Genomic DNA, 98,370 nt, shown 5'->3' on the forward strand with positions numbered 1-98,370 from the left:
TCCTCCAACGTTTTTACGTGGTTCATCACACTGCGGCGGGTTATCTCACACTGCTCAGCAATGTTCTGGTAACTCGGCCAGCATTCGCCTTGGTCATTGGCGTTATCGGCCAGCTTGATCAACACCAGCTTGCGCAGTGGATTACCCACCTTGGCCTTCATCGCTTTTACCATCAATTCCATACTCATAAGTCACCCCCAAACAGAGCAACCCACAAACTCGAATTGACGCAAACCCCATGCTTCAGTAACATGCTATTGCCTCACTTTAGGTATAGGTATTAAGCCCGCATCGGTCGCCAAAACTTCAGCGGGCTTTCTTATGTCTACAACAACGGGTCAACTGCAATGCGCCCCGTTGCCCTCCGCTCGCCTTCACTGCCAAGCAAGTAAACCCTTTGCGCCAAGTTACTGCGCAACTGGCTAAAAAAATCACGCCGTTTAATGTGCGCGTTGCGGCTAGTCGCTATGGCACTCACATTAGCTGCACTCATATCAGCCGCGCTCGTATCGGCCGCGCCTACATCCGCTGCCAATAACGCAATAGAACGTTCCGCGCGTTGTTCTTCCATCAGCAGGTAATTCATGATCCAATCGATGCTCACCGTTGGCAGCAACAACTGCTTGCCACTGCCCAGCAACGCCTTATCCACTATGTCGGTCGCGATAACCGCCCAACGCTCGGGGCGACTATGCTGCAATTCATCGCAACCCCTTAACACCTCAACCATTCGGCCCACCTGCGTTCGTCTAAACAAATCCGCCGTGGTATGCCCATGAAAACAGGCAATGTCTTTGCCCATGTTCACGCCACTTAACGCTGCCCGTTCAGAGGTTGCCGCGCTAAGATCTTTGCCGTTAGGCTGAGTGCTATTAGGCATGTTCGACTTAGCTTTAAGCGCCATCGCCTTAAGCATTAACTGCTTTGCTTGCATCATGAGTAATGTCACTTGCGCGGTTTCCATCTCGGTAAGCGCGGCCACGGCGGGCCCATCAGCACGGCTAACTTGCCCATGCACCGAACACGCGGCGCCGCCCTCCAAACAACAAATCAAACATTCAGGATCAAACATCGTTTATCCTCCTCACTTCATGATCTTAGGTATCAAGCCCGCATCGGTCGCCAAACTGTGACGGGCAATTTGATAACGGCGTTTTTTACGCGCCCAGTTATCACTTAACTGATTTGTGAACATGTCATTCACTCCTTCTCTTATTTCAACAAGTCATTCAAACAACTGATTTCAACAACTGCCACTTATGCCCATTGGCACACACGGCGCGTTTTGAGCCCGACTTGGTTTGCTTTAAAGCCAAACCGCACTGGCCACACGGCACATCAGCCACCCGCTTAAGCATCACCGCATTAATCTGTGCGCTGTGATTAGCCCGTTTAGGCCGATAACCTAACGCCCGCGCCACTTTTACATACTCTTTCGCAATCCATTTGCCATCGGGTTCTAAGTGCAAACCGTCGCCGATCATGTCGCCCAAGCGGATCAACTGCTGGTGCAGCTCAGTCTTAGCACTGGCGATAACATTGATGTTAAGGTTCGATTGCGGCATCGCGATCACTTCTCGGCCGCGAATTGCGCCGCCTTACCGCCATGACTCGCTAAATACGGGTACGCCAGCTCTAACGCTGCCATACTCGCTTGCGTGGTTGCCGCCGACTCTTTTAACTCGCGGTGCGCCGCCACTAACTGCTCGCGCTTCGGCGCCGGACCTAAATGGATCACCGCCACTTGCGCCTCGGCGTTCTCTTTGGTTAACGATGCCGCCATATCGGCCACATGCAACACATGGCCATCATTCATGCGGTCAGCAATCACAGTCACCCCAGTGCAACCAAACACATCGTTGAGATACTGCACCCGCAAATGCTCGGGCAATGCCGCCACCAGTGCTTGTTCAACATGAAACAAGCGATCAGCCTGTGGATGTTGGCCCTCGTACTGGCCGAGCCAACGGAACAGCTTTTGGGCATTAATCCGCGCATCGTTGTGCACGTCTTGACTGCTCGCAAAGCTAATGCCCTCCGCCGCCAGCACCTCGCTTAGCCCAAGGTGCTCAACCGCCGCAACAAAATCAATCGCCAGCGCAAAGCGCGTCATCTTGGGTAACTCCAACACCCGATGAATCGTTTTCATCAACAAATTCAAACGGCTATCTTTTTTACGTGAATTGGTTTTCATGCTAATAAGCCTCTCTCTGTTAACTTACTGTTATTGAAGATTTGAAATTAATTAGACCGATGCTCTGTACTTACCAACTGAATCTCGGTTCGCGTACTAATGCATGTAAGTCGCTAATAGCAAGCCGTAACAGTGGATACTTCAATGTGCTTACTGGCATCGGGTTCGCAATCCGGTTTAGAAGTTGCAACGCTATCATCTGCTGATATATCCAATGGATTTGGAAATACATCAGCAAAAGAACATTGGGCGCCAAGACGGTTAAGTGCGTTTACGATTTTCCAGCATTGATTGAAGTCAGGAGTTCTTCGCCCTGTTTCATAGTGATAGAAGGTTGACACATCCGTACCAATGATTTGAGAGAGAGCTTTAACGGAAATTCCGGCACTCTCTCTGATGTTTCGAATCTGTTGCATGCTCACCTCAGAATTGACACTTCACTTTAATGTACATTATGTATATTAAGCAGGCAACAAGAATGTACATTTTGTTCGTTGATAGTATTTGTACATAATGTACATTTTGGGGATGAAAATGAATTGGACTGATCTGGTTAAAGCCAGAATTAAAGAAATTGGGATGACCCAAGAAAAGCTCGCAGAGTTAATAGAAGTAACTCCGGGAGGAATGGGCCATTGGTTGAATAAACGCCGTGAACCTTCATTAAGCCAAATAGCAAAAATTCTAAAAGCAGTCAGTCTTGACTCGCTTTTACTCCATTCTGATGGGACTTTAGAATATCCTGATGAAGCGATTTCAAACGTGGTACACACGAAATCACCTGTTGCATACCAGAAAAAATTTCCCGTTATTAGTTATGTGCAGGCTGGAGTTTGGACTGAGGCTTTAGAACTATGCATGTCGTCTAGCACAGACGAATGGTATGAAACTACAGAGCGAACAAGTGATCGATGTTTTTGGTTACGTGTACAAGGAGATTCTATGACGTCTCCCGCTGGAACAAGTTTTCCAGAAGGGACGCTTGTCTTAGTGGATACAGAGAAAGATTTCCAAAATGGGTCTTTTGTGGTTGCAAAGTTAACTGATGTAAATGAAGCAACGTTTAAAAAATTGGTGATCGATGCAGGTCAGAAATTCCTAAGGCCACTTAATTCTGCATACCCGACGATGCCAATCAATGGAGACTGTAGAATCATTGGTGTTGTTGTAGATGCTAAAATTAAGATTACTTAGCCATTTGCTGTTAATGGAAAACGGACACTTTTTTATTGAGGCTTTTAACGTTAATTAGGAACACACTTTCCATTGACGGTGTGTTCCATATCTAGGTTGTAATATTTAATGTAAGACACTTCACCAGATTTCATTTAGTCTCGCGTTGGCTGTCTGTTCTGTAGCCAAGGTAAGAGTATGAGCGTACGTATTTTAAACTCAATGATCAATTAACAACCCAAAAAAATCTTACTCGAATCTGTTATGAATGTTAATGAAGTGCTAATTTGAAAATTATCAGAGAGCAAGCGTCATTTTTTGATAATAAGTTTGATCACTTTCAAACTCACTTTTGGACAATTCCGAGTTAGACGATTAGCCCAAATTAGTAAGTTCAAATTATAATTTCTATGGGCTAACGCCCAATTCAGCTGCGCCGTAGGCGTCAACTGGAATTTCTTGTTATGTTTATTTTATTAAGTCTATGTATATTTCGCCCAATGCTGATATAACACTATTCACGCTTTCATCTATTTCCAAAATTAAACTAGAAAATTCAGGAGTAGCTGAAGATAAAATATGATGCTTCATTTCAGAATGATTAATAGGAAGCTCTATTTCAGTATCTTCTAAAGTAGATGCGATTATGGTATCTCTTGAAGAGTACGATGATTCATGAGCGATTTTATTACGAAGTACTTTATATTTCGAAACCACTTTGGATAACAACATCAATTTATGTTTGATTAACGGAAAATCATTAACCAAACTTTCAAACTGAGATTTACCTTTGTTTGAAGCTATTTTTATGTTGCCTTTAAGTAGAGAAGTAGCAATGAGTAATTTAATCCTTTCTTCTACTGTGGTTAATCTTGAAACTATATTTTCAACATGATAAACAAACACTTTTGAAAAACTAAATGATATAAGTTCTAAATCAGCGTGCTCAAGGTAATGTATCCCGATTTTTAAACCATCTAAAACAGAGTCAATTTCTACAGCTCGGCTCATCACATCAAAACTATATTTTTCATATTCAGTAAATGATTGCTTATCTCCAACAGTCTCTTTCAAACCTTTAGATATTGCATTTATATAACTAATTTTTAAAGGTTTAAATGCAGAATGACTCACCAGCATATTGAGAACTCCATGGAAACATAACGCCCAATTAAGGTGTGAACCACGCTACCACATAACTAAGCGTGGAATCCGTAAACACTAAACTAGATCCAAACCCAAAATGCCAAGCGTAGTGAATCACTCTTAAATTGTTTTTATATCTTATAGTTACATAAGGATCATAAGATCTTTAAGAACATCTAGCACTAACTTTCTTTCATGAGTAGTACTACTTTGTATGAAATTAGTCATTAGATCTATAAGGGCATCATCATCCACAAAATCTTCTTCAAAGCCAAATTGATGAAAGAACCGATTCAGTTTACATGCGGAAATTGTAAACTGTCCTTTTGGTGTTCTATCAACATAAACTTTTCCCCGCTTTATTATATGAAGTTGATAGTCATCAAAGTGAGGGTGTACTATTTTAAAAGCAGATGAAGCAGTTGGGTATCTCACTCTCCCATCTGGTTTATTTACTGTTTCAGGTACCTCATTTAGTACTTCTTGATCTCGCTTTATTGTGTTGCAATCTGCACAAATTACACACAAGTTTTTAGGTTCAAAGATAAACTGTCTATGCAAAGACTTAGGCGCAATATGCTCTACTTGAGCATTAGCGGCTGAAACAAAAGAGACATCATTCAAACAAAATGCACATTTACCTAGCTGTTTACGCCTATAAAATCTACGAAGAGATGACCGAATGTCTTGAAGATCATCACTTCCCCAATGGGAATGTACAAAATCATCATCAGCTAGCTTCTGATTAATCAAGTCTTGTTGTTCTCTATTAAAACTAAACTCTTCATCAATTAGAGGCATAAAACTTCATAACCTCTTTAATTGTAAAGATTAACTCGAGAACAGCGTCACCTTCTTTGAGCTCTGGAACAAAGTTTAATAATTGTTCTAATTTATCTTCATCTTCCGCATAAACAAACTTTTGTTTTTTAACTTTTGACAGTAATGAAAAAGCAAGCCTAGTTATATATTCATTTTTTGGTCCAGGAGCATCAAATAGCTCGGCGAGCTGAAAATCCGAAGACTGAGATGCAAATTTGGATGAATTATAAACTTTCCTTTTGGTAATTGAAGTAACAAAACAGGAAGAGTAATTTAGGTTTGAAACAATTTGAGGTGAGTGTGTTGCAATAATAAACTGACAACCTTTATAACTTGAAAAAACTTCTATGAGAAGGCTTGTAAATTTCTCTTGCCATATGGGATGTAAACTTATTTCTGGCTCATCAATTAGAACTAGAGAATTATCATTAATATACCCAGCAATGCCAAGCATAATAACAAGCATACACTGTTCACCAGAACTTGCTCGTCGCAGTGACATTGCTCCAAACTCATGTTTGTGAAGCCTCACATCCATAACTCGAATGATGTTATTTTTCAATAAAACAGATATTGATCTCATTAAAATGTCATCAGTAAACTGCTCTTTATTAATAAAAATTCTTTTTGAAGATGAAAAGTCTACTTCCATCGAGAACATTTTTTTTTGGTCTCGGAAAGATGTAAGGAATGAAATTGCATCTGCAATTTCTTTTATGGATCTTCGATCTAACCCTTCAAGGCTTTCCAGAACCCTAGGCTCTAAAGGTATACCTATGTCCCTTAGAATATCGTGAAGTTCATTTCCTATATCAAGATTTAACTCATACCTTTCACGTTTATAAGTAGAGGTTATATTGAGTTTAAAAACAAACTGAACTTCAGGATCAAAACCAAGAACATCGAATACTTGAATTAAGCGTTCATAACCACCACTTAAAGTTAACTGTTCAAAAAGACCAGCCATAGCAGATGCTATGAGAGAAACAGCTGAGGTTCCTCCAAAACCGCCAGTATTTCTCATTCCTACATATCTGTAATTAGAGATCTCGTATACATCAGATCGCTTTCTATATAGTGGAAACTTATCAAATGGGCTAGTTGAGACTGCAATTACCTTCGGTTGTTCAACAGATTTATAATGATTATGGAAAACATATTCTTCTCGGCCAACACTATACCGCTCTGTATACTCCCTAGCCAACTCAGAAATTAGCCTACTCTTACCGACACCATTTTTACCCGTCAATATGGTGTAACAATTTTCACCATGTATCAACTCACTTGGGAGCGTCAATGGAATCCCTTTATATTGTTCTATTATTCTCATATTTGACTCAAATCCAATAAGATATAACTATCGCCTAAACGGCGAGCAACTTGTTGCGAGTTCAGCGGCTACAGGCCGCCATGTTTAAGGTGCTTGTTAGGCCGACGCTAGCAATTTACCAACATAGACGCATGTATTGTATAACAATTGAACTACCCCAAATCTTCGCTGATGCTCACTGAATAGGCAAATTAGCTCTTTTAATTGATCGTCTGTATAGCTGGCAGCACTATCTAGCTTTCTGAGCTCATTTGAATCAAGGTTGTTAACAATATATGACTCATATACTCCATGAACTCCACCCGAGCCAACTAATACAGAACCTGCACCAAGTGTTACGCCTGATATGTGAACCTGATAATTTCTCATTAGCTTCACAGTATGCAATAAGGGATTGTCTGTTTTATCGAACTTCAGTGGCTTACCAATTTTTTTCGTAATATCTTCAACCCTGATTAACTCTGCAAGGGCGGCACGGAAATAAAGACTTCGAATATTTTCATCTCGAAGATGAAGAGCGCCTTCTGCTGACTGAATTTGACTTGCGAAATAGATTGCTGCCGACAAACATTCTCTAAGCTCCGAATCATTTACATTGTTAGCTGTGATTTTCGGCGGCAACAAATGACCAAATTCAAAATCAGGAAAACTTAGTGAGTTGTATGAAGCAGGTTTTCTGCTCATTTAAGGCCTAACGCCTTGCTCACCGGCGAGTAAGTTGGTGCTGCTTTTGCTGCTTTTTCTTTTAGCAAAAACCGCGACAACTGTATCGAGTCCGCGTGCAGCAACTTGTTATGCCTCATATACTTACAGAAAATCACGCAGAGATTTACGAATTTCATCTTCTTTCTTTTTAGAAAAAATCCAACCATCAAGAGTTGAATTCCATTTTCCACCTAATTGAGCAAGTTCACCTTTAATCTGCTGTGTACTTCCCTTAACCAAAAAGGATTTCACTACTCCATTCTTTGAATAATCTTCAAAATAAATTTCTTCTGTAAGTACTTTACGACTGGGCGGATTAGCAATAGGTGCAGTGCTTTTCTGAGGTGTACCATTTAGTTGAAGAGAAATATGACGATTTACATGTTCTTTTAATTCAATGAGATCTTTATATTCAAAAAACAAACACCGACTTTGCATTTTTGTTTTAAAGTCTCGGAGCAGTTGCAACTGAGTTAAATCGACATCTGAAGGCATATTTTTCGCAGAAAAATATAGCATTACAGGTTTACCTGCTGCCAAAAACTCCTCAATTTCTTCAACAGTGCCGCTTGCATGTTCCCCTGTAGGTGAGCCTAAGCGCGTCCAAAAAACACCAATCAAAATATCACAAGTTTTCACTAATTGATCATTAATTAGTTCTTGTGCTCTTCCTGCACCCGGTTTTGCATGAGTTTCCCATCTAACTGGTAACAACACTTTTTCATGGGCCTCTGAATTAATACAGTTCCAATCATTTATAGTATTACTAATTTGATTCCTTTCCATTTCAACATCACCCGGACTTGCAATCAAAATTCGGTGTACCTGTGCACTATATGTCAAGTTTTTCTCCTTAAAATGAACACTGACTGATTAAGAGGCATAACGTCGCCAGCACGCGCAGCTTTGCAATGAAGGCGAAGCCGCAATGGAAAAGCAGTCGCTGTGCCTGGCCTTGTTATATTTTTTCACAATTTTTTGTATCAACTAGGAACTCTGCTATCTCTTTATGGCTTGCGTCAGAATAACTATATTTAACCACTATTTTCATTTTACGAAATTCAGACATCGACTCAGAAGTACATACTGAATTTTGTAGTTTAGGAATCATTTCATTCTTAAACTTCTTAACGTCCATTTCTGATACATCGTAATTTATAAGTTTATATTTGTACGTAAACGAATTTTTGAAACCGACCGTCGATACAAGCTCGGTTTCACTATCTATAGTCATTGGTAAATTTGAATTAATCTTGTTAGCAACTTCCATAAGGACTGTTGTGTAATCGGTTGGTTTTGAGAACATACCGTCCACAGCCCAACGTCCGAACATTGCACCACCTATAGCACCAACTACAACGAATACATACATAATGATTTTATTCAACGGAGTGTACCTTTGAAATATAACATTTTATTAGTGCGCATGCGCGTTTATCACGTTAGACCAGTGAAAACGCGCATTGTTAACTGATTGTATTGCAAAGAAGTTATCAGCTTTACCTCAAATACGCTACCTAGAAAAACGCGCATGCGCGTTTTTCAAACCTATTATCTACTTAATAAAAAGTATAAGCCATTAATTTTAATGCTATTTATTTAAACAAAAATGAGAAAACGCGCACAAATACAGGATGAAAATCGTTCAAAATCCTTATGATTTGAATACGACTATATAATTATCCAGTTTTTTGATGGGTAGTAGTGAATTACATCACACGGGTATAACGATGAAAATTTCTAGGACAGAAAGTCCGTTCGTTACTGTTCTACTGACAACTTGTTAACTCGTTTTAGGGTAAAAGCATAGAATCATCAGTGCTAGTTTTGCTAGAAGCCTATGTATTATCATCCCCAAAAATTAACAGTTTCCTTTAAAATCTTGAATCCTTTTATGTAACAAAACCATTTTACACGGGTTCATTTTTTCATCGATTGTTAAGTTCAAAAATCAGAATACATCACCAATTAGTCACTAGCTACATCCTCTAGATAGTACTTCCTTATCATGTTATTGAACAATTTGTACATATCCTATATCAACCCCTCATTTTTTATATGCATTTATAAGCACTTACATCACTATTTTTTATAAAACTAGCAATACAAAATAAATATACATTTTGTATTGACCTCAATATGTACATAACGTACATTTAATTCATTGATTAAAACTGCCGTGTAGAAAGCTAACCCCAAGCACTGCATTCTGAACCATAAACGACTGATTGCCCTTTCGAGCTTTGCTCCCAATGGGCACTACCGAGGACAAGGAAATGATTCTAGCGAAAGTTCACACCACACCTAAGCAACGCGATGAGTTTCGTCTACTGGTTGCGATACGTTTTGCCTGCTTGATGGCGCTGGCCAAGGGCCACACCGACCCAATGGATTGCCCACGGGTGCAAGTCCGTTGCGCCGAGCTGGTCAAGCATTTTGCCTATCACCACCCAAGCCCAGCATTTTATCGCCAGTTTATTCGCCACACGGGTGAACTCGGGCTGAACTTCTGCCTGCGCTTTACTGAGCCCCAACAAGGTTTGTACGGCAAGGTGATGGTGTGGCGCAACGACTCGCAAGCCGTCACTAATGTGCATCCGCTGCACACTATGACGACAGCCACGCCAATCGGCCGCTAAGCAGTAGAGCCGCAGAGCCGCCGCACACATTCACGATTTAGGCTATCTAGGCAAAACAGCCAAGGGGTGATGGTCCATATCCCGATAACGATAACGGCGACAGTTTCACCTTGTTGGAGGCAATTATGTTTTTTGTTTACGGCGTGTCCATGACCTTAGCGAAAAAGCAGGCGGCCAAAAAGTGCAGCACCTCAGTAGGCGCACACCCTAACCGCCGTCAACTGAGCCCCGACGAGTACCAAGCTAAGTTGGATGATATGGCGCAGCACTTGTTTGACACCATGAAGCCACAACGCCTGTCGCATTCGTTATCGACGCCCGCGCTGTGCCAGCAATACATCGTTTTAGCCATGACCCAAGAAGCCCACCGCGATGTGCATATTCGCTATCACAAGCTGTCGGACAAGGTGAACCCCAAAACCAAGAAACCCATCATCAATCTGGTGGTGTTTAACGGCGAAGCCGCAGCTTAGCCCTGCTGATTCAAAAGGAAGGAATAGCGTATGAACCACTTACTCCCCGGCTTTGAATCAAAGCAGCGCGTTGCGTTATTGCTGTCGCTTACCCGCATTAGTTCGCCCGAGGTGATTGCCGCGTTAACACTGCATTACACCAGCGCCCTGCCCGCCGAACGTGCGGCGGCTCGCCACGGTATTGAACTGTCTAACTTTATGCGCGGGCAAAAGAAGTTAGAGCAAATCGCCGCCACGGTCGAGGCCATTAAAGCCATAGACTGGGCCAAGCTGCAATCAACTCATTTGCAATCAAGCCCTTTGCAACCGAAGCAGGTGGCATAAATGACTCAATCAGCGGCGTTTCGCCATCTGTTAAATCATTATCGCAGCCATAAGTTAAGCCTATTACTCAAGGCCACAACGGGCGACAGAATCAAAATCGCGCTAGCGCTCGGCGCGTTAGATTGCCTGTACTGGCAAGCATTGGGCAACGGCTTAACCAACTTAGCCAAGGGCATTAGCCGCACCATAGTGTATTCGTACCGATATCACCCAATGCGCCTGCCCTGCCATTCGCCAGTCAGCCAAACCAGCGACAACAAAAACAAGGAGGCGGCATGAATGCGTTCAGTACCAAAGCGGGCGTGGTCACGCTATCTAAGCCCTACTTCACCTTGATGTGCGATCAGCAACAAATCGAAGTGAAGTACACCCCCAACAATTACCACGGCTGGGGCATTTGTAAGTCTTTTAACGCCATCGAGTGCAGCGACTTCGGCCAAGCCGACGCCGAAGTATTCGCACTCAACGCAGAATCAAAACTCAGGATAAAAGGAGAAGCAGCATGCGAGGCTTAATCGTCGATAATTTTGCAGGCGGTGGCGGTGCAAGTACGGGCATAGCGTGGGCGATTGGTCGCAGTGTGGATATTGCCATTAACCACGACCCTGACGCCATTGCGATGCATTCAGCAAACCACCCAGAGACGTTGCACTACTGCGAGTCGGTATTTGATATCGACCCCGTGCAAGCTACGGCAGGTAAGCCGGTTGATTTAGCTTGGTTCTCACCCGACTGCAAACACTTCTCAAAAGCCAAAGGCAGCAAACCCGTGAGTAAAGAGATCCGCGGCTTGGCTTGGGTGACGGTTCGCTGGGCGATGATGGTTAGGCCGCGCGTGTTGATGCTTGAGAATGTTGAAGAATTTAAAACGTGGGGGCCTGTTATTGAATGCCCAGTCACAGAGGCGATGCGCCCCTGCCCTGAGCGCAAAGGCGAAACCTTTAACGCCTTTGTCAGTATGTTGAGCACTGGCATAGATGCGGAGCACCCAGCGTTAGCGGAATGCGTCGAAACCTTAGGCTTACTCGATACCGCCAAACTGATGAAAGGACTGGGTTATAAGGTGGAGTGGCGCGAACTACGTGCCTGTGACTTCGGCGCCCCTACCATTCGCAAACGGCTATTTATGATCGCCCGTTGCGATGGTCAGCCCATCGTTTGGCCTGAGCCGACCCACGGCGCACCCAATAGCGAAGCGGTTAAATCGGGCAAGCTGCAACCTTGGCGAACGGCGGCTGAATGCATCGACTGGTCACTACCTTGTCGCTCCATCTTTGGCCGTAAAAAGCCGCTGGCAGAAAACACCATGAAGCGCATTGCTAAAGGGATTCAAAAGTTTGTGTTTGATGCCAAGGAGCCGTTTATCGTTCCGCAAAATGTCACGTTAGCCCCTTTTATTACTGAGCACGCGAATGCCAGTAATCAACGCAATATGCCCGTTGATGAACCCTTGCGCACGATATGCGCCGAGGTAAAAGGCGGTCACTTTGCGGTGGTGCAACCGGTACTGGCGGCGGCCAATATCTGCAAGCATTACGGCGGCAATTACTCGGGACCAGGTGACGACTTAAATAATCCCTTACCGACGGTGACAACGGTTGATCACAACGCGCTGATCACCAGCCACATGATTAAATTGCGTGGTACTAACCTCGGCTTTGCAATGGATGAACCCGCACACACGATCACCGCTGGCGGCTTACACCTCGGCGAAGTGCGCGCGTTCTTCATCAAATACTACGGCAACGAGCAAGACGGCGTGGCATGTAACGAACCATTGCACACTATCACCACCAATGACCGCTTTGGCCTAGTGATGATCAAGGGTGAGCCCTATCAAATCATCGATATTGGTATGCGCATGCTCGAACCCCATGAGCTGTTCGCCTGCCAAGGTTTTAACCCTGAATACATTATCAGTAACTACAACGGCAAATCGACTAAGAAACAGCAAGTTGCCCGTGTGGGCAACAGCGTTCCACCCCCGTTTGCCGAAGCACTCACCCGCGCAAATCTCCCCGAGCTTTGCATACACACCGCCGAAGCGGCATAGGAGTTTTTATGAACCCGATACAAGCAGCAACAGTTGAACGTGAAGAAGGTTATTGGACCCATCCAGATTTGCCCGAGTGGGACGAAGGCGTAACCCGTGTGGAGTGCGAAGCATGGGCGGCACGCCAAGGCGGCGAGTTTGTGGCGATTTGGTTTGAACTCGATGCGCCTGAAAACCTCATTGAGCGCTACTTTGATGAGGGCGATAACGATATCAGTGACTGGCACCCCGTTTGCGACAAAGCCGGCTCATTCTTGCTGAGTATTCACGACACCGAAGATGGCCCCGTCGCACTGTTCTTCGCACCGAAGGACAAAGACTTGGCAACGGAAGGTAAATGACCTGACAGCAAAGAGAGGAGTTAGAAGGTAATTGCACCACAAAAATCAACGCTGAAGGCATTTATGTTCCTGCGATGGAATCGGCCTAAGGCCAAGTAAACATACAAACGTCATAGCAAATAAGAGAGGCTATTATGAAAAACACAGCAAAGTTAATGAAGGCACGCGAATGGGCTAGCCGCGAGTTCACTAAAGGGTCAATGCCGCAAAATAGAACCATTTCTACGTGGATATTAAAAGGTAAAATTCGTGGTGCCGTCATTAGTGGCACTGTCTATGTGTATGAGGATCAGTATTTTGGCGTTCCGCAGGTTGTCAGTAATGCGGTTATGCATCTGGTCGCGGAATCGGTGTAAGTATCATGGTGCGCCCAAAAAAGCCGGTAAATAAGAATCTTCCTTCATATCTAAGATATGAAATCGACTCTGGCGTTTACCGCTTTACCCTGATTAACGGTATTAGGAAATCACTGGGTAAAGATAAAATCCAAGCAATACAGATAGCAAATGAATATAACCGGATCATGCGCCCAAGTTCTGGGTTGATTGTAGATGACCTGATAAAAGCTTCTGGCGGTATTGAATCTGAGCAGCAACTTCCTTTTGCTGATCATGTTGACCGTTTGATGGAGATCATTTTCAAAGAGGAGTCACCCAGTAAGCAATTCGCTAGCACTATGCTAAACGATGCGTCGAGAGTGAAGGAGTACTTCAAGGCTATACCAAGCCAGGATATTGGCCTTGAGCATATTAATGGATTTCTTAACCAGTACCATCCTAACGCGAGTGCTAATGTGCATAATCGCAAGCTGGGTTTCATTGAAAAGTTGATTAATTACGCCATTGATCAATCGCTGATGGTTGATAACCCTGCCGCCAAAAAGATGAAAAAGCGAAAAACCAAAGGCAAAGAACGCCAACGCTTAAGTTTGGATGCTTTCAAACTTATCCACGCTGCGGCGCCACTTTGGTTACAAACAGCAATGGAGTTAGCGCTTCAAGCATCACAGGCAAGGTTAGAAATTTCTCGAATTAAGTACAGCATTAAAAAACCTAAGGATGGGCAATGCGGCTGTATTTGGTTTGAGGCTCCGGTTGATGGGATCTATGGAACGCTGTTTATCCATAGGCAGAAAGTTGAGGAAAAGGAAGCTAGCCATGTCGCTATCCCTATCGGTCAGGAGATTAAAGGGATTATAGATAGAAGCCGCGATGGGATTTTATGCCCGTATGTTGTTCATCGGGTTCCTGAGCGAAATACTAGGCAAAGCGCTGAAACTAACCACCGTTATCAGCTTGATCCAAACTACCTTAGCAGAGCATTTTCTGCGGTAAGGGATGACATTGGATTATTTAGTCACCTTGAAGTTAATCAGCGGCCGACTTTTCATGAAATCCGCGCCCTATCTGCAAGACTGTTTTCGGATATGGGGATTGATCCTCAAGGCCGCATGGCGCATACCGATTCGAAGTCTACCAAGGTCTATGTTCGTGATCATTTGGAATGGACTGAGGTACCACATGCAGAGATTAACATGGCAAATTAGCCTAGAAAAACTAAGGCAAACTGGCCTGAATGGCCTCGGTTATTGAAAGCCTGTTTGACCTGAGTTCGACCATAGTTTGACCGCTTAAAAATGAATATTAAAATCGGATTAAAATAAAAAAGCCTGCAAACTATTAAGTTTACAGGCTTTTTTATTTGGAATTTGGTCGGTATGAGAGGATTCGAACCTCCGACCCCTGACACCCCATGATTGTTGCTCAAACCTAATAAACCTTTGATACTAAAGTATTTAACAAAAAATACTCTACAAAAGTCAGCCTAGAAAAATACCTCTTTTTAACCTAGTTTGCGTTTTCTGCACTCTTTGTTTTCATAGACTTACACGGAGTTAGTCCCCTATATATAAAGCAAATATCTTCCTAGTAACTCTAATCTATTACTATTCAATCGTAGAATTTGGCCAATACAAACCCTTCGAAATCTTGGGGTGAAGCATGCGGGATAGGGGAAATATTTCGTATGCAGCTAAATCTCAATCTCCACCAATGGCAAGTCGGGTGCGGTTTAGATCCAGCCGTCTTATTACGTAGACGTGATCTCCAACGGTTCCTGAACTTATTGCGCGGATAGTGTGGCCGCAGGCACTGCTGGCGGTGACATTACCTTAGTCAGTTACGGCATCCACAGTCATGATCATCCGTGGTGGCAAAACTAAAGCTGTTTGCAGTTATTTAAACATGGTGCCTCGCTGGCGATTAGTTGAATTACGCGATTGAGTGGATCATTGTAATGGATTGTTCGATATCGATATCACCGCGTCATTATGCGTAAGGTGATCGGGTAACATGCCTGCAGCTGAATAGAGACGGTCCAATAATCAGTCGAACCAAAGTAACGCCCACAAACAGCGAACTATCAGATAAAATCGGCAATACACTGCACATTACAGTATCCGACCTGCAACCCACGTCTCCAATACATCAGCCAGTTTAATCAGTTGTTCTTGATGCTTGGATTTATTTTTCGCTAGGTTTTGGATATTCAATAGCTTCCATCTCACCGCAGGTAGTGCCGCAACGCTCGGTTCATCAAACAATGACCAATCAGGCTGACCCTGTTTAAAGGATAATAAAAAGTCTCTATCTTTTGCAGTAAAGTGATGCTGCAACGCTGTGAGCATTTCTGAGCGAGTTAAAATCAGCTCATCGAGTTTAATCGGCTTTGTCGTCATTCCATTGAATTCAGTTTGAAAGCTTTCATCAAGCGGTTTCCAACGTGGAGACATCACTTCATTAATGGGTCTTGGATGGCTAAGTGTATAAGTGAGAAAGCCGACTAAAATCTCTCGACTGATCCCCTCTTCCGCCAGCAGCATTTTCACATCGAAAAGATCCCTTGGGTGCTGCCTATCCATCGCTGCACATAACTTACCACCGTATAGATCAGGCAGGCTTACAACCGGTATCTCTGCATACCCAAATTCTTCTTCAACTAACTCAACGACTGGCATTAATACCGCTTTGTGTAGCGTACCTCTCGCAACAGGAGAGACTTCAATTTTTATTGTCACCCTATCACTTGTCACGACAACCCTGAGCTCATCATATTTATTGTCTTGAAATACTGCACTAAGGTTCGGTTGTAGATTGATCTTCGCAGTCAAACGACCAAGCGCTTCCTTCACACTTTGTAGCGCTTGTTCCCTTGGCTCCAAAGGAAGATAAGCCAAATCGATATCAACCGATAAGCGTGGGAAGTTGCGTACAAATAGGTTGATAGCCGTACCGCCCTTTAGGGCAAATACCTTCTCTTGGGCGACGAGCGGCAGCATCCGAATAAGCAAGGTCACTTGCTGGTAGTATATCGATGACTTATTCATATTGATTTTCTTCTGTCTTAATAAACGATGCAGGCACTGTTATTTGATACCGTCCATCGTAACGGCCATGAGCCACCACCTGACGCTTTCCCGCGCCTAGCGTGATTTGCTGCTCATCTAGCCTTTTGCTCCACTGGTGTTGATAGTAGTGGCCTAAAAAGAGAAATACGCGATTAGCTTGTACGGCTTCACTTCGATTCAGTATTGACTGTATTTTACGTGGGCTGAGATTCACTAACCCTTGAAACAGCTCCGCGGCATGCTCAAAACTGATATGTTTGCCAATGGCATTGACGACCTCATAGGCTGCAAGCTCCGCACAACTTGCCTTAACTTCCCTATTGTTCACCCCTATAGTAATAAAGTCTTTTTCCAGCGTTTGGGTCAGCTTGCTACTGGTATAAAAAAGCCAGTTTTGCTCCTCCAATTCGCGGAACCACTTTGGCAACGTCTGCTTACTTTGACAGCCAACCCAAACTTGCTCGCTGCTTAGTTGAAGATAATGACTAAGCCCTTGATGCGTTAGGCTACTGACTCCCGCAAGATGAACAGGAAGCTTGAGCTGCTCATTCACTGCCTTGAGCGCTTCAACCCAATGAGGCTGTAACTTGCCTGCTGACTCAGGACGAACATAAACCCCCGCACTTATCTTGTACAACCAACCACTCTGCACATATTTTCTCACCAAAGATGAGCTGATCTCATTTTGTGTCAACCACGACTGAAGCACTACCGCACCAGGGCTCGTATGATTAATCAGCCAGTTTATTTTTGATGACATAGTTGCACCATAAATACCAAAATACAGAATAAATTAAACCAACTATAGAAGCGGAGTTTATTAATTGCAAATTATTAGTACCTAAAGTGCACTTTTAACGTAAATTATAAACTCGCTGAATGAGAGGGAGGCCGCCGTTGTTCCACGGTTAAATACAATCGGTCACCATCGAGCATAAACAAATGCAATATCGTTTTTTTTGCATGAGCTTAGATCAGTTCTCTAGAGATCTAACAACTCAAAACAGGGAACTAGTGGCAGGTTTTAACGGAAGACATGAATAATCTGCATAATCAAATTCAGATTAACTATTCTATTAATACAACCTCTTTTGCCTACAAACTAATCAACACGCGATATAACTAGTCGGAATGGGAATAACAGGCCTTATATGGGTCTGAATCAGTTCTCTTGAGTTTGATTCATTCTAGGGCGTAAGCGCCAAAAAAAAGCCTCGAAATGAGCTCTAGGCGAGTTTTAGGGCTCGCGTGAATCAGTCTGGCACAGAGTGATTTACTAGCCCATTTTTGGACAAAAGCGAGCTAGATTCCTAACTCTAACTGGTGAGTTTCGGATTAAAATTTCTATGGATTAACGCCCGCATAAGGGGCTGCAAAACGTAACGGTGATTGGTTTAAACTTGGGTGAGAAGCACCAAAACTAATCGCCGCGTAATTTTGATGTCCCAGCCGCTCTTTCAGCGGCGACTTGATGCGCTTGTTAGTTACATGCTACTGATTTTTCAAACGCTTAGGAACGTAACCATCTAGATTTTTTGCACAAACATCAAGAAAGGTCACGAGAGTTCTTTTCCAGCTCATCCAAACGATGCCGCATATGTGTAACATACAAATATTCAACTCGCTCCATGTCAAACTCTGCACCTCTACAAGAGCGAATACCAGCGGAACAAAATTGCCTAGATAAAAGAATCAGTGGGTCACATAGGTCAAGACTTTTATAGAGTAAGTACAATTCGCAAGCACAGTTGATGAACTCTGTTGAGTAAGTTGTAGCCCAACTCCCCGAACCATGATGAGACTCTACGTATTCACCTTGAGTCGATTTGCACTCGGCTATTAGTGCCTTAATTTTATTTGCTTTTTCTTCTGATAGCACAACATTTGCTCCATGCAACTAACGCCCGCAATAAGGTGTGCCACGTTGAACCAACAAAGCGCACCGAACTCCATACCAAAAATGCCGAGTGTATAGGCATCACCTTGATTGCATTGTTATGCGCGAAGTTATAACTTTTTTGCACCAACATTTTTTGCCCATTGATCCAACTCTGTTAAGCCGAATGTCATAGCAATTAAGGCTTTTGTCTTCCATGCAGATTCAAATTTATGCAACATTTGCACTGGACACGATAGTGCTAGAACGACTCCATTATCATCATTACTTTTTATTGTTTTATCACATTTCAGCACAAACGTAACATCTTCAATATTAAGGATACGTTTACTATCAAGCTGTTTTAATCCAGCCTCACCCAATACTTTATCCAGACCAAAAGCTGAACCTTGCTTAATCATAGGTAAAAGTACAGTCACTAACTTAGTAGATTTAGAAGCTAACTGAAATGCATGTGCAAAAGATTTTTTTAAATTTTCTGGATCGTGCGGTTCAGAGCGAACAATATAAAAATCGACCATTATCTTTTCCTTTTTGTTAAATTTACCCAAAAGCGCATAACACCGCGTTCACCGGCGAGTAAGTTGGTGCTGTTTTTGCTGCTTTTTCTTTTAGCAAAAACCTCAACAACTGTATCGAGTCCGCGTGCAACGCCTTGTTAGACAACTAGTTTGATGGCAAATACTCCAGTGCACTTTTAAATGCAGAAGTAGCATAGACTTTATGTACTGTTGGCGCCGCTGCAATTAAATCAAGAGATTTAATAATATGGGCATTTGTCGCTTTACTCTTTAAAAAGACAGCTAATTTTTTTACCCTAGACGCAGGTTTTGTTCGAGCTAAAGGAGCCGAAAATTCTGGGTCACCGAATAATTTAATAAACTCCACTAATTCTATTTCAGTGAAGTTAGTAATGTGTTTCTTATAATGTGGTAAAGCAGATTCATCTACTCCTTCACGATATCCGAGCCCATTTCCAATGTAGCAAATAGATAATACTTTAACCCACATAGATCTCGCTGCACGTGGTATTTTTCCATTAGGAGGAAGAGAATTATCTAACATTTTGGCATGAGGATACTCATTATAAAAATTATTAGTACCAAAATGTGCTCGATTTAAATTTTCAATAATTTCAATTAGTTCACCTGCAAGGCTATCTTCATCTTTGTACTTAAGCCCACTTACTGCTTGCAAAAAAGCTTGTGTAGCATCTTTTCTTACAACTTCACCATTTTTCCTGAATACACCAAATTTCACTCCAATTTCATATTTACGATCTTCTGTAGCAGCATTCCAAATGTATGGTGCTATACCGACAATATTGCTTTTAATATCAGCATTTGTTTTTTCAGTTGTGAATAAGCCGAAAATTGTCCATAAAAAATCATCAATTCGTTCTATTGGTTGTTTAATAAAATCATGTCCAATAACAGAAAAATCCTCAGCGGGGATAACTGAAACTCTAATATTACTTAGTAATTGCTTGACGGCTATTAATGAATGATCTGGCTTCGCTGTAATTGCATGCTTTAGGCAAACACTTAACCAACTTAACATTTCAAAACCATCAATATCATTATCATTCGGGTGTGCTGCACTAGCATGATTTCTCATGAAGTTCACATGTTCTAAACGCTGATAATTTACATCGGATAACAAACCAATACGCCTACACGCCTCGAGTAAATCGTGTTCACTAACCTGATCAATGTCTTCTTCTTTTGATAAGTTTTTGTATCTAGAACTGACTTTTTCAGCAATTGAATAAAAATATGGAAGATCGAACGCAATAATCAACCTGCGAAACGCTCTTACAGTTTCATCCCATAAATAATTTAAAGCTCCGTCAAACAAACCAACAGATATGGCAACTGTAAATTTCGATAGATAATGTGATTTACAGCGTTCAGCGATAGGTATAATAGAAAGGGAATCTTCTAATGATGCAATTACTTTTTTTCGCTCACTGATCGGAACCACAACATTATCAATAGGCAATCCAACGTGAGAAAGATATCCTTCTAATTGTTTATGTAGATTATCTATGGGCTGACTAAGCTCAGTAGATTTGGCAATTATTAATTCTGTTCCATTTGTCACGAATTATACTCCGTTGATTGATATATTGGTTGTCTAACATTTTATTAGTGCGCATGCGCGTTTACCTCATTAGACCAGTAAAAGCGTGCATCATTAACTGTTTGTATTGCAAAGAACTTATCAGCTTTTTATCTAATACACCATCCGGAAAAATGCGCATGCGCGTTTTCCAAACCTATTAACTAATTTGGGGAAAGTTTATGCGGATGATTTTTAAGGGTTTTATAAATTTTAGGCTGGATAAACGCGCAAACTAATGAGTTTAAAAACACTCAAAAGCATCTAAATTTAAATACGACTGTATACCCATACATTGTTAGTCGCTTTACGGTAGGGCCAAACATTAGGTAAATGGATGAGATTTTGTAGGGCAATTTATTCGTCAGTTTTCGATTCACTAAATAAATGCTAGCAAGCTTTGGGGCAAAGGCACGTTAACCCGATTTGGACAGATGCGAGATTACACTGAGTTTTGCCGTGCTTTAGCCTTCTTTTGATTGGCGATGATCCAGTTAAATACATCTTGCTTATTTGCTGGGCTGTAGTAGCTAAGATGGGGAACCGCCGCAACAAATGTATGTACACCATTGATGTCACAGTGGAATCCACGACAATTCCACTGTCCATGCAAAGATGGTTGAGGTGGTACTTCGTCCCCTTTCAAAAATAAGGCTTTCAAAAATGCATAGGCAGAAATTTTATCGATGCCATAAGTAAGAATTAAGCTTGGCTGAATGATTTTCAAAATTGCCTCATGTACAGGCCAACACAACCCAGCCAATCCAAAACACAAATCAGCAGCACTACGTGATGTTTTGAATATGATGTTGGATGCACACACCGTTCTTGGATCATCAATATCAATCCCTTTCAATAACTCAATAACACGTTTCTGAAGAGGCGCACCACACTTAGGATACTTAGATTGCCCGTTTTCCCAGCTCTCATCATAGAAAGAGTTTTCATTTCGTTTCAGCATACGCTGAAGATGACTTCGAATCGTGTATGGTACGCCTGTATCTGGATTCGTTTGCCCACTACCACCTGGGTTTAAACCCAACAAGTAAACATCACCTTTTCTTAACGTTTCATGAGAGCTATAAACTACTTCCCCAATGTCGTCCAAGATGTGTTTGAGTGTGTTCTCAGCGAAGATTGGGAGTTGTTCTTTTTCAACCATGTTAGGCACTTCCTAATTAATATTCACTAGTGTCAAAGACACTTTGTGCCATAACCAAAAGTAGATCAACTAGCATGTGTCACAATGTGTGTTTCTTGTTGCTCTAAAGTCACATTAAGGAATAAACCTGTAAATCCATCTACTGTCAGATATCAACACTTTATCTCGGGCAGACAATGCCACTTGGTAGTGTATTGCGGTGTGAGTAAATCTCGACGCATGGCCCATTTTTGTTCAATACCTTGGGCGGCTATGAATAAGGTGTCTGTGCCGTAACGTTGATTGATGCCATCGAGGGTCTTCATTAACGCGGGTTTGGCTTTTGAGGCATTGAATAAATCTAACTGGCCATGCTGGGTGCTGACCAAATCAATGAGGCCAACACCGACTTTATAATAACGTACGCCGGCACGGAAAAGTTGAGATGCTGCTTGTGTCATCCCTTGAGTTAGTTCAATGCTGCAATCAGTAGCACAAGCAAAGTGCACTAAGGTCTTAAAGCCTGTTGGGCGTTCATCGTAGGGCGAATTGCTGGCAAACAACAACATGGTTTTACAGCTTGAACCTTGCTTACGCGCTTTCGCTGCAGCAATCGCCACATGTTTACTTAAGGCTTGCAGTAAATCTTCATACTCGGTAATACGCTCGCCCACACTACGAGTCGAGAATATTTGCTTCTTATCCGCCCTCGCCTCGTCCCACACTTTGCACGCTTGCCCATTGAGTTCACGCACAGTGCGTTCTATTTCAATACTAAATTGCTTTCGCGCTAAACCTGCAGGGATTTTGGCTAAGTCATAGGCGGTTTTTACGTTCATCAATTCAAGTTTTTTGCTTATCCTGCGTCCAATGCCCCAGACATCATTCACATTCATTGATTGTAAAATTGAAATCCTATCTTGTTCATTATCGATAACACACACACCATGATAGCCAGGTAACTTCTTTGCCGCGTGATTGGCCGCTTTAGCCAGTGTGAGTGTTGAGCCGATGCCTACACAAACCGGTAAACGTGTCTCTTTCCAAACCGCTTTTCGAATCAACTGGCCTTGGGCTTGTAAGCACTTAATGGCGGGGTAACAATTTTTAAAGGAGAGAAAGCTTTCATCAATCGAATAGACATGCTGCTCTGGTGCAAATCGACCAATGATATTCATCATCTTTGCGGATAAATCGGCATAGAGCTCATAGTTACTTGAACAAACAATGACACCTAATTTCGTGCACAGGTCTTTGACTTGAAAGTATGGTGCAAACTTAGGCACACCGCGTTCTTTCGCTTGCTTGTTTGCCGCAACGATACATCCATCGTTGTTGCTCAACACAATCATTGGCTTACCACGCCAATCAGGTCTAAATACCTGTTCGGCGCTGCAATAGAAACTGTTGGCGTCTACCAAGGCAAACATCAGATGTCTGCTAATAATGGACTTTGGCGATGGCAACGAATTGAACGAATAACAACACCTTCAATCGTAAAATTATCGTAGTCGTGAATAGGCTGAGGTTGGTGCTGTTCGTTCGACGACAGCAGCATGCGATGCGTTTTATCGAGGATTTTACATACAAATTCACCGTTGAAATTGGCAACAATCACATCACCATGACGCGCGGTTTCCTGGCGGTCAACAATCAGTAAATCGCCATAAAAAATGCCCACGCCCTGCATTGAGTCACCTTTTGCGACACCAATAAATGTCGCGCTGGGATGCACAACTAACAGCTCATCAAGGCTGAGACCCAGCTGACTATATTCAGCCGCAGGGCTTTCGAAGCCAGTAATACCGGCACTGGCATAGATGGGGATAATACGCATAGTCAACACCACTGTTTTTATATACAGTAATTATAGGCGTTGTTAGGTAACTGGCAAGAATTATTGTGATGTTTCGATGTAACACCATTGGTTCTTTTCTTTATCAAACCCCACGTCAAAATTCACCGCGGTGGTGTCACCCATCTGGTCTCTCTTTGCAACGATATCATTTAGTTCAGATAAATCATCAACACAGGTAAGTTCCGACAACTGCACCAGAAACAAGATTAAGAAGCTAAAAGCGGTTAAAAGTAATGTTGTGACAAACACCCGCACTGGTCTGAAGATCATGGTTCTGCTTTCCTTTGCAAATAAACAACCTGTTCAGCTATGTTGAAATGTAGTAACAGCAGGTCAAAAATGCAAAATCAATCAAGATGAACCACTTTTCATTGAACTTGTTCTAATGTCTATCTTCGCCAATACTCAATTGGCTACATTTTTCCAGCTATAACCCACTAATAAAAATAGATATTTGTTTTACAGCAGACAGAGAGCTAACAGTTCATGGCTGCTTAATTCGTGAGAGGTACAGACTAGACTTTTGTGGCGCACATACTGATTTTTTTCACTTAGTCTATTGTATAAAGATAAAAATATTGAGGAATTGGCCTAATGTGCGGACGCATAAGCATTGATAGTTTTCTCGCTAATACGGTATCTCTTCAACTGGGTGTGCCATTTAATCCACAAACTAACCTTGATTTGCGCCCTACCGAACAAGTGTCGGTGATTATGATGGCCGATAGCCAGCTTCAGCAGCTAGATTGTACCTGGGGAATAAAGCCTGCTTGGTCGAAAAAGCTATTGATTAATGCACAGGCTGAAACCGTGCGAGAAAAGAAAACGTTTGCTTCCGCATTTGCGAGTCTCCGCTGCGTTGTACCCTGCTCTGGTTGGTATGAATGGCGCGAGGAAGGTAAAAAACAAAAACAGAAATATCTGTTTAGTCATGCTAAAGGAGAGCCTCTTTACATGGCCGGAATATGCTATCCAAACGCAGAGTTTACCCAGCTGGTCACATTAACGACTGAGCCCACAGAAAAGTGCAAAGCCTATCATGGCAGAATGCCCCTACTGATCAGCCCATTTGAAATTGATTTTTGGCTTCAAACTGAAGCGATGATGCTAGAGGCACTGCTCTGCCACCCCGAAAATATTACTATCGCAATCCATGCAAACTAACTTTCTATAAAGTCAAAAATAAAGAACTCATTTAGGGACATTTCCGAGTTAGAACGTCAGTTCTAACACATTAATTTCGGATAACAATTTCTATTGATTAATGCCCAATTAAGGCGTGAACCACGCTACAACTCAATTTGAACGCCATAAACACTGAACTAGACCCAAATCCAAAATGCCAAGCGTGGTGAATCACTCTTAAATTGTTTGTTATATTTATTTTTCGATATCCGGCAGTGCTGTCGGATCAAAGATAATTCTATGCTGTGCGGGGTTTCGAGTGCACATTAATAGGTGCTCTCTCTGGTTTTTGGGTCCAACCATTCTCAAATTCATTTCAGAACCACACCAAGGGCACTCAGCGGATATTTTTGTGATATAAATTTTACCAGAAGTGCCAATTTCTAAGTTTTTTAACCCACTCAAATGCTCAAACCTTCTGCGAGGAAGCACCATGCTTAAGATCAGCATTGAAAAGCAAATGCCAAAGAATAAAAAAACAATTGGCTGTATGGAGGATAAACTGGTTGTAAAAAAAAGGTATAAACAAACCTATTATGCTAGCTAAACTTCCCCAAGCGCCGAGCTTTTTAAATGTAGAACTTTTGGCTAAAGCACCATCGCTTGTCCATGGTAGATTTACAAACTCGCGCTTAAGATTAAGTAATTCAGGGTCAATATTATTTGAATTATTAATATTATCTCCAATATGGATATTACTATTATTAATCTCTGAGCCAATTGTATTTACGCTTTGATCACCTGATTGAATAACATGTCCAGATGAGTTTCTAGGACTGCCGCACCCAGCACAAAACTTGTGGTTTTCACCAAATTCCGTTTGACAATTTGTGCAATATTTCAACATTACCCCCTTTAAGTATAACGCCTGTGTAATTTGCGCATTGAAACGCAGCGTAAATGCGTCAAATTAACACACTTGTGTACGCCCAGCATGGGCATGAACTTATGAGGTGAAAGTCCTCTGTAGGAAGGTCACCGATCAATAACATCATGTTATTAAACGTTAACTACTAGCGAATGGCAAGGGATTATCTACGAGAATCGGTCTAGAGGAAGCCACTAGCCATTTTACTGATTAAGAATGCGAGCTGATGAACAAGAACACCTTATGAGGCGTAGGCTAAAGGCTAATTGGCGGGCCCTCCCCCACGCAGTAAGGGGACAATACAACGAAACCAAGTCACCGTAATTGATGCTGCAGTGCAAAGAAGTTAGGAGTTCTAAATGAACCGCCCTGAGCGGAGCCGCATGCAGGGTGATGTGGGGGCTGGAGGCTAGATACTTCTGGCTACCCGATTAGGGCTTGCTCTTGATCCCGAATTTCTTCGCAAACTCGGGATCTATCCAACCCGGCTCTAGTTCAACTTCTGGAGAAGAACACCTAGAAACAAAATCGTTTACTGACTCAGAAAGAACATCGTTCTCTCCTGTTTCGTGATCCCAAAAGCACACAGCCTCTTTAAGGAGAACGAAATAATTACCGCTATCGTCCTCGGCAAGGGCATTTGAAGTGGATAAGACTTCAGGAAATGGCAGCTTGGCTTTTCGGATTACAACGTACTCAAGACCATTTTCGCTTTTGAATACTTTACCAAATGCTCGATTCATATCTGAGCCCTAACGCCTAAATCAGGTGCGCCGTAGGCGTCACCTGGATTTACATGTTAGCGGCATCTAAGCATGTGGGATCAGTAATTATTTTCTCAATAATCGTGGTGGCTAATGGAAATAAGACGAACCAAAGTGTATTGGTAGGAAATTCATTTCCTCTATGAAATAGCTTATTTCTTGCTACGGTAACAGTTTTGACTGTTTCTAGCGTAACTGGTTTAATTCCCATCATGCTAGTCAGCTGGCTTATGCCTAGTTCTTCTAGGAATTTAAATAGCTTTTGGTTTCTGAACTCAGATGTTCTTGTGAGCACAGAAAGTAATGTGTTCTTTCCGTCATTTGATAGTGTATTAGCTAATAATTCTATTTTTTCTCTTTCGTCATCAGCAAACATAGTTCCACTGGGGAATAATTCGTTGTATCGCTTGCTTCCTTCTAGAGACTCAACTATTAAAAACCAATGGAAAAATTTTGACTTTTCACTCTCCGCTTTAAGCCCATTGTAATAGTAATCCAATAACTCATTATAATGAATTTCTTCTACATTGCTTTCATTAAACTTAACACTATTCATAGATGTTATTGACAGTGCATCAGTCATCTTTACCACTGAATTCAGAGCTAAAGTGTTATCTTTGAAACTGACATTTGCAACATCAACAACATCTTCATTAAAAGTGTTGAAATTTATTTTTATGAAAGGTGTTCCATAACGCCCGTTGTGTTCATTTTTTGCAGCTATGAATGATAAATAACTAGCTAATTTATTTAAGTATGATGCTTGTGTTTTTTTATCATTAAGATCAAAGGACTCAACTTTTACTTTAAATATTGGATTTCCAAAGCTAGATAATAAGATTGTTGTGTTTGGTAATCCAAAGGGACAGCCACATGAGACACCTTCTTCAAGATTGTAAGTACTCCCCCCTTCGAACCCGATTTCACTAATCCCATGGGATGAGTGGAATTCAAAATCACATTCAATAAGATGCTTCTTCATTTAATACTCTTCATTGATGATTTGCACTAAAGCAGCTAACGCCCACAACAGGGGCCAAACTGAGTAGAGCCAATCTGCGGTAAAGTGAGCGAAGCGAACCGTAAATTGGAGAAGCGTAGTTTGGTCGCTTGCTTGGATTGTTAGCCATTTTTCCACTTATCTCTAAGCTTTTTAATTAATGACCTTGGGCTTGCCTTCTTATTTTCTGGCGTCAGCAAGCAAACAGATCCGCGGGGAAGGCCAAACACCTTCTCTATTTTTGACTGAATAGACTTTACTGATGCATCACTTCTCGCCACCTTAAATCTCGAACCGGTGTATCTTCTAGCTGAAGTGGATTCTTCATGCTCTTCGTCACCATAATCAGCCGCAATTTCGAGATTCCATATAAAAGGCTTCGTGCACAACGTTTTGCCCGGAGTGCTCACACGCTCGATTTTAACTTTATAGGCATCAAACTCTAGATCGTAAGCAATATGATTTTCAATCATTTTGACGTTTTCTGTGTTCCATGATTTCCATCTTTCGGCTTTGGTAGAAACTTCAATTGAACATATTAGAGGATTATCCTCTTGTCTCCACAGCATAAGAGAATCCGATAGATCCAACCTGCTACGTTTTGACTCGGCGATTATTTCACCGGAAGTATTTAAGCAAATGATTTTAGAATGCTTAGGCCACTGAATCATTTAACAACCTCGATCGGAGTTTTAATTTGGTTAACGTCTTAGTATTTATGCGCTGCGCTGCTTGCGGGGCATAAATCGCTTGTTGGACTTGGCCGCTGCCACATCCATGTCAATTGGTATAAATGATGCTATAGGAATTTGCTTTTTTGCGGTAGCAGTTTTTTATACAGTTTGATGGGTAATCACTTGATATCGTTTTAGCTTTCTCATTTTTTACGCTCACTTTCGACTGATTGTTGACCTTGGTTGGCAGCATTTGAAACCCACATTCAGGTTGACACTCACCACACCCTATCCCCTCATCGGCTTAACCCCATAAGGCTGGCAGCTTTTCGTTGTCGGTCATTACGCTACGTCTTGAGGGAGTGATTATCCTGACATGCGTACTTGCTGACTTTAGGTGTTAATCATCACTAGTCCCTGTGGTCTTATCAGCCCAATAAACTGCAAATGACCTAACTGGCATTGCGGGTATGACCACAAACAGTCTTCTTTAACCAAAGTACTCGCCAATATCACCAATGGATTGTTTGATTGAAACTTGATTAGCGCAAGCTTTTTGCGGTGGCAAGCATTGGTTAAGTACTGCGTAAAATCACAGTCATTGCATGCTGTACTTCCCGGTTAGCAAATTTTGAATGATTTAGTTATCAGTTAAGTGATTTTGGGATAAAGCTGGAACGAATCGATATGCCTAGGCGGCGACGCTCTGATGTATTCAAACTAAAGGTAGGTTTCTCCCCCTCACTGTTCTTCGCTTTATAGTGACTCACTTACGAATAGAGGCAAAATATCGGTCCATTCAACTAAGATCAAAGGATCACAAAATCGATCTAGTGAAGTTGGTATATCCGAGCACACCTATTTTTTGAGCTCCTGAGAAAGTAAGGAAAATAATTATTTATAATCAACACTATAGATAGCGTTCAAAATTATGAACGCCCCCTAAAAGCCCGCTAATAAAACAACAACCAAGCCCTCTAAAATTCTCATATGTAGTGAAGCACTGCGTGTCGCTGCCCCCGCAATCAACCGCGCCAGAAGGACCCGTGATGATAATGGTTCGCATCTACATCGAGTTGAGAGTGATTCTCATCACCATAAGGTGTCGCGTTCGGCTTCAATCAAACCGTGAGCATCGGCGAGGCACAAAATCCTTCCATCTGAAAATCTAAATTCATCATAATTGCACATGATCATCGCTCCATTTCTATCCATGCAGGATGACTAATATAGGTAAAGAGAACGAGCCTGGCACTCGGCTAAAGTAAGCCAAGGCCTAGACAGCTACTGTTCACGTAAAACCGTCTAAAACCGTTTAAAACCTTGGTTTTTACCCTCTTCACCCTATCGTCAACATTTAACACTGGAGCAACAAATACACGCTATTGCATCCTTCCTTAGGGTTGATGCAATGACTCGTCTGTAGCCCTACTGCTGCTTGGGCTAGAGTGCTCCCAACTTTTTGAGGCTATCTAGGGATTATCTAGGCCGCATCAAAAAACGGTTGAACCATATTGGTGCAACACACTGAACAACACCCATTGAATAGAAACATATCAATAACAATTCAAACTAAGGCAGCATGAGCCTATAAACGCGTTCAATCACTCAGAAACAGTGTGCAGATCATCCCAGTTCACATGATTTCGATGACCAAAAACGGGGAGCGGATAACGCCTTCGCATGATGAGGCCGCGACCGAAACAGTGAGCCGAATAGAAGGATCCATTTGGGCGCCATCAATTCACCCCAAACAGCCAAAAACCTCACCTTTTGCCCTACCCTTCACACCCTTCAATCGTTAACACAAAAGCAACAAAGGCGCGCCGTTGCATCCTCCTGTAGGGTTGATGCAATGACTCGTCTGTAGCCCTACTGCTGCATGGGTTTGAGTGCTCCCAACTTTTTGAGGGGATCTAGGGATTATCTAGGCCGCATCTAAGAACTTTTGAACCAGAATGGTGTAATTCACCTATCGATACGTAACACACCAGCAACAACTAATGCTAATAAAACGTGCGGTATCCTCACTCGCCATCTCGCACAACACGCCTATATCAGCCCTATCAATGCCGGCTGTACCCACAGACATTAGCAAATGCCTGAACGACTAGTACATCTGCAGGTATTAAGCAGCTAACGAACGGAAGCATGCACCTTGATACCAGGCATCAACACCTATCCATACCCTTATCCCAACAAGCAATTAGCCAGCTTGAGATTAGCGGACACACCTGCTGGTCAACACGGCAGGATTATAGGACCAAGCGGAACAACACTCTTGGGTACCGGCCATCATCGACCTCCAGTATTAGTGTATTACTTGATGTGCATTGGGATTGGGTAAAGCCGACGACTAGGCATGAAGCGTAATGTGATCGGGTAACACGTCTGCAGGTGAAGATAGTGGTCTAAGAACAAGCCGAACTGGTCGCACGATTGAACGCCTGTTGCTCACGCAATACAGCTCAAAACCTCGCTATTCCCCTGACCTTTTTGACCTGAGGAAATGAATACAAGACCAACAAAAACACGCCGTTGCATCCTCCTGTAGGGTTGATGCAACGGCTCGCCTATAGCCTTACTGCTGCATGAGTTTTAGTGCTTCCAACGTCTTGAGGGAGTCAAGGCGGCATAAGAGGGGAAATAAGTACTACTACATGAAAAAGAGCAAAACCGAACTCTAAAAAATTATATTCACCTAACAATAGATAAAAGAAAAACCTTAGTCATCCATATCAGAATCGGCAATCGTGACTATAGTGGTGCTGCACCGAATTGCGCCCCCATCTGGCCGCTTCTGCTCAATTCTACTGGTAACGACTACCCAGGCCGCTGGTTGAATTGCCTGGTTTCAGGAAAGAAAAAGCCCCAAGAAAATGGGGCCGATTGACAAAAGTGTTGTGCCTGCTCTATCTCTTTACAGACCCTCATCATTGACTTTAAACTATCGCATCAAGCCACTCTGTTAGGATCTGTTCGAGCGAATCAAATTCATCAGATAAAGTGCCTTGCTCATCATCCCACTCGTAAATCTTTCCACTTTCTTCTCCTACTGCGTATATACCGATTCCGGCCTGGTACATAAACGGAACAACCCGCTCGGGAAAGCTAGGATTCAGTTGTTTTACCCAATTTTGAAATTTGGACAAACTCTCAACTAATTCTACATCTCCGACAGATTTAGGGGACTCTATTGATGCAATCTTGAATGTACTGGAAAACAAGTCTACTCCATCGAAAGAGGTATACATGTCCCCCAAAGATTTATGATGGCTCATCGTACTTACATGAGTCCCTGAATTTTTGAACAATGTAGAGCATTCTCCAGACTGGTGCTCTATCTCAAATCGATCATCATACTCAGAGAGATTACCGGGCCTATTTGCTTTTATCCAATCTAGTAATTTCATCTTCAATTCCCATTCATATGATCATTATTTAGTTGAGAGCGATTTAACATCGAGCCCGATGAACCTGCTTGAGTTCCATTCGGATGATACTTGCTTACATGCCCTGTATTCCCCCCCCTCGAGGGTGTGACATTATCGGCTACATCCGCCAATCCTGGATTTCTTTTAACATCATTAATATGGTGCCAACGTGTGTCACTTGGGAATTGGCCTGTCTCTGCTATGCGCTTCCTTTCCGCAAATGACCATCCACCACTATCAGCTGTTCCAGGGTGGCCACTTTTAACAAGATCTCTTTCGGCCGACTTTGCTCCATTGACACCTCTTTGACGGGCATTCTTAACTTCTTTTGCACTACTTGCAACCCCAGGTAGTCTAAACTTTTTTGCCCCAACATCAATAGCAGCCTCACCAGCAGCTTTTCCTGCAATGATGAAGGTGGACATAGAAAGACCAGATTGTTCATACTCATCTGCAATTGCACTTGCTGTTTCAATACCTGCTTTTACGGCATCAACAGCAAGTGCCGGACCAGTCATAGAAAGAATTCCTGACATATCCCCCTTGAGTGAACCATAGCCTTTAGCAAAGTTAGGGTCATTGCCATAACTTGGGTTTTGCTTAACCGCATTCTGCTGCAAGCTACCTGCGTTAGCAATGCTGGTAAACGATGGAGATTGTACCTTAGATGCACCATTAGCTATACCTTCAGAAAGTGTTTTGGCATTGCTATTCTCTCTAAAAATACCATCACCGTACTGAATATTCTTCGTTGTACAAATATGCGATGTCGCTGAACGACATGATGCTAAATACCCCGTCGGGTCTGTGCCTGCCAGCGGGTTATTCATGATATACGAGTACGGATTCACGCTCTGGGTCGAGGTGGGGCTCTGAATAAACGGGTCCACACTCATAAACCTACCTAGGTTGTAGTCGTAAATCCGGCCGTTCATATGAATTAACTGCTGTTCATTCAAATGCTCATGGTCGGTAAAACCACGACGGTTTTTGTTGGTCACCGCTAAATCTTGCAGCTGGGATAACAGGGTATTCTTATTCTGAATATCCAGCTTATGATTATATCCAAGGTCAGTTGTGCGCCCAAAAGGGTCAAAATAACGCTGGCTGACAATATTACCGTTTTGGTCTGCCATGGTCGTCGCGCTGCCCAGCCTATCTCGCAAAGTGAACTGCAGTAAATGGCTGCGCTGTGGAGTGTAACTCAACACTGCAATGTCATCGAGGTAGGCACGCCAGCTGCCATCATTATCGATTTCATAATACTTATCGACATAATAGGTAGTGGTTGTGCTGCCTGACACTGTGCGACTTTGCTTGGCCCGCATACTATCGCTGCCATACACAAAAGCCGTTAGGGTGTTATTGTTCGGCCCCCTCCCTGAAATAGTCAGCGGCTTATCCATGGCATTATAGGTCATGGTTAAACCGTCACCGACACGCAGGTTTCCACGTTTATCATATTGAAAGTTAACTGTTGAGCCATTGAGCTTATTCAGCTGGCATACCGCATTGGGGCCTGCATTACTGTTAGCTGCGCATCCAGCATTACCTCCATAGCGATAGGCATTAGTGGCATTAGCACTGTAATCGGTCTTCTTTAGGAAGTTTCCTACTTTGTCATAGGCATAATTGACCGTGGCGGTGAAGTTCGGATTGGTATTATTAAACTGGTATTCTTCCAACCGATTCAAGCTGTCATAACGATAACTTTTGACTAGCCCTGTGACACCATTACGCTCACTGGTGAGGTTCATAAAGTCATCGTAACCGTCATAGTAATGACCGTGAATCAGGCCTAATGGCCCATCCACTTCCACACTCGACATTGTGCCTTCACTGTAATAAACCCGTGATTCAGACATCACTCTGTTGGCTAAGTTTGCGCCGGTAATATGTCCAGCCTCATCCATAGCCGTGATTTGACGATACAAATAGCCTGAGGCAGCGTTGCTGGTCTGCTCAAGGTAGCCGTAATCGTTATAGCCATATTTAAGAGTCAAACCATTAGGGTATTCCAATGCCTTAGGACGGCCATAAAAGCCATCGTACTGATGTTTAACTGTACGACTGGTGCCATCAACGGCAATCGTGGTTTGCGCCAGTTGCAGTGCCGCCGTGTAGCTATAGTTGCGGGTAACGCCATTTTCAGTTTCAGAGGTGAGTAAGCCTAACTGACCAATAATTTCTATTTTTGCATCGTTGTTAATATTACCATCCCAATAAAAAACAGCCTGGCCGGGCGCGCTGCCGCCGGTAGTGGTTTTGCTAGTGATACGACCCAGCACATCAAGCACATAAGTTTGCACCACACCGTTGGCATCGGTTTGCTTATCAAGCTCACCTAAGGTGTTATACCCAAAGACTGTGGTGCCTTGGTTAGGGTCTATTACCTGCGTTTTATGTCCAAAACCGTTGTAGGTGGCTTTAATGTCCTTGCCTGTGACTGCATAGTTGGCATCGCGTATGACTAAAGGACGGCCCGCGCCATCATAGGCAAAACGGTTGGTACCATCTTGCGCATCCACCGTTTCATACAACCAACCTTGACTGCCATAGGTGCGCGACATAGTGCGACCTTCAACATTAATATTGGTTGTCAAGCCATTATAGGTATAAATCGACTCCAACCCGCCGGAACGACCATTAGGAATCGTGCGTCTGATAGGTCTATCGAGCGCATCAAAGTCACTAAACTCGGTATAGTCGGCAGAGGTGCCATTACCGTAGGGCGTTGAATCTCGGGTCATGCGCCCTAACGCATCATAATGCTTGTCTTGGTATTGATAATCGCCATCAAAACCTTGCGTGGCGGTGCGCAGTAATCGGCCTTGACCGTCAAAATACTGCTCACTCTCGGGCATCCCCGCCCCACTCGTGCGGGTCATCACAACGGGAACGTTATCATTATCCTGTGGAGCGTTATTACCCTCATTGGCTAGCAAATAGCGCAAATAGCGAGTCGGGCTACCCGTCTGTTTGACCTGTACCGGACGACCGATACCGTCGTACTCGGTTTGGGTCACGATATTATTGGGCGCTACCACTTTAGTGGGAAGTCCTAGCCCCATATCGTATTCGGTAGTGGTGATATGACCTTTGGCATTGGTGACTTTGTAAGGCAGATAGCCATCGTCAACTTGAGTTTTACCGTCTTTGGTGTAGGTAAAGTTGTTTTGTCTCGCCGTGATGGCAGTACACGCACTACTTTGCCCTGTACTTTTAGTCCAGAGCGGTAAACCATAGCTGTTTAAGCCGGTTTGCTCGACGCGATTACAACTGGTGTTACTGGCAGTATAAGTCACTTGCGTGGGCAATTTATGCACATTGTCCCACGTATTCACCGTTTGGAGTTGCCATTGGGCTTTATCATTTGTGCCTACAGGATCATCTCCCCAAGCGCGCTGAACGGTATCGTGGCTGGTGCGTATCTCATTAAATTTGTTAAGCCACCAGTTGCTGGTATCAACGGCAAAACTGGTTTCAGTGGTATTGGTATAGGTGTTAGCTTGACCCTTAATGTAATCCGTAAGCTTTTGTGTGTGCTTCTTGATATTGCCCCACTCATCCACATCGGCCGAGCCAGTTCCTACCGTCTGCTTTATCTCTGACATCAAGATCCCATCCAGATCCCATGACCTCTGCAGCGAGCTGGTCTGAATGTTATGGTACACACCCTTACTGCGCACCAGGCTTGCCTTATGCAGTGGATTATCTACCCAAGTATTGTTGACTTGATTCACTGTGGTGGAACCCACAGTCACTGTCTGTGAGGTTAATAGCCCTACACGCGGAAACTTCTGCTCAAAAACGCTATGCACGGTTTTATCCCGCTGCATATCCTTTTCCCAGATTTGATTAAACCCAGTAAAGCCTCGTCCTTGCAGGTGATACATCGCGCCTTTATAGGCATATTGGATTTCATTTTCGCCAATCTGTCCGTTGCTTTGTTTAAAGGATTGCACCACATACATGCTGGAGGCAAAATGGACATAACCAGTACCAACTTCATCATGGTCGGTTGTATAGAGTTTGGATTGTCCGGCACTGCCTTCTCCGGTTGACAGTGGGCGATAACGCCACTCACTGTTATTACCCAATCCATCCGTGACAGATTGTAGATAGTCTACGGGTTGGTAATCGCTACCAGAAGCGCCTGAGCCAGCACCATAGTTGCGTACTAAATTAAGTTGCCCCGGAACGAGGTTAGTTACATTGCCAGCGATGAATCGGCACTCCGTTGTGCCACATCCATAATTGAAGACGATATCCGCTAAACCATTACCGAAAGCATCTATTAGTGCAGTATGAGTTGCCGCACCATACAAGGGGAGGCTCGTATCAAGAGTGGCATCAGTCTCATCAAATTTAAGGACGGCATAGCGATAAATACTATAATCAAACTGCTCATTAACAGACTGCAAACTATGTTTCGTTTTTAAGGGGTAAATCTCATTATAAATATCATCTCCACATATCTCTTTGGCCTCTCGTACTTTGGTCGTCTTAAACACCATCATTTTATAACAGGCTGTGATAACTCGCGTTTTGGGAAAAATTATCTCATCTCTACCATCACCGTTAACATCCATTACCCTAAATGAGTCGGCATAATAGGGAACTGTTCGCCAAATAGATTCCCTCGTATCTTCTGTACCATAGGATTCATTATAAACAAATGACCTGGTATTGAGCGTTTGACCCGTCTCTTTAGGCTCATCAAAAAAACCACCTTTATTCAGCCTGACAAATAATTTACTGCCATTAATATCGGGCTTATAAAAGCCTAACCAATCGTTGAGCCCATCCCCATTTATATCGGCATATATTTGGAATCGCATCCAGCCATTACCCAATTGGTCATAGTGAGAGTCATCTTCAAAATTTAATGGATTAACGCTAAGATTTAACCAACCTTGCAGATCAGGTGTAACCAATAACAAATTAAAAGGCCTTAAGCCATTGTAACCATTGCCACTTGTAGCATAAATAAAATCACCAAAGCCGTTACCATCAATGTCGCCTACAAAGCTAAAATTATCCTTGGCATTACCATCAACATTTTTTAAAGTGAATAATTTTTGCTTACGTGCATTTGAGTAAGGCTGACTAATGTTACGGCTATGTGGATAAAAGTAGACTTCCGACTGGTTATAATCATAATGCAACATAACAAGGTCTGGATAGCCATCACCATTCATATCGCCAATATGTACTATTGATGACGACCGGCTACTCACAACAATATCCGTATTTTTCCATACTAAGTTACCATTGATACTGATAGCGTATTTTATAAGATTTTTAGCCCAATCAATGATGACAGGGTCCGTTTTCCCATCTAAATTGATATCAGCATTATGACACTGCATCGCTGACGTAAGCTTATTAAAAAAACAATTATCAATGGTGGCATTACTTGGGCTAAATTCACCTTCAGCATTCACATTATAGTTAGGCCAATCAGTAGAACCATCGCCATTACGATCGCCGCTTGGCAGTACCAGTTCGAGTGATCTTTGACTCTTTACTGGTGTTGGATCAGTTTGGTAATTAATCGCACTATCAAGCCAAGAAAATTGTGTCAGTGGAGTACATTGATTCGCAATGTTTTTAGCATCACATTGGCTCACATTTCTGAGTAAACTTCTGCTCGTCGCCTGACTGGAAGAATACTCAAACTTAAATGTTGCTAACGCCTCACCTTGTTCAGCATAGGTGTGGATCCTATGTAGTCGTCGTGTTGATAAGAGGAGCCCACCACGCATGTAACTTTGATGTTCATCTGTACGCATCTCATACTCAAACTCAACGCGTCTATCACCATGACTGCCGTTGCTGCCCGTATAGTAAATAGTACTTAACAGGTTTTCCCCTTTAACTGAATTATCATATTCATAATCTATTGTATTCATGCCATTTGAAGAGGACTCTTGAGTCACTTTCCAATTAAGGGTCCTTGTAAGCCCACCATTGGGTGATGAGTGACTATCAGGTTTAGTGCCATAGGTTGCCGAATTTCCATCAGGTTTATAGACAGTAAAACGACTATTACTGTCATTGATATTGCCGTGCTGAACCACTTTGACGAAGGAGTCCATCTCAGTTCGATATTCGGTATTACCTGTTCCATAGGTGCCTGTAATGGCAATCAAACGCTGACCGTCAAGACACAACCTATCGGTCGTGGCGTTAAACGTTACCGCACGGGTAAAGCCATCTTGGGCAAAGGTTGCACCGCAGCGACTAATGCTTGACCCTGCATTGAGTGACCAACCCACCCCTAAAATGCCATTTCCCCCTTGGGAGTTATAGCTAAGCGATACAGATGGCTGAACGCCATTACGTCCTGGCGGTAAATCGATGGGTATTTGATAACTAGCTTGACCACCCGATACGCCAGCTTGCCCTTTAACCGATGCAGCATTGAGATCTACAGCATCAGAAGGTGCAGTGTCACTGCCGCCGGCATCTGCAACCGATACCCGAGATAGATTTTTCCAATCACTGCCAAGCAAGGGCAAAGTCACCTGCGTATTGCTCGATAACTTCCAAGCACTGCACGCTGTAGTGCAAGCACGTACTTGATACTGATAGGTGCCAGAAGTGAGCCCCGACAACGCATAATTTGTGGCCGTTCCAGAATACTTAGCGACCCAAGCGCCACCATTCACTCGTTGCTGTAGCTCATAACGCGCAGCGCCATTGACGCTCGACCAAGAAACACTAAAAGCCCCAGTTGCATTGGTTGCTGGTGCGGAGATCGACGTTGGTATCGTTGGAGTTGTCGGCGCAGAAGGGTTGCCAACAATGATAGCCGCACTATAGGTGCTACATGCCGAACTTATACAGGCATTGATACGATAATAATAACTAGAGATACTTTTACCTGCGAGATATGTATCACGAGCGCTTGTCCATCCTGGGCAAACTGTTCCTGTATCACCACCAAATACTGGCGAAAATGACATTAATATCGGGGGGGGAGATGTATCTTCAACAGGATCACCAAGTCCACGATAAACTGTATTCCAAATGTTGCCATCGGTAGACTCTTGGATATTTACAGTGGTGACATCGCAATTAATGTTCCAGCGCAAATTAACCATGGTATTTACTTTACTACCACTGAGAGAGGGGGTTCCAGGAGGAAGCACAGCATAACTATCTGTCATCCATACTAGACAAAGCAATAACATAAAAGCGGCAAAAGATGATTTACGGCGCAGCGTCCACAGTGGCAACATGACATTCCCTTTAGTTCAAGATCCTTTTTTTGTCAAATTAGAATACAAAAATAAAAACATGCCAGCAACATAAATGAAACGTGTTGTTTGAAAAGAATTTTTTGCGAACGAGAAAAATGATACTTCAACATTTTCTAATGTGAATATTGAAACGTTCACATTCTTAGGCGTGGCCTAGCTTTTCAATACCGCAATCGAGATGATTTCGATGGTAATTATAAAAATAAAAACGAATTAAAAATCTAAGGCGAAAAGAATCTATGCAGATCATCCCACCCAACAAAAAGGCCGCTAATGCGGCCTCGATATTCAATCCCCTTCCCTTGCTCTTCTCGCTCCCCAAGCAACCACTAAACATCCCCTAATTCATCCTATCTAGCAGTGCCATTTCGGCTTTTCTTAACCAGAAGATGTATGACTTTTTACTGTCAAATCCCATTAAGGCCCACTGCTCTTTGCACAGGTAATGGGCGCGGATGGCACGTTTGCAGTTAATCGATAACTGCTCAACGAGCTGGTCAAAATGGGCGACATGGGCAGGCACGTTGAGTTCGTGCTTTAAGTTGCCGCCGCCCAAGGCTTCGCCTAAACGGTCGCAGGCGCTGCGGTTTGAAAACCCCTTGCCCAATTCTTGGTACACCCAATAACGGCCCCAGCGATACAGCCCTAACCGCAACGCCTTAATGTTCATCCTCTGCTCGGGTTCATCGCTAAAGCCCATTGGCCACCTCATTTATCTTCTCAATCGAAAGCTTAAACACATCAAGGCATATTGATGTCACATCGTCATAGGGTGCAGTAGTGCGGCCATTTTCCCAACGTTGGTAAGTGTTGCGGCTAATGCCGTAAATCTCAGCCACTTCGTCTTGGGTCATGCCCCGTAAACGGCGCCCTACTTTCAATACATCCGCGGCGCGATTAGCCATAAATCCTCCTGCGTGAAGTCCATAACTCTGTTGTGCTATTTGTTATTGTCATTGTTATCGTCACCGTCATCGTTATAACCACCCCACTAACATTGGCTCGTCTGGCTCACTCGTCTCAGTGGTCGATTGGCGCATAATCTCGGGCGCCACATCATCAAACCCCAGCGTGATTAAGTGTGCGTGGTAGGCATCCAACGCCATCAACATGCCTTTATCTAAGGTGCTGTTGACGTAAGTGCGCAGCAGTAATGGCAAGGTGTGATTCAAAATCCGCTCACCGACCATAGTATCTACGCCCATGTCAGCAATAATGGTGCGGCACAGTTTGCGCAGCGCATGGGAGGTAAACGCCTTAAACCGAATCGTTTCACTCCAATACTGCGCAGTGCGAATGCTCACCGGCCCCACTTCGCCTGGGAACAAAAACGCTCGCTTGCCCACATGCGTGTATTGCCAGTGGGCGTAATGGGTTATCAGCTTCTTGGCTGTGGGCGTCATAGGCAGTCGATGCTCTTGGCGGTTCTTGGCATTCTCGGCGGGAATAAACCAGTAATCGCCGGCAAAGTGGTCCCAACGTGCTAAACGGGTTTCACCAATGCGGGTACCGAACATCAGCATCAACACAAACAACATCGCCACCGGTCTTGCTGCATTTCGCAATGCGCTGAATAATGGGCCCACGTCCGACTCGCTTAATTGCGTGCCCACCAAAGGCGGCATCTTCAAACTCATTTGCACCCGATACCCCGCCAAGCTATTGCTGTCTAACACCCGTAAATCGGCCGCAACCGATAACGCTCGTTTCAACACTTTCACCGCTGCTTTGATGTAATTCGCCGAGTAACCCTGCGCCAACATGGGTTTGATTAAATAACTGTCCACTGCGATAAAGTTCAGCTCATTGAGTGGCAACTCACCAAAGCAGCTACTGAGATGTTTACTCACTAACGATTTACAGTTACTGCGCCAGCTGTTACTTAAGGTGCGGTTGCATTCCACATGGGTGACAAACCACGCCAGCAATTGCGCGACGTTCGCAAACTCGTTGCTGATTACCGTTTGGCCCATGCTGCGTTTTGCTAAAAGGCTAGGTAACTCGGCTAAAAAGGTCTTTAAGCACATCACTGGCCACACGCCCTGTTTTTGCCACACGGTTTTGCCCGCTTCGTTCATCACTAAATACACCGAGGCTTGGCGTCTATCGGTTGAGGCCCGTAACCGCACCGCCGGAAACTGCGTGTCCCGAAAGTCCCTTGTTATTCCTGCCCGCAACCAACGGCGCAATACCGCATCGTTTAACTTGCCTTGCTCTACGCCTGTTGCTGTCATCACCTGCGCCATCTAACCCTCCAACCGATATTCAAAGGTGTGATGGGTACCCGAGCGTATGCGCTTTACCCGCTGGTTAATCGGCATATCCCGAAACCGCGCACTTAAGGCTGTCTCGCTGTCGTGAACCCCAAAGCGGTTAAAGCTCTCTTGCTGGATTTCAAACAGGGTCCAAAACCGTTTCCCTGTGATGATACGCATTAAGCGTTCGCGCTGGGTCAGTGGTTTAGTCGCCATCGTTTGCCCCCTTAAGCCCAAGGTTTGTTCGTAGCGTGGCAATAATTGATTTCGCCTTGGCCGCCTCAGTGGGCCGCGTCACCGTTTCGGGTAATGCCTTTGGCAATTCCACATCGGTCAACTCGCCACGGCTAAAGCGCCGACACAACACTGTGTAATTACGCTCAAACGTCATTAACACGTCCTTTTCGAGCCCTGTTGCAAACATCCAACTGCCCGTCTCACGCACCGCTAAGCGCACTACATCATGGCTCCACGTATGCTTATCAGGGTGATGGTAATGGCGGGTTGCCTCCTTAAACGCCGCCTCTAACTTGGGCAGCCCTAAATCACAGGCCGTAGGTTGGCACCACAAAGCAAACTGGCGCGGTGTCGGCCAAAACTGCCTATCGCCCTGCTCGCGTCTCGCGCGATTCAGCCCCGCTTGCACTTTCTCGCGGCTCGCAATCCCCTGCGCCGCCAAGGTTTTAAGCCACTCGGCTTTGTGGGTCGCTTCGTCCTCAGGCCGTGGCGCACCCACAGGGAACAACACCCGCAACTTGCTAAACACGCTGTCCACAATCGCCATGTCCATTGCCGTCGGCTCAGGTTGGCTAACACGCCCCTGCCCAACCAGCGGCTGGCGGATTAAGGTCTGCAGTGATTTCATGCTCGCATTTTGCTTGGCAGTCATATCAAGGGGTCCTCAGGGTCATACACCGCATGGCGCCAATCCACTTGCCCAACAGCGGTGGCCATCGGTCTTGGCAACGGCGTTAGCCAATGGCGTTCGCGGATAAACTTGGTAATGCCGAGCACAAACTGGCCATTAGCGCTAAAGCCCCAACTCGTATCCAGCGCCGCGGCCTCCTTCAACCAGGTCACCGCCAACACACAATCGGCATCGGTCAGCTTTTCGGCCTTCCACGCTTTCCACGCAGCCGAATCCGAGCCACCTTTGCGATGGGCGGGATACGCTTTGAAAAATGCATTGAAAACCGACTTAGCACTCGTTGCTGGACAACTATCTTTTAAAGATTCATTGATAGATTCAAGATTGATAGATTCTGGGTGAACCAGATTCACTAGGGGTGGTGAACCACGTTCACTAGCTGGTGAACCATATTCACTAGGGGGTGAATTTGCTTCACTAGGGGGTAGTGAACCACATTCACTAGGGGGCAAATCTGCGCCATTGGGGGATAGTGAATTTGCTTCACCCCCTAATACAGCGGCATCTCCCTTGCATTTTGGCGCCATCGGCTCAAAACGAATGTGGAAAATATTGGTGGAGTTACCCTTCTCGCCCTTGCGATATTCGCGCCGTAAAAAGCCGTCATCCTCCAACGTTTTTACGTGGTTCATTACACTGCGGCGGGTTATCTCACACTGCTCTGCAATGTTCTGGTAACTCGGCCAGCATTCGCCTTGGTCATTGGCGTTATCAGCAAGCTTGATCAACACCAGCTTGCGCAGTGGATTACCCACCTTGGCCTTCATCGCTTTTACCATCAATTCCATACTCATAAGTCACCCCCAAACGGAGCAACCCACAAACTCGAATTGACGCAAACCCCATGCTTCAGTAACATGATATTGCCTCACTTAGGTATTAAGCCCGCGTTCGTCGCCAAACTTCAGCGGGCTTTCTTATGTCTACAGCAACGGGTCAACTGCAATGCGCCCCGTTGCCCTCCGCTCGCTCGCCTTCACTGCCAAGCAAGTAAACCTCGTGCGCCAAGTTACTGCGCAACTGGCTAAAAAAATCACGCCGTTTAATGTGCGCGTTGCGGCTTTTCGCTATTGCACTCATATCAGCCGCGCCTACATCCACCGCCAATTGCGCAATAGAACGCTCCGCGCGTTGTTCTTCCATCAGCAGATAATTCATAATCCAATCAATGCTCACCGTCGGTAGCAACAACTGCTTGCCACTGCCCAGCAGCGCCTTTTCCACTATGTCGGTCGCGATAACCGCCCAACGCTCGGGGCGACTATGCTGCAATTCATCGCAGTTCCTTAACACCTCAACCATTCGGCCCACCTGCGTTCGCCTAAACAACTCCGCCGTGGTATGCCCATGAAAACAGGCAATGTCTTTGCCCATGTTCACGCCACTTAACGCTGCCCGTTCAGAGGTTGCCGCGCTAAGCTCATTGGCGTTAGGCTCAGTGCTATTAGGCATGTTCGACTTAGATTTAAGCGCCATCGCCTTAAGCATTAACTGCCTTGCTTGCATCATGAGTAACGTCACTTGCGCGGTTTCCATCTCGGCCACGGCGGGCCCATCAGCACGGCTAACTTGCCCATGCACCGAACACGCGGCGCCGCCCTCCAAACAACAAATTAAACATTCAGGATCAAACATCGTTTATCCTCCTCACTGCCACTTAGGTATCAAGCCCGCATTCGTCGCCAAACTGTGGCGGGCAATTTGATAACGGCGTTTTGTACGCGCCCAGTTATCACTTAACTGATTTGTGAACATGTCATTCACTCCTTCTTTTATTCCAACAAGTCATTTCAACAACTCATTTCAACAACTGCCACTTATGCCCATTGGCACACACGGCGCGTTTCGAGCCCGACTTGGTTTGTTTTAAAGCCAAACCGCACTGGCCACACGGCACATCAGCCACCCGCTTAAGCATTACCGCATTAATCTGTGCGCTGTGATTAGCTCGTTTAGGCCGATAACCTAACGCCCGCGCCACTTTCACATACTCTTTCGCAATCCATTTGCCATCGGGTTCTAAGTGCAAACCGTCGCCGATCATGTCACCCAAGCGGACCAACTGCTGATGCAGCTCAGTCTTAGCGCTGGCGATAACATTGATGTTTAGGTTTGATTGCGGCATCGCGGTCACTTCTCGGCCGCGTATTGCGCCGCCTTACCGCCATGACTCGCTAAATACGGATACGCCAGCTCTAACGCCGCCATGCTGGCTTGCGTGGTCGCCGCCGACTCTTTTAACTCGCGGTGCGCCGCCACTAACTGCTCGCGCTTGGGCTCATCGCCCAAATGGATCACCGCCACTTGCGCCTCGGCGTTCTCTTTGGTTAACGATGCCGCCATATCGGCCACATGCAACACATGGCCGTCACTCATGCGATCAGCAATAACCGTCACCCCAGTGCAACCAAACACATCGTTGAGATACTGCACCCGCAAATGCTCAGGCAGCGCCGCCACCAGTGCTTGTTCAACATGAAACAAGCGATCCGCCTGCGGATGCTGGCCCTCGTACTGGCCAAGCCAACGGAACAGCTTTTGGGCATTTATCCGCGCATCGTTGTGCACGTCTTGCGTGCTGGCAAAGCTAATGCCCTCCGCGGCTAACACCTCGCTTAGCCCAAGGCGCTCAACCGCCGCAACAAAATCTATCGCCAGCGCAAAGCGCGTCATCTTGGGCAACTCCAACACTCGATGAATCGTTTTCATCAACAAATTCAAACGGCTATCTTTTTTATGTGAATTGGTTTTCATGCTAATAAGCCTCTCTCTGTTAATTTACAGTTGTAGGAAGTACAAATGAGTTTGGATTGGTAGTATTGACGGTCTGATAGAGTCGCTTTTAAATTCAAGCGGTTGCCTATGGTATGAACTAAATAAATTGCATCACGTAGATATAAGCAACTATTGCAATTTACAGATTTTACTTTGCTAAAGAGTGCAAAAATCTGTTTAGACATGCTCCCTGAATGCCTACCTACTTCATGTTTTTGCACATCTGCATATAACGGATGAATAACTGAGAGTAATTGATGAATAAAAACAATTTTTTTCATATAGTTACCACCATTACACATAAAGTAATTATGCAGCTTCATTTGGATGTGGAAATAAATCGCTCAAGTCAGGGCGGATCTTGTATGCAGGAACGGCTCCATGAGTTGCCTTTTCAATTCGTTTCGCATTTTCTGCTGAAACTTTTTTCCGGCCATGAAGCCATGCACAAACTGATGGCTGTTTTACGTTGCAGGCATCAGCAAGTTTCTGCTGACTTCCTAGTACATTTATAGCCTGAGCAATAGCTTTTACAGCCATAAAATATCTCCACTCATTTAAATTAACCAAATAATAGCCAAAGGTATTACCAATGTAAATAGCTTTAGGTATTTGACGAGATATAACTATGGCTATAAATTTCATTTATGAATAAAAATGAATCTTTTGCGGATAGATTAAGAACGGCCATGGATGAGGCTGGTTATACTCAAGCATCACTAGGTGAGGCTATAGGCATGGCGCAACCAAGCGTCTGGAAACTAACAACGGGTAAAACTAAGAACACTAGAAAACTATATGAAATTGCTAAAGTTTTGAGAGTAAGTCCTGAGTGGCTTCTTAATGGTCGCGAACCAAAGAAGATGGGCGAGCAGCCAAGCAGACAACAACAGATACCCGAGAAAGAAGAATGGGGCACCCTTGACACCTGGGATGATTCAACCCCCATTAATAGCGATGAAGTTGAGGTACCATTTTTGCGAGATGTTGAATTTGCCTGTGGTGATGGAACTTTTAATGATGAGGATTACAACGGCTTCAAGCTAAGGTTCTCTAAATCCACTTTACGTAAAGTTGGTGCAAATACAGATGGTTCTGGAGTGATTTGTTTCCCTGCAAGAGGTAACAGTATGGAACCATATATTCCTGATGGAACAACTGTTGCAGTTAACACGAACGATAAGAAAATTGTTGATGGGAAAATTTATGCCATCAACGAAAATGGATGGAAACGAATTAAAATACTACGCCGCTCATCGCCTGATAAGCTAAACATCTTAAGTTTTAATAGTGATGAGTATGAACCTGAGGACAAACCCGCTGAATCAGTAGAGGTAATAGGCAGAGTTTTTTGGTACTCAGTTATCGTTTAATCACCTTTATTTTGGGTCAACTCCTCCAGTAACTGGTTGTATTTTCACAACCCTTGCCTTAACACTAAATCAAAATAAAACCGCTATGCGGTTTTATTTTTTCCCACTGACTACACTTAACGGCCAAGAACGTTAAGTCGTGAAAATTACATCAACTCACCTGCATTTCTTGCAAAATATTTGATTGTCTTACGAAAAAAATCACTTTAAAACCCTCAGAAATATACCCAAAGCAATATTTATTGCTTTGGGTATTTACACATCAAATAGCTTTAGCTATATTAATTACAGGAACGCTTCATGAGCTTTAACAAAAGCTAAACCATACACGACTGACCGCCCTTTCGAGCTTACTCCCAATGGGCACTACCGAGGACAAGGAAATGATTCTAGCGAAAGTTCACACCACACCTAAGCAACGCGATGAGTTTCGTCTACTGGTTGCGATACGTTTTGCCTGCTTGATGGCGCTGGCCAAGGGCCACACCGACCCAATGGATTGCCCACGGGTGCAAGCCCGCTGCAATGAGCTGGTCAAGCATTTTGCCTATCACCACCCTAGCCCTGCCTTTTACCGCCAGTTCATCCGCCACACGGGCGAACTCGGGCTCAACTTCTGCCTGCGCTTTACTGAGCCCCAACAAGGTTTGTACGGCAAGGTGATGGTGTGGCGTAACGACTCGCAAGCCGTCACTAATGTGCATCCGCTGCACACGATGACGCCAGCCGCGCCGGTCGGCCGCTAAGTCACGATTTAGGCAACCAAGGGGTGATGGTCCATATCCCGATAACGATTACGGCGACAGTTTCACCTTGTTGGAGGCATTTATGTTTTTTGTTTACGGCGTGTCCATGACCTTAGCGAAAAATCAAGCGGCCAAAAAGTGCAGCACCTCAGTCGGTGCGCACCCTAACCGCCGTCAACTGAGCCCCGACGAGTACCAAGCAAAGTTGGATGATATGGCGAAGCACTTGTTTGAAACCATGAAGCCACAACGCCTGTCGCATTCGTTATCGACGCCCGCGCTGTGCCAGCAATATATCGTGTTAGCCATCACCCAAGAAGCCCACCGCGATGTGCATATTCGCTATCACAAGCTCTCGGACAAGGTGAACCCCAAAACCAAGAAACCCATCATTAATCTGGTGGTGTTTAACGGCGAAGCCGCAGCTTAGCCCTGCGGTGTGTGATGACGAGAGAAGGAAAGCAGCATGTTAACTGATGACAAACCGCTACACAGCGATATCAAAATCGGCGTTGGCCATATCGTCGCGTTTAAGGAAGGTTGGATGTTGCCCGGTGGCAAGTTTACCACCGACCGCACTGTCGCCATTCGTGCCGCCAAAGGTCTGCACCGTTTCTTGGTTAGAAGATAAGGAAATCAATATGAGCCAACACATCGAAATCCCCGCATTCTTGCTTGAAATGTCTCAGCAAATGCACCAACAAGATAATCGCATTACTGCGGAGCCAATCTGGCAAGTGCGCTGCAAGCGCTACTTAGTGACTCAAGAAGGCTACAACGATCATCACTGGGAGATTTTTTACGGTGAAGACGGCGATTATTCAACGCTCTATCGCTCTGATGATGGCGATAAAAGCAACCTTGCTGAATGGTTGCTAGAGCATGATGCCCAATGGTGCAAAACGTGGTTATTCGAGAACGACAAGATCGAATCTTATCACGATGAAATCGAATCATTTGCCGACGTATTCACTCAAGCATTTATCGAAGATTTTGATGTTGATTCAGATCATTACGACTTGCCATCAAACCTCACCAAACTTCACTTTCAAGAAATTGAAGAGGTCATTAAATCCTGCCTCACCGAAGCTGATGCGAATTGGTTTATCAGGCGTAAGCAGCATGATTACCCACATCTATATACCTATGTCGCGTCAATGTATTTGTGCCCTCAAATGATTGAGCTACGCAACTGGATCCTGTCACTGACTCAGGCAGAGGTGGTGGCATGAGCCCATTATTTTACCTACGCGATTCGCGCGGCAATGTTGGCAGCACTTGCATGTTTTGGGCAGACCGTGGCGGCTATACCAGCAACTTAGAACTAGCTGAGGTGTTTACCCTTGAAGAAGCACAGCGCCAATTTAATAGCCGTCACACTGACGTTCCACTTAGCAAGGAGCTTGTCGATGAGCAATCAACCGTGCGAGTTGATCACCAGTATCTTGGCGATGAAGGTGAAAAGTCAGGCTGTAATGAGTACGTGATTCGCATTGGGGATCGCACTGATGGCAATGATGTTTATTGGCTAACAGTCGATTTTAGCTCTGTAAGTTACAAGGCATCTGCCGTGTTTGCATACCAAGTTGCGCTAGTCAGAGTAAACGAACTCAAGACACAAGGTATCGTTGCCACTATCTATGCCAAAACCGACATAGACGCCATCGCACGCCGCACTTTCCAAGCTGCCAACATCAACGAGCGCAGCATGATCACTGCTGCTGGCATTCGTAAACCCAAGCGACCACGCCCCCGCCGCACCACAGGTAAAACGCGTGGCAATTGCCCACATTGTGGCTGCATTACTTGGGGATTAAATCCTTACGAAGCCTATAGCTGTGCTGATCAATATAGCGAACGCATGAAGCTTGATTTCACGGTATCCATAAGCTGCGAAGAATTGAAGGCAAGGAGAAAGGCAGCATGAACCACTTACTCCCAGGCTTTGAATCACAAGAGCGCGTTGCATTATTGCTGTCACTCACTCGCATTAGTTCGCCCGAGGTGATTGCCGCGTTAACGCTGCATTACACCAGCGCCCTGCCCGCCGAACGCGCGGCCGCTCGCCACGGTATTGAACTGTCGAACTTTATGCGCGGACAAAAGAAGCTAGAGCAAATCGCCGCCACGGTCGAGGCCATTAAAGCCATCGACTGGGCCAAGCTGCAATTAACTCATTTGCAATCAAGCTCTTTGCTAACAACTCCTTTGCAACCGAAGCAGGTGGCCTAAATGACTCAATCAGCGGCGTTTCGCCATCTGTTAAATCATTACCGCAGCCATAAGTTGAGCCTGTTACTCAAGGCCACAACGGGCGACAGCATCAAAATCGCGCTAGCACTGGGCGCGTTAGATTGTCTGTACTGGCAAGCCTTGGGCAACGGTTTAACCAACCTCGCCAAAGGCATTAGCCGCACCATAGTGTATTCGTACCGATATCACCCAATGCGCCTGCCCTGCCATTCGCCAGTCAGCCAAACCAGCGACAACCAAAACATGGAGGCGGCATGAATACGTTTAGCACCAAAGATGGCGTGGTCACATTATCTAAGCCCTACTCCACCTTGATGTGCGATCTGCAACAAATCGAAGTGAAGTACACCCCCAACAACTACCACGGTTGGGGCATTTGTAAGTCTTTTAACGCCATCGAGTGCAGCGACTTCGGCCAAGCCGACGCCGAAGTATTTGCACTTAACGCAGAATCAAAACTCAGAATAAAAGGAGAAGCAGCATGAACACACCCAAGATTAAAGCGTTTCAAGTACAAGAACATTGCGAGGGCGCCGCGTGCATTGTGTTTCATCAACATGCTGCCGCCGCTCGCCGCATAGGTGCGGGCGAACTCAATCTGACCTTTGAAGATGATATGTCAGTCACTCGCTGCCCTGAATATGACCAATACGTTGAGCAAGGCAACGTGCCTTATCAAGTGTTACTGGCCGATGGTTGGTGTTTTACCTGTTACCACTGCGGCAACCCAATTAAAGCCGAAGACAATGAAGGCAATGCGACGGACATTGAAGCGGTGATCTGCATCGGCGAGGCGTTTTATTGCAACGCGGCGTGCCATTCACAAAAGCAAGCTGACGTTGCGCAGCACAATGCCAAGGCCGAAGCCTTTAAGCAACAGCTGTTATCACTGCGCCCTGATCTGACCTTCACGGCGTTTAACGGTGCATATCCACAACTGTATTGCACTGCGACATTTACTTTTGAGGGTGCTCAATATGGCGGCTCAGTGGCCTATGACAAGGCTGGCGAGCTTGATTGGCGAGTATCAAACACTGATTTGCCCGCATGGCAAACATATCAAGCCCAGCGCCAAGGAGAAGCAGCATGAACCCGATACAAGCAGCAACAGTTGAACGTGAAGAAGGTTATTGGACCCATCCAGATATGCCCGAGTGGGATGAAGGTGTGACCCGTGTGGAGTGTGAAGCATGGGCGGCACGCCAAGGCGGCGAGTTTGTAGCGATTTGGTTTGAACTCGATGCCACTGAACATCAGATCGAGCGTTACTTTGACGAGGGCGACACCGATATCAGCGATTGGCAACCCGTTTGCGACAAGGCCGGCTCATTCTTGCTGAGTATTCACGACACCGAAGATGGCCCCGTCGCACTGTTCTTCGCACCGAAGGACAAAGAAGCAGCATGAAGCAATCTGCAGGAAGCAGCAATTTTCAACCAGCGCCCAAAGTTCGATTTATCGTCAACTGAAAGCCGAGAACAAGCCGTTATCGCTCGATTTGAAATACTAGGAGTCTAAAATGTCCTATAGAAAACCTTCCAAACTAATGAGGGCCAGTGAGTGGTCTGAACGTGAGTTTGCAGCCAATTCCGCGCCTCAAAATCGTACCATTAAAGGTTGGATTTTACGTGGAGTGATTCGCGGGCTCATTGTAGATAACAAGGTCTATGTTTACGAAGACCAGCACTTTGGTGTGGCGCCCGCCGTTAGCAGCGCGGTGTCTGATTTAATTGCAGCCTCAAGGTAATTAACATGGTACGCCCAAAAAAGTCGCATAATAAAAATCTGCCTCAGCATCTAATGTTTGATAGCTCCAAGGGCACTTACCGCTTTACGCTGGTAAATGGTGTTCGCAAAACATTAGGTAAAGATAAAGTGCAGGCGATTCAAATTGCGGTTGAGTACAACCGCATTATGCGACCTACCGTTGGGTTAACGGTGGATCAATTGATTGAAGCCTCATGCGCCTCACCTCAAGCTGATGGACTGTCCTTTGCCAGCCATGTGGACCGCCTTTTAGAGTTGATATTTAAAGAGGAAGCACCAAGTAAGCAACTGGGCAGCACTATGCGCAACGATGCCGAACGGGTTAAAACCTATTTTGCTGAGGTTAGCAGCCAAGATATTAGCCTTGAGCACATCAACGGCTATCTAAACCAATACCATCCTGATGCCAGCCCCAATGTGCATAACCGCAAACTTGGATTTTTGGAGAAACTGATTAACTACGCGATCGACCAGTCCATCATGTTAGATAATCCGGCCTCTCGAAAGATGAAAAAACGCAAAACCAAAGGTAAGGAACGCCAACGCTTAAGCTTTGAAGTGTATCAACAAATCCATGCTGCGGCACCACTGTGGTTACAAACGGCGATGGACCTTGCTTTGCAATCAACCCAAGCACGCCTTGAAGTATCGCGGATAAAATACAGCATTAAAAAACCTAAGGATGGGCAATGCGGCTGTATTTGGTTTGAGGCTCCGGTTGATGGGATCTTTGGAACGCTGTTTATCCATAGGCAAAAAGTTGAGGAAAAGGAAGCCAGCCATGTGGCAATCCCTATCGGTGAGGTATTAAAGGCCGTTATTGATAAAAGTCGTGATGGAGTGCTTTGTCCTTATGTGGTTCATCGCCGACCAGACAAACACAATAAGCAAAGTGAAGCGACTGATCACCGCTATCAGCTCGATCCTAATTATCTCAGCAGAGCGTTTTCAGCATTAAGGGATGAGTTAGCGTTGTTCAATCATTTAGAAATGAGCCAGCGCCCAACCTTCCACGAGATCCGTGCGCTTTCCGCCAGATTGTTTTCTGATATGGGTGTTGATCCTCAAGGCCGAATGGCTCACACCGATGCTAAGTCCACCAAAATCTATGTGCGGGATCATCTGCAATGGACTGAAGTACCTCACGCTGAAATTAAATTCAGCCATTAATAAAACTAATGCAACCAGCGCACTTGACCACTGTAATTCTGAAACCCGTTTCACCCCGATTTCACCACAGTTTCACCACCTCTAAGCAGTAAAAAGCCAAATTATAGACACAAAAAAGCCCGCAACTGATTAAGATTGCAGGCTTTTTTGTTTATGAATTTGGTCGGTATGAGAGGATTCGAACCTCCGACCCCTGACACCCCATGACAGTGCGCTACCGGGCTGCGCTACATACCGAAATTGTTTAAGTGAATTGTATTATCAGCGTTGATTTAGTCCGTTATAACTTACTGGCTATTTCAAGCTAATTTTTTAAATCACTTATCACCTAAGATACTGTTTATGGGGTTTATCTTAAGTGAGCCAGAACTGTAGCAATTGCCTTGCAACTGCGCAAGGGCTTCATGAGATCTCTTTGAACAACTGCTTAGTTTATGTTCTGAATGACACAATTTTCATCGATAACGGTTCTGAAATGGCCCATATATGGACCCATCCGGTTTGCAAGACATTCGATATCAATTTTGAGAAGAGTTCATTGCACCCATATATCCGGCCTGTTATCGAGGTATGCCTCTGGCCCTGATGGATATCTGCTTCTACTGTCCTTATCATCCTTGCGGCTTCGTAATGAGCCTATGGCCAGCTAAGGTTTTCAGTAGATCAGTCTGACTGTCTCATCATCAAATCAAGTGTCTTAGCAACTTGCTGGTTGGTTAATTATTAACGTTTATTGAATCTATTCAGTACTATAGTGGAAGTCGATATTCTTCGTCATGCGCCACGATAACCCATGCCATTCTCGCGAGTTTATTGGCGACGGCTACACAGGCTCGGTTAAAACCTCGGCGTTCTGCTAACTGGATTGCCCAGCAACTAAATTTATCCTGTTTATGACAACTGTGCTGTAACACAGCTCTGGCGCCGTGGATGAACAGGGTACGTAAGTAAGCATTTCCCCGCTTGCTTATTCCAAGGAGGTTATCTTTACCTCCACTGCTGTGTTGCTTGGGAACCAAGCCACACCAAGCTGAAAAGTGTCTACCATTACTGAAATCTTTACCATCACCTGCGGCGGCATAAAAGGCGGTAGCGGTGACTGGACCAATACCTGGGATAGTTTCTAAACGCTGGCAAATCACATTGTTTTTAGTTTCAGTGAGCACTTGAACGTCACAACCCTTAAGCCGTTTTTCTATATCACTAAACTCTTCATATAACTGATAAAAAATGGCCCGACCTTTGGTAGTCAGCGCATTGGTTTCATCCGCTAAAATATCTGGAAACTGTACTTTAAAAGCCGATTTACTTTTGGTTATCACAATGCCGTATTCCGCTAACATCCCTCTGACTTGATTGATTAAGGCGGTTGATTGTTTAGTTAATCGTTCGCGCATGCGGTGGAGCAGTTGCACATCTTGCTGCTCAACGCTTTTGGGTTTTACAAACCGCATGTTGGGTCGCTGCGCAGCTTCAGCGATGGCTAGCGCATCGTTGTAGTCATTTTTATTACCTTGCCGAAAAGGCACCACAAATTGAGGTGCGATTAGCTTGACGTTATGGCCCAACAGCTCAAATTCTCTGGCCCAGTAATTTGCTCCACCACAGGCTTCCATCACAATCAGACACGGCTCAATTTGAGCAAGAAAGGGAAGTAAGTCCTTGCGTCTAAGCATTTTCTTTTTGATTAACTTGCCTGCTTTATCGACACCAACAGCATGAAAAACAGACTTTGCGATATCTAAACCAATTGTAGTAATCTTCATAAGTGGACCCGTCCTCTTTCTGATGAGTTTTAGCGACTACATCGTGGCCCACTGTGAGGCCGATTAAAAGTGGATGGGTCCATTCCATTATCCATTGGTTATAGCATTCGTCAGCCTGCGACTGACGAGAATTGACCTATCTTCAGCGAAATAATCTAGTGGCACTATTTGTTTCGACAATCCATTTCTATCATCAGCTTCAACAATCTATTTACGTTATAGCTTTGTTTGGGGAGGTAATTGAATGACTGGGATAGAGGAGTTGGGTTTATTTGTGCCATAATCACAGACAGTTAGCACAAGCCATTTTCTAAAGGGACTTTTCTTTGCATTTACCCGCCTTCCAAACCACCCATCTCAGACTGGCCATTATTCTGGGGGTATTCGGCTTAGTTCTGAATCTTTTTCCCATCCCTCTATTCGCTAATGTGCAATTGATTCTCGGCAACGTGGCCGTGGTGATAGTAGCAATACTCTTAGGGCCTTGGTATGCATTGATCACCGCCCTATTTACCGCAACGGGGCTCATGATCGTGTGGTCGAGCCCGCACGTGTATTTACTGTTTTTACTCGAAGCATTATGGCTTGGTTTTGCAAGGCGCCGAGATATTCAAATACTCTATGCCAGTGTGAGTTATTGGGTATTATTGGGGATCCCGCTGTTAGCCATTTATGTGGCTGTCATTGCTAAAATGCCCGCCAGCCACATTCCTTTTACCGCGATAAAACAAGCCGTTAATGGCATGATTTACGCTGCAATTGGCGAACTCTGTGTGGTTGCTATTCCAAGCCTATGGCATTTTAAAGGCAAGCTGACCAATCTTAACCGGCGCACTTTTAGCTCGCAGCTCAGTTACTTGTTTACCTTAATCATTACTGTAAGTTTATTAGTTTCATCCTTAGCCTTTAATCACTTTTTTATTGATAAACAACAAGTGATGATTAATCGCAATCTGGACGATACGGCAACCCATTTGAGCCATGCAACCGACAACTATCTCGCTTACAACACCCAAGTCATCGCTAGTACCGCCAAGTTTTTGAGCCTGTCGAATGCAGACATCAATGAGTGGCAGGCATTACTTTCAAGCATACACGATAGTAATCAAGGTTTTAAAACCATGCTGATTGCGAATGAACAAGGCAATTTGCTCGCTGCCAGTCCAATGGCCAATATTGTGAACTTAGATCGCCTAGCAGAAATCCCTTCTGTGATGGATAGGGAATACTTTATCCAAGCGTTTTATAACCATAAAACCTTTGTATCACCCGCATTTATCGGTAGAGGTTTTGGTAATGACGTGATCGTTGCCATCAGTGCCCCCATTTTTAGTCCAAATGCTCCCAATCAAGCCAGAGGGATAGTCGAAGGCAGCTTAGATTTACGCTATTTTTCCAGCATAGATAAACAAAACCTGCACCATGAGCAGCAATCTATTTTACTGACCGATGAGAACAACAATCTGATTTATGCCTCCGAAGGGTTAGGACTCGCACCGTTCACCCCCTTGTCATTCAGCAAAGGCAGCGAGATATATCGCGCCCGGCTTCAACTGATGAACCTGCATAACCTAGATTCAAATACCCCTGAGTACATCTATGCCCAGCATAAGTTAAACAATGGGTGGCAACTCTATGTTTTAGAACCTTTTGTGCCGCTTTTAAAACTGGCTGAACGCCAATATGTCAACACGGTAATTTTGCTATTTTGCTCTTTAGTCGGCGCCTTTTTTATTACTAAAGCCATCAGTAAGTTACTGACCGAACCTCTGTCGCTTTTAGCGCAGCATTTCGGTCCAGCTAAGCAAGAAAAAGTCAGTGACGAGAAGTTTGAGCATGATCTACTCGATAAAAGTACCCCTAAAGAGATCTATAGCTTGTATGAAAGTTTGGCCTCAAACCAGCAAACCTTACTCGAACACCAACAAGAACTTGAACAAAAAGTACAGCAGCGCACCCAAGATTTAGAGGCCGCTAATATGAAATTAAAGGATTTAGCCGAGCGCGATCCGCTGACGAATCTCTATAATCGCCGCTATACCGAACACCAATTCCCGCTCATCCAACAGATGTGCGAACGGGGTCAAGATGCCATGACACTTGCCATAATGGACTTAGACCACTTCAAACAAATCAATGATACTTATGGTCATTTGGGCGGCGACGAGTGTTTAAAAGTGGTTGCTAAACTCTTAACGTCACTCTTCAAACGGGATATTGATTTAATCTCGCGCTACGGCGGCGAAGAGTTTCTACTGATTTTGCCTATGTGTAATGCCCTGAAAGTCGAAGCACATCTTAATGAATTTAAACAGCAACTCGCTGATACTGTGATCATCAATCCGCAAGATAATCGAAGCTTCAATGTCACGGCGAGTATTGGCGCTGTGATTGCCAATGCCACCTATAGCGACTCTTTAGAGCACTGGCTTAAGCAAGCCGACAATAACATGTATCTTGCAAAGGAACAGGGGCGTGATCGGGTTGTTTGCAGCCTGATTGTTTAACTGGCGCTTGTTTAGGCCAGATTAGCTGAGCGGTTAATCAAGCACAAAATCCTAGTGCATATGCGCGAGTCGATACTCATCCATGCGCTCGAGTAGATACGGGAAGAAGGGATTCCATTTCTGGCGCAACATTTCCGATGCCGACACGCTATATAAACCGCGCTCCCCCCGCGAAGCTGAGGATCCAATTTGGATCCGATGTAAATCAGGCTGAATAACTGCGCCATAGAGGCCATCATCCACACCAAAGGGGAGCGCAACATGGGACAAGGAATACACGCCAGCGGGCCAATACAAATCTAATGCGCGCACTTCCTTACCTTCTGTGACCACGTTACCTAGCGCATCTAAACCAAAGCTGCGCGCTTGAACTTGCGTGGTTTCATGACTGATATTTTCCACCATAGTGCCACGATAATGCTGCGCAGGGCTATTGATGCTCGACAGCAAGCCTGCTAACGGATCATTGGACACCATTTTGGTATTCACATCGAGTCGGTTCATATCGAACAGCACGAGCTCATGGCCTTTTTCTGGTAACGTTTGATACAGATTATTCACCGCCGAAGTTGAAACGGTTGCATCCACGACCGACTGAAAAGTGAGTATCGACGGAACTTGCGCCCTTTGCGGCAAAGTTAATCCAGCCAATAAACCTTGATTGCGTAGAGCTAACTGATACACCACATCCCCCGCATTGACCGCAAAAGAGGTGTATTTAAACGGATCGTACTCCACTTGAATGCTGTTCCATTGCAGTTTATCCAGTTCCAGCAATCGGCCTATCCAACTCTGCCAGCGCGCGGCCGCCGCTAATGGCGCTAACCCTATGGCGGGCGAGATAAAAATCATCCCAGCATAATCTGGTTTTTTATCTTGGCTAATACGTTCTAACTCATGGTTAAGCGCTACGGCGGCACCGGTCGAAAAGCCCACAACAAATAGCGGTTTACCCTTCAGAGATTGCCGCATATGCGCTGTGGCTAAGTTCACTGCGGCGGCGAGATCTTGCCAATAAACCTCAGTCAAGCCACTCGGAATCGTGCCATGTCCTGGTAGTCTTAAACCCAGCACATGGGCTTTACCTTTAAAATGCGCTGCCACATTGGATAAGGCATAGGGCGAGTCTGACATGCCATGGAGCAGCAATACCCCAAACTCGGCATCGGCTTTGGGCCATTCATAACTGCGATTCCAATTTTGGGGCCAATGGGCAGGATCGGATAAGCTATTTTTGACATAGCGGTTCACGGGAGAAAACTCATTGGCGGGAATCTTTTGGACGACTTTGCGCTCAACTTCGGCGAATAAGCGCTCTTCTAGCGCTAAGTACTCATTAAAACTAGCGAGTTTAGTATTGTAATGGAACTCATTATCTAGCTCGACCGTATGCCATAGCGACAATTCAGGGCGCGCATTAAGAAAGTAAATCCCTGTCGCGAGCAACGCCACCGCAATACCAATACTCGCATACAATGCGGCTAAGAATAGGTGTTTTGTCGAACCTATGATAATGGCCTTCATGGCGATTCCTAGAAAACAATAAGATAAAATGAGCAAGCCAATTATACGGTTAGATAAAAACATCCTTCAAATTTTTTACCGTGATAACATCCTCCGCCATAAGCCGCGCCATTTTATTAACTGCATAAGCCCTAATTGGGTTAGGATCGAAAGTGTCTTGTTCCAACGAAATTTATACACACTTGATGATTATCGGTAATCCACACGCTAGGTTCGCCTACTATCTTCCTACCGCGCCGCTGATACCTGACGGCTGGCATTACACTCAGCCAAACGCAGTCGGGGCACTCATTGCTCTAAATGGCAATCATTGGCGTAAGATCTTCACTATTATGGCAAAAATCAGCGCGGTTGGAAAAGATTGGCGCAACTATCGTGACCAAGTGTTACTCAAGCAAAATGAACTGCTCTGCATAGGCGGCACTGAATTGATGGCAAACGCGAAGATCCATCTTGTCGCGGGGCAAGTGGCTGCAAAGTGTTTAGGGTTCACCATCTCTGCAAACGAAATCCATGCACAGCATTTAACCGCCCAAAATAAATCCATAACCGCGATGACGCTTCCATCTTCCCAAGGGCAGCAATTTTTGCTCACGCCCTATTTGGATTATCGCCAGTACCCAAACCAGCTGATCGCCCTGACACGGCAACACTTAGTCGTGCCATAATCCCTACAACAAGATGCCGCGGCTAAATGTTGCGACCAGATGCCACTGTCACAGGCCCCTGCAAGATAACCAGCTTAAATGAACAATCGCTGCCAGTTTTCGAGCTACAGCGACGCCAACAGCTGTAAAGGCTGCCGCAAGCTCAGCAACTAGGTAAGAAAAGGTATAAAAAAGCACTCGTGAACTGAGTTCCAACGAGTGCTTATTCGAGTACGATTTAGCGTTAGTCGTAGATCGTTGGGATAGGCTGACGCTTATGCTGCGTCGCCTTATAAATACCAATCAACTTGTCCTCAACCGCCTTGCCGACATCTTTACCCTCAAGGAAATCATCGATTTGGGCATAGGTTAGCCCCAGTGCGACTTCATCTTCGAGTAACGGTTTATTGTCCTCTAGATCCGCAGTCGGCGCTTTATGCACTAAAGACTCTGGCGCACCAAGATACGCGGCAAGTTGGCGAACTTGGCGCTTGTTAAGACCAAATAAAGGCGCTAAATCGCAGGCACCATCGCCCCACTTAGTGTAAAAACCTGTGATGTTTTCGGCGCTGTGATCTGTCCCCACGACGAGTCCACCTACGAGTCCGGCGAGTTCGTATTGAGCGATCATCCGCATACGAGCTTTAACGTTACCCTTAACAAAATCCACTTTTGCCACATCGGGCAAAGGCAATCCAGCTTCGGCTAACGCGGCAACGGTAGCGCTGTGCACGCCATCAACGCCTTGATGCACATTCACTGTGACCAATTTGGAGGGCTGAATAAACTGACAGGCTAATTGCGCCTCATGCTCATCTTTTTGGATCTGATAGGGTAAACGCACGGCGATAAACTGGTAACCGCCTTGGCTATTCTCCTGGTTTAGACTGTCCACCGCCAACTGACACAAACGCCCAGCGGTAGAAGAATCCACCCCACCGCTGATCCCTAATACCAATGCCTTGCTGCGCGCTTCTTTTAGTTTGGTTTTAATAAACGCGACCCGACGTTGCACTTCGAACTCAGGCTCTATGGCCGTGAGTACCTTCATTTCTCTTAAGATTTGCGCTTTCACCGAAAATTCCACCTTAAATAATCGCTGTATTTGGACTATCTGAACCCGACTAACGTTAACATTTATTCGCAACTGCCTGTAGTTAAAATTAGCGCTTAGCGGATTGATTGTTGATAAACGTCATAAAAATAAGGGCAACAACGGTTTGCCGTTATTGCCCTAGCGTAAATCAGTCAGCTTAATACCAATACAGGTACTGGCTTATCTTTCCCAGTAGGATTCTTCTAAGCTATCTTCGCGCTCAGGTAAACCACGGGATAAACGCGGGCTATGCTGGGCTAAAACTTCATAGGCGACGCGGTTAGCGTACTTACATACTTGAGAAAACGAGGAATAACACAGGCCATCACGCTTATGTTTACTAGAACCTGGCACGTTAGTCTTGTGGAAAGTATTGGCCGCCAGATCGTGTAATAACGCCGATAATGCACCATCACCTGCCCCATTAGTATTCCCAATTTTTTCTGGACCGCCCATATAAGGTGAAATGTGGGCAAACACTTTGATTGGTGTTTCACAGTCATTCTTAAGCTTTGGACGGGAGAACTCATAACGGTTAAATTCAGGAATCGCGCCCGGCAACAGGGTATGAACGGTTTCGCGCTTTTCAGAATCTTCAGTATAACCCGCAGTATAAAGACCGATTGGACCCGCTGTGGTTAATACCATGTCACACCATTCCAAAGCTTTTTCACTGGCGAGCAGAGGATCCCGAGAACCGGTTAAGGCTTCACCTTCATCTTCATTCATCGCCAAAATGGTGACATGTTCTTTGATGAAGTTTTGCCACCATTGCGGATCTTCTTCAATCAAAAAACGCGTGCCTAAGGTCAATACTACCGGCACCTCGGCGGCTTTTGCGTATTCGATGGCGCACATGGCCGCATCGGTAATACGGTCGCCATCGCTGGCGCGCATCAAGTACGCGGTCAGCACTAAGGCAGAGCTGCCCTGTATTACATCTTTATCAATATATTCAGGCGTGAGTTTATCCATCGAGCCTTTGCTAATCGCAAATGTCCGCTCGCCACACTCAGAAATCAAGGTAAAACAGCGACCGATAGGGCCATCTACAGGCTGTAGAAAGTTAAGGTCGACTTTAGAAGAGGTATTACATAAATAGCGATAAGCGTAACTGCCCACTTCGATATTCTGACTCATCACCCCGAATAACACTGAACGGTCATCGGCCAGAATAGAATAATTGTGCACTGTGTTGCCAATCGTGCCACCAGCAAACTCATCGCTAATCAAGCCATGAATTTTTAACTCAGTGTAGAGTCTGTGTGCCTGTTCATCATTGATCAGGGTCGAGTTGCCTTTTGGTAAGCCATAACGGCTCAGCAATTCGTCCTCCACTTTCGCTTCGATATCCACTAAGGTTTGATCAATACCGCTGATATAGGTCGCAAACGGCTGAGGCTGTTGAGTCAGCTGTTCAAGCAGCGGATCTCGGGTTTTAACCGGAAAATAATGTTTTGATTTACGCTGACCGGGAAACTTCATAGTGGCTCTCTTTTCCTGGCATCCATGCTAATTGGCGTCTGCCGAGGCGGTCAAGCCGAGCAGCATCCTAAAAATATTGAGTCTAGGCTAGCGAGACAAAAAAACCACCCCTTAGCCGGAAGGGCGCAGATTCTATCACAAAATCAGTTCGAAGCCAGTGCTCCTATACCCAAGATACCGCTTGTTCTTGGATTAATTGCCGTAATAATTCAATGTGTGATTCATCGTCGTTCAAACAAGGGATAAACCGATAGTCGCTTCCACCCGCATGTAAGAAGGTTTCCTTAGCACCAATGGAGATTTCCTCTAAGGTTTCGAGGCAATCAGTCGCAAAAGCAGGGCAAATCACATCGACACTTTTGATTCCTTGTGCAGGTAACTCGGCCAATAATTTATCGGCGTAGGGCGTGAGCCACTCTTCGCGGCCAAAGCGCGATTGGAAACACACTTGCCACTGCGACTCGCTAAGCTCAAGTTTTTGCGCTAACAGTTTCGCCGTGACAAAACACTGCTCGCGGTATGGATCGCCCTCTTTCACATAACGCAGTGGAATACCGTGAAATGACAAGAGTAACTTGTCGGCCTGCCCATGGGTTTTCCAGTGACGTGTCACTGAATGCGCCAGCGCCACTATATAAGCATCATGATCAAAATAGTCTTTATTAAAGCGAACCTGAGGTATGTCACGCACGGTTTTAAGATAACTGGCAACGGCATCAAACACACTTGCCACCGTCGAGCAGGAATATTGAGGATACAAAGGCAGCACAATAATGCGATCAGCCCCTTGGGCTTTCAGGCGTTCAAATGCCGCATCGATGGAGGGATTGCCGTAACTCATGCCCAGTTCAACCGGGATGGTCTGGTTAAACGTGGCGCTTAAGTCCACCGCCAGCTTTCGTGCTTGGCGTGCACTTATCACCATCAAGGGCGAGCCTTCCGGCGTCCACACGCTTTGGTAAAGTTTCGCGACTTTAGCCGGACGGGTGTTGAGAATAATGCCGTTCAGCAGCGGTTGCCAAATCCACGGCGATAAATCGACGACACGCGGATCACTGAGAAACTGCCGTAAAAAGCGTTTTACAGCCTTAGGGCTAGGTTCATCAGGCGTGCCGAGGTTAACCAATAGCACACCAAAAGCAGGGGAAGGATTCAACGTTAGGCTCATGGTTAATGGAGTTCACTTGGAGGCTAACATTGCGATACCCATAAAAAAAGCCTGCATCGGCAGGCTTTTTTCTAATATGAGAACTCGTTCTCGTAAATTAAGCTTTTTCGGTTATTTCAACACGCTGGCAAGCTGCTCACTCACAGCCGCAACCGATTGAGTGCCGTCAAACTTGTTGTATTGAGTTTGGCCTGCTGCAGCCACTTTACCGTAGTATTCAACCAGCGGCTTAGTTTGCTCGTGATAAATTGCAAGGCGTTTACGCACTGTGCTTTCTTCGTCATCTGGACGGATAGCTAAATCTTCGCCCGTTACGTCGTCTTTGCCTTCCACTTTAGGTGGATTGAAAACCACATGGTAAACACGGCCAGAACCTGGGTGAACACGACGACCACTCATGCGCTTAACGATTTCTTCATCTGGCACATCGATTTCAATCACGTGATCAATGCTAATACCGTTTGCCGCCATCGCATCCGCCTGTGGGATGGTACGTGGGAAACCGTCTAACAAGAAACCTTTAACACAGTCTTCCTGTGCGATACGCTCTTTAACCAGACCGATGATAAGATCATCAGAAACCAGTTGACCAGCATCCATCACTTTCTTTGCTTCCAAACCCAGTGGCGTACCCGCTTTTACCGCGGCACGTAACATATCACCAGTGGAAATTTGTGGGATACCATACTGTTCCATAATGAACTGGGCCTGGGTACCTTTACCGGCACCTGGGGCGCCCAATAGGATAATGCGCATCTCAAGAGTCCTCTTTTCGCATTGATATTCTTCTTAGGGCGGCGATCTTCGCACATCTGGCCGCCATTGAGAAGGGTTTTAGCTTCGACTTTAGCCTCAGAAACCGCAAATAAACTGCGGTTACTAAGCGATTTTTTTCATTAATAGAGCAAGGTATAGAGCTTACGGCGGTATTGATTGGCTATGGGATTACCTTGGCCAAGTGCCGTTAACACTTCCATAAATACTTGTTTTACTGTGCCATTTTCAGCACCTAAATCTTTACTGAGCACACCGAATAACAGATCTAATGCTTCATCATCGCGGTGGGCGGCATGCAATGCCTTACTCAGTTCGAGTAATAACACTAAATCTGTTGGATTTTGCTCAAACTTTTGCTGTAAATCGCGAATTTCAGGGGTATCCGCCGCATCTAGGGCAAGTGCGAGCTTAGCTTTTAAACTCTGGAAGTAACCGTCTTGGTCGGCAAGCCCGACTTTCTCAAGCATGGCTTGCGCTAGCACTAATTCGCCCTGCATCAGATACACATCGGCGAGCACTAAACTCACCTCACCCGCTTGATTTGAGCCTGCATGCGCGTCTTTAAGCAACACGGCAGCAGTGGCAAGATCCTCTGCGCTCACTTGACTAAGGGCGAGTAATGCTTTGGCCTGTGCTAACTGTAACTGCCACATAGGCGGCAAATGTTTATCCAGCATAGCTGTGACTTGCGCCGCGTCTTGCACCCCCGCAAAACCATCGACAGGCTGACCTTTATCCAAGACTAACGTGGTCGGCAGACTTTGAATGCGAAAGTAATTGGCGATTTCTAACTCTGCTTCACAGTCGACTGTAGCGAGCACGAATCGACCCGCATTTTGCCCGGCAATGTGCTCTAAGGTGCGTAGCATAGCCACACTTTGTTCCTGCGGCTGTGCCCAAAATGCTAACACCACTATCTGCTGCATCGAGGCGTCAACGACTTGCTGAATATTGTCTTTAGTCAGGCTGAGGATATTGTCCATAGTATTCCCTTAACGTTTAAGGCCTCAAACATCGGAGGCCTTATGCTTTTAAAACTGAGTGTTAGCACTCAGCTTCAACGCGCTATTTTAAAATCGTTGTCTTAACAGCTTGTATACCCAAGCAACCTGAAGAGTCGAGTTTCAGAGCGCCTAGGGTGCTTCAATTCAAGGCGTATCAATGTCAGAACGACCACCTTTTGAATTGATGCAACACGGAAGTGGAGTGCACTAGGCTCAAACTACTCTTCCTGCACTAGAAACAATATCGGGGCCATTCAAAAAAGGCCCCGATAGTCATTTACTTCATGTTAGCCAGTAACATTTGGTTCATCAGCTTGATAAAGGCCGATGGATCCGCAAGGCTACCTTTTTCAGACAATTGCGCCTGTTGCAGCAGCAGATTCGACCAATCCGCGAAGACGGCTTCATCTTGAAGATCATTTAAGCGCGACACTAATGGGTGCGCGGGGTTGATCTCAAATGTCGGCTTCACTTCTGGCACTGGTTGCCCGGCAGCTTGCATCAGCTTGATCATCTGAGTCGACATTTCACCTTCACCTGCAACCACACAAGCTGGGGTATCGGTTAAGCGTGACGTGACTTTCACATCCGCAACGGTTGAACCTAATGCCGCTTTAATGCGCTCAACTAAAGCTACCGATTCTTGCTCAAGCTTTTCTTGCGCTTCTTTTTCAGAGGCATCTTCCAGCTCGCCAAGTTCTAAATCACCACGGGTCACTGAGTGCAGTTGTTTCTCTTTGTACTCAGTTAAGTGGTTGATTAGCCACTCGTCGATACGCTCTGACATCAGTAAGACTTCAATGCCTTTCTTACGTAACAACTCTAAATGTGGGCTGTTAGCGGCGGCTTCATGGCTGTCGGCAACGATATAATAAATCTTAGTTTGGCCTTCTTTCATGCGGCTGATGTAGTCATCGAGTGATACAGTCGGCGCAGCACTGCCCGTATGGGTCGAGGCAAAACGTAATAAGCCTGCGATACGTTCACGGTTGGCGAAATCTTCCGCAGGCCCTTCTTTCAACACTTGGCCAAATTCAGCCCAGAACTGTTGATATTTTTCCGCATCGTCTTTCGCCAGTTTTTCCAGCATGCCAAGCACACGTTTGGTGATACCAGTACGCATCGCTTTGGTCACATGGTTATCCTGCAGAATTTCGCGGGATACGTTCAGCGGCAAATCGTTTGAGTCAATTAAGCCCTGCACGAAGCGCAGATAAGATGGCATAAATTGCTCAGCGTCATCCATGATGAACACACGTTGCACAAACAGTTTCAGGCCGTGCTTACGGTCGCGGTTCCACATATCCCAAGGCGCTTTGGCAGGAATATACAATAAGTTAGTGTATTCTTGCTTACCTTCTACCCGATTATGACTCCACAGTAGTGCGTCGGTATAATCGTGGGAAATGTGTTTGTAAAACTCTTGATACTCTTCGTCACTGATGTCAGCTTTGCTGCGCATCCACAAAGCAGTCGCTTTGTTCATGACTTTCCATTGACCTTCGGTCGCAGGAATTTTTTCGCCATCAGCACCATCACTTTCTGGCGTACCCTCTTGCCACATTTCGACCGGCACAGAAATATGATCTGAGTATTTAGTGATGATCGAGCGCAGGCGCCAATCATCGGCAAATTCTTTTTCTTCATCACGCAGATGCAGGGTGATTTCAGTACCACGGCTCGCCTTAGTGATGGTATCAACGGTGAAGTTACCCTCGCCTTCTGATTCCCACAATACGGCTTCATCGGCCTTATGACCGGCAGCGCGAGTGCGAACCGTGACTTTCTTCGCCACGATAAAGGCTGAATAGAAACCGACACCGAACTGGCCAATTAACTGTGAATCCTTTGAAGATTCGCCCGATAGATTCTTAAAGAAATCAGCGGTGCCTGATTTTGCGATTGTGCCTAAATGCTCAATCACGCCGTCGCGGGTCATTCCCACACCGTTGTCTTCGATGGTCACAGTGCCTTTTTCTTTATCGGCACTAATACGGACTCGCAGTTCACCGTCGCCTTCATAGAGTGCGTCATTGGTCAACGCCAGATAACGCAGCTTGTCCGCCGCATCCGCAGCGTTGGAGACCAGTTCACGCAAGAAAATTTCTTTGTTGGAATACAAAGAATGGATCATCAAATGCAACAGCTGTTTGACTTCTGTTTGAAAACCATGAGTTTCTTGTTGTGACATGAAATTTTCCTTTATTTGTTACGTAATTTGGTAAAAGTAACGCTTAGTGTTTACTTAAATGGGGCTCCAAATTTGCTTTTCAAGGGCAAGGGCTAAAACGAGGTTCGAATGGCGAAAAATAAGGCGCTTGATGAATACCAAGCGCCTATATGTGTGCTTTGAACATCAGCCGATGTAGGCGTTAGTCTTGGGCTAGTTCTTTTTCTAACTGTTGGGCTATGGCTTCGGGCGATCCACTGTTACGGGCAAAGAGTCCATAAGCGGCTGGGATCACGAAGATAGTGAATAGGGTTGCCAGTAAAATCCCCGACAACACAACCACACCAATCACAAAACGGGTTTCAGCGCCCGCGCCTGCGGCCATGACCAAAGGTACGGCGCCAGCGGCGGTGGTGATGCCAGTCATCAGAATAGGTCGTAGACGCTGCGCCGAGGCTTGGATAATCGCCTTATCAAAATCAACGCCTTTATCCCGCAATTGGTTCGCAAACTCGACAATCAAGATGCCGTTTTTGGCCGCCAACCCGACCAGCATAATAATGCCTATCTGACTGTAAATATTAAGACTCTGCCCCGTGAGCCACAAACCAATTAAGGCGCCCACGGTCGCCAGCGGCACAGTCAGCATGATCACCATAGGGTGAATGTAACTCTCGAACTGCGCCGCCAGCACGAGGAATACAATTCCCAGCGCGAGCAAGAACACGAAGTACATAGAGCTACCCGACTCTTGATAATCGAGGGATTGACCCTTATAGCTAATTACCGCCTCTGCTGGCAAATAAGCACGCGCCAATTGATTCATATAATCAAGGGCTTCACCTAGGCTATAACCATCTTCTAAACTGGCTTCTATGGTGATAGCGCGCATGCGGTTGTAACGGTTAAGCGAACTGGCGTCGGCAAACTCCTCCACAGTCACTAAGTTAGACAGCGGAATAAGCTCCTGACTGCGCTCGGAACGAACATAGATATTTTGCAGATCCGCCGCCGTATTTTGATTATCGCGCTCGCCTTCAACGATCACATCGTATTCTTCACCGTCACGCATAAACGTCGTCACTAAGCGTGAGCCCAGCATGGATTCCAACGTACGGCCAATGTTTAAAATCGACACTCCAAGGCTCGCGGCTCTGTCTCTGTCGATGACGACTCGAAGTTGAGGCTTAGTCTCTTTATAATCGTGATCTAATCCTAATAATTTGGGATTCTGTGCCGCCTTTTGCATCATGATATCGCGCCAGCGGGCAAGCTCTTCGTAGCTAGGTCCACCAATCACAAACTGCACGGGTTTACCCACACCACGGCCAAAAGCTTGACGCATTACAGGAAACGCTTGCACCCCAGCAAGATCGGCAAGCCGTTTGTTAATGTCTGCAATCACTTCTTTAACGGGGCGACGTTTGCCCCAATCTTCCAACACGACGATGGCCATACCATTAGAGAAATCCGCAGCGCGGCCAAAACCACGTGGGGCACGAATGAGCAGACGCTTAATATCACCCGTGTCAACCAGCGGCATCAAGCGGTTTTCCACCTCATTCATGTAGGATTCTATGTATTCGTAACTCGCGCCTTGCGGTCCGTTAACCATCAAGAATAACGAACCTCTGTCTTCCTGCGGCGCAAATTCCTGCGGCACTTTTTGAGCTAAATAGGCACTTGAGCCCAAGGCTATCAACACCAAAATCGACATCAATAACGGGTGGGCCATGGCGGATTTTAACGACAATTGATAACGGTTTGACACTTTGGTCATGATGCCGTCGACCTTACGCACCAACCAAGAATCCTGCGAGCTCGGCTTGAGTAACTTGGAACACATCATAGGTGTGAGCGTTAGTGCGACTATGCTTGAGAACAGCACTGCCGCACTCATGGTCACAGCAAACTCTTTGAATAGTTTACCTAAGTCGCCCTCTAGGAAAGTGATAGGCATAAACACGGCGACCAAGACTAAGGTGGTGGCGATGACCGCAAAGGCCACTTCACGCGCACCGAGGAAAGCGGCTTTGAGCGGTGAGTCCCCTTCTTCGATACGTCTATGGATGTTTTCCAGCATCACAATAGCATCGTCCACCACCATGCCGATAGCGAGGATCATCGCCAATAAGGTCAAGAGGTTAATGGTATAGCCAAGCGCATACAGCACAATAAAGGTGCCGAGCAAAGACACTGGCACAGTGATCGCGGGGATCAACATGGCGCGCACACTGCCAAGGAACAGATAAATTACGATAATCACTAAGATCATCGCAGTGAACAGGGTTTGGTACACTTCTTTAATCGAGGCTTCGATAAACACTGAACTATCGTAGCTGCGCTTAATGGACATGCCCGCTGGCAAGGTTGGGTTAATTTTATCAACCAGCGCATTCACCGCGCGCGCCACTTCCAAGGTATTGGCGGTTGACTGCTTAGACACACCTAAACCTATCATCGCCTCTTTGTTACCACGGAACATAATCCGCTCTTCTTCAGAGCCGATTTCCACCCGCGCGACATCCCCCAGTTTAACTAAATAACCGTCTTCCCCTTGGGTGATCACTAAATTCGCGAAATCTTCTGCAGTGCGATAACCCCGCTCGAGCCTCACCGTAAAATGCCGCTCCTTAGATTCAATCGAACCTGCGGGTAACTCGACGTTTTCGGCTCTAAGCGCAGCCTCTACATCAGCAACCGTTAAACTGCGCGATGCCAAGGCTTGTCTGTCGAGCCATATCCGCATCGCATACACCTTGCCGCCACCAATACGCATTCGCGCCACGCCATCGACCACAGAAAAGCGGTCGGCTAAATAACGGTTGGTGTAATCGGTCAATTCGAGAGTCGTCATTTGATCCGACACCAAATTGAGCCACATGATCACTTCATCGCCGCCATTGGCTTTTTGCACTTCTGGGGGATCGGCTTCCTCGGGTAAATTGTCGAGTAAGCCAGAAATACGGTCGCGTACATCGTTAGCCGCATCTTCAATATTACGGCTAATATCAAACTCTAAGGTGACGGATGAACGGCCATCACTGCTCGATGAACTCACGTGCCGAATGCCTTCGACACCGCTGATCCTGTCTTCAATCAATTGGGTAATGCGGCTTTCTACCACGGCGGCACTGGCGCCGCGGTAGTTAGTGTCGATAGACACCACAGGAGGATCTATGTTTGGGTATTCACGCAGGGGCAGCTTATCAAAAGAGACAAGCCCGAAGGCGACCAGCAGCAAGCTGATCACTGAGGCAAATACGGGACGTTTTACCGAGAGATCAGTGAGGATCATACACTTGGCTCCGCGCTCGTATCAGCAAGATAACTAAACTTTTCCGCGAACTCCGTTTGCACTTTATCGCCAGGGTGGACTTTCAATAAGCCACGGATCACCACGTTTTCGCCCAAAGCTAAACCGTCTAAAATTTCCACCCAACCACGGGTACGAATCCCGATAGTGACTTGTTTACGCTCAATCACATTGTCGGCATTAACACTGTAAACATAGTGGTCGTTTTGGATCGGGATAATGGCAGATTCCGGCAACATCAAGGCTTCGCGGCTACGTTTGATGAGTTTTACCTTCATCAACATGCCCGGTAATAAACGCAGCTCAGGATTGGGGATTTCGGCGCGGACAATCACAGTGCGCGTAGTTGGGTTTACGCGGCTGTCAATCGAGGTCACCACGCCTTTGAAGGTAAAATCAGGAAAGGCCACGGCTTTAGCTTCGACTTTCTTGCCCGGGGCTAAATCTTGAATAAAACGCTCAGGTACTGAAAAGTCGAGTTTGATCTTAGAGATATCATCCAAGGTAGTGATCGCAGTGCCGGGCGATACTAGGCTGCCGACACTGATTTGGCGTAAACCTAAACGGCCATTAAAAGGCGCCAGAATACTGCGATCATTGAGTGATGCTTGCGCCTGCTCAAGCTCTGCGCGGGTGGTATCGATAAGGGTTTGTAATCTGTCGCGTTCTAACTCTGCCACAGTGCGGCTGGTGACTAACGAACTGATACGGTTGAATTCACGTTGATTATCACTGACTTTAACTTGCGCGGCTTTAACCTTAGCGATCTGCTCAGCATTTTGCAGTTGGACTAGCAAGTCACCCTTTTTGACTATGTCGCCATCATCAAACTTAAGTGCTATCACCATGTCGGTAACTTTAGGGGTTATGGTCACAGATTCTGCGGCTTTATTGGTGCCGATGGCTTCCACTTCATCGCGAATAGGTGCCATGGCAGCAGTGGCGATCACTACGTTAGGCATGAGTTTCATTTGCGCAGTGGCAATCTCTTGCGGTTGCATGGCTTGATATCCAAACCATGCCGCGGCCAATAGGGCGATTATTAGAATAATTTTTTTCATCGGGCTTCCAAGGGATGACTCGCATTAATGACGGCTAGTTTACTCACTCACATCATCGCATCAATACGTTTTACTTTTTCTTACAAATTACGCCAATAGCGCAAAATATGTGTGATTAAGTGTCTTTGGCGATATACATGGCAGAATTACCAGAATGCAGTACGATAACGAGGATTGTTAGTTATTATCTCTAAAAATGATAAATCCAGCGGAGCTTATTGCTAAAACCATTCAAAAAATATTGATATCTAGACAATTAAATCCTAAAACACCGTTTGCTTAGATAATCATCAACCCCCGATCCGTAAATCGCAGCTAATAAAAAAGGGCGATAATTCGCCCTTCTCTTATCAACCGTTGAAATTAACGCAGTTTGCGTTCTTCTTTCATCAGGTTTGACAGTGACTGATACACATTGGTAACGACTTCATCGCTCAATGGCTGATCTTCAGCATCGCGGAGGAAGATCTTAGTCTCTTCAGGCGTATCGCCATCTTCAAGCAGTAAACGGTAGCTGCCTTCTTTTAGCGCTAACTTATCTTCGCCCCACAATGAACTCCAGAAACCTGAGTTATCGTCAAACTTGATAAAGTACAATCCTTTCGCGCTATCCATATCGGCAATTTCGAAGCCCATTTCTGGCAGCACGATACGCAGACGATCCCATACTTGTTTATACGGGGCTTTAGCTGACCAGTAGGCTTTGCCTTCTTCTGGCGTGACTAAATCAACATTGATACCTAAGGTTTGCTTCAAACGATTCGCTTGGATCGCTTGGTCACGTTTAACGCTGATGTACGCAATAGCACTGTTCAGCATATCAATCGTGTATCTTTGTTTATCTTCGCCACTTAATAACACGTTTTGTGCTTTATCGTCGTAAAACTCTTCGTGTTCAACTAAGTGAATAACGATATTGGCAGTGCGGCCATGTGGACGTGTTTCCACATCGAAACGGTAGCGTTGGCGCAGCAGATAAACTTTATCTGAACCCCACATGTTTGATTCGATCACTTCGCGACTTTCGATCCAATCGGTTTCTATGTTGCCTTTATCAAAATCACGGCTACGAACAGCGATACCTTTTTGGGCCAAGAAACCATCTAAGTTAGTAAAGATTTCTTGTTTTAAGTCCACCGAATTGTCGATAGATTCGACCACGATTTTAATGTTGTCGCTGCCCTCTTCCACGTGAGTACCTTCAGCCATAGGCAGTACTTGCAGTGGCGGACGGATATCCAAATTTTTACCGTAGACAGTAGCATTGGCTTTAGGGCCCAATGCTGGCACATCGAATTCTTTATTGTAGGGCGGTGTTTTTAATCCAGCAGGGATTTTAAGCAAAGGCGCTTGCTCAGCCTGAACATAGTCTTCAGTACCATTCGCTTGACGGCGATCGAGTGGCGAACTACAGGCTGCAACCGCAGCAACTAAGATCAGTGGGGTGACTTTCTTTAACATTAATTATTTAACCTCTATCTGGGCACGAGTCATTGCTTCTATCAACAGACCATGACATTGCTCAGAAAGTTCAGTCAAAGGTAAACGAATATGGCCACATTCAATCAAACCCATGCGATGGGCAGCCCATTTAACAGGGATAGGATTGGCTTCACAAAAGAGTGTGCTGTATAAACCGCGCAGTGGTGTGTCTATGCTCAGCGCAAGCTCAGCATTACCGGCAAGCGCCGCATCACACATAGCTTTAAAGGCTTGTGGCACTATGTTGTTCGCCACTGAAATTACACCATTGCCGCCTAAGAGTAAGAACTCTCTGGCAGTGGCATCATCGCCGCTATACAAAAGGAAATCGTCGCCGCACAGTTCGCGCAGACGTTTTACACGGGATAAGTCACCGGTCGCTTCTTTCACGCCAATAATGTTGCTAACGCTGACTAACTCGGCAACGGTTTCTGGCAACATATCAACGGCAGTACGGCCAGGGACATTATAAAGAATTTGTGGAATATCTGTGCTGGCAGCAACTGCTTTATAATGTGCAATCAATCCCTTAGGCGTTGGCTTATTATAATATGGCGTTACGCCAAGCATAGCGGCAACACCCACCTTAGATAATGACTTGGTGAGCTCAACGGCTTCAGATGTGGCATTGGCACCATTGCCACCAATGACAGGAACGCGGCCCGCAGCAAATTTAACGGTTTGTGAAACGACCGTTACATGCTCAGACATAGGCAGAGTCGCTGACTCGCCAGTAGTACCAACGGCCACAATGGCATCTGTGCCTTGGTCAATATGGAATTCGACTAACCTTTCAAGACTTGCAAAATCTACTGAGCCATCACTGTTCATTGGCGTGATTAAGGCTACGATGCTTCCGTTTATCATCTGACTTTCCCCAAGATTTCAGGATTCGCTATGGTACTGATGCCAACCACTAATGACAAGCATTAACGGGGCTCTCAAATTGAATTAGTTATGGTAGCATTACATCCCGCACAAAAACTCAGCTTCAACCCTGAGTTTTCGCTCTATGATATCGAAAAAGTGAGGAAAATTCATGACCAATTTCCTGGTCGTAACAGCGATGGGTCTCGACCGTCCTGGACTCGTAAGTAAACTAGCTCGTCTTGCCAGTGACTGTGACTGCGATATCGTCGACAGCCGTATGGCATTATTTGGTAACGAATTTACCCTTATCATGATGTTGTCAGGCTCGTGGGCATCAATAACGAAAATTGAAAGCATGCTCCCCAGTCTCTGTGTCGAGTTAGAACTGATGACTGTGATGAAACGTACCTCTAAACACACACCACAAAATTACCTTTCTCGCCTTGAAGTTCGCTTCACAGGTAAAGACCAGCGCGGCACGATAAAACGCATTACCCAGTTCCTTGCCGACAGGTCATTAGATCTGGCTGCAGTGCGCTCTTTCTCCGAAGAATTACCTGACAGTGAGCAGACGCAAAACGTGTCGCTGACCATTAATATTCCTGAAAAAGTTGAACTAGAAAAGCTCGAACAGAGTATCTATCAACTCGCCCAAGATATGACCTTAGATTGCACTATTCGTCGTATGGAAGGCACAGCCATTTTAGAGGACAGAGGATAATAGATGAATACCTTAACGGCTGGGGCAAAAGCGCCTCAATTTACCCTGCAGGATCAACATGGCACGTCAGTTTCACTGGCGGATAGCCTCAAGCAAGGTCCTGTTTTAGTTTACTTTTACCCTAAAGCAGCAACCCCGGGTTGCACAGTGCAAGCCTGCGGTCTACGTGACAGCAAAGCCGCGCTCGATAGCCATAACGTGACGGTATTTGGCATTAGCCCAGATCCTGTGGCTAAGCTGGCCAAATTTGCTGAAAAACAATCGCTCAACTTCACTTTACTGAGCGATGAAGACCACAGTGTCGCCGATGCTTTTGGGGTCTGGGGTGAGAAAAAATTCATGGGTAAAACCTATGATGGCATCCACAGATTAAGCTTCCTTATCAATACCGACGGCACTATCGCCCACGTATTCGATAAGTTTAAAACCAAAGATCACCATGAAGTCGTGCTCGCGCAAATCGCAGGTTAATGACAGATATGGCGACGAATACAAGGCTTCAAGCTGCTGATTTAATCGGCACAAAAGTGTAAATGTCGTGGGTTGATGTCAAAAGACTGAATAAATAATCGGCAATCGATAACGAAAAGGTTCTGAAATCAGGACCTTTTTCATGAAAAATTTTCACTTTCATATCACAAGATACGATCTAACCGAGCAAAAAAACCGCAAAAGCATTCAGCTAGCCCGCATTCTATGGCATCACAACGTCGGTTTATCCTGCCACATAGGGCCAAATAATCGCGGCGGCAATACTCCACATAGTTAACCAAATAAAACGGTCAAGATAACGCCATGCCGCTGGGCGAGTAAAAATGGGCGCCAGCAAACGCGCACCAAAACTTAAGCCAAAAAACCAAATAAACGATGCCAACACCGCGCCTGCGCCAAACCAAGGTCGATGTAAATCATCAAATTGAGTGCTAATACTACCGAGTAGTACCACAGTGTCGAGGTACAAATGCGGATTAAGCAGACTGATCCCAAGCGTGGTCAACACGGCCTTTTTGAAGGTATCGGCATTATCAGCCTGCTCCATCTCAATGCCCTTGGCCACAAACGATGCCTTGAGCGCATTCGCGCCATACCAGAGTAGAAACGCGGCGCCACCGAAACTCGCCACATGCTTAATGGTCGGGAAAGATTCAATGATGTGCCCTAGCCCCGCCACACCCGCAGTGATCATCAGCGCATCAATGATAGAGCAGAGCAAGGCAATCGGTAACGGGTACGAGCGCTTGATACCTTGCTTAAGCACAAAGGCATTTTGCGCGCCTACAGCAATAATCAAACTGCCACCAATTCCCATACCTTGTATAAATGCCGCTTGCATAACCACCTCTCATGTTCGAAGAAGGCGCTAGCATAGTCAAAACAACAAAATTAATATAACTAATGTTTTTTATGTATCATAAGTAAAATTAATAATCATCAAACATACATCGATTAAGGATGACTATGCTGGAATACGCTAATCTCAAAGCCCTCGCCGTTGTCGTCTCGGAAGGCGGTTTCGACCGCGCCGCTAAAGTGCTGCACATCACCCAGTCGGCGGTGTCGCAACGCATTCGGCAGCTGGAGGAAAAAGTCGGTCAGTCATTACTTATTCGCTCCAATCCTGTGGTCGCGACACCCACAGGCAAACGCCTACTGCGCCACTATTCGCAGGTGCAATTACTTGAGAGTGAATTAAGAGCCGAGATGGACGCCGACGATCCCAACCATCCGACCACAGTGCGTATTGCTGTGAATGCCGATAGCTTAGCCACGTGGTTTTTACCCGCGCTGGCAGGCATGTTCAGTCGCCATGCTTGGTTATTGGAATTGATTGTCGATGACGAGTCTTACACCCATCATCTATTGAAAAACGGTGAAGCGGTCGGCTGCGTCACCACCACCGAAGTGCCGATGGCGGGTTGCAGCAGTGAGTTTTTAGGCACCATGGAATACCTGTGTGTCGCCACGCCCGAATTTGCCGCGCGCTATTTTGGTGAGCAGAGAGACTCTCAGTCACTTAGCGACACTCAGCTGTTTAACGGCATTAGCCAAGCCCAGTTAGCGAAGGCGCCAGCAGTGGTGTTCTCCACCAAAGATAAGCTGCACGAGAAATTTCTCGCCCAATATTTCAATATGACGCCAGGACAATGGTGGCAACATACTATCCCCTCTTCAGAAAGTTTTTTAGAAGCGATTAACTTAAGCTTAGGTTATGGACTCGTCGGTCATCTGCAAGCTAAGCCATTAATCGATCAAGGAATACTGATTGAGCTCACGCCAGAGCGTCGCATGCGCGTGCCACTCTTTTGGCAGCATTGGAATATAAAGGCGAAGCAAACGACACTGGTCTATCGCGCCCTTGCAGCAACCGCGCAACACAATTTACTGCAGGCATAAAAAATCGGGCTCAAACCAAAGTTTGAGCCCGATTTTGAGAGTCATAGATCTAATCTCAAGTGAGTCTTAAAACTTAAACCTAACTCACTCTTTATTAGCTTGCTCTTAACGCTGCAATACGTTTTTCTAATGGAGGATGACTCATCATCATTTCCGCCATTGAACGTTTGCCGTTAATACCAAAGGCAGACATTTGTGCAGGCATTGCCGTGCTTTCTGGACCTTGGCGTAAACGCTCAAGCGCAGCAATCATCTTGCCTTTACCCGCTAAACGGGCCGCGCCTTCATCTGCTTTGTACTCACGAATACGTGAGAAGTAAGCGACGATGATTGAAGCCAAGATACCGAATAGCATATCCAGCACGAAAACCACGGCCATATAAGCAAACATGCCTAAACCTTCGCCTTCTTCATCATTGCTCGACACAAAGTTGTTGATAATGCCTGCAACCACACGGGCCGCGAAGATCACGAAGGTGTTCACCACACCTTGGATCAGTGTCAATGTCACCATGTCACCGTTGGCAACGTGGCTCACTTCGTGGGCCAATACGCCTTCGATTTCATCTTGGCTCATGCCATATAACAGACCCGTACTCACAGCCACTAATGAATTGTCTTTACTTGGGCCTGTAGCGAACGCGTTCATGTCGGGTGATTGATAAATCGCCACTTCTGGCATTTTAATCCCCGCTTGCTTAGCTTGACGGGCAACCGTCTCCACTAACCAACGTTCGGTACTGTCACGTGGGGTAGTGATCACTTCACAACCCATGGTCTTTTTCGCCATCCATTTTGAAATGGCTAAGCTGATAAAGGCCCCACCGAATCCAAAAATGGCAGCGAACACCAGCAGTCCACCCATAGTAGACGTGTTCACGCCTAGAATAGACATTACAATTGAGGCTACTAGCAACACAGCTAGATTAGTCGCAATCAATAAAAATATACGCTTCATTTCAGCTCCTTTAGGGCAAGAATGTGCCATTTAACTTTGTTCAAAGACATAATATGTCCAAATCATCGAAATTCAAGTGGTAAAAGAAAAGAGTTTTTAAATTAGGTTATCTTTCTCGTATATAGGCACTGTCTTTCATGGATCGAGAGTCTAGGGACAGTATATTAATCGAAACTTAAATCTAGCGGCTATCAGTGCTACAGCGCAATTCTGCTTTATTTCTCTATGTTTATCGGGATTAATCTTTGTTAACATGCCAGCACATTCCGAGATTTCAGGATATAAAATGACAATCAATGCCCTACTACTGAGCAGCTCTCGTGTCGGTGATACACCTTACCTTGCCCACGCGATCCCTTTTATTAAACCGCTTACCGCCAAGGCGCAGAAATGGATTTTTATCCCCTATGCTGGCGTCAGCATGAGTTATGACACTTATTTAGCGTCTGTAGTGACAGGGTTAAGTGAGCTTGAACTCGATATCAGTGGCATTCACCAGCATCCCGATCCACAACAAGCGATTAAAGATGCCGACGGTATTTTAATCGGTGGCGGCAACACTTTTCATTTATTGCACCAACTATATCGTTATGATCTGGTTAAGCTAATTGGTGATCAAGTCGCCCAAGGTAAACCTTATATCGGCTGGAGCGCGGGGTCTAACGTATCAGGGTTAAGCATTCGCACCACGAACGATATGCCCATCATCGAGCCGCCATCGTTCAAGGCATTAAACTTAGTACCGTTCCAGCTCAATCCGCATTATTCCAATTACCAAGCACCGGGCCACAATGGTGAAACCCGTGCCCAGCGGTTATTAGAGTTCACAAAAGTCGACCCATTAACCCCTGTGGTCGGCATAGTCGAAGGCTCAGCCCTGTGGCGTCAGGGAGACAAACTCTCACTCTTAGGTAACCAACCTGCGTATTTGTTCTGCGGAGAACAGCAAGAAATACCTATCCCTGTGGGCAGCGATCTCTCAAATTTACTCAAGCCATCGCTCTGAAAGGCATGTTCAGAGTCACTTTTTTGAGGCTCACAAAATAATGTGAGCCTCAACCACTAATATTGTTTTCTTTAAGTCATCGTTTGAACTAAATCGGTTGTTATTAAATTAACCTTCATTACTGAATTCACTAAGCAACCAAGAGTTTAATAGAGGGCACATTCATTTGATTGAGGTATCAACAGAGTAATGTGGCATACAACGGCTAAATAGCATCCGTCATAATTTATGTTACAAATATCAAGCTTCGCAGGTAAAATTACTGCTCGCCACAGCTATTCGAATCCAACAACTTCGGGCTTTGTCGCAGACAAATTATTAATAATTAGGGATTAAATAGTTCAAACATCTTTAGCTAGACTGAAACATATTGCATATCTGCCTATGGATCAGCGTCATTTTAGTAAGGAGTTTCCATTTTGCGAATGAATCATATGATGAATTACCCTACCGGTTATCCGGCATTACTCAAAAAACTACCTTTTTTCATCTTGACCGCCATCGTCTACGTCGTCGGCATCAATAACGTCAATGCCGCACAGACAACCGCAGCACCTGCGTCTGTCCCAGAAAAAAAATCTAAAAATTTTACCCACGATACTGTAGTCGAACTCGCGCAACAACTGTCGCAAAAGCCATTTAAAGAAGCCAAGAAAGCGCCTAAAGAGCTGATCGATCTTGATTTTGCCACCTATGGCAAAATCAATTATCAAGAAAATGCCGCGATTTGGGGCGGTACACCCACTAAATTTTCGGTACAGCTTTTTGCTCCGGGTTTTCTCTATAAAAACCTTGTCGATATCGACGTGGTCGAAAACAGCAAAGCGATACCGATAGAGCTCACTGAGGCCTCGTTCGATGTGCCCAGTGACGCCATTGAAAAACTCATCACCCAATTAGGTCAATATGCTGGCGTGCGTTTGCATTACCCCATCAATGACGATGAAATGAAAGATGAATTCATCATGTTTCAAGGCGCGAGCTATTTTCGCGTACTGTCTAAAGGCCAAACCTATGGCTTATCTAATCGCGGTTTAGCAATCGATGTCGCCCAACCTAAAGGCGAAGAATATCCATTGTTTAAGCGCTTTTGGGTTGAACGACCATCCAAATACCAAACGGCGATTGTGGTGCATGCCCTGCTAGACAGCCAAAGTGTCACGGGGGCCTATCGTTTTGGTATTTACCCTGGCGCACCATCACGTGTCGAAGTGGATGTAACCCTGTTCCCACGCAAAGATATTCAACATGTTGGCCTTGCGCCGCTGACCTCTATGTTCCTGTTTGGTGGATTAGATAACTCAGATAAACCCGATTACCGCCCTGAAGTACACAACTCAGACGGCTTGCAAATCGATCGCGGTAATGGCGAGCGTCTATGGCGCCCCTTAAATAATCCCAACAAACTGCAAGTCAGCGCCTTTGCCGATGAAGATATTAAAGGTTTTGGTCTGATCCAGCGCCACCGTAAGTTCGAAGACTATCAAGATCTGAGTGCAAACTACCAACTTCGCCCTTCAGCGTGGATTGAGCCACTCAATGATTGGGGCAAGGGTCAGCTGGTGTTGATTGAAATCCCATCGAGTGCAGAAACCAACGACAACATAGTTGCCTATTGGGAGCCGCAAGGCGGCCTGAAAAAAGATCAACCCTATAAATATTCCTATCGTATGACAGCGTCAAACGACAGCCCTTCAATCGCGTCAAAGGCTCGGGTGGTCCGCAGTTCGAAGGGACAAGTGCTCAGCAAGGGTAAAGAGTTACTCGTCGACTTTAGCAATATCAAGCCACAAGATATTGATAAAATTAGTATCGATGCCAGCATCAGCAAAGGCAAAATCCTGTCTACTCGGATTGTTGCTCACCCTGACATCAATGGCGCACGGGTATTTGTCAGCTTCGAACCAGAAAGCACCAATGTAGCGGAACTGAGATTACAGCTTAAGAAAGACGATAAACCCCTCGCAGCGACTTGGTTATACCGCTGGAATAGCGACGATTGGCAATAGGTTTTTGTTTATTAAAACCATTGCCGAACGAACATCAACTAAGCCTATTGCGTAATAAAAAGCTAGAGTTAATTAAAGCGTCAGTATTTACTGGCGCTTTTTTATGCCTAGCGTTTATCGAGAGATTTTATTGATAAGTTTTTCATTCCTAGATTTATCTAAGCATAAATAAGTTAAACCAAAGCAAAAAACTCACGACCTGTTATTTCGCCGAAATAATATCACGGCTTTTGCTCTGAGTTCTCGGCACAAGAAGAGTTAAATCAACATAGCTACTGGCTTGCTTCAAAATGATGCTATCAACTTCAAACACACCGCCGTTACGTGATGCAATGGTTTTCAGCACTCCGTCCCATGACTAGCCCGCAGCAAGAAGCCCTGCTAACTAAGGCAAGCGAGATTAGTCCAACACATTGATGACTATTTCTTATATCGAAAGCGGCACGCCAAGCGTGTTAGTCAAGTTTGGCCTTAAATCTCTCGCGGACAATACTGACTAAATGTGGAAATCCAGATGCATAAAGCCCCAACTTTCGTTGAGGCTTTATGCTATTCATACAGAATAATGGTACCCGAGGCCAGACTTAAGCTTTTATCGGCAGCGGCACGCCAAGCGTGTCAGTCAAGTTTGGCCTTAAATCTCTCGCGGACAATACTGACTGAATGTGGAAATCCAGATGCAAAAAAGCCCCAACTTTCGTTGAGGCTTTATGCTATTCAAACAGAATAATGGTACCCGAGGCCAGACTTAAGCTTTTATCGGCAGCGGCACGCCAAGCGTGTTAGTCAAGTTTGGCCTTAAATCTCTCGCGGACAACACTGACTAAATGTGGAAATCCAGATGCAAAAAAGCCCCAACTTTCGTTGAGGCTTTATGCTATTCATACAGAATAATGGTACCCGAGGCCAGACTTGAACTGGCACGCTGTTACCAGCGAGGGATTTTAAATCCCTTGTGTCTACCGATTCCACCACTCGGGCAAACTCTGAATATTAATGACGGGAATCATGTCAAAAATATTATTAACGCTATATAGCTAACACTTAATACAACAACTAAATCTTTAATAAACTCCTATTAATGCTTAGGACTTTATTTTTACCATTATCATCAAAAATAATGGTACCCGAGGCCAGACTTGAACTGGCACGCTGTTACCAGCGAGGGATTTTAAATCCCTTGTGTCTACCGATTCCACCACTCGGGCAAACTCTGAATATTAACAACGGGAATCGTGTCATTAATACATTAATCTATGGAGGCGCGACCCGGAGTCGAACCGAGATCGACGGATTTGCAATCCGCAGCATAGCCATTCTGCCATCGCGCCATAGTTGCTAACTCTGATTAACCAAAATTAGACTTCAAGAATATTGGAGCGACATATCGGGTTCGAACCGATGACCTATACCTTGGCAAGGTATCGCTCTACCAACTGAGCTAATGTCGCATTGTGTTTTGCTATTGACTCAAATCAACAAGGTATCGTATTTCACCTTAGCAACAGAGCGAATATCACATTTCAATATTCAGTAGCGTTAAGATTTTGTTTTCACATCGTCTCTTGTCTACGGGGTGGCATTCTACCGATTTACTACCCAGTGTCAACCGCTGTTTTATCGATAACTTACTGCTTGCACACTAAATAATCTCTTTGATTTTTTATTGCACTATTCAGCAGTCAGATCTTTCCAAGCGGCTAAAATGTAACTCATCATTGACCAAAACGTTAATACTGCGGCGATATATAGCAGCACAAAAGCGGCATTGGTCATTAAAGGATTGTATTGCCAAATAAGGCCAATAATTGCCACCATTTGCGCGGCAGTTTTATATTTACCAATCCAAGACACGGCGACAGTGCCACGTTTACCTATTTCAGCCATCCATTCTCTCAACGCTGAAATGACAATCTCGCGGCCAATCATAAATAGTGCAGGCATAGTCAACCAGATATTGGCGTATTGATCGACTAACAGCACTAAGGCTGTGATCACCATCAACTTGTCAGCGACTGGATCGAGGAAAGCACCAAAACGGGTTAATTGCTTCAATTTACGGGCAGCATAACCATCTAATGCATCCGTTAACGCCGCGAGCCAAAAGGTAAAGGCGGCAACAAAAGGGGTCCAGTCGTAGGGTAAATAAAACAGCACCACAAAGATGGGCAGTAAAAAAAGCCTGAAAAGAGTTAATGCTATAGGTAAGTTAAACGGCATGATCAAACCAGTTAGTCAAAAGCAGCGCCAATCTTGCCTTAATTTTATCACCCTCGCAATGCATCATGAATGGTTTGTGCCATTTCTATGCTGATCCCTGGTACTTTCACTAATTCCGCCACACTTGCCCCTTTCACTTCTTGCAACCCACCTAAATGCTGTAACAAAGCTTTACGGCGTTTAGGGCCAATTCCTGGAATAGATTCCAATGTGGAAGTATTGCGGGTTTTCTGGCGACGATTACGATGGCCTGTTATCGCGAATCGATGGGACTCATCGCGAATATGTTGAATAAGGTGCAACGCAGGCGAATCACCTTCGAGGGAAAAGCTGGTTTCGGTATCACCTAAGATCAAGGTTTCGAGCCCAGGTTTACGGCCCTCGCCTTTCGCCACCCCAATGAGCTGCGGTGCTTTATCTAAATGGACAAACTTTTCATCCACTATCTTCTGGGCGATACGCAGCTGCCCGAGTCCACCATCGATAAACAGAATGTCAGGGATTTTACCGCCCGCCTCAATCTTATCGAAGCGTCGACTCACCGCTTGCTTCATTGCCGCGTAATCATCGCCCGGTGTAATTCCCTCGATATTATAGCGACGATATTCACCTTTATGCGGCCCTTCCCGATTGAATACCACACAGGAGGCAACTGTGCTCTCCCCCATGGTATGACTGATATCAAAACATTCCATCCGTTGAATAGGCGTACTCAATTCAAGGATTTCTTCGAGTAATACAAAACGCTGCTCGACCGTATTTTTATGGGACAAGCGCGTAACCACGGCATTGGTCGCATTGGTCACGGCTAACCGTAAGAAGCTTGCCCTGTCGGCGCGTACATTGGTCTTAATCGAAAACTTTTTATCTAACGCCTCTGAAATTGCCGCTTCGAGTTCATGTAATTCTTCAAAGTTGTGGCTAATCACCACTTCCTTTGGGATGGTGCGTTGAATATCCGCATTTAAATAAAACTGCAGGATGAAAGAGCGCAGCACTTCGTCCATATCGGTTTGGGCGGGCACGGAAGGATAATAGCTGCGACTACCAAAGATTTTACCCTCGCGGATAAACAGCAAATGGAAACAGGCGATGCCCGACGAATAATGCACACCGATGACATCCATATCGCCTTTATTATTCGATACTTCCTGTTGTTCGGCGACTTTACGCAACGCCATGATCTGATCGCGAAATCGTGCAGCTTGCTCATAAGCTTGTTGCTCGGCCGCAAGCTCCATTTTGTTAACTAAGGCGCTGATCACTTGCTGATCTTTGCCCTTTAAAAACAGGCTGGCGAGTTTTACTTGCTCATCATAATCAGCATTGCTGACTTTTCCCACGCAGGGTGCGCTACAACGGGAAAGCTGATATTGCAAACAGGGGCGTGAGCGAGACTTGTAGTAAAGGTCGTCACATTGACGAATTGGAAACAGCTTCTGCATTAAATGCAGACTTTCACGTACCGCGCCGCCATTAGGATAAGGGCCAAAATAGTGGCCTTTTTCCCGCTGCGGACCACGATGATAAGCAAGCCTTGGGTGTTCGTGCTGGCTTAACAGTATGTAAGGATAAGATTTGTCATCACGCAATAACACATTGTATTTGGGCATGTATTGCTTGATGTAATCATTTTCAAGCAATAGCGCATCGGTTTCGCTATGGGTCAGCGTCACATCAATATGGTGTATATGCGAGACTAAGGCTTGGGTCTTAACATTGCCTAGATTTTTACGAAAATACGAGCTGAGCCGTTTTTTGAGATCTTTGGCTTTACCCACATAAATGACGTCATTCTTGACGTCATACATGCGATAAACCCCAGCGGAGGTCGAAACTGTACGCAAAAAACTTTGGGCGTTAAATTCATTCGACATCATTTACACCCACGATTTTGCAGACTTAACACAGACAACATAGCAGTATTTAACCTACGCGCTTACTCGACTCAAGTCATCGACCAACACAATTCATTTTCCATTAAAAATGGCCAGCATCTAGCATCTTATAGCGAATAGCTAACCGCGTTAGCTCAACATCACCACTGATCCCCAGTTTGGCAAATAAACGATAGCGGTAACTGTTAACGGTTTTAGGGCTTAAGTTCAGCTGCTCAGAAATATCGTTTACCTTCTCGCCGTTGGTGATCATCAACATGATTTGTAACTCACGTTCAGACAAAGACTTAAACGGGTTTTCATCGGCGGGATTAAACTGGCTCAGCGCCATCTGTTGGGCAATTTCAGGGGATAAATAACGTTGGCCACGAGAGACCTGACGTATCGCTTGCAGTACTTCCGGTGGCGTAGCCCCTTTAGTCAAATAACCCGAAGCGCCAGCCTGCATAACTTTACTTGGAAACGGATCTTCCGTGTGCACAGTCAACACAATTATTTTAGCATGGGGCTGATAACGTAGAATTTTTCGAGTGGCTTCCAGTCCGCCCATTCCTGGCATATTCATGTCCATTAAGATCACATCGGCTTCATTTTGGCGAGCCCACTGCACCGCAGTCTCCCCATCAGGGGCTTCGCCCACCACTTTGATCCCACGTTCATCTTCTAAGATACGGCGGATCCCAGTTCTCACAAGCTCATGATCGTCAACCAAATATATCGAAATCAACTTTATCCACCTTTTACTATTTTCAGCTCGTTCCGTGCGTTAAATAAAGCAACACAGCAAACGGATAACGAGTTCATAAGGCTAATTTAGCCCAACAACCCCATTTCGCAAAGCATAAATTCAACATTGTTAACTAGATGATATTTAAAGAAAGGATTCCAGAATACCATACCAATAAAAAGCGTTTAAAAACGAAGCAATACACAAAGCGCTATCAGCCTAAATGCTTGTTGGATCGGTAGTACAGCGCAAACAAAAAGGCCATCATTACTGATGGCCTGTTTCGTGAATATAGCGTAGGAGCTGCGCTTCAAATCAGGAACCCAAGGGTTCAAACGATATGAATGCAAAATGCCGCTAATTGCTTAGCGGCATTTTGACTAAATATGGCGGAGGAGCAGGGATTTGAACCCTGGGTGAGCTATAAACCCACGCCGGTTTTCAAGACCGGTGCATTAAACCACTCTGCCACCCCTCCGAACGAGCGAGATAATAGCGATCTCTACTGCCACTGTAAACTTAAATTTATACTTAATCGTGTTAATTGGTTATTTCAAATTCAATTTTTGATTAAAAAACGTGTTTCAAAGCAAAAACAGAAAACTTGTGGCTGAGAGTGAGAAACCTTGGTTCAAATTGCACAAACAAAAAAGGCCATCATTACTGATAGCCTGTTTCGTGAATATAGCGGAGGAGCTGAACTTAGAATGAGGACCTTAGTTCAAATTGCACAAACAAAAAAGGCCATCGTTACTGATGGCCTTTCTCGTAAAATATGGCGGAGGAGCAGGGATTTGAACCCTGGGTGGGCTATAAACCCACGCCGGTTTTCAAGACCGGTGCATTAAACCACTCTGCCACCCCTCCTAACGAGCGAGATAATAGCTATCTCCTACTCTGCTGTAAACTCTTAATTTAAAATAGCAATCCACATGGTCAATCTACACCCAATTTGCTTAAAAAATCGCGTAATTCGACTTATTCTTTGAATTTCCGGTCAGTTAAAGCGCCACTAACAAGGCGATCCACTACATAACTTTTTTCAGGATATTAGGCTTAAGCTCGATTAATATTGATTAAACGGTCGGATAGTTTCTGCATTTCAAGACTTAACGCATCGAGTGCGGTCGCATCAAGTGAGTTATCTTCACTAATGCTATTAATCCTCACCGCCAACTCATTGATCTCCTGAGTCACTTGGCTTTGTTGCTGAGCAGCTAAAGCAATTTGCTGGGCTCGCTGCGAAATATCATCGAAACTTTGTACAGTACTCGATAGAGAACTGGCCGCTCCCTCAGCCTCAGCAACTGCGTGGACAGTGCGGGACTCGCCCGTTTGCATCGCTTGTACCGCAAGCCGAGATGCTGATTGCAAAGCATTAATCATGGTACTGATTTCATTAGCGGAATCTTGAGTACGACCAGCAAGAGTTCGTACTTCATCGGCAACAACCGCAAAGCCGCGACCCTGATCCCCCGCCCTTGCCGCTTCTATTGCCGCATTTAACGCTAACAGATTAGTTTGCTCTGAAATCGCCTTGATCACATCCAATACGGCGCCCACTTTCTGGCTATCTTGAGCCAACTGGGATATCACCTTGGTCGCATTGGCGATCTCCCCCGCTAATGCCTCAATCGAAGCATTGCTGGATGCCACTCGAGTTTGCCCTTCTCGCACCACAATTAAAGAAGATTGCGCCGTTGCAGCACAATCGTTAGTGTTATTCGCCACTTCCATCGCGCTTGATGACATTTGTGTTATCGCCGCGGCAAGTTGCGCACTCTCGAGCCGCTGCTGTTCTGCACGTTGGGCTAACCTATGGCTAAGACCACTTAATTGGGTTGCCTCAAACTGAACTTTCTTCGCCTCTTGGGTGATCAAATCTAGCATTGCCCTCAGTGTACCCGCATAGGTATTTACAGCTCGACGCAAAGCGCCAATTTCATCATCCCGCTGAATTTGCAGTTCGACATTGGCGCCCAAATTACCACTCCCAAGGGAAGCAATTTGATCTGTGGTTTCCTCAAGCTGCGCCAACAGTTTTTTACCCGTCAACCAAGCCAAATAAAGTAAAATGGCGAGCAAGGGTAATAAAAACAACAAAATATCAAAGGTCAGTTCACGGGCAAGCCCTGTGACTCGGGTCTTTGGCGTCACAAGACCAATCACCCATCCGGTATCAGGCATCACAAAAAGGCTTACCTCACTCGCCTGATTGAGTCTTCCATCCTTATCTAAACTCACAGAAATTACGTTATTAATTGAGGTTTGTTTGAGCGCAGCTTCAACGGGGGCAAGCCAAGGTAACTGCCCGACGAGATCGGTAAAGCGCAGCATAGTGTCGGACTTATTCGCTTCAGGAAAATGCAAGATATTACCCGCTTGATCTAAAGCAAAAGCATAGCCGTCAGTTACATTGCCATGTTCTGTTAGAAATTTTGCTAAATCATCAAGTTTCAAATCTATTGTTGCGACCCCGGCAAATGTCCCCGTCAGATGATATGGCACACTGCATGTCACCATAGCCACTTTCGTCACGGTATCCTGATAGGCTTCAGACCATAAACACTGGGATACAGAACTCGTGCGTGCACCTGTATACCAAGGATCATTGTGATAGCCAGGGCCAGATTGCGCATTATAGTCATCTGAATAAGCCAGCAAATTATCGCTACCACGGGCCCAGAAAAAACTATGGCGGGTGCTTCCAGCGACAAATTTATCCGGCTCAGGCCAGATCCCGCCGCCAGCGATAGTGAGATCGCCATTGTTATCAATTAGATTAGGTAAGGAATTAAGATAAAGAGCTTGCTCGTGGGGTAGCACTTCTGCAAGGCGTGCAAGGCTTAAAGTAATACCCTCAATGCTGGCAAGCTTAAGTGCGAGTTGCCTCACGATACTGCTACCGGTTTGCTCGATTAACTCTTGACTCGCCGCCACTACTCGAGGTTGCCCCCTCAGTGACATCACACCAAAAACGGCAAGTCCGGTCAGTAAAAGCAGCACTATGCTGCCCATAGTGAGCCGCTGCGAAATACGTGTTGGTAACAACATAGCTTTCTCTACTTAAAATAAGTCACCCAGATGGGAGAATTGCTCGGCCGTATGACCCAAAATTGTCGAGAATCATACGTCGCACCATCCTAGTGCAAATTTTAAAGGCCATAAAAACCATTAAGTTGGCCACGGATTTGAGTGTAGACCATAAATAGAAAGAGCGGACTAAAATGCCGCTAATCAGCCACAGTAACGCAGCTTTGAATGAAAACATGGGATTCAAATTGCATAAACAAAAAAGGCCACCATTGCTGATAGCCTATCTCCTGAATATGGCGCAGGAGCTGCGCTTAGAATGAGGAACCTTGGTTCAAATCACACAAACAAAAAAGGCCATCATTACTGATGGCCTTTCTCGTAAAATATGGCGGAGGAGCAGGGATTTGAACCCTGGGTGGGCTATAAACCCACGCCGGTTTTCAAGACCGGTGCATTAAACCACTCTGCCACCCCTCCTAACGCCGAAAATAATATAAGCATACCGCTAGCTTGTAAACCTCAATTTTTAATTCTCGAATCAAATGCTCAACTTATATCCACTCAGGTGTTTTTTACGGCAAATACATCACCCGTTTTAACGAATAATCGGGCAAACAGACGTAAAAACACCTATACAGTGAGAGACTTGTCGTCTTGGTATGGTAAAATCACTGTAACTTTTCACGGTAAATGCTTATATGAATTCACTCTTGATACCCACGTCTTCACTCGCACCTGAATTTAGCCTGCCAACCCTTTCTGAAACGGATGCTAATCTAAGCGCATTACTCTTAGGGCAAGAGCGCACTGTGGATGCGTTTAAACTCCACCAAGCGGTTGTCGATCAACACTTATATTTAGCCGATTTCCCGAGTATTGACCGCCAGTTAATCATCAAAGCTTGTATCGATAGCCTAGCACCTCTATCCCCTGCGTATTTAGTGGCGACACGTCCGATTGATAAGGCGGTAACATTTCAGTGGCAGTCCGATAAGCCACTGGAAAATCAAGGAAGTATTGCCGAGAAAACCACTCACTATTGCTACCTTAGTGGTAATATTCGCCGCGCTGATTTAGTTGGCCGTATGGTGCAAACTGGGACAACGAGTCAGTATAAAGCTGGCGCCCTAGCCCAATGCCATTATGTATTCATTTGCGCCGAGTCACTGTGGAAACGTGAAGGTTTATGGGAATTAGTGATGCAAATCCTTACCCATAAAGAATATCAAATTAGCAGCAGCCTAAGTCCTATTCCACTGAACTGTAAGATTGTCCTCGTTGGTGCTGGGATGATTTATAGCCAAGTCAGAACAGAGGATTGGCAATTTCAACGTCACTTTACACTACTAGCAGAACTCGCCAGCGAAATCGACTTGGTGCGTTATAAAGAGTCACAATACGTCACATGGCTGCAAGCGGTTGCCCAAAGCGTGGATGTCACGCTTGAACAATCCAGTTTAGCGCCACTCTTTCGTTATAGTGCACGGTTAACCGAACATCAACGTCGTCTCAGTTTGTCTATGCTCGAGTTTGCCCAACTCATGGTGCAAGCAAAAGCCTACCGTGGTAAACAAAGCATCAATGCAAGCAGTATTGAGCACGCGTTAACCCAAGCCAACTATCGGCATAACAGTTCGGAAGAATATTCAGGCCAAAGCTTCGATGACAATTTCATAAATCTGCCAACTTCGGGTGCTATGGTTGGCCAAATCAATGGCTTAACTGTGATTGATGCTATCGATTATAGCTATGGTGAACCTGCGCGGATCACGGCATCGGTTCACTACGGTGATGGTGAAGTAGCCGATATTGAAAGAAAATCTGAACTTGGCGGGAATATACATGCCAAAGGCATGATGATCCTTTCAGCCTGTTTATACCGTATCTTTGGACGAGACGCACCTTTACATCTGAACGCCAATATCGTTTTCGAGCAATCCTATCAAGAAATTGATGGCGATAGTGCATCACTCGCAGAGTACTGTTGTTTGATGTCGGCGATTGCCGAGCAGCCCATTATTCAATCACTGGCGATTACCGGCGCATTGGATCAATTTGGTAATGTGCAAGCGATTGGCGGTATCAACGAGAAGATTGAAGGCTTTTTTAATCTGTGTGAGCGCCGCGGACTTACCGGAGAACAAGGCGTTATTATGCCCAAGTCGAACGTGCTACAGCTAAATCTTAATCCCAAAGTGATTACAGCTGTAGGCAAAGGACTGTTTCATATCTATGCCATTGAGCATATGGATCAGGCTGTAGAGCTATTAATGCAAATGCCCGCGGGTGTTGCCGATGAAGATAATGATTTCCCTCATGATTCATTATACGGCCTCGTACAGGAACGATTAGATAAGCTCGCAGGAAATGGAGAGGAGGAAATCGGTCTAATCACAAGATTGCTCGCAAAATTGGGATTTTTTCGCCGCTAATTAGCTGATCGGAGTTGTTTAGCTTACACGTGTTCGCTAATCTTGGCGGCTCTTATTGCTGGAGTAGTAAAACAATGAATAAAGCAAACAGTTTCAATAAAGAAGAACTCATCGCCTGTGGCCATGGGAAATTATTTGGTCCAAACTCACCTCGTCTACCTGTCGATAACATGCTGATGATAGATAGAATCGTCACTATTAATGATAATGGCGGTGAGTTTGGCAAAGGTGAAATTGTCGCTGAACTCGATATTAATCCAGACTTATGGTTTTTCGACTGCCACTTCATTACCGATCCTGTGATGCCAGGCTGTTTAGGCCTAGACGCCATGTGGCAGCTCGTTGGCTTCTATTTAGGCTGGGAAGGCGCTGAAGGTAAAGGGCGTGCACTAGGTGTCGGTGAAGTGAAGTTTACTGGCCAAGTATTACCTGGCGCGAAGAAAGTCACTTACAAGCTCAATATCAAGCGTACTATTCACCGTAAACTGGTAATGGGCATTGCCGATGCAATTCTTGAAGTGGATGGCCGTCAGATCTACAGTGCAACCGATCTTAAAGTCGGTGTCTTTAGCGATACCTCTACATTCTAATCCGCCTTACTCCAAAACACGAAGATATAAGTACTGCAGATATAAAAATGCCCTCATCTGAGGGCAATATGCTGCATTACTTTACTTATTCTGGGCTATTTAATTAATGAGGTAAAACTCAATTATTTATTAAATAGCCCATTAACTCGGCCATCCACACCTTCACGCCAACCACCTAACCACTGCGATCGCGAATCAAGATTTGCATATGGACAGAGCTCCTTAGAGCGTCCACCAACCCCAGCTTGGAATCCTTTTGAAAAAGCTCTGTCTAAACGATCTCGTTTTTGTCTTTTCATGCAAGCGTCCTCTGTTCTACATAAAATAGAAGCAAAAGCTTCACACATAGGAATAGTGCTTTTTGACGCCAAGATCAATCAAAAAATCGTCCATTTTATCGACTATTTATTAAACTATTGAGATCATGATTAAAAAAAAATCGAGGCATTTTACCTCGATTTTTTAAGTCTGAATTGAAGCTTAAAACTTAACGAATTCGACGACGGAACCACACTAATGGCAAGGCAAATAACCAAGCTAGGGTTGCTGCACCTTGACGTTCGTAATTGCCAGTATCAGTGTTGTCATCAACAGTACAAGCTTCACCGCTAGAGGCCGGTTTTAACACGACCATACGCGGAACATATGCTGTAACAGGATCACCATTACCATTAAGTTCAAATAATGGCATTCCATTTTCACCGATAACTACATTGCCATTAGCATCAAATTGATAAGAAGGTTTACGAATGAAAGCTGTACCAACAATCGCACCATTCTCATTAATACTTGTACCTTCAACAACTAAAATATCGGCGTTATATTGAAGCACTTTACCCGAGCCATCTTGAACTTCGACTTGATGACGTGCCCAACTACCATCGCTGGCTTTTTCATAGCCTTTAGATTCGCAGGTCAACAACTTATTAAGATTGCTAAACTCACCAGTTGATTTCTCATACAGGAAACCAGCTTTAGGACGGGGTTTTTCTTTATCGTATGTTGTCTCAATATAACCTACAACTTGGCCTTTATTGTTGATACTCTTCGGTTTACTCGAAAGATCCGTTGTAGAAGCGGCGAAATCATTCGGGGTTACTATTGTTGCATCAGCTTGATTCGTATCAAAATAGAAAAACTTGTCGCGCAAATAACCTTGAATATAGCTGCGATAACTACCGACAAGAATACCACTATCGTTGATGTCATAGGCAATAGAGCTAGAAATCGAATCGACCATAGGGATCCAATGGTATTGGTATTTACCTTCAGTATCTTTAGCCCAATAAGCTGCATCTTGACGCAAATTATTGGTGTCACCACCACGATAAACATGTGAGCGACCCACTACGACACCATTATCATTCAAACCCAATGCTTGAGCGGTAAAGGTCAAGGTATTGTCAGTCGCAGGCGTTAGGCCTAAAGGTAACTCAGTGCCTATAGCAACATTGTTGTCGATTTGCCATACATAGCCACGAGTCTGATACTGAATATTACGTGTACCAGTACTATTTGGGTATTGCTCGCGTTGTACGCAAACATCCAACGGCAAAGTATTATCTGTACCTAAACAATAATTGACACGATCGCTACCATATTTACTGATATCGGTACTAACATAACCCGCTACTAAATTATTGTTATTAATGGCTGTTGCCGCCGACCATCCACCTAACTCAGCTGTTTTAGTATTGTCAGCATTAACAAATTTAGTATAAGGCGGCGGTAAAGAAATTTCTGTTTGGCCGGATTTCGCGACACCGCGGAACTCATAATCACGGTAATACCAGTAATCATCTGTTACATCAGTAGTTGCTGTATTCTCTGTTTTCTTTTCAGGTGCAGTCATGCTGCCCACTTTGATACCTGCATCATTAATACCGTAATAAAAGGTATCAACTGAATTAATCACAGCCGTATCACTTGGCGGTTTAGTGCCATTAATGCTGTCAAAGGTAGGTAACCAAGGGTTAGATGTTTCGTCATTTTCCTTAGCAACAAAGGCAAAGTTGTTAGCAATGATGGCTTTATCTATCGAATACGTAATAGTTTCTTCTGGCGCGATACCATCGGCAACATCAATAACGCCACCTTCAACATCTGAACTGCTGAGTTTTTTCTTGCCCTTTGAAATACCGACTAATTCATCATTGCCATTCACACCTAAGGCATAACCACTACGAGTACCTTCAAGGGTACCTTGCAGATCAAAATTATCGATATTAACGATTTCATAGACAGGTGCAGCATGGGCACTGTTTAATACACCAAGGACACCTAGGGCAACCAAGGAAAGGGCTTTATCCAACTTTGACTTCATTAATTCTATTCCCATTTTTATTATTGGTTTACTTCAGTGACTCAAGCTCTTCCCAACGCTCGAAGCAAACTTCCAATTGCTTTTCTTTATCCGCCAACTGGCTCAATACCAGATTAACTTTATCCTGCGCCTGACTATAAAAGTCTGCATGTCCAATGCTCGTCTGCAATGCGAGAATTTCAGCCTCTAATTGCTCCATCACAGTGGGTAACGACTCTAACTCACGCTGTAACTTATAAGACAGTTTTTTTACCGATTTCGCAGGTTCTGCAGCCTTAACTTCAACCGCTTTCGTTGCAACCGCAGGAGCTTCGACCGCCTTTTGCGAACGAGGTTCCTCAGAATAAAACTTTGCCCCCTGATTCACAGCGTCTTGATAACCACCCACATACTCGCTCCAATGGCCATTACCCGCATACCACCAACTACTGGTGACGGTATTATCGATAAATGCCCTATCATGGCTCACTAACAAAAGTGTGCCTTGATATTCAGTGAGCAGCGACTCTAGCAATTCTAGGGTCTCAATATCAAGATCGTTGGTCGGTTCGTCGAGTATGATTAAATTTGCTGGACGAATTAATAGCTTAGCCAGTAACAGACGGTTTTTTTCACCACCCGACAGCGCTTTCACAGGGGTTCTGGCACGCATAGGTGAGAACAAGAAGTCCTGCAAATAACTTAATATATGGCGGTCTTGGCCATTAATCGTGATGGTTTTTTTACCTTCGCCAACGTTATCTTCAACGGTTTGCTCAGGATCTAAGGCTTCACGATATTGGTCGAAATAAGCGATTTCAAGCTTAGTACCGACTTTAATTTCGCCCGATTGCGGTTGCAGCTTTTCGATTAACAGCTTGATCAAGGTTGATTTTCCACAACCATTCGGGCCAATCAGCGCAATGCGGTCACCGCGGATCACTGTGGTATTAAAGTTTTTAACCAAATTTTTATCGGGCAGATTGAAGTTAAGATCGGTTACATCAAACACTAACTTACCAGAGCGTTCGGTATCCGATACCGCCATCTTAGCATTGCCTTGACGGTTTAACCGCTCACTTCGCTCTTCACGTAGAGCTTTTAGCGCACGCACTCGGCCTTCATTACGGGTTCGTCTAGCTTTAACGCCCTGACGGATCCACACTTCTTCATCGGCGAGACGTTTGTCAAACAAGGCATTTTTTTCAGCTTCAACCCGCAGCCATTCTTGCTTACCATCAAGGTACATTTGATAGTTGCCAGGCCATGAGGTCACGACACCACGGTCTAAATCGACAATTCGCGTCGCCATACGGGCAATAAAGCCCCTATCGTGACTGATAAAGACGATAGCGCCTTGATAATCGAGTAAGAACTTTTCAAGCCACTCAATGGTGTCTATATCTAAATGGTTGGTTGGTTCATCGAGTAACAAGAGATCAGGCTCGCTGACCAGTGCTCTGGCTAACGCCACTTTACGCTGCCAACCACCGGATAACTCGCTCAAGGATTTATCAGGATCGAGTCCTAATAATTCGCAGTTTTGTTGAATGCGCGAATCGAGCTGCCAACCATTATAATGATCTAAGGTTTCTTGCAGACCTTGCATCTCATTCAGCATACGATCCATTTGCTCAGGCGAGGCATGGGCGACATCGTGGGACAGTTGATGATAACGCTCAAGCGCCTCACCCACTTCCTTTAACCCTGCCGCAATATACGCGTATACCGTACCTTGCTCAGCTTTAGGTGGATCTTGCTGTAGACGACTCACGGTCACATTACCAGCGATGTTGAACTCACCTTCGTCCAACAACACATCGCCGGATAAGATTTTTAATAAACTCGACTTGCCAGCTCCGTTACGGCCAACAATACACACGCGCTCGCCGCGTTGAATAGTAAAATCCGCTTTTTGTAACAACGGAGTGTAACCATAGGCTAAAGAGCCACTATTGATACGAACCAGACTCAAACTAAGCTCCTGTAAACTCTTGTAATTGCGTTGCGTTAAATGGCCAATGTAACTCTCTATCATCCCAAGCTTTAAGCACAGGGATCGATACGCCGTAACGCTGCGCGAGGTATTCATCGTCACATATATCTATGACCCGATAACCAATATCAGCCGCGTCCAATAACGCCGCGGCAAGTTCACACAGATGGCAGCCATCTGTGTGATATAGCAGATAAGGCCTGTTATCTAATTCTGCTTGAGTCAACTCAGGCATGGGTGATAAGCCAAGTATTATGGATATGTGGATTGCGTTTGTAGTCCATAGGTAAAGTCACATCATCAATGTTCTTCACATTAATGTTCATCTTTGTCAGCGTCTCTATGTCCATCTTAAACTTACGTTTATTGTTAGAGAACACGAGCTCGCCCGATGGGCTGAGCAGTTTCACTAAGGATGCCAATAAATTCACATGGTCCCGTTGCACATCAAACGAATCTTCCATGCGCTTAGAATTTGAGAAGGTTGGCGGATCAATAAAGATTAAATCGTACTGTTCATTACAATCACGGATCCACTGCATGCAGTCAGATTGAACAAACTCATATTGCTTACCTTGCAGGCCATTGAGGGCAAAGTTGTCCTTCGCCCAAGCGATATAAGTATTGGACATATCAACTGTCGTTACCGACTTAGCACCACCTAGCGCTGCGTGCACAGAAGCAGAACCTGTGTAAGAGAACAAGTTCAGTACGCGGCGACCTTTAGACTTTTGACCGACTAAACGACGTGTCAATCTGTGATCGAGGAACAAACCAGTATCCAAATAACCGGTTAAGTTCAACTTGAACTTAGCGCCATATTCGGTGGTAATAAGCTCTAACTTACGCTCATCCAGCTTTTGATATTGACTCGTGCCCTTTTGACGCTCACGGGTTTTCATGATCATCTTGTTCGGATTGATGCCAATGGCCGATGGCAGTGCTAATAACACATCGCTTAAACGACGTTTAGTCACGGCTTCAGGTATGGTCGCTGGCGCCATATACTCTTGAATAATCACGTAATCTAAATACTTATCTACTGCGACGTTATATTCAGGAATGTCGGCATCGTAAATACGATAGCTGTCGATGCCTTCTTTCTTCGCCCATTTCTCTAATAACTTTGCATTCTTCTTAATGCGGTTAGCAAAAGCAGGGGCGATATCGGCAATGTCGACGCCATCTGGTAGCACTGGCGTATCACGGCGAGTACTGTTGGCATGTAAGGTGTAGATGTTAAAAGCACATTCAAGCGCGCCGTTGAACATCTTCATCTGTTTGTCGGCTTTAAGCTTTAGCGATGACACCAGTTCGATATCACTACACAGCATGGCCACTTTCCAGCCGCCAAACTCTTTCTTAAACTTGTCGCCCAGCTGATAGTAAAGCTGCAATAACTCAGACACATTGCCTAAACGCTCACCATAAGGTGGGTTTGTGATCAAATAGCCGCTTTCCGCAGGCGGCGTTATCGTTAAAGCATCCGCAACTTTAAACTCGATTAACTCCAGTACACCGGCATTTTCGGCGTTACGTTTCGCCAACGCGACTAAACGCGAATCGATATCAGAACCGTAGAATTTAATCTCGCAACGTTTCACGCCTAATGAGGCACGCGCTTTCGCTTCTTCAACGATTTCTTGCCACACGGCTTTATCATGGCGACGCCAATGTTCAAAACCAAAACGGCTACGTTGCAGACCAGGGGCAATATCGGCTGCCATTAACGCCGCTTCAATCAGCACTGTACCGCTACCACAGAAAGGATCGAGCAAGGTCGAAGGCGCCGCTTGCCAGCCACTGCGTACGAGCATGTTAGCGGCTAAGTTTTCCTTCAATGGCGCTTCACCTGTGGTCGAACGATAGCCACGTTGATGAAGCGATGGACCCGAGAAGTTCATCGCAATCGTGATCACGCCATTACGGAAATGCGCATCGACTTTAAATTCAGCATCAACGCGAGACACATTCGGACGCTCAATATCATCGTCGCGGAAACGATCGACAATCGCATCTTTAATCTTCAAGGCGCCAAACTGGGTATTATTAAGAAAACCACCCGTACCATGGAAATCAATACTAAAAGTGCTTTTATTGGAAAAGTGTGCCGGCCAATCGACACAATAGGCTGCATTATAGAGTTGTTCTGCCGACTCGCAGCTTCCTTTATAGATAACCAACACAATGCGGCTGGCTAAGCGTGTCCATAAAGTAATGCGATACGCTAAAGCTAAGGAGGCCGTGAAATACACACCAGCAACACTCTCTTTTACTTCAGTCGCACCAAATTCTGTCAGCTCTTGGGCTAAGCTATATTCAAAGCCCTTAGGGGCGGCGGCAAAAAAATTAAGCATGGGATAATCAGTACGCAGTCAAAATCAAAGCGACATTATACCTGCTCGGATACATAAAAGATAAACAGTTATTAGCCAAAGCCCCATTTAGTCACTGTCTTGGCCTAAGATAATCGACGGAAAATCCCCAACTTATAAGTAAATCGTATGAATGCCGCCCATCCCGCTTTATATTTAAGCGTTCACCACCTTTTTCAATCTTCGTCCTTGCATTGCAAGGGCACTGCCGTTATAGTCTGCCCCGCTTTGAAGACGGACGCGGGATGGAGCAGCATGGTAGCTCGTCGGGCTCATAACCCGAAGGTCGTAGGTTCAAATCCTGCTCCCGCAACCAATTTAAAGCAAAATAGTAAAGTAAAACAGATAGATATCGGACGCGGGATGGAGCAGCATGGTAGCTCGTCGGGCTCATAACCCGAAGGTCGTCGGTTCAAATCCGGCTCCCGCAACCACTTTTTGTATGTGTTTATAAAGAGAAACAGCTTATCGGGCTCAACTTTTTATAAACAACAGGCCAAAGTCGCAGGTTTAAATCCAGCTTCCGAAGCCAATTCTTAGATGACAGAATTCAAACAGTTATTAACAGCAACAATCGGACGCGGGATGGAGCAGCATGGTAGCTCGTCGGGCTCATAACCCGAAGGTCGTCGGTTCAAATCCGGCTCCCGCAACCACTTTTTGTATGTGTTTATAAAGAGAAACAGCTTATCGGGCTCAACCTTTTATAAACAACAGGCGAAAGTCGCAGGTTTAAATCCAGCTTCCGAA

General features: G+C 45.1%; 90 protein-coding genes, 11 tRNA genes and 2 pseudogenes. 36 read left to right on the top strand and 67 right to left on the bottom strand.

The genetic code is table 11. The annotated features are described in order from the left end of the window. The 5 genes and pseudogenes from Q4Q50_RS15585 to Q4Q50_RS15605 form a co-directional block, all read right to left on the bottom strand. Window positions 1-188: helix-turn-helix domain-containing protein (locus Q4Q50_RS15585; protein WP_311900100.1), on the bottom strand; the 188-nt coding region annotated here is incomplete at its 3' end. Window positions 189-338: 150 nt separating this feature from the next. Then, window positions 339-1,072: pseudogene (locus tag Q4Q50_RS15590) on the bottom strand (hypothetical protein). Between the two features lie 157 nt (window positions 1,073-1,229). Next, the gene (locus Q4Q50_RS15595) at window positions 1,230-1,565 is read right to left on the bottom strand and encodes a hypothetical protein (protein ID WP_311900101.1); all 336 of its coding nucleotides are present in this window, start codon (window positions 1,563-1,565) and stop codon (window positions 1,230-1,232) included. Window positions 1,566-1,570: 5 nt separating this feature from the next. Next, the gene (locus tag Q4Q50_RS15600; protein WP_311900102.1) at window positions 1,571-2,194 is read right to left on the bottom strand and encodes a toxin YdaT family protein; all 624 of its coding nucleotides are present in this window, start codon (window positions 2,192-2,194) and stop codon (window positions 1,571-1,573) included. Window positions 2,195-2,307: 113 nt separating this feature from the next. Continuing rightward, the gene (locus tag Q4Q50_RS15605) at window positions 2,308-2,610 is read right to left on the bottom strand and encodes a helix-turn-helix domain-containing protein (RefSeq protein WP_259578909.1); all 303 of its coding nucleotides are present in this window, start codon (window positions 2,608-2,610) and stop codon (window positions 2,308-2,310) included. Between the two features lie 118 nt (window positions 2,611-2,728). On the opposite strand from Q4Q50_RS15605, the gene Q4Q50_RS15610 reads away from it, so the two are divergent. Then, window positions 2,729-3,388: a LexA family protein gene (locus Q4Q50_RS15610; protein ID WP_311900103.1), complete on the top strand. Its 660-nt coding sequence runs from the start codon at window positions 2,729-2,731 to the stop codon at window positions 3,386-3,388. A 447-nt stretch (window positions 3,389-3,835) separates the two neighbouring features. Here Q4Q50_RS15610 and Q4Q50_RS15615 read toward each other — a convergent pair whose 3' ends face one another. The 6 genes from Q4Q50_RS15615 to Q4Q50_RS15640 all read right to left on the bottom strand — a co-directional run bounded on the left by Q4Q50_RS15615 (window position 3,836) and on the right by Q4Q50_RS15640 (window position 8,757). Beyond that, on the bottom strand, window positions 3,836-4,507 hold the full coding sequence (locus Q4Q50_RS15615; protein WP_311900105.1) for a hypothetical protein: 672 nt from the start codon (window positions 4,505-4,507) through the stop codon (window positions 3,836-3,838). 150 nt (window positions 4,508-4,657) lie between these two features. Next, window positions 4,658-5,314, bottom strand: a complete 657-nt coding sequence (locus tag Q4Q50_RS15620) for an HNH endonuclease (RefSeq protein WP_311900106.1) — start codon at window positions 5,312-5,314, stop codon at window positions 4,658-4,660. Further along, window positions 5,301-6,665: an AAA family ATPase gene (locus tag Q4Q50_RS15625; protein WP_311900108.1), complete on the bottom strand. Its 1,365-nt coding sequence runs from the start codon at window positions 6,663-6,665 to the stop codon at window positions 5,301-5,303. Before Q4Q50_RS15625 ends, Q4Q50_RS15620 begins: the two co-directional genes overlap by 14 nt. 96 nt (window positions 6,666-6,761) lie before the next feature. Beyond that, window positions 6,762-7,349: a hypothetical protein gene (locus tag Q4Q50_RS15630; RefSeq protein ID WP_311900110.1), complete on the bottom strand. Its 588-nt coding sequence runs from the start codon at window positions 7,347-7,349 to the stop codon at window positions 6,762-6,764. A gap of 123 nt (window positions 7,350-7,472) precedes the next feature. Further along, window positions 7,473-8,213 (bottom strand): DUF4062 domain-containing protein, encoded by a 741-nt coding sequence (locus tag Q4Q50_RS15635; RefSeq protein ID WP_311900111.1) that lies wholly within the window; start codon window positions 8,211-8,213, stop codon window positions 7,473-7,475. A gap of 115 nt (window positions 8,214-8,328) precedes the next feature. Beyond that, window positions 8,329-8,757, bottom strand: coding sequence for a DUF8479 domain-containing protein (locus tag Q4Q50_RS15640; RefSeq protein WP_227257035.1), 429 nt, complete (start codon window positions 8,755-8,757; stop codon window positions 8,329-8,331). An 889-nt stretch (window positions 8,758-9,646) separates the two neighbouring features. Here Q4Q50_RS15640 and Q4Q50_RS15645 point away from each other — a divergent pair. The 9 genes from Q4Q50_RS15645 (at window position 9,647) to Q4Q50_RS15685 (ending at window position 14,746) form a co-directional block, all read left to right on the top strand. Further along, window positions 9,647-10,009, top strand: coding sequence for a forkhead box protein (locus tag Q4Q50_RS15645; protein WP_311900112.1), 363 nt, complete (start codon window positions 9,647-9,649; stop codon window positions 10,007-10,009). A 125-nt stretch (window positions 10,010-10,134) separates the two neighbouring features. Next, on the top strand, window positions 10,135-10,482 hold the full coding sequence (locus Q4Q50_RS15650; RefSeq protein ID WP_220592641.1) for a hypothetical protein: 348 nt from the start codon (window positions 10,135-10,137) through the stop codon (window positions 10,480-10,482). Between the two features lie 30 nt (window positions 10,483-10,512). Beyond that, on the top strand, window positions 10,513-10,806 hold the full coding sequence (locus Q4Q50_RS15655; RefSeq protein WP_311900114.1) for a hypothetical protein: 294 nt from the start codon (window positions 10,513-10,515) through the stop codon (window positions 10,804-10,806). Then, the gene (locus tag Q4Q50_RS15660; protein WP_311900115.1) at window positions 10,807-11,085 is read left to right on the top strand and encodes a hypothetical protein; all 279 of its coding nucleotides are present in this window, start codon (window positions 10,807-10,809) and stop codon (window positions 11,083-11,085) included. It begins immediately after the preceding gene. Further along, window positions 11,082-11,321 carry a hypothetical protein gene (locus Q4Q50_RS15665; RefSeq protein WP_311900116.1) on the top strand — a complete coding sequence of 80 codons (240 nt, stop codon included), beginning with the start codon at window positions 11,082-11,084 and terminating at the stop codon, window positions 11,319-11,321. The genes Q4Q50_RS15660 and Q4Q50_RS15665 overlap by 4 nt, the downstream gene beginning before the upstream one ends. Next, window positions 11,309-12,859 (top strand): DNA cytosine methyltransferase, encoded by a 1,551-nt coding sequence (locus tag Q4Q50_RS15670; RefSeq protein WP_259578939.1) that lies wholly within the window; start codon window positions 11,309-11,311, stop codon window positions 12,857-12,859. The genes Q4Q50_RS15665 and Q4Q50_RS15670 overlap by 13 nt, the downstream gene beginning before the upstream one ends. A gap of 8 nt (window positions 12,860-12,867) precedes the next feature. After that, complete coding sequence (locus Q4Q50_RS15675) at window positions 12,868-13,200, top strand: hypothetical protein (protein WP_311900117.1); 333 nt, start codon at window positions 12,868-12,870, stop codon at window positions 13,198-13,200. Window positions 13,201-13,334: 134 nt separating this feature from the next. After that, on the top strand, window positions 13,335-13,556 hold the full coding sequence (locus Q4Q50_RS15680; protein WP_012089465.1) for a hypothetical protein: 222 nt from the start codon (window positions 13,335-13,337) through the stop codon (window positions 13,554-13,556). A 5-nt stretch (window positions 13,557-13,561) separates the two neighbouring features. Further along, a complete protein-coding gene (locus tag Q4Q50_RS15685; RefSeq protein ID WP_173244314.1) occupies window positions 13,562-14,746 on the top strand; it encodes a site-specific integrase in 1,185 nt (394 codons plus the stop codon). 903 nt (window positions 14,747-15,649) lie between these two features. Here Q4Q50_RS15685 and Q4Q50_RS15690 read toward each other — a convergent pair. The 8 genes from Q4Q50_RS15690 to Q4Q50_RS15725 all read right to left on the bottom strand — a co-directional run bounded on the left by Q4Q50_RS15690 (window position 15,650) and on the right by Q4Q50_RS15725 (window position 23,893). Continuing rightward, the gene (locus tag Q4Q50_RS15690; RefSeq protein ID WP_107404662.1) at window positions 15,650-16,585 is read right to left on the bottom strand and encodes a nucleotidyl transferase AbiEii/AbiGii toxin family protein; all 936 of its coding nucleotides are present in this window, start codon (window positions 16,583-16,585) and stop codon (window positions 15,650-15,652) included. Continuing rightward, window positions 16,578-17,366, bottom strand: coding sequence for a type IV toxin-antitoxin system AbiEi family antitoxin domain-containing protein (locus Q4Q50_RS15695; RefSeq protein ID WP_311900120.1), 789 nt, complete (start codon window positions 17,364-17,366; stop codon window positions 16,578-16,580). The genes Q4Q50_RS15690 and Q4Q50_RS15695 overlap by 8 nt, the downstream gene beginning before the upstream one ends. 1,247 nt (window positions 17,367-18,613) lie before the next feature. Further along, complete coding sequence (locus Q4Q50_RS15700) at window positions 18,614-19,024, bottom strand: hypothetical protein (RefSeq protein WP_311900122.1); 411 nt, start codon at window positions 19,022-19,024, stop codon at window positions 18,614-18,616. Window positions 19,025-19,169: 145 nt separating this feature from the next. Then, window positions 19,170-20,606, bottom strand: coding sequence for a hypothetical protein (locus tag Q4Q50_RS15705; protein ID WP_311900124.1), 1,437 nt, complete (start codon window positions 20,604-20,606; stop codon window positions 19,170-19,172). A 460-nt stretch (window positions 20,607-21,066) separates the two neighbouring features. Continuing rightward, the gene (locus tag Q4Q50_RS15710) at window positions 21,067-21,786 is read right to left on the bottom strand and encodes a uracil-DNA glycosylase family protein (protein WP_311900126.1); all 720 of its coding nucleotides are present in this window, start codon (window positions 21,784-21,786) and stop codon (window positions 21,067-21,069) included. Between the two features lie 152 nt (window positions 21,787-21,938). After that, complete coding sequence (locus Q4Q50_RS15715; RefSeq protein ID WP_311900127.1) at window positions 21,939-23,195, bottom strand: Y-family DNA polymerase; 1,257 nt, start codon at window positions 23,193-23,195, stop codon at window positions 21,939-21,941. After that, window positions 23,195-23,602, bottom strand: coding sequence for a LexA family protein (locus Q4Q50_RS15720; protein WP_263237756.1), 408 nt, complete (start codon window positions 23,600-23,602; stop codon window positions 23,195-23,197). The genes Q4Q50_RS15715 and Q4Q50_RS15720 overlap by 1 nt, the downstream gene beginning before the upstream one ends. A gap of 60 nt (window positions 23,603-23,662) precedes the next feature. Continuing rightward, window positions 23,663-23,893 (bottom strand): hypothetical protein, encoded by a 231-nt coding sequence (locus Q4Q50_RS15725; protein WP_283629211.1) that lies wholly within the window; start codon window positions 23,891-23,893, stop codon window positions 23,663-23,665. Between the two features lie 324 nt (window positions 23,894-24,217). Between Q4Q50_RS15725 and Q4Q50_RS15730 the strand changes: the two genes are divergently transcribed. Beyond that, the gene (locus tag Q4Q50_RS15730) at window positions 24,218-24,787 is read left to right on the top strand and encodes an SOS response-associated peptidase (protein ID WP_311900129.1); all 570 of its coding nucleotides are present in this window, start codon (window positions 24,218-24,220) and stop codon (window positions 24,785-24,787) included. A 430-nt stretch (window positions 24,788-25,217) separates the two neighbouring features. Here the strand turns inward: Q4Q50_RS15730 and Q4Q50_RS15735 are convergent, their stop codons facing one another. The 17 genes and pseudogenes from Q4Q50_RS15735 to Q4Q50_RS15815 all read right to left on the bottom strand — a co-directional run bounded on the left by Q4Q50_RS15735 (window position 25,218) and on the right by Q4Q50_RS15815 (window position 45,419). Continuing rightward, on the bottom strand, window positions 25,218-25,652 hold the full coding sequence (locus Q4Q50_RS15735; RefSeq protein ID WP_311900130.1) for a hypothetical protein: 435 nt from the start codon (window positions 25,650-25,652) through the stop codon (window positions 25,218-25,220). A 455-nt stretch (window positions 25,653-26,107) separates the two neighbouring features. Next, window positions 26,108-26,419, bottom strand: a complete 312-nt coding sequence (locus Q4Q50_RS15740; protein WP_311900131.1) for a hypothetical protein — start codon at window positions 26,417-26,419, stop codon at window positions 26,108-26,110. A 49-nt stretch (window positions 26,420-26,468) separates the two neighbouring features. Next, on the bottom strand, window positions 26,469-27,422 hold the full coding sequence (locus Q4Q50_RS15745; RefSeq protein WP_311900133.1) for a hypothetical protein: 954 nt from the start codon (window positions 27,420-27,422) through the stop codon (window positions 26,469-26,471). Window positions 27,423-27,562: 140 nt separating this feature from the next. Beyond that, window positions 27,563-28,111, bottom strand: a complete 549-nt coding sequence (locus tag Q4Q50_RS15750; protein ID WP_311900135.1) for a hypothetical protein — start codon at window positions 28,109-28,111, stop codon at window positions 27,563-27,565. 396 nt (window positions 28,112-28,507) lie between these two features. Continuing rightward, window positions 28,508-28,696: pseudogene (locus tag Q4Q50_RS15755) on the bottom strand (IS91 family transposase); the annotation flags it as partial. Between the two features lie 2,360 nt (window positions 28,697-31,056). Further along, entirely contained in the window at window positions 31,057-31,527 is a 471-nt protein-coding gene (locus tag Q4Q50_RS15760) for a hypothetical protein (protein WP_311900137.1), read from the bottom strand. A gap of 2 nt (window positions 31,528-31,529) precedes the next feature. Then, window positions 31,530-38,795 carry an RHS repeat-associated core domain-containing protein gene (locus Q4Q50_RS15765; protein WP_311900139.1) on the bottom strand — a complete coding sequence of 2,422 codons (7,266 nt, stop codon included), beginning with the start codon at window positions 38,793-38,795 and terminating at the stop codon, window positions 31,530-31,532. Between the two features lie 361 nt (window positions 38,796-39,156). After that, window positions 39,157-39,516 (bottom strand): hypothetical protein, encoded by a 360-nt coding sequence (locus Q4Q50_RS15770; protein ID WP_115334833.1) that lies wholly within the window; start codon window positions 39,514-39,516, stop codon window positions 39,157-39,159. After that, a complete protein-coding gene (locus Q4Q50_RS15775) occupies window positions 39,506-39,721 on the bottom strand; it encodes a helix-turn-helix transcriptional regulator (RefSeq protein WP_006082023.1) in 216 nt (71 codons plus the stop codon). The genes Q4Q50_RS15770 and Q4Q50_RS15775 overlap by 11 nt, the downstream gene beginning before the upstream one ends. A gap of 72 nt (window positions 39,722-39,793) precedes the next feature. After that, window positions 39,794-41,062: a tyrosine-type recombinase/integrase gene (locus tag Q4Q50_RS15780; RefSeq protein WP_311900142.1), complete on the bottom strand. Its 1,269-nt coding sequence runs from the start codon at window positions 41,060-41,062 to the stop codon at window positions 39,794-39,796. Beyond that, complete coding sequence (locus Q4Q50_RS15785; protein WP_106650792.1) at window positions 41,063-41,287, bottom strand: hypothetical protein; 225 nt, start codon at window positions 41,285-41,287, stop codon at window positions 41,063-41,065. It abuts the gene before it with no gap. Beyond that, window positions 41,277-41,960, bottom strand: coding sequence for a replication protein P (locus Q4Q50_RS15790; protein WP_311900145.1), 684 nt, complete (start codon window positions 41,958-41,960; stop codon window positions 41,277-41,279). The genes Q4Q50_RS15785 and Q4Q50_RS15790 overlap by 11 nt, the downstream gene beginning before the upstream one ends. Continuing rightward, window positions 41,957-42,793, bottom strand: a complete 837-nt coding sequence (locus tag Q4Q50_RS15795) for a helix-turn-helix domain-containing protein (RefSeq protein ID WP_311900147.1) — start codon at window positions 42,791-42,793, stop codon at window positions 41,957-41,959. Before Q4Q50_RS15795 ends, Q4Q50_RS15790 begins: the two co-directional genes overlap by 4 nt. A gap of 142 nt (window positions 42,794-42,935) precedes the next feature. Continuing rightward, the gene (locus Q4Q50_RS15800) at window positions 42,936-43,634 is read right to left on the bottom strand and encodes a hypothetical protein (RefSeq protein WP_311900148.1); all 699 of its coding nucleotides are present in this window, start codon (window positions 43,632-43,634) and stop codon (window positions 42,936-42,938) included. Window positions 43,635-43,797: 163 nt separating this feature from the next. Further along, complete coding sequence (locus tag Q4Q50_RS15805) at window positions 43,798-44,124, bottom strand: hypothetical protein (RefSeq protein WP_006082030.1); 327 nt, start codon at window positions 44,122-44,124, stop codon at window positions 43,798-43,800. Window positions 44,125-44,129: 5 nt separating this feature from the next. Further along, on the bottom strand, window positions 44,130-44,753 hold the full coding sequence (locus tag Q4Q50_RS15810; RefSeq protein ID WP_311900150.1) for a toxin YdaT family protein: 624 nt from the start codon (window positions 44,751-44,753) through the stop codon (window positions 44,130-44,132). Between the two features lie 330 nt (window positions 44,754-45,083). Further along, complete coding sequence (locus Q4Q50_RS15815; protein WP_311900151.1) at window positions 45,084-45,419, bottom strand: transcriptional regulator; 336 nt, start codon at window positions 45,417-45,419, stop codon at window positions 45,084-45,086. A 2-nt stretch (window positions 45,420-45,421) separates the two neighbouring features. Here Q4Q50_RS15815 and Q4Q50_RS15820 point away from each other — a divergent pair, with 2 nt between their 5' ends. The 13 genes from Q4Q50_RS15820 to Q4Q50_RS15880 all read left to right on the top strand — a co-directional run bounded on the left by Q4Q50_RS15820 (window position 45,422) and on the right by Q4Q50_RS15880 (window position 52,083). Next, the gene (locus Q4Q50_RS15820; RefSeq protein ID WP_311900152.1) at window positions 45,422-46,147 is read left to right on the top strand and encodes an XRE family transcriptional regulator; all 726 of its coding nucleotides are present in this window, start codon (window positions 45,422-45,424) and stop codon (window positions 46,145-46,147) included. A 383-nt stretch (window positions 46,148-46,530) separates the two neighbouring features. Next, the gene (locus Q4Q50_RS15825) at window positions 46,531-46,893 is read left to right on the top strand and encodes a forkhead box protein (RefSeq protein WP_311900154.1); all 363 of its coding nucleotides are present in this window, start codon (window positions 46,531-46,533) and stop codon (window positions 46,891-46,893) included. An 82-nt stretch (window positions 46,894-46,975) separates the two neighbouring features. After that, complete coding sequence (locus Q4Q50_RS15830; protein ID WP_311900156.1) at window positions 46,976-47,323, top strand: hypothetical protein; 348 nt, start codon at window positions 46,976-46,978, stop codon at window positions 47,321-47,323. A gap of 36 nt (window positions 47,324-47,359) precedes the next feature. After that, window positions 47,360-47,524: a hypothetical protein gene (locus Q4Q50_RS15835; protein ID WP_006083880.1), complete on the top strand. Its 165-nt coding sequence runs from the start codon at window positions 47,360-47,362 to the stop codon at window positions 47,522-47,524. Between the two features lie 10 nt (window positions 47,525-47,534). After that, window positions 47,535-48,125 (top strand): ead/Ea22-like family protein, encoded by a 591-nt coding sequence (locus Q4Q50_RS15840; protein WP_311900158.1) that lies wholly within the window; start codon window positions 47,535-47,537, stop codon window positions 48,123-48,125. After that, window positions 48,122-48,820, top strand: a complete 699-nt coding sequence (locus Q4Q50_RS15845) for a hypothetical protein (protein ID WP_311900160.1) — start codon at window positions 48,122-48,124, stop codon at window positions 48,818-48,820. The genes Q4Q50_RS15840 and Q4Q50_RS15845 overlap by 4 nt, the downstream gene beginning before the upstream one ends. Beyond that, window positions 48,817-49,125 (top strand): hypothetical protein, encoded by a 309-nt coding sequence (locus tag Q4Q50_RS15850; protein WP_311900162.1) that lies wholly within the window; start codon window positions 48,817-48,819, stop codon window positions 49,123-49,125. The genes Q4Q50_RS15845 and Q4Q50_RS15850 overlap by 4 nt, the downstream gene beginning before the upstream one ends. Then, entirely contained in the window at window positions 49,126-49,404 is a 279-nt protein-coding gene (locus tag Q4Q50_RS15855; protein ID WP_311900163.1) for a hypothetical protein, read from the top strand. It begins immediately after the preceding gene. Next, on the top strand, window positions 49,401-49,631 hold the full coding sequence (locus Q4Q50_RS15860; RefSeq protein WP_311900164.1) for a hypothetical protein: 231 nt from the start codon (window positions 49,401-49,403) through the stop codon (window positions 49,629-49,631). Before Q4Q50_RS15855 ends, Q4Q50_RS15860 begins: the two co-directional genes overlap by 4 nt. Continuing rightward, window positions 49,628-50,236 (top strand): hypothetical protein, encoded by a 609-nt coding sequence (locus Q4Q50_RS15865; RefSeq protein ID WP_311900165.1) that lies wholly within the window; start codon window positions 49,628-49,630, stop codon window positions 50,234-50,236. The genes Q4Q50_RS15860 and Q4Q50_RS15865 overlap by 4 nt, the downstream gene beginning before the upstream one ends. Next, window positions 50,233-50,553 carry a hypothetical protein gene (locus Q4Q50_RS15870; protein WP_311900166.1) on the top strand — a complete coding sequence of 107 codons (321 nt, stop codon included), beginning with the start codon at window positions 50,233-50,235 and terminating at the stop codon, window positions 50,551-50,553. The genes Q4Q50_RS15865 and Q4Q50_RS15870 overlap by 4 nt, the downstream gene beginning before the upstream one ends. A gap of 112 nt (window positions 50,554-50,665) precedes the next feature. After that, window positions 50,666-50,893, top strand: coding sequence for a hypothetical protein (locus Q4Q50_RS15875; RefSeq protein WP_006082046.1), 228 nt, complete (start codon window positions 50,666-50,668; stop codon window positions 50,891-50,893). Between the two features lie 5 nt (window positions 50,894-50,898). Continuing rightward, on the top strand, window positions 50,899-52,083 hold the full coding sequence (locus Q4Q50_RS15880; RefSeq protein WP_311900167.1) for a site-specific integrase: 1,185 nt from the start codon (window positions 50,899-50,901) through the stop codon (window positions 52,081-52,083). Between the two features lie 160 nt (window positions 52,084-52,243). Here the strand turns inward: Q4Q50_RS15880 and Q4Q50_RS15885 are convergent. Continuing rightward, a tRNA-Pro gene (locus Q4Q50_RS15885) sits at window positions 52,244-52,320 on the bottom strand. A 512-nt stretch (window positions 52,321-52,832) separates the two neighbouring features. Next, complete coding sequence (locus tag Q4Q50_RS15890) at window positions 52,833-53,849, bottom strand: IS110-like element ISSba19 family transposase (RefSeq protein ID WP_311900169.1); 1,017 nt, start codon at window positions 53,847-53,849, stop codon at window positions 52,833-52,835. A gap of 326 nt (window positions 53,850-54,175) precedes the next feature. Between Q4Q50_RS15890 and Q4Q50_RS15895 the strand changes: the two genes are divergently transcribed. After that, a complete protein-coding gene (locus Q4Q50_RS15895; RefSeq protein WP_311900170.1) occupies window positions 54,176-56,356 on the top strand; it encodes a diguanylate cyclase in 2,181 nt (726 codons plus the stop codon). A gap of 51 nt (window positions 56,357-56,407) precedes the next feature. Here the strand turns inward: Q4Q50_RS15895 and Q4Q50_RS15900 are convergent, their stop codons facing one another. Next, window positions 56,408-57,880 (bottom strand): alpha/beta hydrolase, encoded by a 1,473-nt coding sequence (locus Q4Q50_RS15900; RefSeq protein WP_311900171.1) that lies wholly within the window; start codon window positions 57,878-57,880, stop codon window positions 56,408-56,410. Between the two features lie 185 nt (window positions 57,881-58,065). On the opposite strand from Q4Q50_RS15900, the gene Q4Q50_RS15905 reads away from it, so the two are divergent. Then, window positions 58,066-58,548 (top strand): DUF6942 family protein, encoded by a 483-nt coding sequence (locus Q4Q50_RS15905; protein WP_311900191.1) that lies wholly within the window; start codon window positions 58,066-58,068, stop codon window positions 58,546-58,548. 223 nt (window positions 58,549-58,771) lie between these two features. Here Q4Q50_RS15905 and nadE read toward each other — a convergent pair whose 3' ends face one another. The 10 genes from nadE to dapA form a co-directional block, all read right to left on the bottom strand. Beyond that, the gene (gene nadE / locus Q4Q50_RS15910; RefSeq protein WP_259212575.1) at window positions 58,772-59,602 is read right to left on the bottom strand and encodes an NAD(+) synthase; all 831 of its coding nucleotides are present in this window, start codon (window positions 59,600-59,602) and stop codon (window positions 58,772-58,774) included. Window positions 59,603-59,803: 201 nt separating this feature from the next. Next, entirely contained in the window at window positions 59,804-61,108 is a 1,305-nt protein-coding gene (locus Q4Q50_RS15915; protein WP_006086215.1) for an inosine/guanosine kinase, read from the bottom strand. 163 nt (window positions 61,109-61,271) lie between these two features. Next, the gene (hemH, locus tag Q4Q50_RS15920; RefSeq protein ID WP_311900172.1) at window positions 61,272-62,276 is read right to left on the bottom strand and encodes a ferrochelatase; all 1,005 of its coding nucleotides are present in this window, start codon (window positions 62,274-62,276) and stop codon (window positions 61,272-61,274) included. A gap of 111 nt (window positions 62,277-62,387) precedes the next feature. Next, entirely contained in the window at window positions 62,388-63,032 is a 645-nt protein-coding gene (gene adk / locus Q4Q50_RS15925) for an adenylate kinase (protein WP_006082054.1), read from the bottom strand. Between the two features lie 140 nt (window positions 63,033-63,172). After that, complete coding sequence (locus tag Q4Q50_RS15930) at window positions 63,173-64,036, bottom strand: co-chaperone YbbN (RefSeq protein ID WP_311900174.1); 864 nt, start codon at window positions 64,034-64,036, stop codon at window positions 63,173-63,175. Between the two features lie 298 nt (window positions 64,037-64,334). Further along, entirely contained in the window at window positions 64,335-66,248 is a 1,914-nt protein-coding gene (gene htpG, locus Q4Q50_RS15935; protein WP_311900175.1) for a molecular chaperone HtpG, read from the bottom strand. A 181-nt stretch (window positions 66,249-66,429) separates the two neighbouring features. After that, window positions 66,430-69,525, bottom strand: coding sequence for an efflux RND transporter permease subunit (locus Q4Q50_RS15940; protein WP_311900176.1), 3,096 nt, complete (start codon window positions 69,523-69,525; stop codon window positions 66,430-66,432). Beyond that, window positions 69,522-70,604 carry an efflux RND transporter periplasmic adaptor subunit gene (locus Q4Q50_RS15945; protein WP_259510572.1) on the bottom strand — a complete coding sequence of 361 codons (1,083 nt, stop codon included), beginning with the start codon at window positions 70,602-70,604 and terminating at the stop codon, window positions 69,522-69,524. Before Q4Q50_RS15945 ends, Q4Q50_RS15940 begins: the two co-directional genes overlap by 4 nt. A gap of 363 nt (window positions 70,605-70,967) precedes the next feature. Next, the gene (gene bamC, locus Q4Q50_RS15950) at window positions 70,968-72,065 is read right to left on the bottom strand and encodes an NlpB/DapX family lipoprotein (RefSeq protein WP_311900177.1); all 1,098 of its coding nucleotides are present in this window, start codon (window positions 72,063-72,065) and stop codon (window positions 70,968-70,970) included. A 3-nt stretch (window positions 72,066-72,068) separates the two neighbouring features. Next, on the bottom strand, window positions 72,069-72,953 hold the full coding sequence (gene dapA / locus Q4Q50_RS15955; protein WP_006082060.1) for a 4-hydroxy-tetrahydrodipicolinate synthase: 885 nt from the start codon (window positions 72,951-72,953) through the stop codon (window positions 72,069-72,071). Between the two features lie 172 nt (window positions 72,954-73,125). Here dapA and Q4Q50_RS15960 point away from each other — a divergent pair, with 172 nt between their 5' ends. Continuing rightward, entirely contained in the window at window positions 73,126-73,677 is a 552-nt protein-coding gene (locus Q4Q50_RS15960) for a glycine cleavage system transcriptional repressor (RefSeq protein ID WP_006082061.1), read from the top strand. A gap of 3 nt (window positions 73,678-73,680) precedes the next feature. Beyond that, window positions 73,681-74,148, top strand: coding sequence for a thioredoxin-dependent thiol peroxidase (gene bcp / locus Q4Q50_RS15965; protein ID WP_311900178.1), 468 nt, complete (start codon window positions 73,681-73,683; stop codon window positions 74,146-74,148). A 244-nt stretch (window positions 74,149-74,392) separates the two neighbouring features. Here the strand turns inward: bcp and Q4Q50_RS15970 are convergent, their stop codons facing one another. Next, window positions 74,393-75,010, bottom strand: coding sequence for a LysE/ArgO family amino acid transporter (locus Q4Q50_RS15970; protein WP_311900179.1), 618 nt, complete (start codon window positions 75,008-75,010; stop codon window positions 74,393-74,395). 125 nt (window positions 75,011-75,135) lie between these two features. Here Q4Q50_RS15970 and Q4Q50_RS15975 point away from each other — a divergent pair, with 125 nt between their 5' ends. Then, the gene (locus Q4Q50_RS15975) at window positions 75,136-76,071 is read left to right on the top strand and encodes a LysR family transcriptional regulator ArgP (RefSeq protein ID WP_311900180.1); all 936 of its coding nucleotides are present in this window, start codon (window positions 75,136-75,138) and stop codon (window positions 76,069-76,071) included. A 94-nt stretch (window positions 76,072-76,165) separates the two neighbouring features. Here the strand turns inward: Q4Q50_RS15975 and htpX are convergent, their stop codons facing one another. Further along, complete coding sequence (gene htpX / locus Q4Q50_RS15980; RefSeq protein ID WP_006082065.1) at window positions 76,166-77,029, bottom strand: protease HtpX; 864 nt, start codon at window positions 77,027-77,029, stop codon at window positions 76,166-76,168. A gap of 286 nt (window positions 77,030-77,315) precedes the next feature. Here htpX and pepE point away from each other — a divergent pair, with 286 nt between their 5' ends. Both pepE and Q4Q50_RS15990 read left to right on the top strand, forming a co-directional pair. Beyond that, on the top strand, window positions 77,316-78,035 hold the full coding sequence (pepE, locus tag Q4Q50_RS15985) for a dipeptidase PepE (RefSeq protein ID WP_106650804.1): 720 nt from the start codon (window positions 77,316-77,318) through the stop codon (window positions 78,033-78,035). Window positions 78,036-78,460: 425 nt separating this feature from the next. After that, entirely contained in the window at window positions 78,461-80,044 is a 1,584-nt protein-coding gene (locus tag Q4Q50_RS15990) for a glucan biosynthesis protein G (RefSeq protein WP_232790820.1), read from the top strand. A gap of 894 nt (window positions 80,045-80,938) precedes the next feature. On the opposite strand, the gene Q4Q50_RS15995 is transcribed toward Q4Q50_RS15990, so the two are convergent. The 11 genes from Q4Q50_RS15995 to Q4Q50_RS16045 all read right to left on the bottom strand — a co-directional run bounded on the left by Q4Q50_RS15995 (window position 80,939) and on the right by Q4Q50_RS16045 (window position 88,402). Next, window positions 80,939-81,025, bottom strand: a tRNA-Leu gene (locus Q4Q50_RS15995). 140 nt (window positions 81,026-81,165) lie between these two features. After that, window positions 81,166-81,252: transfer RNA gene (locus Q4Q50_RS16000), tRNA-Leu, on the bottom strand. 49 nt (window positions 81,253-81,301) lie between these two features. Then, window positions 81,302-81,375: transfer RNA gene (locus tag Q4Q50_RS16005), tRNA-Cys, on the bottom strand. Window positions 81,376-81,419: 44 nt separating this feature from the next. Further along, window positions 81,420-81,495: transfer RNA gene (locus tag Q4Q50_RS16010), tRNA-Gly, on the bottom strand. Between the two features lie 220 nt (window positions 81,496-81,715). Then, window positions 81,716-82,264: a CDP-diacylglycerol--glycerol-3-phosphate 3-phosphatidyltransferase gene (gene pgsA / locus Q4Q50_RS16015; RefSeq protein ID WP_006082068.1), complete on the bottom strand. Its 549-nt coding sequence runs from the start codon at window positions 82,262-82,264 to the stop codon at window positions 81,716-81,718. A 47-nt stretch (window positions 82,265-82,311) separates the two neighbouring features. Further along, window positions 82,312-84,141 (bottom strand): excinuclease ABC subunit UvrC, encoded by a 1,830-nt coding sequence (gene uvrC / locus Q4Q50_RS16020; RefSeq protein ID WP_311900182.1) that lies wholly within the window; start codon window positions 84,139-84,141, stop codon window positions 82,312-82,314. A 103-nt stretch (window positions 84,142-84,244) separates the two neighbouring features. Then, window positions 84,245-84,889, bottom strand: a complete 645-nt coding sequence (gene uvrY / locus Q4Q50_RS16025; protein WP_006082070.1) for a UvrY/SirA/GacA family response regulator transcription factor — start codon at window positions 84,887-84,889, stop codon at window positions 84,245-84,247. Window positions 84,890-85,276: 387 nt separating this feature from the next. Continuing rightward, window positions 85,277-85,367 (bottom strand) — tRNA-Ser (locus tag Q4Q50_RS16030). A gap of 298 nt (window positions 85,368-85,665) precedes the next feature. Further along, window positions 85,666-85,756, bottom strand: a tRNA-Ser gene (locus Q4Q50_RS16035). Between the two features lie 189 nt (window positions 85,757-85,945). Then, entirely contained in the window at window positions 85,946-87,943 is a 1,998-nt protein-coding gene (locus Q4Q50_RS16040; protein ID WP_311900183.1) for a methyl-accepting chemotaxis protein, read from the bottom strand. Between the two features lie 368 nt (window positions 87,944-88,311). After that, window positions 88,312-88,402, bottom strand: a tRNA-Ser gene (locus tag Q4Q50_RS16045). Window positions 88,403-88,623: 221 nt separating this feature from the next. Here Q4Q50_RS16045 and Q4Q50_RS16050 point away from each other — a divergent pair. Together Q4Q50_RS16050 and fabA are read left to right on the top strand one after the other, a co-directional pair. Next, the gene (locus Q4Q50_RS16050; RefSeq protein WP_311900184.1) at window positions 88,624-90,357 is read left to right on the top strand and encodes an AAA family ATPase; all 1,734 of its coding nucleotides are present in this window, start codon (window positions 88,624-88,626) and stop codon (window positions 90,355-90,357) included. A gap of 74 nt (window positions 90,358-90,431) precedes the next feature. Next, window positions 90,432-90,947: a bifunctional 3-hydroxydecanoyl-ACP dehydratase/trans-2-decenoyl-ACP isomerase gene (fabA, locus tag Q4Q50_RS16055; RefSeq protein ID WP_028759638.1), complete on the top strand. Its 516-nt coding sequence runs from the start codon at window positions 90,432-90,434 to the stop codon at window positions 90,945-90,947. 122 nt (window positions 90,948-91,069) lie between these two features. Here fabA and rmf read toward each other — a convergent pair whose 3' ends face one another. The 5 genes from rmf to rlmKL all read right to left on the bottom strand — a co-directional run bounded on the left by rmf (window position 91,070) and on the right by rlmKL (window position 97,602). Next, window positions 91,070-91,246 carry a ribosome modulation factor gene (gene rmf, locus Q4Q50_RS16060; protein ID WP_006082074.1) on the bottom strand — a complete coding sequence of 59 codons (177 nt, stop codon included), beginning with the start codon at window positions 91,244-91,246 and terminating at the stop codon, window positions 91,070-91,072. Between the two features lie 188 nt (window positions 91,247-91,434). After that, complete coding sequence (locus Q4Q50_RS16065; protein ID WP_311900185.1) at window positions 91,435-93,270, bottom strand: DUF3466 family protein; 1,836 nt, start codon at window positions 93,268-93,270, stop codon at window positions 91,435-91,437. 28 nt (window positions 93,271-93,298) lie between these two features. Further along, complete coding sequence (locus Q4Q50_RS16070; protein ID WP_311900187.1) at window positions 93,299-95,224, bottom strand: ABC transporter ATP-binding protein; 1,926 nt, start codon at window positions 95,222-95,224, stop codon at window positions 93,299-93,301. Window position 95,225: 1 nt separating this feature from the next. After that, window positions 95,226-95,480, bottom strand: coding sequence for a glutaredoxin family protein (locus Q4Q50_RS16075; protein WP_311900188.1), 255 nt, complete (start codon window positions 95,478-95,480; stop codon window positions 95,226-95,228). Further along, window positions 95,473-97,602 (bottom strand): bifunctional 23S rRNA (guanine(2069)-N(7))-methyltransferase RlmK/23S rRNA (guanine(2445)-N(2))-methyltransferase RlmL, encoded by a 2,130-nt coding sequence (gene rlmKL / locus Q4Q50_RS16080; RefSeq protein WP_311900190.1) that lies wholly within the window; start codon window positions 97,600-97,602, stop codon window positions 95,473-95,475. Before rlmKL ends, Q4Q50_RS16075 begins: the two co-directional genes overlap by 8 nt. A gap of 257 nt (window positions 97,603-97,859) precedes the next feature. Here rlmKL and Q4Q50_RS16085 point away from each other — a divergent pair. From Q4Q50_RS16085 to Q4Q50_RS16095, 3 genes are all read left to right on the top strand, one after another. Continuing rightward, window positions 97,860-97,936 (top strand) — tRNA-Met (locus Q4Q50_RS16085). A gap of 41 nt (window positions 97,937-97,977) precedes the next feature. After that, a tRNA-Met gene (locus Q4Q50_RS16090) sits at window positions 97,978-98,054 on the top strand. 145 nt (window positions 98,055-98,199) lie between these two features. Further along, window positions 98,200-98,276: transfer RNA gene (locus Q4Q50_RS16095), tRNA-Met, on the top strand. The last annotated feature ends 94 nt before the right edge of the window (window positions 98,277-98,370 follow it).

The sequence above is a fragment of the Shewanella scandinavica genome (genome assembly GCF_031932065.1).
Classification (GTDB): Bacteria; Pseudomonadota; Gammaproteobacteria; order Enterobacterales; family Shewanellaceae; genus Shewanella; species Shewanella baltica.

Bases quoted from the DNA above. Each gene is read 5' to 3' on its own strand.
- Q4Q50_RS15595 (WP_311900101.1), bottom strand. From the start codon at position 1,565: ATGCCGCAATCGAACCTTAACATCAATGTTATCGCCAGTGCTAAGACT.
- Q4Q50_RS15600 (WP_311900102.1), bottom strand. From the start codon at position 2,194: ATGAAAACCAATTCACGTAAAAAAGATAGCCGTTTGAATTTGTTGATG.
- Q4Q50_RS15605 (WP_259578909.1), bottom strand. From the start codon at position 2,610: ATGCAACAGATTCGAAACATCAGAGAGAGTGCCGGAATTTCCGTTAAA.
- Q4Q50_RS15610 (WP_311900103.1), top strand. From the start codon at position 2,729: ATGAATTGGACTGATCTGGTTAAAGCCAGAATTAAAGAAATTGGGATG.
- Q4Q50_RS15615 (WP_311900105.1), bottom strand. From the start codon at position 4,507: ATGCTGGTGAGTCATTCTGCATTTAAACCTTTAAAAATTAGTTATATA.
- Q4Q50_RS15620 (WP_311900106.1), bottom strand. From the start codon at position 5,314: ATGCCTCTAATTGATGAAGAGTTTAGTTTTAATAGAGAACAACAAGAC.
- Q4Q50_RS15625 (WP_311900108.1), bottom strand. From the start codon at position 6,665: ATGAGAATAATAGAACAATATAAAGGGATTCCATTGACGCTCCCAAGT.
- Q4Q50_RS15630 (WP_311900110.1), bottom strand. From the start codon at position 7,349: ATGAGCAGAAAACCTGCTTCATACAACTCACTAAGTTTTCCTGATTTT.
- Q4Q50_RS15645 (WP_311900112.1), top strand. From the start codon at position 9,647: ATGATTCTAGCGAAAGTTCACACCACACCTAAGCAACGCGATGAGTTT.
- Q4Q50_RS15650 (WP_220592641.1), top strand. From the start codon at position 10,135: ATGTTTTTTGTTTACGGCGTGTCCATGACCTTAGCGAAAAAGCAGGCG.
- Q4Q50_RS15655 (WP_311900114.1), top strand. From the start codon at position 10,513: ATGAACCACTTACTCCCCGGCTTTGAATCAAAGCAGCGCGTTGCGTTA.
- Q4Q50_RS15660 (WP_311900115.1), top strand. From the start codon at position 10,807: ATGACTCAATCAGCGGCGTTTCGCCATCTGTTAAATCATTATCGCAGC.
- Q4Q50_RS15665 (WP_311900116.1), top strand. From the start codon at position 11,082: ATGAATGCGTTCAGTACCAAAGCGGGCGTGGTCACGCTATCTAAGCCC.
- Q4Q50_RS15670 (WP_259578939.1), top strand. From the start codon at position 11,309: ATGCGAGGCTTAATCGTCGATAATTTTGCAGGCGGTGGCGGTGCAAGT.
- Q4Q50_RS15675 (WP_311900117.1), top strand. From the start codon at position 12,868: ATGAACCCGATACAAGCAGCAACAGTTGAACGTGAAGAAGGTTATTGG.
- Q4Q50_RS15680 (WP_012089465.1), top strand. From the start codon at position 13,335: ATGAAAAACACAGCAAAGTTAATGAAGGCACGCGAATGGGCTAGCCGC.
- Q4Q50_RS15685 (WP_173244314.1), top strand. From the start codon at position 13,562: ATGGTGCGCCCAAAAAAGCCGGTAAATAAGAATCTTCCTTCATATCTA.
- Q4Q50_RS15690 (WP_107404662.1), bottom strand. From the start codon at position 16,585: ATGAATAAGTCATCGATATACTACCAGCAAGTGACCTTGCTTATTCGG.
- Q4Q50_RS15695 (WP_311900120.1), bottom strand. From the start codon at position 17,366: ATGTCATCAAAAATAAACTGGCTGATTAATCATACGAGCCCTGGTGCG.
- Q4Q50_RS15700 (WP_311900122.1), bottom strand. From the start codon at position 19,024: ATGGTCGATTTTTATATTGTTCGCTCTGAACCGCACGATCCAGAAAAT.
- Q4Q50_RS15710 (WP_311900126.1), bottom strand. From the start codon at position 21,786: ATGGTTGAAAAAGAACAACTCCCAATCTTCGCTGAGAACACACTCAAA.
- Q4Q50_RS15715 (WP_311900127.1), bottom strand. From the start codon at position 23,195: ATGTTTGCCTTGGTAGACGCCAACAGTTTCTATTGCAGCGCCGAACAG.
- Q4Q50_RS15720 (WP_263237756.1), bottom strand. From the start codon at position 23,602: ATGCGTATTATCCCCATCTATGCCAGTGCCGGTATTACTGGCTTCGAA.
- Q4Q50_RS15725 (WP_283629211.1), bottom strand. From the start codon at position 23,893: ATGATCTTCAGACCAGTGCGGGTGTTTGTCACAACATTACTTTTAACC.
- Q4Q50_RS15730 (WP_311900129.1), top strand. From the start codon at position 24,218: ATGTGCGGACGCATAAGCATTGATAGTTTTCTCGCTAATACGGTATCT.
- Q4Q50_RS15740 (WP_311900131.1), bottom strand. From the start codon at position 26,419: ATGAATCGAGCATTTGGTAAAGTATTCAAAAGCGAAAATGGTCTTGAG.
- Q4Q50_RS15745 (WP_311900133.1), bottom strand. From the start codon at position 27,422: ATGAAGAAGCATCTTATTGAATGTGATTTTGAATTCCACTCATCCCAT.
- Q4Q50_RS15750 (WP_311900135.1), bottom strand. From the start codon at position 28,111: ATGATTCAGTGGCCTAAGCATTCTAAAATCATTTGCTTAAATACTTCC.
- Q4Q50_RS15760 (WP_311900137.1), bottom strand. From the start codon at position 31,527: ATGAAATTACTAGATTGGATAAAAGCAAATAGGCCCGGTAATCTCTCT.
- Q4Q50_RS15765 (WP_311900139.1), bottom strand. From the start codon at position 38,795: ATGTTGCCACTGTGGACGCTGCGCCGTAAATCATCTTTTGCCGCTTTT.
- Q4Q50_RS15770 (WP_115334833.1), bottom strand. From the start codon at position 39,516: ATGGGCTTTAGCGATGAACCCGAGCAGAGGATGAACATTAAGGCGTTG.
- Q4Q50_RS15775 (WP_006082023.1), bottom strand. From the start codon at position 39,721: ATGGCTAATCGCGCCGCGGATGTATTGAAAGTAGGGCGCCGTTTACGG.
- Q4Q50_RS15780 (WP_311900142.1), bottom strand. From the start codon at position 41,062: ATGGCGCAGGTGATGACAGCAACAGGCGTAGAGCAAGGCAAGTTAAAC.
- Q4Q50_RS15785 (WP_106650792.1), bottom strand. From the start codon at position 41,287: ATGGCGACTAAACCACTGACCCAGCGCGAACGCTTAATGCGTATCATC.
- Q4Q50_RS15790 (WP_311900145.1), bottom strand. From the start codon at position 41,960: ATGACTGCCAAGCAAAATGCGAGCATGAAATCACTGCAGACCTTAATC.
- Q4Q50_RS15795 (WP_311900147.1), bottom strand. From the start codon at position 42,793: ATGAGTATGGAATTGATGGTAAAAGCGATGAAGGCCAAGGTGGGTAAT.
- Q4Q50_RS15800 (WP_311900148.1), bottom strand. From the start codon at position 43,634: ATGTTTGATCCTGAATGTTTAATTTGTTGTTTGGAGGGCGGCGCCGCG.
- Q4Q50_RS15805 (WP_006082030.1), bottom strand. From the start codon at position 44,124: ATGCCGCAATCAAACCTAAACATCAATGTTATCGCCAGCGCTAAGACT.
- Q4Q50_RS15810 (WP_311900150.1), bottom strand. From the start codon at position 44,753: ATGAAAACCAATTCACATAAAAAAGATAGCCGTTTGAATTTGTTGATG.
- Q4Q50_RS15815 (WP_311900151.1), bottom strand. From the start codon at position 45,419: ATGAAATTTATAGCCATAGTTATATCTCGTCAAATACCTAAAGCTATT.
- Q4Q50_RS15820 (WP_311900152.1), top strand. From the start codon at position 45,422: ATGAATAAAAATGAATCTTTTGCGGATAGATTAAGAACGGCCATGGAT.
- Q4Q50_RS15825 (WP_311900154.1), top strand. From the start codon at position 46,531: ATGATTCTAGCGAAAGTTCACACCACACCTAAGCAACGCGATGAGTTT.
- Q4Q50_RS15830 (WP_311900156.1), top strand. From the start codon at position 46,976: ATGTTTTTTGTTTACGGCGTGTCCATGACCTTAGCGAAAAATCAAGCG.
- Q4Q50_RS15835 (WP_006083880.1), top strand. From the start codon at position 47,360: ATGTTAACTGATGACAAACCGCTACACAGCGATATCAAAATCGGCGTT.
- Q4Q50_RS15840 (WP_311900158.1), top strand. From the start codon at position 47,535: ATGAGCCAACACATCGAAATCCCCGCATTCTTGCTTGAAATGTCTCAG.
- Q4Q50_RS15845 (WP_311900160.1), top strand. From the start codon at position 48,122: ATGAGCCCATTATTTTACCTACGCGATTCGCGCGGCAATGTTGGCAGC.
- Q4Q50_RS15850 (WP_311900162.1), top strand. From the start codon at position 48,817: ATGAACCACTTACTCCCAGGCTTTGAATCACAAGAGCGCGTTGCATTA.
- Q4Q50_RS15855 (WP_311900163.1), top strand. From the start codon at position 49,126: ATGACTCAATCAGCGGCGTTTCGCCATCTGTTAAATCATTACCGCAGC.
- Q4Q50_RS15860 (WP_311900164.1), top strand. From the start codon at position 49,401: ATGAATACGTTTAGCACCAAAGATGGCGTGGTCACATTATCTAAGCCC.
- Q4Q50_RS15865 (WP_311900165.1), top strand. From the start codon at position 49,628: ATGAACACACCCAAGATTAAAGCGTTTCAAGTACAAGAACATTGCGAG.
- Q4Q50_RS15870 (WP_311900166.1), top strand. From the start codon at position 50,233: ATGAACCCGATACAAGCAGCAACAGTTGAACGTGAAGAAGGTTATTGG.
- Q4Q50_RS15875 (WP_006082046.1), top strand. From the start codon at position 50,666: ATGTCCTATAGAAAACCTTCCAAACTAATGAGGGCCAGTGAGTGGTCT.
- Q4Q50_RS15880 (WP_311900167.1), top strand. From the start codon at position 50,899: ATGGTACGCCCAAAAAAGTCGCATAATAAAAATCTGCCTCAGCATCTA.
- Q4Q50_RS15890 (WP_311900169.1), bottom strand. From the start codon at position 53,849: ATGAAGATTACTACAATTGGTTTAGATATCGCAAAGTCTGTTTTTCAT.
- Q4Q50_RS15900 (WP_311900171.1), bottom strand. From the start codon at position 57,880: ATGAAGGCCATTATCATAGGTTCGACAAAACACCTATTCTTAGCCGCA.
- Q4Q50_RS15905 (WP_311900191.1), top strand. From the start codon at position 58,066: ATGATTATCGGTAATCCACACGCTAGGTTCGCCTACTATCTTCCTACC.
- Q4Q50_RS15915 (WP_006086215.1), bottom strand. From the start codon at position 61,108: ATGAAGTTTCCCGGTCAGCGTAAATCAAAACATTATTTTCCGGTTAAA.
- hemH (WP_311900172.1), bottom strand. From the start codon at position 62,276: ATGAGCCTAACGTTGAATCCTTCCCCTGCTTTTGGTGTGCTATTGGTT.
- adk (WP_006082054.1), bottom strand. From the start codon at position 63,032: ATGCGCATTATCCTATTGGGCGCCCCAGGTGCCGGTAAAGGTACCCAG.
- Q4Q50_RS15930 (WP_311900174.1), bottom strand. From the start codon at position 64,036: ATGGACAATATCCTCAGCCTGACTAAAGACAATATTCAGCAAGTCGTT.
- htpG (WP_311900175.1), bottom strand. From the start codon at position 66,248: ATGTCACAACAAGAAACTCATGGTTTTCAAACAGAAGTCAAACAGCTG.
- Q4Q50_RS15940 (WP_311900176.1), bottom strand. From the start codon at position 69,525: ATGATCCTCACTGATCTCTCGGTAAAACGTCCCGTATTTGCCTCAGTG.
- Q4Q50_RS15945 (WP_259510572.1), bottom strand. From the start codon at position 70,604: ATGAAAAAAATTATTCTAATAATCGCCCTATTGGCCGCGGCATGGTTT.
- bamC (WP_311900177.1), bottom strand. From the start codon at position 72,065: ATGTTAAAGAAAGTCACCCCACTGATCTTAGTTGCTGCGGTTGCAGCC.
- dapA (WP_006082060.1), bottom strand. From the start codon at position 72,953: ATGATAAACGGAAGCATCGTAGCCTTAATCACGCCAATGAACAGTGAT.
- Q4Q50_RS15960 (WP_006082061.1), top strand. From the start codon at position 73,126: ATGACCAATTTCCTGGTCGTAACAGCGATGGGTCTCGACCGTCCTGGA.
- bcp (WP_311900178.1), top strand. From the start codon at position 73,681: ATGAATACCTTAACGGCTGGGGCAAAAGCGCCTCAATTTACCCTGCAG.
- Q4Q50_RS15970 (WP_311900179.1), bottom strand. From the start codon at position 75,010: ATGCAAGCGGCATTTATACAAGGTATGGGAATTGGTGGCAGTTTGATT.
- Q4Q50_RS15975 (WP_311900180.1), top strand. From the start codon at position 75,136: ATGCTGGAATACGCTAATCTCAAAGCCCTCGCCGTTGTCGTCTCGGAA.
- htpX (WP_006082065.1), bottom strand. From the start codon at position 77,029: ATGAAGCGTATATTTTTATTGATTGCGACTAATCTAGCTGTGTTGCTA.
- pepE (WP_106650804.1), top strand. From the start codon at position 77,316: ATGACAATCAATGCCCTACTACTGAGCAGCTCTCGTGTCGGTGATACA.
- Q4Q50_RS15990 (WP_232790820.1), top strand. From the start codon at position 78,461: ATGAATCATATGATGAATTACCCTACCGGTTATCCGGCATTACTCAAA.
- pgsA (WP_006082068.1), bottom strand. From the start codon at position 82,264: ATGCCGTTTAACTTACCTATAGCATTAACTCTTTTCAGGCTTTTTTTA.
- uvrC (WP_311900182.1), bottom strand. From the start codon at position 84,141: ATGTCGAATGAATTTAACGCCCAAAGTTTTTTGCGTACAGTTTCGACC.
- Q4Q50_RS16040 (WP_311900183.1), bottom strand. From the start codon at position 87,943: ATGTTGTTACCAACACGTATTTCGCAGCGGCTCACTATGGGCAGCATA.
- Q4Q50_RS16050 (WP_311900184.1), top strand. From the start codon at position 88,624: ATGAATTCACTCTTGATACCCACGTCTTCACTCGCACCTGAATTTAGC.
- fabA (WP_028759638.1), top strand. From the start codon at position 90,432: ATGAATAAAGCAAACAGTTTCAATAAAGAAGAACTCATCGCCTGTGGC.
- rmf (WP_006082074.1), bottom strand. From the start codon at position 91,246: ATGAAAAGACAAAAACGAGATCGTTTAGACAGAGCTTTTTCAAAAGGA.
- Q4Q50_RS16065 (WP_311900185.1), bottom strand. From the start codon at position 93,270: ATGAAGTCAAAGTTGGATAAAGCCCTTTCCTTGGTTGCCCTAGGTGTC.
- Q4Q50_RS16075 (WP_311900188.1), bottom strand. From the start codon at position 95,480: ATGCCTGAGTTGACTCAAGCAGAATTAGATAACAGGCCTTATCTGCTA.
- rlmKL (WP_311900190.1), bottom strand. From the start codon at position 97,602: ATGCTTAATTTTTTTGCCGCCGCCCCTAAGGGCTTTGAATATAGCTTA.